The 108,723-nt window shown below is 57.8% G+C and carries 129 protein-coding genes, 1 tRNA gene and 1 other RNA gene; 45 read left to right on the plus strand and 86 right to left on the minus strand.

What is annotated here, in order from left to right; all coding sequences use genetic code 11:
* Positions 1 to 732 precede the first annotated feature (732 nt).
* From murB to DW088_RS00030, 6 genes are all read left to right on the plus strand, one after another.
* Entirely contained in the window at positions 733 to 1,647 is a 915-nt protein-coding gene (gene murB, locus DW088_RS00005) for a UDP-N-acetylmuramate dehydrogenase (protein WP_110437063.1), read from the plus strand.
* Positions 1,648 to 1,707: 60 nt separating this feature from the next.
* Positions 1,708 to 2,565, plus strand: coding sequence for an RNase adapter RapZ (gene rapZ, locus DW088_RS00010; protein ID WP_110437062.1), 858 nt, complete (start codon positions 1,708 to 1,710; stop codon positions 2,563 to 2,565).
* Between the two features lie 52 nt (positions 2,566 to 2,617).
* Positions 2,618 to 3,511: a DNA-binding protein WhiA gene (gene whiA / locus DW088_RS00015; protein WP_110437061.1), complete on the plus strand. Its 894-nt coding sequence runs from the start codon at positions 2,618 to 2,620 to the stop codon at positions 3,509 to 3,511.
* A gap of 1 nt (position 3,512) precedes the next feature.
* The gene (locus DW088_RS00020; RefSeq protein WP_118358475.1) at positions 3,513 to 7,031 is read left to right on the plus strand and encodes a DNA polymerase III subunit alpha; all 3,519 of its coding nucleotides are present in this window, start codon (positions 3,513 to 3,515) and stop codon (positions 7,029 to 7,031) included.
* A 130-nt stretch (positions 7,032 to 7,161) separates the two neighbouring features.
* Positions 7,162 to 8,136 carry a 6-phosphofructokinase gene (gene pfkA / locus DW088_RS00025; RefSeq protein ID WP_118358477.1) on the plus strand — a complete coding sequence of 325 codons (975 nt, stop codon included), beginning with the start codon at positions 7,162 to 7,164 and terminating at the stop codon, positions 8,134 to 8,136.
* A 1-nt stretch (position 8,137) separates the two neighbouring features.
* A complete protein-coding gene (locus DW088_RS00030) occupies positions 8,138 to 8,851 on the plus strand; it encodes an SDR family NAD(P)-dependent oxidoreductase (RefSeq protein WP_118358479.1) in 714 nt (237 codons plus the stop codon).
* A gap of 247 nt (positions 8,852 to 9,098) precedes the next feature.
* Here DW088_RS00030 and DW088_RS00035 read toward each other — a convergent pair whose 3' ends face one another.
* Positions 9,099 to 9,671 carry an N-acetylmuramoyl-L-alanine amidase family protein gene (locus DW088_RS00035; RefSeq protein WP_118358481.1) on the minus strand — a complete coding sequence of 191 codons (573 nt, stop codon included), beginning with the start codon at positions 9,669 to 9,671 and terminating at the stop codon, positions 9,099 to 9,101.
* Between the two features lie 106 nt (positions 9,672 to 9,777).
* Here DW088_RS00035 and DW088_RS00040 point away from each other — a divergent pair, with 106 nt between their 5' ends.
* The 6 genes from DW088_RS00040 to DW088_RS00060 all read left to right on the plus strand — a co-directional run bounded on the left by DW088_RS00040 (position 9,778) and on the right by DW088_RS00060 (position 14,438).
* Positions 9,778 to 10,266 (plus strand): LURP-one-related/scramblase family protein, encoded by a 489-nt coding sequence (locus tag DW088_RS00040; RefSeq protein WP_118358483.1) that lies wholly within the window; start codon positions 9,778 to 9,780, stop codon positions 10,264 to 10,266.
* A gap of 11 nt (positions 10,267 to 10,277) precedes the next feature.
* On the plus strand, positions 10,278 to 11,144 hold the full coding sequence (locus DW088_RS00045) for an NAD(P)H-hydrate dehydratase (protein ID WP_118358484.1): 867 nt from the start codon (positions 10,278 to 10,280) through the stop codon (positions 11,142 to 11,144).
* A 45-nt stretch (positions 11,145 to 11,189) separates the two neighbouring features.
* A complete protein-coding gene (locus DW088_RS15715) occupies positions 11,190 to 11,735 on the plus strand; it encodes a hypothetical protein (RefSeq protein ID WP_158574555.1) in 546 nt (181 codons plus the stop codon).
* Positions 11,736 to 11,778: 43 nt separating this feature from the next.
* The gene (alr, locus tag DW088_RS00050; RefSeq protein ID WP_158574556.1) at positions 11,779 to 12,897 is read left to right on the plus strand and encodes an alanine racemase; all 1,119 of its coding nucleotides are present in this window, start codon (positions 11,779 to 11,781) and stop codon (positions 12,895 to 12,897) included.
* A gap of 405 nt (positions 12,898 to 13,302) precedes the next feature.
* On the plus strand, positions 13,303 to 13,665 hold the full coding sequence (locus DW088_RS00055) for a type II toxin-antitoxin system PemK/MazF family toxin (protein WP_110437051.1): 363 nt from the start codon (positions 13,303 to 13,305) through the stop codon (positions 13,663 to 13,665).
* 245 nt (positions 13,666 to 13,910) lie between these two features.
* Positions 13,911 to 14,438 (plus strand): hypothetical protein, encoded by a 528-nt coding sequence (locus DW088_RS00060; RefSeq protein ID WP_118358488.1) that lies wholly within the window; start codon positions 13,911 to 13,913, stop codon positions 14,436 to 14,438.
* 234 nt (positions 14,439 to 14,672) lie between these two features.
* Here the strand turns inward: DW088_RS00060 and DW088_RS00065 are convergent, their stop codons facing one another.
* Positions 14,673 to 15,983 (minus strand): DUF1015 domain-containing protein, encoded by a 1,311-nt coding sequence (locus tag DW088_RS00065; protein ID WP_118358490.1) that lies wholly within the window; start codon positions 15,981 to 15,983, stop codon positions 14,673 to 14,675.
* Positions 15,984 to 16,192: 209 nt separating this feature from the next.
* Between DW088_RS00065 and ptsP the strand changes: the two genes are divergently transcribed.
* Together ptsP and DW088_RS00075 are read left to right on the plus strand one after the other, a co-directional pair.
* Complete coding sequence (ptsP, locus tag DW088_RS00070) at positions 16,193 to 17,908, plus strand: phosphoenolpyruvate--protein phosphotransferase (RefSeq protein ID WP_118358492.1); 1,716 nt, start codon at positions 16,193 to 16,195, stop codon at positions 17,906 to 17,908.
* A 70-nt stretch (positions 17,909 to 17,978) separates the two neighbouring features.
* Entirely contained in the window at positions 17,979 to 18,152 is a 174-nt protein-coding gene (locus DW088_RS00075; protein ID WP_243029707.1) for a DUF4357 domain-containing protein, read from the plus strand.
* 69 nt (positions 18,153 to 18,221) lie between these two features.
* Here DW088_RS00075 and DW088_RS00080 read toward each other — a convergent pair whose 3' ends face one another.
* Complete coding sequence (locus DW088_RS00080; protein ID WP_116705097.1) at positions 18,222 to 18,437, minus strand: alpha/beta-type small acid-soluble spore protein; 216 nt, start codon at positions 18,435 to 18,437, stop codon at positions 18,222 to 18,224.
* A gap of 591 nt (positions 18,438 to 19,028) precedes the next feature.
* Here DW088_RS00080 and DW088_RS00085 point away from each other — a divergent pair.
* Genes DW088_RS00085 through DW088_RS00100 form a run of 4 tightly spaced genes read left to right on the plus strand, consistent with a single transcriptional unit; the run spans position 19,029 to position 25,262 of the window.
* Positions 19,029 to 20,960: an HlyD family efflux transporter periplasmic adaptor subunit gene (locus DW088_RS00085; RefSeq protein ID WP_158574557.1), complete on the plus strand. Its 1,932-nt coding sequence runs from the start codon at positions 19,029 to 19,031 to the stop codon at positions 20,958 to 20,960.
* A 13-nt stretch (positions 20,961 to 20,973) separates the two neighbouring features.
* Positions 20,974 to 21,711, plus strand: a complete 738-nt coding sequence (locus DW088_RS00090; RefSeq protein WP_118358498.1) for an ABC transporter ATP-binding protein — start codon at positions 20,974 to 20,976, stop codon at positions 21,709 to 21,711.
* Positions 21,708 to 22,964 (plus strand): ABC transporter permease, encoded by a 1,257-nt coding sequence (locus DW088_RS00095; RefSeq protein ID WP_118358500.1) that lies wholly within the window; start codon positions 21,708 to 21,710, stop codon positions 22,962 to 22,964. Before DW088_RS00090 ends, DW088_RS00095 begins: the two co-directional genes overlap by 4 nt.
* 21 nt (positions 22,965 to 22,985) lie before the next feature.
* Positions 22,986 to 25,262 carry an S-layer homology domain-containing protein gene (locus tag DW088_RS00100; protein ID WP_118358502.1) on the plus strand — a complete coding sequence of 759 codons (2,277 nt, stop codon included), beginning with the start codon at positions 22,986 to 22,988 and terminating at the stop codon, positions 25,260 to 25,262.
* Positions 25,263 to 25,446: 184 nt separating this feature from the next.
* Here the strand turns inward: DW088_RS00100 and DW088_RS00105 are convergent.
* Positions 25,447 to 25,522, minus strand: a tRNA-Pro gene (locus DW088_RS00105).
* 241 nt (positions 25,523 to 25,763) lie between these two features.
* Positions 25,764 to 26,966 (minus strand): dicarboxylate/amino acid:cation symporter, encoded by a 1,203-nt coding sequence (locus DW088_RS00110; RefSeq protein WP_118358504.1) that lies wholly within the window; start codon positions 26,964 to 26,966, stop codon positions 25,764 to 25,766.
* A gap of 285 nt (positions 26,967 to 27,251) precedes the next feature.
* Here DW088_RS00110 and DW088_RS00115 point away from each other — a divergent pair, with 285 nt between their 5' ends.
* From DW088_RS00115 to DW088_RS00125, 3 genes are read left to right on the plus strand one after another with little or no spacing between them, the layout of a single operon-like run.
* Entirely contained in the window at positions 27,252 to 28,463 is a 1,212-nt protein-coding gene (locus tag DW088_RS00115; RefSeq protein ID WP_118358506.1) for a M20 metallopeptidase family protein, read from the plus strand.
* Positions 28,460 to 29,146, plus strand: coding sequence for an alpha/beta hydrolase (locus DW088_RS00120; protein ID WP_118358508.1), 687 nt, complete (start codon positions 28,460 to 28,462; stop codon positions 29,144 to 29,146). The genes DW088_RS00115 and DW088_RS00120 overlap by 4 nt, the downstream gene beginning before the upstream one ends.
* Before the next feature lie 10 nt (positions 29,147 to 29,156).
* Positions 29,157 to 29,567, plus strand: coding sequence for a peptide deformylase (locus tag DW088_RS00125; RefSeq protein WP_118358510.1), 411 nt, complete (start codon positions 29,157 to 29,159; stop codon positions 29,565 to 29,567).
* A 275-nt stretch (positions 29,568 to 29,842) separates the two neighbouring features.
* Here the strand turns inward: DW088_RS00125 and DW088_RS00130 are convergent, their stop codons facing one another.
* The 3 genes from DW088_RS00130 to DW088_RS00140 all read right to left on the minus strand — a co-directional run bounded on the left by DW088_RS00130 (position 29,843) and on the right by DW088_RS00140 (position 35,325).
* Complete coding sequence (locus DW088_RS00130) at positions 29,843 to 30,181, minus strand: histidine triad nucleotide-binding protein (RefSeq protein ID WP_118358512.1); 339 nt, start codon at positions 30,179 to 30,181, stop codon at positions 29,843 to 29,845.
* A 70-nt stretch (positions 30,182 to 30,251) separates the two neighbouring features.
* Positions 30,252 to 32,879, minus strand: coding sequence for an alanine--tRNA ligase (alaS, locus tag DW088_RS00135; protein WP_118358514.1), 2,628 nt, complete (start codon positions 32,877 to 32,879; stop codon positions 30,252 to 30,254).
* Between the two features lie 1,078 nt (positions 32,880 to 33,957).
* Positions 33,958 to 35,325, minus strand: coding sequence for an MATE family efflux transporter (locus tag DW088_RS00140; protein WP_118358516.1), 1,368 nt, complete (start codon positions 35,323 to 35,325; stop codon positions 33,958 to 33,960).
* Between the two features lie 178 nt (positions 35,326 to 35,503).
* On the opposite strand from DW088_RS00140, the gene DW088_RS00145 reads away from it, so the two are divergent.
* The 8 genes from DW088_RS00145 to DW088_RS00180 all read left to right on the plus strand — a co-directional run bounded on the left by DW088_RS00145 (position 35,504) and on the right by DW088_RS00180 (position 43,403).
* Positions 35,504 to 36,367 (plus strand): AraC family transcriptional regulator, encoded by an 864-nt coding sequence (locus tag DW088_RS00145; RefSeq protein WP_118358518.1) that lies wholly within the window; start codon positions 35,504 to 35,506, stop codon positions 36,365 to 36,367.
* Positions 36,368 to 36,436: 69 nt separating this feature from the next.
* Positions 36,437 to 38,659, plus strand: a complete 2,223-nt coding sequence (locus tag DW088_RS00150; RefSeq protein ID WP_118358520.1) for a ComEC/Rec2 family competence protein — start codon at positions 36,437 to 36,439, stop codon at positions 38,657 to 38,659.
* A gap of 3 nt (positions 38,660 to 38,662) precedes the next feature.
* Positions 38,663 to 39,715, plus strand: coding sequence for a DNA polymerase III subunit delta (gene holA / locus DW088_RS00155; protein ID WP_118358522.1), 1,053 nt, complete (start codon positions 38,663 to 38,665; stop codon positions 39,713 to 39,715).
* Complete coding sequence (locus DW088_RS00160) at positions 39,712 to 40,323, plus strand: toprim domain-containing protein (protein WP_118358524.1); 612 nt, start codon at positions 39,712 to 39,714, stop codon at positions 40,321 to 40,323. The genes holA and DW088_RS00160 overlap by 4 nt, the downstream gene beginning before the upstream one ends.
* Positions 40,324 to 40,433: 110 nt before the next feature.
* Positions 40,434 to 41,015 (plus strand): xanthine phosphoribosyltransferase, encoded by a 582-nt coding sequence (locus DW088_RS00165; protein ID WP_118358526.1) that lies wholly within the window; start codon positions 40,434 to 40,436, stop codon positions 41,013 to 41,015.
* A 991-nt stretch (positions 41,016 to 42,006) separates the two neighbouring features.
* The gene (gene smpB, locus DW088_RS00170) at positions 42,007 to 42,477 is read left to right on the plus strand and encodes an SsrA-binding protein SmpB (protein ID WP_117490323.1); all 471 of its coding nucleotides are present in this window, start codon (positions 42,007 to 42,009) and stop codon (positions 42,475 to 42,477) included.
* 66 nt (positions 42,478 to 42,543) lie between these two features.
* Positions 42,544 to 42,897, plus strand: a transfer-messenger RNA (tmRNA) gene (gene ssrA / locus DW088_RS00175).
* A gap of 251 nt (positions 42,898 to 43,148) precedes the next feature.
* Positions 43,149 to 43,403 (plus strand): helix-turn-helix domain-containing protein, encoded by a 255-nt coding sequence (locus tag DW088_RS00180; protein ID WP_118358528.1) that lies wholly within the window; start codon positions 43,149 to 43,151, stop codon positions 43,401 to 43,403.
* A 44-nt stretch (positions 43,404 to 43,447) separates the two neighbouring features.
* Here DW088_RS00180 and DW088_RS00185 read toward each other — a convergent pair whose 3' ends face one another.
* Entirely contained in the window at positions 43,448 to 43,663 is a 216-nt protein-coding gene (locus DW088_RS00185) for a helix-turn-helix domain-containing protein (protein WP_118358530.1), read from the minus strand.
* A 169-nt stretch (positions 43,664 to 43,832) separates the two neighbouring features.
* Here DW088_RS00185 and DW088_RS16500 point away from each other — a divergent pair, with 169 nt between their 5' ends.
* From DW088_RS16500 to DW088_RS00220, 10 genes are all read left to right on the plus strand, one after another.
* Positions 43,833 to 43,967 carry a hypothetical protein gene (locus tag DW088_RS16500; protein WP_256152932.1) on the plus strand — a complete coding sequence of 45 codons (135 nt, stop codon included), beginning with the start codon at positions 43,833 to 43,835 and terminating at the stop codon, positions 43,965 to 43,967.
* Between the two features lie 82 nt (positions 43,968 to 44,049).
* Positions 44,050 to 44,469, plus strand: a complete 420-nt coding sequence (locus DW088_RS00190) for a hypothetical protein (protein WP_118358532.1) — start codon at positions 44,050 to 44,052, stop codon at positions 44,467 to 44,469.
* A gap of 16 nt (positions 44,470 to 44,485) precedes the next feature.
* The gene (locus tag DW088_RS00195; protein WP_118358534.1) at positions 44,486 to 44,686 is read left to right on the plus strand and encodes a hypothetical protein; all 201 of its coding nucleotides are present in this window, start codon (positions 44,486 to 44,488) and stop codon (positions 44,684 to 44,686) included.
* A 2-nt stretch (positions 44,687 to 44,688) separates the two neighbouring features.
* Positions 44,689 to 44,919, plus strand: coding sequence for a hypothetical protein (locus DW088_RS00200; protein ID WP_118358536.1), 231 nt, complete (start codon positions 44,689 to 44,691; stop codon positions 44,917 to 44,919).
* Between the two features lie 11 nt (positions 44,920 to 44,930).
* Positions 44,931 to 45,089: a hypothetical protein gene (locus tag DW088_RS15720; RefSeq protein WP_158574558.1), complete on the plus strand. Its 159-nt coding sequence runs from the start codon at positions 44,931 to 44,933 to the stop codon at positions 45,087 to 45,089.
* Between the two features lie 45 nt (positions 45,090 to 45,134).
* Entirely contained in the window at positions 45,135 to 45,329 is a 195-nt protein-coding gene (locus DW088_RS00205; RefSeq protein ID WP_147356515.1) for a hypothetical protein, read from the plus strand.
* An 8-nt stretch (positions 45,330 to 45,337) separates the two neighbouring features.
* The gene (locus tag DW088_RS00210) at positions 45,338 to 45,781 is read left to right on the plus strand and encodes a hypothetical protein (protein ID WP_118358540.1); all 444 of its coding nucleotides are present in this window, start codon (positions 45,338 to 45,340) and stop codon (positions 45,779 to 45,781) included.
* Positions 45,765 to 45,929 (plus strand): hypothetical protein, encoded by a 165-nt coding sequence (locus DW088_RS15725; RefSeq protein WP_158574559.1) that lies wholly within the window; start codon positions 45,765 to 45,767, stop codon positions 45,927 to 45,929. Before DW088_RS00210 ends, DW088_RS15725 begins: the two co-directional genes overlap by 17 nt.
* A gap of 1 nt (position 45,930) precedes the next feature.
* Positions 45,931 to 46,143: a hypothetical protein gene (locus DW088_RS00215; protein WP_118358542.1), complete on the plus strand. Its 213-nt coding sequence runs from the start codon at positions 45,931 to 45,933 to the stop codon at positions 46,141 to 46,143.
* 2 nt (positions 46,144 to 46,145) lie between these two features.
* Positions 46,146 to 46,436, plus strand: a complete 291-nt coding sequence (locus DW088_RS00220; protein ID WP_118358544.1) for a hypothetical protein — start codon at positions 46,146 to 46,148, stop codon at positions 46,434 to 46,436.
* Positions 46,437 to 46,610: 174 nt separating this feature from the next.
* Here the strand turns inward: DW088_RS00220 and DW088_RS00225 are convergent, their stop codons facing one another.
* The 67 genes from DW088_RS00225 to DW088_RS00555 form a co-directional block, all read right to left on the minus strand.
* Positions 46,611 to 46,943 carry a hypothetical protein gene (locus tag DW088_RS00225; RefSeq protein WP_118358546.1) on the minus strand — a complete coding sequence of 111 codons (333 nt, stop codon included), beginning with the start codon at positions 46,941 to 46,943 and terminating at the stop codon, positions 46,611 to 46,613.
* Positions 46,943 to 47,764, minus strand: coding sequence for a CHAP domain-containing protein (locus tag DW088_RS00230; RefSeq protein WP_118358548.1), 822 nt, complete (start codon positions 47,762 to 47,764; stop codon positions 46,943 to 46,945). The genes DW088_RS00225 and DW088_RS00230 overlap by 1 nt, the downstream gene beginning before the upstream one ends.
* Positions 47,765 to 47,767: 3 nt before the next feature.
* Positions 47,768 to 48,169, minus strand: a complete 402-nt coding sequence (locus DW088_RS00235; RefSeq protein ID WP_147356516.1) for a hypothetical protein — start codon at positions 48,167 to 48,169, stop codon at positions 47,768 to 47,770.
* Positions 48,170 to 48,196: 27 nt separating this feature from the next.
* Complete coding sequence (locus tag DW088_RS00240) at positions 48,197 to 48,622, minus strand: hypothetical protein (protein ID WP_118358552.1); 426 nt, start codon at positions 48,620 to 48,622, stop codon at positions 48,197 to 48,199.
* 74 nt (positions 48,623 to 48,696) lie between these two features.
* Positions 48,697 to 48,813, minus strand: coding sequence for a CD1375 family protein (locus tag DW088_RS16505; protein ID WP_342982900.1), 117 nt, complete (start codon positions 48,811 to 48,813; stop codon positions 48,697 to 48,699).
* Between the two features lie 53 nt (positions 48,814 to 48,866).
* Positions 48,867 to 49,007 carry a CD1375 family protein gene (locus tag DW088_RS00245; RefSeq protein ID WP_118358554.1) on the minus strand — a complete coding sequence of 47 codons (141 nt, stop codon included), beginning with the start codon at positions 49,005 to 49,007 and terminating at the stop codon, positions 48,867 to 48,869.
* A gap of 3 nt (positions 49,008 to 49,010) precedes the next feature.
* Positions 49,011 to 49,433, minus strand: a complete 423-nt coding sequence (locus tag DW088_RS00250) for a hypothetical protein (protein WP_118358556.1) — start codon at positions 49,431 to 49,433, stop codon at positions 49,011 to 49,013.
* Positions 49,375 to 50,472 (minus strand): RNA-directed DNA polymerase, encoded by a 1,098-nt coding sequence (locus DW088_RS00255; RefSeq protein ID WP_118358558.1) that lies wholly within the window; start codon positions 50,470 to 50,472, stop codon positions 49,375 to 49,377. Before DW088_RS00255 ends, DW088_RS00250 begins: the two co-directional genes overlap by 59 nt.
* A gap of 65 nt (positions 50,473 to 50,537) precedes the next feature.
* On the minus strand, positions 50,538 to 50,756 hold the full coding sequence (locus DW088_RS00260; RefSeq protein WP_118358560.1) for a hypothetical protein: 219 nt from the start codon (positions 50,754 to 50,756) through the stop codon (positions 50,538 to 50,540).
* A 201-nt stretch (positions 50,757 to 50,957) separates the two neighbouring features.
* Positions 50,958 to 53,666 (minus strand): hypothetical protein, encoded by a 2,709-nt coding sequence (locus DW088_RS00265; RefSeq protein WP_118358562.1) that lies wholly within the window; start codon positions 53,664 to 53,666, stop codon positions 50,958 to 50,960.
* A 17-nt stretch (positions 53,667 to 53,683) separates the two neighbouring features.
* A complete protein-coding gene (locus DW088_RS00270) occupies positions 53,684 to 54,271 on the minus strand; it encodes a phage tail protein I (protein ID WP_158574560.1) in 588 nt (195 codons plus the stop codon).
* Positions 54,264 to 55,403 (minus strand): baseplate J/gp47 family protein, encoded by a 1,140-nt coding sequence (locus tag DW088_RS00275; protein ID WP_118358566.1) that lies wholly within the window; start codon positions 55,401 to 55,403, stop codon positions 54,264 to 54,266. Before DW088_RS00275 ends, DW088_RS00270 begins: the two co-directional genes overlap by 8 nt.
* On the minus strand, positions 55,396 to 55,716 hold the full coding sequence (locus DW088_RS00280) for a GPW/gp25 family protein (protein ID WP_118358568.1): 321 nt from the start codon (positions 55,714 to 55,716) through the stop codon (positions 55,396 to 55,398). Before DW088_RS00280 ends, DW088_RS00275 begins: the two co-directional genes overlap by 8 nt.
* A gap of 7 nt (positions 55,717 to 55,723) precedes the next feature.
* On the minus strand, positions 55,724 to 56,125 hold the full coding sequence (locus DW088_RS00285; RefSeq protein ID WP_118358570.1) for a phage tail protein: 402 nt from the start codon (positions 56,123 to 56,125) through the stop codon (positions 55,724 to 55,726).
* Positions 56,126 to 56,127: 2 nt separating this feature from the next.
* On the minus strand, positions 56,128 to 56,478 hold the full coding sequence (locus tag DW088_RS15980; protein WP_186963005.1) for a hypothetical protein: 351 nt from the start codon (positions 56,476 to 56,478) through the stop codon (positions 56,128 to 56,130).
* Entirely contained in the window at positions 56,478 to 57,827 is a 1,350-nt protein-coding gene (locus tag DW088_RS00295; protein WP_118358572.1) for an SH3 domain-containing protein, read from the minus strand. The genes DW088_RS15980 and DW088_RS00295 overlap by 1 nt, the downstream gene beginning before the upstream one ends.
* The gene (locus DW088_RS00300; RefSeq protein ID WP_118358574.1) at positions 57,824 to 58,036 is read right to left on the minus strand and encodes a tail protein X; all 213 of its coding nucleotides are present in this window, start codon (positions 58,034 to 58,036) and stop codon (positions 57,824 to 57,826) included. The genes DW088_RS00295 and DW088_RS00300 overlap by 4 nt, the downstream gene beginning before the upstream one ends.
* Positions 58,033 to 61,635, minus strand: a complete 3,603-nt coding sequence (locus DW088_RS00305; RefSeq protein WP_118358576.1) for a phage tail tape measure protein — start codon at positions 61,633 to 61,635, stop codon at positions 58,033 to 58,035. The genes DW088_RS00300 and DW088_RS00305 overlap by 4 nt, the downstream gene beginning before the upstream one ends.
* Before the next feature lie 187 nt (positions 61,636 to 61,822).
* Positions 61,823 to 62,248 (minus strand): hypothetical protein, encoded by a 426-nt coding sequence (locus tag DW088_RS00310; protein WP_118358578.1) that lies wholly within the window; start codon positions 62,246 to 62,248, stop codon positions 61,823 to 61,825.
* Positions 62,249 to 62,320: 72 nt separating this feature from the next.
* Positions 62,321 to 62,830 carry a phage major tail tube protein gene (locus tag DW088_RS00315; protein WP_118358580.1) on the minus strand — a complete coding sequence of 170 codons (510 nt, stop codon included), beginning with the start codon at positions 62,828 to 62,830 and terminating at the stop codon, positions 62,321 to 62,323.
* A gap of 15 nt (positions 62,831 to 62,845) precedes the next feature.
* Entirely contained in the window at positions 62,846 to 64,267 is a 1,422-nt protein-coding gene (locus DW088_RS00320) for a phage tail sheath family protein (RefSeq protein ID WP_118358582.1), read from the minus strand.
* A gap of 13 nt (positions 64,268 to 64,280) precedes the next feature.
* On the minus strand, positions 64,281 to 64,610 hold the full coding sequence (locus DW088_RS00325) for a hypothetical protein (RefSeq protein WP_118358584.1): 330 nt from the start codon (positions 64,608 to 64,610) through the stop codon (positions 64,281 to 64,283).
* Positions 64,607 to 65,092, minus strand: a complete 486-nt coding sequence (locus tag DW088_RS00330) for a hypothetical protein (protein ID WP_118358586.1) — start codon at positions 65,090 to 65,092, stop codon at positions 64,607 to 64,609. The genes DW088_RS00325 and DW088_RS00330 overlap by 4 nt, the downstream gene beginning before the upstream one ends.
* Before the next feature lie 3 nt (positions 65,093 to 65,095).
* A complete protein-coding gene (locus tag DW088_RS00335; RefSeq protein ID WP_118358588.1) occupies positions 65,096 to 65,668 on the minus strand; it encodes a hypothetical protein in 573 nt (190 codons plus the stop codon).
* Positions 65,665 to 66,033, minus strand: a complete 369-nt coding sequence (locus DW088_RS00340) for a hypothetical protein (protein ID WP_118358590.1) — start codon at positions 66,031 to 66,033, stop codon at positions 65,665 to 65,667. Before DW088_RS00340 ends, DW088_RS00335 begins: the two co-directional genes overlap by 4 nt.
* Positions 66,030 to 66,503, minus strand: coding sequence for a hypothetical protein (locus DW088_RS00345; RefSeq protein ID WP_147356517.1), 474 nt, complete (start codon positions 66,501 to 66,503; stop codon positions 66,030 to 66,032). Before DW088_RS00345 ends, DW088_RS00340 begins: the two co-directional genes overlap by 4 nt.
* A 23-nt stretch (positions 66,504 to 66,526) precedes the next feature.
* Complete coding sequence (locus tag DW088_RS00350) at positions 66,527 to 67,600, minus strand: major capsid protein (protein ID WP_118358594.1); 1,074 nt, start codon at positions 67,598 to 67,600, stop codon at positions 66,527 to 66,529.
* Positions 67,601 to 67,614: 14 nt separating this feature from the next.
* A complete protein-coding gene (locus DW088_RS00355; RefSeq protein WP_118358596.1) occupies positions 67,615 to 68,019 on the minus strand; it encodes a head decoration protein in 405 nt (134 codons plus the stop codon).
* 4 nt (positions 68,020 to 68,023) lie between these two features.
* Positions 68,024 to 69,283 carry a head maturation protease, ClpP-related gene (locus tag DW088_RS00360; protein WP_243029710.1) on the minus strand — a complete coding sequence of 420 codons (1,260 nt, stop codon included), beginning with the start codon at positions 69,281 to 69,283 and terminating at the stop codon, positions 68,024 to 68,026.
* 5 nt (positions 69,284 to 69,288) lie between these two features.
* Entirely contained in the window at positions 69,289 to 69,489 is a 201-nt protein-coding gene (locus DW088_RS00365) for a hypothetical protein (RefSeq protein ID WP_118358600.1), read from the minus strand.
* Complete coding sequence (locus tag DW088_RS00370; RefSeq protein WP_118358602.1) at positions 69,479 to 71,104, minus strand: phage portal protein; 1,626 nt, start codon at positions 71,102 to 71,104, stop codon at positions 69,479 to 69,481. The genes DW088_RS00365 and DW088_RS00370 overlap by 11 nt, the downstream gene beginning before the upstream one ends.
* A 135-nt stretch (positions 71,105 to 71,239) precedes the next feature.
* Complete coding sequence (locus DW088_RS00375; RefSeq protein ID WP_118358604.1) at positions 71,240 to 71,494, minus strand: hypothetical protein; 255 nt, start codon at positions 71,492 to 71,494, stop codon at positions 71,240 to 71,242.
* Positions 71,495 to 71,504: 10 nt separating this feature from the next.
* Positions 71,505 to 73,463, minus strand: a complete 1,959-nt coding sequence (locus DW088_RS00380; RefSeq protein ID WP_199720388.1) for a phage terminase large subunit family protein — start codon at positions 73,461 to 73,463, stop codon at positions 71,505 to 71,507.
* Entirely contained in the window at positions 73,453 to 74,022 is a 570-nt protein-coding gene (locus tag DW088_RS00385; protein ID WP_118358606.1) for a hypothetical protein, read from the minus strand. Before DW088_RS00385 ends, DW088_RS00380 begins: the two co-directional genes overlap by 11 nt.
* A 579-nt stretch (positions 74,023 to 74,601) precedes the next feature.
* Positions 74,602 to 75,126 (minus strand): IbrB-like domain-containing protein, encoded by a 525-nt coding sequence (locus DW088_RS00390; protein ID WP_055270154.1) that lies wholly within the window; start codon positions 75,124 to 75,126, stop codon positions 74,602 to 74,604.
* On the minus strand, positions 75,119 to 76,273 hold the full coding sequence (locus DW088_RS00395) for a phosphoadenosine phosphosulfate reductase domain-containing protein (RefSeq protein WP_055270156.1): 1,155 nt from the start codon (positions 76,271 to 76,273) through the stop codon (positions 75,119 to 75,121). Before DW088_RS00395 ends, DW088_RS00390 begins: the two co-directional genes overlap by 8 nt.
* A complete protein-coding gene (locus DW088_RS00400; protein ID WP_118358608.1) occupies positions 76,264 to 76,869 on the minus strand; it encodes a ParB/Srx family N-terminal domain-containing protein in 606 nt (201 codons plus the stop codon). The genes DW088_RS00395 and DW088_RS00400 overlap by 10 nt, the downstream gene beginning before the upstream one ends.
* The gene (locus DW088_RS00405; protein ID WP_118358610.1) at positions 76,866 to 77,648 is read right to left on the minus strand and encodes a phosphoadenosine phosphosulfate reductase domain-containing protein; all 783 of its coding nucleotides are present in this window, start codon (positions 77,646 to 77,648) and stop codon (positions 76,866 to 76,868) included. Before DW088_RS00405 ends, DW088_RS00400 begins: the two co-directional genes overlap by 4 nt.
* Positions 77,645 to 79,027 carry a sodium:solute symporter family protein gene (locus DW088_RS00410; protein WP_118358612.1) on the minus strand — a complete coding sequence of 461 codons (1,383 nt, stop codon included), beginning with the start codon at positions 79,025 to 79,027 and terminating at the stop codon, positions 77,645 to 77,647. The genes DW088_RS00405 and DW088_RS00410 overlap by 4 nt, the downstream gene beginning before the upstream one ends.
* 230 nt (positions 79,028 to 79,257) lie before the next feature.
* On the minus strand, positions 79,258 to 79,587 hold the full coding sequence (locus DW088_RS00415; RefSeq protein WP_147356518.1) for a hypothetical protein: 330 nt from the start codon (positions 79,585 to 79,587) through the stop codon (positions 79,258 to 79,260).
* A gap of 85 nt (positions 79,588 to 79,672) precedes the next feature.
* A complete protein-coding gene (locus DW088_RS00420) occupies positions 79,673 to 79,861 on the minus strand; it encodes a hypothetical protein (protein ID WP_147356519.1) in 189 nt (62 codons plus the stop codon).
* Positions 79,858 to 80,559, minus strand: coding sequence for a hypothetical protein (locus DW088_RS00425; RefSeq protein WP_118358616.1), 702 nt, complete (start codon positions 80,557 to 80,559; stop codon positions 79,858 to 79,860). Before DW088_RS00425 ends, DW088_RS00420 begins: the two co-directional genes overlap by 4 nt.
* A gap of 112 nt (positions 80,560 to 80,671) precedes the next feature.
* Positions 80,672 to 81,232 (minus strand): hypothetical protein, encoded by a 561-nt coding sequence (locus tag DW088_RS00430; RefSeq protein WP_118358618.1) that lies wholly within the window; start codon positions 81,230 to 81,232, stop codon positions 80,672 to 80,674.
* Complete coding sequence (locus DW088_RS00435; RefSeq protein WP_118358620.1) at positions 81,225 to 81,644, minus strand: hypothetical protein; 420 nt, start codon at positions 81,642 to 81,644, stop codon at positions 81,225 to 81,227. Before DW088_RS00435 ends, DW088_RS00430 begins: the two co-directional genes overlap by 8 nt.
* Before the next feature lie 6 nt (positions 81,645 to 81,650).
* On the minus strand, positions 81,651 to 81,902 hold the full coding sequence (locus DW088_RS00440; protein WP_118358622.1) for a hypothetical protein: 252 nt from the start codon (positions 81,900 to 81,902) through the stop codon (positions 81,651 to 81,653).
* Positions 81,899 to 83,272, minus strand: coding sequence for a ParB/RepB/Spo0J family partition protein (locus DW088_RS00445; protein WP_118358624.1), 1,374 nt, complete (start codon positions 83,270 to 83,272; stop codon positions 81,899 to 81,901). Before DW088_RS00445 ends, DW088_RS00440 begins: the two co-directional genes overlap by 4 nt.
* A gap of 50 nt (positions 83,273 to 83,322) precedes the next feature.
* A complete protein-coding gene (locus DW088_RS00450) occupies positions 83,323 to 84,507 on the minus strand; it encodes a hypothetical protein (protein ID WP_118358626.1) in 1,185 nt (394 codons plus the stop codon).
* 14 nt (positions 84,508 to 84,521) lie between these two features.
* Positions 84,522 to 85,379 (minus strand): N-6 DNA methylase, encoded by an 858-nt coding sequence (locus DW088_RS00455; RefSeq protein WP_118358628.1) that lies wholly within the window; start codon positions 85,377 to 85,379, stop codon positions 84,522 to 84,524.
* A gap of 3 nt (positions 85,380 to 85,382) precedes the next feature.
* Positions 85,383 to 85,613, minus strand: a complete 231-nt coding sequence (locus tag DW088_RS00460; protein WP_118358630.1) for a hypothetical protein — start codon at positions 85,611 to 85,613, stop codon at positions 85,383 to 85,385.
* Positions 85,613 to 86,296 (minus strand): DNA translocase FtsK, encoded by a 684-nt coding sequence (locus DW088_RS16510; protein ID WP_279217323.1) that lies wholly within the window; start codon positions 86,294 to 86,296, stop codon positions 85,613 to 85,615. Before DW088_RS16510 ends, DW088_RS00460 begins: the two co-directional genes overlap by 1 nt.
* Before the next feature lie 19 nt (positions 86,297 to 86,315).
* Positions 86,316 to 86,828, minus strand: coding sequence for a Holliday junction resolvase RecU (locus DW088_RS00470; RefSeq protein WP_118358634.1), 513 nt, complete (start codon positions 86,826 to 86,828; stop codon positions 86,316 to 86,318).
* Entirely contained in the window at positions 86,825 to 87,007 is a 183-nt protein-coding gene (locus DW088_RS00475; protein ID WP_118358636.1) for a hypothetical protein, read from the minus strand. Before DW088_RS00475 ends, DW088_RS00470 begins: the two co-directional genes overlap by 4 nt.
* Before the next feature lie 5 nt (positions 87,008 to 87,012).
* Positions 87,013 to 87,630 (minus strand): cell wall hydrolase, encoded by a 618-nt coding sequence (locus tag DW088_RS00480; RefSeq protein WP_118358638.1) that lies wholly within the window; start codon positions 87,628 to 87,630, stop codon positions 87,013 to 87,015.
* Positions 87,627 to 88,181 carry a replicative helicase loader/inhibitor gene (locus tag DW088_RS00485; protein ID WP_118358640.1) on the minus strand — a complete coding sequence of 185 codons (555 nt, stop codon included), beginning with the start codon at positions 88,179 to 88,181 and terminating at the stop codon, positions 87,627 to 87,629. The genes DW088_RS00480 and DW088_RS00485 overlap by 4 nt, the downstream gene beginning before the upstream one ends.
* The gene (locus DW088_RS00490; protein WP_118358642.1) at positions 88,178 to 88,909 is read right to left on the minus strand and encodes a hypothetical protein; all 732 of its coding nucleotides are present in this window, start codon (positions 88,907 to 88,909) and stop codon (positions 88,178 to 88,180) included. Before DW088_RS00490 ends, DW088_RS00485 begins: the two co-directional genes overlap by 4 nt.
* Positions 88,910 to 88,959: 50 nt before the next feature.
* Positions 88,960 to 89,463 carry a single-stranded DNA-binding protein gene (locus DW088_RS00495; RefSeq protein ID WP_118358644.1) on the minus strand — a complete coding sequence of 168 codons (504 nt, stop codon included), beginning with the start codon at positions 89,461 to 89,463 and terminating at the stop codon, positions 88,960 to 88,962.
* Complete coding sequence (locus DW088_RS00500; RefSeq protein WP_118358646.1) at positions 89,453 to 89,722, minus strand: hypothetical protein; 270 nt, start codon at positions 89,720 to 89,722, stop codon at positions 89,453 to 89,455. The genes DW088_RS00495 and DW088_RS00500 overlap by 11 nt, the downstream gene beginning before the upstream one ends.
* Positions 89,694 to 90,095 carry a DUF3268 family zinc-finger domain-containing protein gene (locus DW088_RS00505; RefSeq protein WP_118359636.1) on the minus strand — a complete coding sequence of 134 codons (402 nt, stop codon included), beginning with the start codon at positions 90,093 to 90,095 and terminating at the stop codon, positions 89,694 to 89,696. The genes DW088_RS00500 and DW088_RS00505 overlap by 29 nt, the downstream gene beginning before the upstream one ends.
* On the minus strand, positions 90,092 to 90,631 hold the full coding sequence (locus DW088_RS00510; RefSeq protein ID WP_118358648.1) for a hypothetical protein: 540 nt from the start codon (positions 90,629 to 90,631) through the stop codon (positions 90,092 to 90,094). Before DW088_RS00510 ends, DW088_RS00505 begins: the two co-directional genes overlap by 4 nt.
* The gene (locus DW088_RS00515; RefSeq protein ID WP_118358650.1) at positions 90,628 to 91,239 is read right to left on the minus strand and encodes a hypothetical protein; all 612 of its coding nucleotides are present in this window, start codon (positions 91,237 to 91,239) and stop codon (positions 90,628 to 90,630) included. Before DW088_RS00515 ends, DW088_RS00510 begins: the two co-directional genes overlap by 4 nt.
* Positions 91,240 to 92,205 carry an ATP-binding protein gene (locus DW088_RS00520; protein ID WP_118358652.1) on the minus strand — a complete coding sequence of 322 codons (966 nt, stop codon included), beginning with the start codon at positions 92,203 to 92,205 and terminating at the stop codon, positions 91,240 to 91,242.
* Positions 92,206 to 92,219: 14 nt separating this feature from the next.
* Positions 92,220 to 92,477, minus strand: coding sequence for a hypothetical protein (locus DW088_RS00525; protein WP_118358654.1), 258 nt, complete (start codon positions 92,475 to 92,477; stop codon positions 92,220 to 92,222).
* On the minus strand, positions 92,477 to 92,857 hold the full coding sequence (locus tag DW088_RS00530; RefSeq protein ID WP_158574561.1) for a DUF3846 domain-containing protein: 381 nt from the start codon (positions 92,855 to 92,857) through the stop codon (positions 92,477 to 92,479). Before DW088_RS00530 ends, DW088_RS00525 begins: the two co-directional genes overlap by 1 nt.
* Positions 92,857 to 93,075: a hypothetical protein gene (locus DW088_RS00535; protein WP_118358658.1), complete on the minus strand. Its 219-nt coding sequence runs from the start codon at positions 93,073 to 93,075 to the stop codon at positions 92,857 to 92,859. Before DW088_RS00535 ends, DW088_RS00530 begins: the two co-directional genes overlap by 1 nt.
* Positions 93,072 to 93,449: a hypothetical protein gene (locus tag DW088_RS00540; protein WP_118358660.1), complete on the minus strand. Its 378-nt coding sequence runs from the start codon at positions 93,447 to 93,449 to the stop codon at positions 93,072 to 93,074. The genes DW088_RS00535 and DW088_RS00540 overlap by 4 nt, the downstream gene beginning before the upstream one ends.
* 190 nt (positions 93,450 to 93,639) lie before the next feature.
* Positions 93,640 to 93,870 carry a hypothetical protein gene (locus tag DW088_RS00550; protein WP_118358664.1) on the minus strand — a complete coding sequence of 77 codons (231 nt, stop codon included), beginning with the start codon at positions 93,868 to 93,870 and terminating at the stop codon, positions 93,640 to 93,642.
* Between the two features lie 32 nt (positions 93,871 to 93,902).
* Complete coding sequence (locus tag DW088_RS00555; RefSeq protein ID WP_118358666.1) at positions 93,903 to 94,103, minus strand: helix-turn-helix transcriptional regulator; 201 nt, start codon at positions 94,101 to 94,103, stop codon at positions 93,903 to 93,905.
* 179 nt (positions 94,104 to 94,282) lie between these two features.
* Here DW088_RS00555 and DW088_RS00560 point away from each other — a divergent pair, with 179 nt between their 5' ends.
* The 3 genes from DW088_RS00560 (at position 94,283) to DW088_RS00570 (ending at position 97,156) form a co-directional block, all read left to right on the plus strand.
* The gene (locus tag DW088_RS00560; RefSeq protein WP_118358667.1) at positions 94,283 to 94,693 is read left to right on the plus strand and encodes a helix-turn-helix domain-containing protein; all 411 of its coding nucleotides are present in this window, start codon (positions 94,283 to 94,285) and stop codon (positions 94,691 to 94,693) included.
* A 224-nt stretch (positions 94,694 to 94,917) separates the two neighbouring features.
* The gene (locus DW088_RS00565) at positions 94,918 to 95,175 is read left to right on the plus strand and encodes a heavy metal-binding domain-containing protein (protein ID WP_118358669.1); all 258 of its coding nucleotides are present in this window, start codon (positions 94,918 to 94,920) and stop codon (positions 95,173 to 95,175) included.
* Positions 95,176 to 95,377: 202 nt separating this feature from the next.
* On the plus strand, positions 95,378 to 97,156 hold the full coding sequence (locus DW088_RS00570; protein WP_243029712.1) for a recombinase family protein: 1,779 nt from the start codon (positions 95,378 to 95,380) through the stop codon (positions 97,154 to 97,156).
* Between the two features lie 45 nt (positions 97,157 to 97,201).
* Here DW088_RS00570 and DW088_RS00575 read toward each other — a convergent pair whose 3' ends face one another.
* The 9 genes from DW088_RS00575 to DW088_RS00615 all read right to left on the minus strand — a co-directional run bounded on the left by DW088_RS00575 (position 97,202) and on the right by DW088_RS00615 (position 103,862).
* Entirely contained in the window at positions 97,202 to 97,528 is a 327-nt protein-coding gene (locus DW088_RS00575; protein ID WP_330428040.1) for a threonine/serine exporter family protein, read from the minus strand.
* Positions 97,529 to 97,641: 113 nt separating this feature from the next.
* Entirely contained in the window at positions 97,642 to 98,040 is a 399-nt protein-coding gene (gene atpC, locus DW088_RS00580; RefSeq protein WP_118358671.1) for an ATP synthase F1 subunit epsilon, read from the minus strand.
* The gene (gene atpD, locus DW088_RS00585; protein ID WP_118358673.1) at positions 98,040 to 99,437 is read right to left on the minus strand and encodes a F0F1 ATP synthase subunit beta; all 1,398 of its coding nucleotides are present in this window, start codon (positions 99,435 to 99,437) and stop codon (positions 98,040 to 98,042) included. The genes atpC and atpD overlap by 1 nt, the downstream gene beginning before the upstream one ends.
* Positions 99,438 to 99,454: 17 nt before the next feature.
* Positions 99,455 to 100,408 (minus strand): ATP synthase F1 subunit gamma, encoded by a 954-nt coding sequence (gene atpG, locus DW088_RS00590; RefSeq protein WP_118358675.1) that lies wholly within the window; start codon positions 100,406 to 100,408, stop codon positions 99,455 to 99,457.
* Positions 100,396 to 101,904 (minus strand): F0F1 ATP synthase subunit alpha, encoded by a 1,509-nt coding sequence (gene atpA, locus DW088_RS00595; RefSeq protein ID WP_118358677.1) that lies wholly within the window; start codon positions 101,902 to 101,904, stop codon positions 100,396 to 100,398. Before atpA ends, atpG begins: the two co-directional genes overlap by 13 nt.
* A 14-nt stretch (positions 101,905 to 101,918) precedes the next feature.
* Positions 101,919 to 102,425 (minus strand): ATP synthase delta subunit family protein, encoded by a 507-nt coding sequence (locus DW088_RS00600; RefSeq protein ID WP_118358679.1) that lies wholly within the window; start codon positions 102,423 to 102,425, stop codon positions 101,919 to 101,921.
* Positions 102,422 to 102,913: a F0F1 ATP synthase subunit B gene (gene atpF, locus DW088_RS00605; RefSeq protein WP_118358681.1), complete on the minus strand. Its 492-nt coding sequence runs from the start codon at positions 102,911 to 102,913 to the stop codon at positions 102,422 to 102,424. Before atpF ends, DW088_RS00600 begins: the two co-directional genes overlap by 4 nt.
* Positions 102,914 to 102,928: 15 nt before the next feature.
* Positions 102,929 to 103,144: an ATP synthase F0 subunit C gene (gene atpE, locus DW088_RS00610; protein ID WP_110436420.1), complete on the minus strand. Its 216-nt coding sequence runs from the start codon at positions 103,142 to 103,144 to the stop codon at positions 102,929 to 102,931.
* 31 nt (positions 103,145 to 103,175) lie between these two features.
* Positions 103,176 to 103,862 (minus strand): F0F1 ATP synthase subunit A, encoded by a 687-nt coding sequence (locus DW088_RS00615; RefSeq protein WP_118358683.1) that lies wholly within the window; start codon positions 103,860 to 103,862, stop codon positions 103,176 to 103,178.
* Positions 103,863 to 104,059: 197 nt separating this feature from the next.
* On the opposite strand from DW088_RS00615, the gene DW088_RS00620 reads away from it, so the two are divergent.
* The 3 genes from DW088_RS00620 (at position 104,060) to DW088_RS16655 (ending at position 106,812) form a co-directional block, all read left to right on the plus strand.
* The gene (locus DW088_RS00620) at positions 104,060 to 105,682 is read left to right on the plus strand and encodes a sensor histidine kinase (RefSeq protein WP_158574562.1); all 1,623 of its coding nucleotides are present in this window, start codon (positions 104,060 to 104,062) and stop codon (positions 105,680 to 105,682) included.
* 12 nt (positions 105,683 to 105,694) lie between these two features.
* Complete coding sequence (locus DW088_RS00625) at positions 105,695 to 106,369, plus strand: response regulator (RefSeq protein WP_118358687.1); 675 nt, start codon at positions 105,695 to 105,697, stop codon at positions 106,367 to 106,369.
* 302 nt (positions 106,370 to 106,671) lie between these two features.
* A complete protein-coding gene (locus DW088_RS16655) occupies positions 106,672 to 106,812 on the plus strand; it encodes a hypothetical protein (RefSeq protein WP_442861166.1) in 141 nt (46 codons plus the stop codon).
* A 318-nt stretch (positions 106,813 to 107,130) separates the two neighbouring features.
* Here DW088_RS16655 and glpK read toward each other — a convergent pair whose 3' ends face one another.
* Positions 107,131 to 108,618, minus strand: coding sequence for a glycerol kinase GlpK (gene glpK, locus DW088_RS00635; RefSeq protein ID WP_118358689.1), 1,488 nt, complete (start codon positions 108,616 to 108,618; stop codon positions 107,131 to 107,133).
* Positions 108,619 to 108,723 lie beyond the last annotated feature (105 nt).

A 108,723-nucleotide genomic window follows, 5' to 3' on the forward strand; every position in this document is an offset into this window, starting at 1 on the left:
CACAGGTCGGCTACTTCCAGCAGGCGCGACATAACAGTGTCGCGCAATTCGTTAGCGCGTTATGATAGACAGCATCTGCGAGGATAAATTATACCGGACATCTAAATTCGCAGATGCCGTGCGTTACAACGTGCCAAGGATTTGCGCGACACGGGTATGTCGCGCCTGTGTAGAGTAAACCGTATGTGTAGCAGTACGCTGTCTGTGAACTGCGAAAAGGCGGAGAAAGACACGCTGAGGTAACCCGACTGCCGTTCCCCCATTTCGAAGCGGTCACATGTCGGCAATCTGCGCCAGACTAAGAAATAAAGGGAAACGGGAGTTAAGAGGGTAGAAACCGTAGGTGTCTACCCTCTTGCCCCGCCGCGGGGCGCGGCACGTTCCCGCCGTCCGCAGACGGCGAATCCCCTCGCTGAATCTCAGCGAAAAACTTCCCGCCCGTTAGGGGCGAACACGCTAACGCAGTTCGAGTGCCCCGCTCAGCCGGTGCCGAATAGAGAAAAATCCGATTTTTAACCGAAAAAATCTGCGGAAACCCGCTTGGACTGATTGCTTATCCCATTTGCATTTGCTATAATAAACAGTAAAGCAAAAACCAAAACGGCACGGCAGGACAAACCGGAGCCTGCTCCCGGTGCCGGACCTTCGATGCGCCGCCGCATGACGCGGCAGGAATTCCGAGGGTATACCACTTAAACTTTTTATATAGATTTTTGGAGGATTAAACGCCTTATGGAGCATATTAAGGATTGCATCGCGGCATTACGAGAGGCCGCACCTGAAATAGATATTGCAGAAAACGAACTCATGCGCCGCCATACCACGTTCGCCATCGGCGGACCGGCCGACTTGTTCGTGCAGCCAAAGACCCGCAGGGAACTGACCGCGGCACTTGCCGTACTGCGTGAGCGCAATATTCCGTTCCTGCTGCTCGGCAACGGCTCCAACATGCTGGTGGCCGATGCGGGCATCCGCGGTGCGGTTGTCTGCACATCCGAGCTGGATGAAGTCCGCGTAAACGAGGATAACACCGTCTCTGCCGAGGCGGGCGCGCTGCTCAGCCGCATTGCCCGCCGCGCACAGCGTTCCGGTCTGACCGGAGCCGAGTTCGCCGGCGGCATTCCGGGCAGTCTGGGCGGCGCTGTTTACATGAATGCGGGTGCGTATGACGGCACAATGGCCGGCATTGTGCAGGAGACCGAGTTCGTGGACGGCGAAGGCAACATTTGTACACTCAAGGGCGATGAGCACGGCTTTGACTACCGTACGAGCGTGTTCCGCAAGCATCCGGACTGGACGGTGCTCCGTTCGACCATGCAGCTGCAGAACGGCGATTCGGCGGCGATTCTGGATAAGATGAACGATTTCGCGCAGCGCAGACGCGACAAACAGCCGCTCAACTTCCCGTCGGCAGGCTCGACCTTTAAGCGTCCTGTGGGACACTTTGCGGGCCAGCTTATCGAGCAGGCCGGTCTCAAGGGCACGAGCGTCGGCGCGGCACAGGTTTCGGAAAAGCACGCGGGATTTCTCATCAACCGCGGCGGTGCAACATGCGATGACATGCTGCGTCTGATCGAACTGGTGCAGAACAGGGTGCGCGAGCAGTTCGGCGTGGAGCTGGAGTGCGAGGTGCGCATCGTAAAATAATCAGCAGCGCCGCTCGGCGGCGTTATCACAGCAGAACCACAGGGCAGGGGGAAAGGTAACATGTATTTTTTGATTGTTTCCGGTATGTCGGGCGCAGGCAAGAGCCGCGCGGTCGCCACGCTTGAGGACTTAGGCTATTACTGCGTCGATAATCTGCCGATCTCCCTCATACCGCGCTTTGCGGAGATCTGTCTGGCGGCAACCGAACGCTATGAACGTGTGGCGCTCGTCACCGATGTGCGTGCAGGCGGCGATTTTCAGCAGTTGTTTGATTCGCTGGATTCGATCAAGAGCATGGGCTGCGATTACCGCATCCTGTTCCTCAACACGGACACGCCGACGCTCATCCGCCGCTACAAGGAAACGCGCCGCAAGCATCCGCTGATGGAAAAGGGCATGTCCATGACAGCCGCCATCGAAAAGGAACGCGAAATGCTGTCCGGTCTGCGCGACCGTGCCGACTTTGTGGTGGACACCACCGGACTGTCTGCCGCCGGTCTGCGCGAGCGTCTGCTGACGCTGTTTTCCGGCACCGAGAGCGGAGAGGTGTTTGAGGTCATCGTGCAGTCGTTCGGCTTCAAGTACGGCATTCCGCCCGAGAGCGACCTTGTGTTCGATGTGCGTTTCCTGCCCAATCCCTATTATGAAATGAGCCTGCGCGAGCGCAACGGCACCGATCCGGAGGTGCGCGATTATGTGTTCCGCGGCGGTACGGCGGATGTGCTGATGCGCTACCTGACGGGCATGATCGACTTTCTGCTGCCGCGCTATATCGCGGAAGGCAAGGCGAATCTGATCATCAGCATCGGCTGCACCGGCGGCAAGCACCGCTCGGTCGCTATCACCGAGGCGCTGAGCGAACACCTGCGCAGGAAGGAATACGGTGTAGTAACCATGCACCGTGATTACCAGAGATAAACCCGCTTTGTTCCGGACAGGCGAAGCGTGCTGTACAGAACGGAGAGAATATATGTCTTTTTCAACCGAGGTCAAAAACGAGCTGTGCCGGGTATCCATGCAGCGCGCCTGCTGCACGCGTGCCGAGGTTTACGGCGCACTGCTCCATGCCTCGGTTTTTTCGCACAAGGAGATACGGCTGTCGGCGGAAAACATGACCGTTGTCCGTCGCCTGCAGGCGCTGCTGCAGCGCGCGTTTTTTGTCGAGTGCGAGCCGCAGAAGGCAGGCCGCAAGCAGCAGCTTGTGCTCACCGAACCGGCGCAGATCGGACGCGTGTTTGATGCGCTCGGCTACGACTGCAAGAGCCATATCACCTATCATATCAACCGCAATCTGCTCGAGGAGGACTGCTGCATTGCGTCCTTTCTGCGCGGCGCCTTCCTTATGGGCGGCACGGTCGCGGGACCGGACAAGAAAAGCCATCTCGAGCTGAAAACCACCCACCAGAGTCTGTCGGGTGAGGAGACAAGCCTGATGCTTGATTTAGGTTTATCGCCCAAGCAGGCACGGCGCGGCAGCGCATATCTGCTGTACTTTAAGGACGGCGCAAGCGCGGAGGATTTCCTCACGCGCATCGGTGCGCCGCACGCGGCGATGGAGCTGATGCAGGCCAAGGTAGAGAAGAATCTGCGCAACACGATCAACCGGCAGGTCAACTGCGAGACCGCGAACATGATGAAGGCCGCCGATGCATCGGCACGGCAGATTGCGGCGATTCAGGCGCTGATCGACAGCCGGGGGGAGGACGCATTTCCGGGCAACCTGTGGGAGACCGTGCGCCTGCGTCTGGAATACCCGACGGACAGCCTGTCCGAGCTGGCGCAGCGGTTCGACCCGCCCATCTCCAAACCGGGACTGAGCCACCGCCTGAAAAAGATCATCGAGCTTGCAGAAAAGGAGGACTAAATTGGTACCATTTGCACATCTGCATGTCCACAGCGAATACAGCCTGCTGGACGGCGCCTGCCGTATCGAAAAGCTGGTGGACCGTGTGGCAGAGCTGGGGCAGACCTCTTGCGCGCTGACCGACCATGGCGTCATGTACGGCGTGATCGACTTTTACCGCGCCTGCAAGGCCAAGGGGATCCATCCGGTCATCGGCTGCGAGGTGTATCTGGCGCCACATTCGCGCTTTGACCGCAGCTATATCAACGGCGAGTGGCACACGCACCTCATCCTGCTGTGCGAGAACATGACCGGCTACCGCAACCTCATCCACATGGTGTCGTGCGGTTTCTCCGAGGGCTTCTATATGAAGCCGCGTATCGACATGGAGCTGCTGCGCGCACACAGCGAAGGTCTGATTTGTCTGTCCGCGTGTCTGGCAGGCGCGATTCCGCGTGCGCTGGCAGACGGCGATATGGACGGCGCGTATGACCTCTGCGAGCAGTTCCTCGATATTTTTGACCGGGAGCATTTCTACCTTGAAATTCAGGACCACGGCATTCCGCTGCAGCAGAAAGTCAATGAAGGTCTGTACCAGCTTTCCAGGGAGCTGAATATCGGTCTGGTGGCAACGAACGACGCGCATTATCTGACTAAGGCGGATGCGCGCATTCAGGACGTGCTGATGTCCATTCAGATGGGTAAGACCGTGGATGACCCGACCCGCATGAAGTTCGAGACGCAGGAGTTCTACATCAAGGACGCGGACGAAATGGCGGCGCTGTTTCCGGAGCACCCGGAGGCACTCGCCAACACGGTAAAGATTGCGGAACGCTGTCAGGTTGAGTTTGAGTTTGGTAAGTACCACCTGCCAGAATTCGATGTGCCGGACGGCTACACCTCGCTCGAATATCTGCAGAAGCTGTGCGATGAAGGCTTCGCAAGACGCTACCCGAACGATGACGGCACCGTGCGCAAGCGTCTGCAGTACGAGATCGACATGATCGCCAAGATGGGCTTTGTCGATTACTTCCTCATCGTGTCCGACTTTATCGGCTACGCGAAAAGTCAGGGCATTCCGGTCGGACCCGGACGCGGCTCGGCTGCAGGCTCGATCGTGTCGTACTGCCTCGCTATCACTGACCTTGACCCGATTCACTACTCGCTGTACTTCGAGCGATTTTTGAACCCGGAGCGTGTCTCCATGCCGGATATCGACGTGGACTTCTGCTATGTTCGCCGTCCGGAGGTCATCGAGTACGTTACCCGCAAATACGGCAAGGACCGCGTAGCGCAGATCGTCACATTCGGCACGATGGCTGCCCGCGGTGCCATCCGCGATGTCGGCCGTGCGCTCAACATCCCGTACAACGACGTTGACGCGGTTGCCAAGCAGGTGCCGAACGAGCTGCACATTACGATCGACAAGGCGCTGACCATCAACGCGGAGCTGAAAAAGATGTACGACGAGCAGCCGCAGGTGCGCGAGCTGATCGACACTGCGCGTGCGCTCGAGGGCATGCCGCGCAATGCATCGACGCATGCCGCAGGCGTGGTTATCACCAAAAACCCCGTGGACACCTACGTTCCGCTTTCGCGCAACGGCGACCAGATGGTAACGCAGTTTACGATGGTGACCATCGAGGAACTTGGTCTGCTCAAGATGGACTTCCTCGGTCTGCGCAACCTGACCGTTATCGCGGACGCGGAAAAGCTGATTCGCCGTCACACGCCGGATTTTTCCATCGAGAACGTGGATATGAGCGACCCCGCGACTTACGAGATGCTTGGCAAGGGCTCGACCATGGGCGTATTCCAGCTGGAAAGCGCGGGCATTACCAACGTCGTTACCGGTCTGCGCCCGCAGTCCATCGAGGACATTACCGCAGTCGTTGCGCTGTACCGACCCGGCCCGATGCAGTCCATTCCGCGCTACATCGAGTGCCGCCACCATCCGGAAAAGGTGACGTACAAGCATCCGCTGCTCGAGCCGATTTTAAGCGTCACCTACGGCTGTATGATCTATCAGGAACAGGTCATGCAGGTGTTCCAGAGCCTTGCGGGATATTCGCTCGGCAAGGCAGATATGGTGCGCCGCGCCATGAGTAAAAAGAAGATGAAGGAGCTGGAAAAGGAGCGCGTTAACTTCATCTACGGCAACGAGGAGCTGGGCATTGACGGCGCCATCAAGCGCGGCGTGCCCGAAGCAGTTGCGGCAAGTCTGTTTGACGAGATCATGGATTTTGCAAACTACGCATTCAACAAGGCGCACGCGGTTTGCTACGCGGTCGTGTCGTTCCGCACGGCGTACCTCAAGTGCCATTACCCGAGAGAATATCTGGCGGCGCTGCTGACGAGCGTTCTGGATGTTTCGGATAAGATCTCCGAGTATATTCAGGCGGCGCGTGATATGGGTATCGCGGTGCTCCCGCCGGACGTAAACGAGTCCTACGACGAGTTTTCGGTTGCGGGCGAGAATATCCGCTTCGGTCTGGCAGCCGTCAAGGGTGTGGGACGCTCGTTTATGAAGCAGCTGGTTGAGGAGCGGGAAGCGAACGGCCTGTTTACCTCGTTCCAGGATTTCTGCGAGCGCATGTATGACCGCGAACTCAACCGCAGAGCGCTCGAAAGTCTCATCAAGGCGGGTTCGTTCGATTCCATGCACTACTATCGCAGTCAGCTTTTGAAAATCGTCAATCCCGTAGTAGATGCTATTGCCCAGAACCGCAAGAAGAACATCGAGGGTCAGATGGACCTGTTCGGCATGGGCAACGACGAGGTGCGCGACACGCAAATTGCGATGCCGAACATTCCGGAAGTGCCCAAGCGGGAGCTGCTGGCGATGGAGAAGGAGACCACCGGTCTGTACCTCTCCGGTCACCCGATGGACGAGTACCGCAGCCTGACGCAGAAGGCGCAGGCGGCCTCCGTCAAGCAGATCATCGATGACCTGACAGGCGAGAGCAGCCAGCCGGTCTACAAGGACGGCATGACCGTCCGGCTTGCTTGTGTCATCACGGCGGTGCGTCTGAAATCGACCAGGAACGGCTCGATGATGGCGTATGTCACCGCGGAGGACGACACGGCGGCGATTGAGCTTGTCGTGTTCCCGCGTTCGCTGCAGCAGTGCGGCGCATATCTCACCGAGGACAGCGCAGTCCTGCTCACCGGCAGGATAGATGCCCGAGAGGATGAGGCGCCCAAGGTGCTGCTGAATGAGGCGCAGCCGCTTACCGAGAGTGCAGTGGAGAGTCTGCAGCAGCCGAAAAAGGGCACGCAGAAATCGGTCTACACCGATGCGCAGGCGGCAAAGCTGGCGCCGCAAAAGCTGTTTCTGCGTATTTCCAGTCTGCAGGGTGATGAATGGACGCAGATTAAAGAGGTTTTGCGCACGCAGCCCGGCGATACGCCGGTCTATCTCTACCCGATGGACACGAAGAAAAAGACGCTCGCTGCCCGCCGGTACTGGTGCAAACCGGATATTGCATTTTTAACAAGATTACGCTTTCTCTTGCGCGAGGAAGATGTTATAATACAATAGGAGACTGTGTTTATCCGTAGGGAGAGAGACGGTTTCCGCAGAGGGAAACAAAACTGCAATACAGAGGTCAGTGCGGCATCGACTGTGCCGCTAAGAAAGAAAACAGACCCGACAACAGGGAGGCTTTATCATGGATAAACAAATTCGCAGAATCGGCGTACTTACCAGCGGCGGCGACGCACCCGGCATGAACGCACTTATCCGCTCGGTAGTCCGCAGCGCAAGCGCACACGATATTTCCGTTCTCGGCATTCGCCGCGGTTACAGCGGTCTCATCAACGGCGACATCATCGAGATGGGTGCCCGCAGTGTAGACGGCATTATCCGCAAGGGCGGCACCATGCTGTACACCGCACGCTGCAAGGAAATGCTGACCGAGGAAGGTCTGCAGAAGGCGGCTGACACCTGCCGTTACCTCGGTATTGACGGCCTGATCTGCTGCGGCGGTGACGGTACATTCCGCGGTGCACAGGCGCTTTCCCGCAAGGGAGTTCCGTGCATCGGCGTTCCGGGTACCATTGATAATGATATCGGCTGCTCGGATTACACCATCGGTTTTGACACCGCCTGCAATACCGCGATCGAGTGCATCGATAAGCTGCGCGACACCATGCAGTCCCACGAGCGCTGCTCTGTTGTAGAGGTTATGGGCCGCCGTGCAGGTCATCTGGCACTGCAGGTTGGCTGTGCAGTCGGCGCGACCGCGATCTGCCTGCCCGAGCGTCAGCTGGATTTCGACACCGAGATCGTAGAGAAAATGCGTATCGGCCGTATCAAGGGCCGCAACCACCATATCATCATCGTAGCCGAGGGCTATGGCTCCGCACAGACCGTTGCAGACCAGATTCACGAGGCTACCGGCATTGACACCCGTGTAACGATCCTTGGCCACATTCAGCGCGGCGGCTCTCCGTCTGCTATGGATCGTGTTATGGCGACCCGCATGGGCTATGCTGCAGTTCGTGCTCTGATGGAGGGCAAGGCCAACCGTGTTGTTGTTTCGGATAACAACATTGTTACCGATATCGACATTGAGGAGGGTCTGGCACAGAGCAAGGATCTGAACCAGTGTCTGTTCGAGGCACAGCAGACGGTTGCCATCTAACATGGCGCAGACTGTTCTCATCACCGGAGGCTCGCGCGGCATCGGTGCCGCCTGTGTGCGCACGTTTGCCGAAAACGGATGGAATACCGCGTTTACTTACAGCAAAAGCAGGGAAGCGGCGGACAGGCTCGCTGGGGAGACCGGCGCACTTGCACTTTCAGCCGATCAGCAGGATACCGCGGCAGTGGAACTCGCGGTCGCGGAAGGGAAGGCGCGGTTCGGCACGATCGATGCCGTGGTCTGCAACGCAGGCATTGCCGAACAGAAGCTGTTCCAGAATATCACCGACGCGGACTGGATGCGCATGCTGGATGTCAATCTCATGGGTACGGTGCGCACGATTCGCGCCGTGCTGCCCGAAATGCTGCACAACCACAAGGGAAGCATCGTCACGGTGTCGTCCATGTGGGGGGAGTGCGGCGCGTCCTGCGAGAGCCATTATTCCGCGAGCAAGGCTGCGATTATCGGCCTGAGCAAGTCGCTCGCGCAGGAGCTTGGGCCGAGCAATATCCGGGTCAACTGCATTGCACCGGGCGTGATCGACACCGACATGAACGCCATGCACAGTGCGGATACCATGCAGGAGCTTGCCGATCAGACACCGCTCGGAAGAGTCGGCGCGGCAGCCGAGGTCGCGGACAGCATTCTGTATCTGTGCTCGAATAAGTCGTCTTTCATTACCGGACAGGTTTTAGGCGTCACCGGGGGATTTTAAGATGCTGTCGCCAAACCACGGTTTGGCCAACAAGAGGAACGGACCGTGGGCCGTTCCAAAGTCGTCCGAAAGTTCCCATACGGAAACTTTCTCCCTCCAGAAGTCAAAAAAGCGAGATACATGCTCCCGCTTTTTTGGAATTTGCACTGCAAATTCTATTAAATGCGCGCTAACGCGCGAAAAGTTGCGACGTTAGTAAAGTGCGTTAAGAAAGATAGAACGAGAGGTCAAAAGACCTCTCGTTTTTTTAATACGGTTCCAAGTCAAAATAACTGAGCAGACCGTTATAAATGCCCTGTGCAAACCCGAACGGATCGTTTTCCAGCTTCATCGCATCGGAAGCATTGGTCAGGTATGCCAGCTCGACCAGAATCGAAGGCATCTGTGTCCGCCGCAGGACATACAGGCTCGGACGGATGCGCACGCCGTTATCGCGTGTGCCGACACGCGCAACAATGCCGGCGAGCACATGCTGCGCCAGCCAGTACGCCTGCGTATTTTCACGATAAACATACACCTCAGTGCCGTTGACGGCGGGATTTACGTTCGCGTTGCAGTGGATGCTGATGAAGTAATCGGCGGGCCACTCGTTCGCCAGCCGCACGCGCTCGGCCAGACTGGTGGCGTTGCTTGTGCCGAGGATTTCCTCGGGTGAGGTGCGGCTCAGCCGCACCTCAAACCGCGGGTCTGCCCGCAGAAGATCAGCCAGATACACGCCGACAGCGTAGGTCACATCCTGTTCGAGCAGACCGCTACCTTCCGCGCCGGTGTTCGGACCGGACGGATTGTGTCCCTGATCGACAAAAATCTTGATCGCCAAAGTATCACCTCCTCGTGTCAGCCTATGCGGCAGCGCGGCAGAACGTCCGTGCTTGACGGTCAGCACACGCCGTGTTATTCTGTAAGAAAAGAGAGGTGGGATCAATATGAAATTATATATCAAACAAAAGGTATTCTCCTGGGTGGATCGGTTTACCGTTTTTGATGAAACCGGCGCCGACAAATACCATGTCGAGGGTGAGTTTTTCTCGTGGGGCAAGAAGCTGTATGTCACCGACTTGACCGGACACGAGACCGCGTTTATCCAGCAGAAGGTGTTCAGCATGATGCCGCGGTTCTTCGTGTACATCGACGGCGTGGAACGCGCGGAAATCGTCAAGCGGTTTACATTTTTCTACGAAAAATACGAAATCGAGGGTCTCGACTGGACAATCGAGGGTGATTTCTGGGCGCATGAGTACCGCATCACGCAGAACGGACGCGAGATCGTGTCCATCTCCAAGGAGTGGTTCACCTGGGGTGACTGCTATCAGCTGGACATTGCCGATTCCGCAGACGAAACACTTGCGCTGGCGGTCGTCCTCGCAATCGACGCAGTGCACGCGCAGGCGAACGCGGCAGCGGCTTCGACTTGAAAGGAAACGATATGATTGAGATAAACCAGGACTTCGCGGACGGCGTACTGCATTCGCGCAATCCGGAGACAAATAAAAACGACTACGGCCGCATTCTGTGCGTGTGCGGCTCGGCAGGATATACAGGTGCGGCATATTTTTCGGCACAGGGCGCGGTCCGCATGGGAAGCGGCGTTGTAACGCTTGCAGTTCCGCAGGGTGCGTGGCCGGTGCTGGCGGTCAAGCTGAATGAGCCGGTCGTGCGGCCCATGCCGCAGGATGAAAACGGGCTGTTTTCCGTGGACGCACTGCCGAAGCTGCTTGCGCTTGCCGAAAAGGCGGACGCGCTGCTCATCGGGTGCGGACTCGGCCGTTCGGATACGCTGACCGAAATCGTGTGTACTCTGCTCGAAAAAGCTGCCTGCCAGATTGTACTCGATGCGGACGGCATAAATTCGATTACCGGGCATAAGGATATATTGCGGCGAACGGCAAAGCCGGTCGTGCTCACGCCGCACGCGGGCGAGTTCGCACGGCTCAGCGGCAAGCCGGATGCGACCGCTGCGGACGCGGCACAGTTCGCGCAGGACTATCGGTGCATCGTGCTCTACAAGGGACACCGCACCCGCATTTTCACGCCGGACGGCGGCTGCTATCGCAATACCTCGGGCAATCCCGGCATGGCGAAAGGCGGCAGCGGGGATGTTCTGGCAGGCATGCTGGTTTCGCTGTGCGGACAGGGCATTGACGCGGTTCGGGCGGCCTGTACGGCGGCGTGGCTGCACGGCAGAGCCGGAGATCTGGCTGCGAATGCGCTGAGCGAATACGGCATGACGCCGAGCGATATGCTGACGCAGCTGCCGATTCTGCTGAAACGATATAACTCGAAAACATGGTGATAAACCGGTCAAAGGAGTGGTAATCTGAACAGGCTGCTGTGTGGTTTGGCGGCGCTTGTTCTGCTCTGCGGCTGCGGCCGCTCGGCGGAAATGAGTGCCGAGGATGTGCGTGCGCATTTCGCATCGCTGGACAGCTGTACGGCGCATTTGAAAATAATCTCGGATTTGGACGAATCTGTACTGGAATTTGAAAGCGACTATGTCTATAATAGAGAGGACAGCGATTCCTTCACGCTGACCGCACCGGAGTCGGTCGCCGGTATCGGCGGGCGCATCTCGGGTGAGGAGAACGGCGCGTTCACGCTGCAGTACAACGACTTGCAGCTGGATGATATTGCTCCTCGGCATACCGGACTGACACCGGCAGACGCGTGGTTCTGCTTGCTGAACGATCTGCGGTATGCTGTGCCTGCGCAGGTGTGGAGCGAGCGCACGAACGGCGAGAGCCTGTTTGTGCTGCGCTACGAGAACGCGGAGGACGATACAGCAAAGCAGGTATGGCTGCGGCAGAGCAACTTGCAGCCGGTCTGCGCCGAGCTGTATGAGGATGGCAGACTGGTGCTCACCATACAGGTGGAATCCTGTCAGTAAAATGGGAGCGGTGTATAGCCGCTCTGTTGGAGTGACGAAAATAATGGAAGCAAATCAACACCGCACCTGGGCGGAGATCGACCTCGGTGCGATCGAGCATAATTATCGCGTGATCTGCGAGCAGGCGCAGGCGCCTGTGCTGTGCGTTGTCAAGGCGGATGCCTACGGCCACGGTGCGGTTCCGGTCGCGAAGCGGCTGGAGCAGATGGATGCACCGTATTTTGCGGTAGCGACCATCCCGGAGGGCGTGGAGCTGCGCGAGGCGGGCATCGAAACGCCTATCCTCATCCTTGGTTATGTGGATGAGCATGACATGGACACGGCGGCACAGTACGGCATCACCGTGCCGGTGTACGACCGCGAGACAGCTGAACTCATCAGCGCGGCAGCAGAGCGCACCGGCAAGCCGGTCACCGTACACTACAAGCTGGATACCGGCATGACGCGGCTCGGCTTCCCGTCGTGGGAGTGTGAGCAGACCGTGCAGGATATCCTTGCGTGCTCCAAGCTGCCGGGCCTGATCAGCGAAGGCATTTTCACGCATTTTGCGGTTGCCGACGTGCCCTCGGGCGAGGAATACACCGAGCTGCAGTACAAGCGCTTCTCGGATGTGTGCGAGGGTCTGCAAGCGGCCGGTCTTGACCTGCCGCTGCGCCACTGTGCGAACAGCGGTGCTATCCAGACCTACGAGAAGATGCACTGCACGATGACGCGCGCGGGCATTATCCTGTACGGCTATCGCCCGGATGCCTCCGTGCCGCCGGTGCTCGATTTGAAACCCGCCATGACCGTCAAGGCGCGTGTGGTGCAGGTGCGCGATATTCCGGCGAATACAACCATCAGCTATGGCCGCACCTTCGAGACGGCAGAGCCGACCCGTATGGCGGTTATCTCGATGGGATACGCGGACGGCTATCTGCGTACCGGCTCGGGCAAGGCGCAGGTGCTGCTCGGCGGCGTGAAAGCGCCCGTGCTCGGCCGCATCTGCATGGATATGTGCATGGTGCGTATTCCGGAGGGCGTAGACGTACATCGCGGTGACGAAGTGTCCGTGTTCGGCCCGGAAGGCTGGACGGCAGAGGACGCAGCAGACGCGGCGGGCACCATCTCGTACGAGGTGCTGTGCGCCATCAGCCGGCGCGTGCCGCGTTTCTATCGGTAATTTACTGACATTGCGTGCATAAGATGAAGCGAGGGATTTTCCCTCGCTTCATTTGTCTCTCAAAGTCGGTATCCTGTTAGTTTGATAGTATCGCGCGGCAGCGCTATTAAAACAGCATTTGCGTTGCAAATGCAAGAAAACCGGGAGCATGTATCACGGTTTTCTTACTTCTGGAGGGAGAAAGTTTCTGAACAGGAACTTTCGGACGACTATGGAACGGCCTGCGGTCCGTTCCTGCTTGTCGGCGAAACTGTAGTTTCGCGACAGCTTTGAAGCGGAGGAGATTTTTCTCTCTCCGCTTTTCTGCATTATACAGTTATAATTTTGTGTGACACGGGGAAAATAGGTTTGCGGGAAAACCATCAGGCAGCACCGTAAATCTATTTCATCGGAGTGTGAACCAAAGTGGATAGCAACATCAAACGAGGCGATATTTACTATGCCGATCTCAGTCCGGTGGTTGGCAGTGAGCAGGGCGGCATCCGACCGGTGCTGATCGTGCAGAACAACGTCGGCAATCGGTACAGTCCGACCGTGATCGCCGCCGCTATTACATCGCAGATCAACAAGGCGAAAATGCCGACGCATATCACGGTCGGTGCGCCGAACTACGGACTGACCAAGGATTCCATCATCCTGACCGAGCAGATCCGCACGCTGGACAAACGCCGCCTGCGCGAGAAAATGGGCTCGCTCGACGAAAAAGCCATGCGGCACGTCGATGAAGCACTGGCAGTCAGCTTCGGACTCGGCTCGGTGCAGGGGTAAGCCGTATAACGGCGGGAGAAAGCGCATATCCTTTTATGGGGTATGCGCTTTTTGCGTATAGACTGGGATTTGCCGTCTGCGGACGGCAGGAACGTGCCGCGCCCCGCGGCAGGGGCAAGAGGGTAGCCACCAAGGTTTGCCCGTAGGTTGTCTACCCTCTTATGCGCCCCGCCGCGAAGGCGAGTTTCGCTCGCTTCGTAAGCGGCAATTTAACAAATTATAACTTGCAGAAAGGAGAACCGCCCATGCGCGCAGACGTATTCTGTAACGACAACCCAATCGGCACGATCGACTGGACCCCGGACGCCTGCGGCGTGCAGGTCAATCTCGACTGCGCTGTCTGCGGAGACGAACTGCTGCGCTGCTATACGGTTGTGAACGGAAACATCCTGCGGGTCGGTCTGCCTGCACCGGAGCATGGCCGTCTGCGTCTGCGCCGGCATCTCTCGCGGCAAATGCTGCATGAGACTGGCTGTGAGGGCGAACCCGAACGGTTCTATCTCGCGTCTGCGCCGGAGTCTTTGCCGCAGAGCAATGCGCCGCCCGAGCCGCCGCTTGTCACCGGAGATGCGGTTCTGGACGCGCTTCTATCCAACGAAAACGTGCAGATTCAGCCGACCGAGACAGGACTGCGTCTGCAATGCCCGTTTGACCCGAAAAAGCCGTTCGCGCTGGCACCGGCGTTTGTACTTTGCCGCACAGAAGGAAACACGGCAGTTCTGGAATGGAAAAAGGACGCAGCCGATGCGGCTGCGTCCTCTGAAAAGGCGTAACTTTAGGTAATACCGCATAATTGAACAAGAGTGATTTGCGAGTAAATTTTGCGTACTGACGAGGCACAGTTTTGCGGTAATACTTGATGTATTACCGTGAAACTTCGGCAGCGCGGACGGAACTCGCGCAAGGAACCGAAGCCAAAGTCAGGACACAAAATTTCCGCAAAGCACCGCGGCAGCGCGACCGGAGTCTGCGCGAGGAGCCGCTGCTTTAATTGTGCGGTGTTGCCTTTACTTTACGATGGTTTTTGCCTCCATGTAGTAGCGCTTCTCGTGCGCCTCACCCATGGAGAAGGTCTTGCGCGGCAGAACGCCGTCGAAAACAACGCCGCGGAACAGGTCGTTCTTGGCGATGTCCGGCAGGATGAAGCCGAGGTTGCCCGGCTTTTCCGCCAGCGAAACAACAACGTCCGTGCCGTGGATGTAGTCGATCTTCGCAGAGGTGTGGGTCTCAAGATAAGCGTCCAGACCGGTCTGGATGGTAGCGACCGGAATGGCCCACTTCGGGTTCTCGACAACGAACACGCCCGACTTGTTCGCCGAGCAGAACGGGAAGAAGTGCACGTTTTCACTCTTGGGAGCCTCATCGGCAACGTAAGCCTTGCAGCCCTCGCCGTTGTAGAAGTCGGTCAGTGCGCCGAGCAGCTCATCTGCGTCTACGCCGAACAGAGCACGGTGGATCGGCTCGATGATCAGGCTCTCGTCATGGATGTTGACAACCTCAACGAGTGCAAAACGTGCCGGATGGTTCTCCTGCTCCTCGGCAGTCAGGCCCTTCTTGACCTCTTCCCAGTACGCCTTTGCGGTGGCCATGGAGTGGTTGCCGTCACCTACTGCATACGGCAGCAGCGCCTGTGCATCCGTGCAGCCGTACTTCTTGTTGAAGGTCTCGCGGTCGCAGAGTGCTTCGAGCTTGGCCTCGATGGCCTCGGTCTCCGGACCGTTCGGCAGGAACCAGCCGGTGATATGGCCGCCGTTCTGCATCAGGTCGGTATCGTACAGCTTGTCATAAGAGGCGGTCTGCTCGAACAGCGGCTCGATGATCTGACGGTCGGGATCGTCGATTAGGATCATAATGTGCGGCAGCTCCAGGCACGCGCCCTGACGAACCTTGAGACGGGGCGGAATACGCTCGACAACCGTCTTTTCGGTCGGGCGGATGAGGGATGCGGAACCGGGCGTGTATTCATACGCTTCCAGATCGACCGACAGCACGATGCCGCGGCGCGGGCAGGAGCCGCCGGACCAACGCTCGGTCAGAACGACGCCGGCGGGCAGGGTGCGCAGCGTACCGTCCTGCACATACTGCTGCATGGTCTGATGGATTTTCTCCGTGCGGGCAGCAACGTCCGCGTCCTCCAGATAAACCTCCGGCAGGGTCAGACGCAGGGTAGAGGGGGCGTCACCGACGGTCTTATCAGTCTCGGCCCAGTAGTCCGGCTGAGAAGTGTACTGGTCGCAGGCGATGACTGCCCACTTGGACAGGTCCACGCCTTCACGCGGAAACATGATCTCGGGAATACGAGTGCAGCGATTAGCCATAATTATCCTTCCTCCAGTAGAAGTAGTGTGGAATGCCTCTATTATAGCAGACAAATCTCAAGTACGGCACTCGTTTTCCAAAAATAAATGTCGGTTTGCAGAAAAAACTTTATTTGCTTGACGAAAGTATAGGGATGTTGTACAATATAATATAGGTTTGGTTGCGAAATTTGTATAAAAATACAATCGTAAAAACGGAGGAAAACCCCATGGTTAAATTCAAGGCTATCGGCGTTTCGGAGGGTCTGGCGAAGGCAAAGGCTCTCGTGATCAAGGAAGAAGATCTTTCGGTCGTTAAGGAGACCGTTGCCGATGCGGAAGCCGAATGCAAGCGCGTTCTCGACGCAGTGGAAAAAGCCAAGCAGCAGATCGAAGTGCTGCGTGACGATGCGGAAAAGAATATCGGTGCGGCTGAGGCGGAAATTTTTGACGCGCATCTGATGATGCTCGACGACCCTGATTTTGTCGAGGGTATGACAAACATTGTAACGGATGAGAAGGTTTGCGCGGAGTACGCGTGCTTTGTCAACTGCGAGAACTTTCAGGCGATGTTCCGCGCGCTCGACGACGAGTATATGCAGGCGCGTGCAGCAGACATCGGTGATATCTCGCAGCGGGTCATTAAGAATCTGAAGGGCATTGCGGATAACGCGATCGACACGATCACTGAGCCGTGCATTATTGTGGCGAACGACCTTACACCGTCCGATACGGCGAAGATCGGCGGCAAGCCGGTTGCCGGTTTTATCACGAAGATCGGCGGCCGCACGAGCCATTCGGCGATCATGGCGCGTTCGATGGGTATTCCGGCGATTGTCGGTGCCGGCGAAAAGGCGGACGAGATCGCGGACGGCGACCTGCTGCTGATCGACGGCGCGGCAGGCGAAGTCGTGGCGCAGCCGGATGAGCAGACGCTTGCCGACTTTGCCGAGCGTCAGAAGGCAGATGCGGCGCATCGTGCCATGCTCGCGCAGTACAAGGATAAGGAGGGCGCGACCTCGGACGGCCGCCGTGTAATTATCGAGGGCAACATCGGTACGCCGGATGACGCGGTCCGCGTAGCGGAGCTTGGCGGCGAAGGCGTCGGCCTGTTCCGCTCGGAGTTCCTGTTCATGGATCGTACCGACCTGCCGAGCGAGGAAGAGCAGTTCGCCGCCTACAAGAAGGCGTGTGAGATCATGCAGGGCAAGCCGGTTATCATCCGCACGCTGGACATCGGCGGCGACAAGGAAGTGCCCGCACTGGCGCTGGAGCAGGAACAGAATCCGTTCCTTGGCTACCGCGCGATCCGCATTTGCTTGAATCAGCCGGAGCTGTTTCTGATGCAGCTTCGCGCGCTGCTGCGTGCCGCGCAGTACGGCGATCTGCGTATTATGTTCCCGATGATTTCGTCGGTGGATGAGGTGCGTGATGCAAAGCAGGTGCTCGAGCAGGCGAAGGACATGCTGACCGCGGAAGGCGTACCTTTCAACCCGAACGTCAAGGTCGGCATTATGGTCGAGATTCCGGTGGCGGCTGTCTGCGCGGATGTGCTGGCGAAGGAGGTTGACTTCTTCTCGATCGGCACGAATGACCTGATTCAGTATTCCTGCGCGGTGGACCGCATCAACGAGAAGATTTCCTATCTGTACCGTCCGCTGCATCCGGGCGTGCTGCGCCTGATCGCCATGACGGCCAAAGCAGCGAACGAGAACGGTATCGAAGTCGGCGTGTGCGGCGAGATGGCAGGCACGGCCGGCATGGCGCCGGTGCTGTGCGGCCTCGGCGTGACCAATCTGTCCATGTCGGCATCCGCAATGCTGGCAGCAAAGGCAGACCTTGCAAAGCACTCCTGCGGCGAATGCAGGGAACTGGCTGACAAGCTGCTCGCGTGCGCAAGCGCGTCTGACGCAGAGCGTATTTTCACGGACTGGAGAGAGTCCTGAGCAAGAGTAAAAAGCCGCCGTTTCCTTGTGAAGCGGCGGCTTTGCACTGTTCGGATGGATAGAAATTGACTTGTATCGGAAAACGGATATCGTTTATCAGGATAACAAGCATTATCCGAGCAAATCCATGTCGTTTTCCTCGCCCGGTGCGGCGGCCTGCTTCGTTTTGGGCGCAAGCGCGAACGGCTGGACGGAATGGAAGGACAAGAGCGGCAGAACACTCGATGAGCTGTTCCGCAGATAGGCAGAGAAAGCATAAGTAAAGGGACACGGAATGATTCTGTGTCCCTTTTTTCGCAGGAAAGAGAAGCGTTTAGCCCTGGTTTGCCATATTCTGCTCGTAGGATTCGATCATCTTCTTCACCATCTGACCGCCTACGGAGCCGGCCTGACGGCTGGTCAGATCGCCGTTATAGCCCTGCTTGAGGTTTACGCCGACCTCGGCAGCTGCCTCCATTTTGAAGCGATCCATTGCCGCGCGTGCTTCCGGTACCATGCCCTGATTAGAACCATTTTTCGTGTTAGTCATGTTTGTTCGCTCCTTTTCGATTCGGTTTGGTGTGTTGGGTTTTGCTGATAGTAGGTTGCGCACCAAAGGTCGAAATATGAGATGCAAATGCTGTGACGGAAGCCAGAAAATATGATAAGCAAACGCGTTTTGCCAGCGCAGGAAAACAAGCGTTGAAAATTTGCTTTTGGACAGCGCATAAAACCTGCTCTGCTCATATAATAAAGGAAAGCACAGACATATACAGCCTTATTAGTTACGGTATATACTGCAGATGGGTTAGCTTATTCTAACTTATCGTTTCCGTCCGTCACCCAACCGTCCGGATGTGTTTTTCACTAAATTGTAAGCAAACACGTCTTGCAAGGATTTGTGCAATATGCTAATATGATGGTGATACATGTCCGATGCACAAATGTACAATATGCGAGCACGGGAACGAATCACGAGAAAGCCTGACAGCGATCGAAAGCGGCAGTGGAGGTGCCGCTGAAAAAGTCATATTCACTCAGATTAGGATGCTTAACCTTTTACAAGCACAGATTTACGTGGAAATAAGGCGGCTATGCCGCTTTATCAATAATGGATAGAGAACAGAAAGGACATCATAGTATGAGTCAAAACGAGAAGAAGGTATTCGGAAGACACAAAAAACAGGAAGAATCGCCTTTAGAGCAGACGCAGGCGGTGCCTGCGGTACAGGATGAAATCACGGCAGAGCCTGCAGCCGAGGTGCAGCCCAAGCGCAACAAATACGCAGATAAAATGAATCGCAAAAAGCGCAGACTGAGCAAGGGTGCGCGTATCGGCATTACGGCGGCGGCAGTTGCGCTGCTGCTTGGCGGCGGCATCTGGGCTGTGGTGAAATCCCGCGATGCGGGTACGGAGGACGTGACGCAGACCACGGCTATGGTCAGCTGCGGCGATCTGGAGACCTACATAGAGGGAAGCGGCGTTACTGCTGCAAAAAAACGCGAGGAACTTGGCCGGGAGGTTAAGGGCAAGGTAACACAGGTGTTGGTCGCCGAGGGCGACGAGGTACACACCGGCGATCCGCTGCTGGTGATCGACCCGACCGAAACCCGCAAGGAGCTTGCGGATGCACAAAAGGAACTGACCGAGGCGGAACGCGGTGTCTCGGACGCGCAGCTGGAGGTCTCCAAGGCACAGTCCGACTTGAGCGCGGCGCAGAGAAAACTGAGCCGTCTGCACATCACGGCGCCGTTTACCGGCAAACTGATTCCGGCCAAGGATTCGGACGACAAGGATGTGTCCTTCCGTGTCGGTGAGCAGGTGAGCGAGGGTCAGGTCATCGGCTACATGGTAAATGACCGCCAGATGAAGCTGACGCTGGCGTTCAGCGCCGAATATGCCCGCAGCATTCGCACCGGACAGGCGGCCACGGTATCCATCGCTTCTGCGATGAGCGAGGTGAGCGGTACGGTATCGTCGGTCGAGACAACGCAGCAGATTTCGAGTGCGGGTGTGCGCGTTATCCGCGTTGGCATTACGGTGAATAACCCTGGTTCGCTGACAAAGGGCATGACAGCCACAGCGACAATCAATGCCGGACGCCTCGGTGCGATCTATCCGGCGAATGCGGGCACACTGGAATACAGCCGCGAGGAAGCCGTCACCGCACAGATAAGCGGCGAGATCATCAAGCTGAACGGCACAAGCTACAGCACCTACAACGGCGGTGCGCTTATCATGTCCCTGTCGAGTGACGCTTCTCAGGATGAGATTTCAGCCGCGCAGAATGGTATTGCGGCGGCAAACCGCACGGTTGCCAGCGCAAAGACGGCTGCAGACGAAAAGCGGGCACACATTGCCGAACTGCAGCAGAAGATTCAGAACTCGACCGTTACCTCTCCGATAGACGGCGTTGTTGTCAGCCTGAACGCCGTTGAAGGACAGGAGGCGACCGGCTCGGAGACGCTCGTTGTGGTTGCTGATTTGAATGATATTGCCGTCAACGCCGAGGTCTCTTCGATGGATATCGGCTCGGTGCAGCAGGGACAGCAGGCGACTATGACGATGTACGCGTCGGACGGCTCCGAGATTTCGCTGACCGGCGAGGTGCAGTCGGTTGCGCTGGAGCCGACACAGAACTCCAGTAACGGGCAGGGCAGCATGCCGACCTTCAAGGCGGTCATTTCGGTGGACCCGCTGGAGGGACAGAAAATTTACAGCGGTATGTCGATCGAATATAAAATCACGACGGCCTCGTCCTACGGCTGCCTGATGGTACCGTCGTCGGCTATCGTCAACACGGACAGCGGCACAGCTGTATTCGCCAAGCCGCTGACGGACGAGAACGGAAACGAGATTCCGTTTGAGGAAACCCTGCCGATCCCCGAGGGTACCGAAGGCATTCCGGAAGACTATCAGCTTGTACCGGTCGAGACCGGCATTGCCGATTCGACCAACACGGAAATCCTCGGCGGTCTGGAAGAGGGCACCGAGGTATTCCTCGCCGGACCGAGCGACCTGTATGCCGATATGTCGGATAACGGCATGTCAGTCAGTATGTCAGTCGGTTGAGGAGGGCGCGCTTATGTGGGAAAGAAACGCGCAGACTCCTGACACGGAGCGCCGCGCTGAATTGTTAATTGACGTTCAGCGCATGAGCAAGATTTACAACGAAGGAAGAGAAAACGAAGTGCGTGCACTGGATGATATCTCGCTGCAGGTATCCTGGGGAGAGTTCCTGTGCATTCTCGGACAGTCCGGCTCGGGCAAGTCCACGCTGATGAACATTCTCGGCTGTCTGGATATTCCGACCTACGGCTCCTATCATCTAAACGGGCAGCTGGTCAGCGATATGAAGCCGTCCGTGCTGTCCGGTATCCGCAACCGGGAGATCGGGTTTATCTTTCAGGGCTTTAATCTGATTCCGGCGCTGACGGCGCTCGAAAACGTCGAGCTGCCGCTCATCTACCGCGGTATGCCGCGGGAGGAACGCCGCCGTCTGGCGCAGGAGGCGTTAGTCTCGGTCGGTCTGGAAAAGCGCATGGATCACCGTCCGGGCGAGATGTCCGGCGGACAGCAGCAGCGTGTTGCGATCGCGCGGGCAGTGGCAGCAAAGCCGCCGATCATCATGGCGGACGAGCCGACCGGCAATCTGGATTCTGCCTCCGGTCTGGATATTATGCGCAAGCTGACTGCACTCAATGAGCAGGGAACCTCCATCATCCTCATCACGCATGACAACCATCTTGCACAGATGGCAAAACGCATCGTGACGATACAGGACGGCAGGATCATTTCGGACATGAAAGGAGGGGCCGTATGAATTGGATGCAGACGGTTCGTATGGCGTTCAAGTCCATCCTGAACAACAAGGTTCGCTCGATTCTGACCATGCTCGGCATCATCATCGGTGTGGCATCGGTTATCGCTATCGTGGCGTCGATTCAGGGCACGAGCAAGCTGCAGCGCCTGCAGTATGAGGCGATGGGTGTCAACCGCATCGACATCTACGGATACGGTGCCAAAAACCGCGACTGGCAGGAGTTTGAGGACTATATAACGAATGATCTGTCCGACAAAATCGCTGCATGGTCGCCGCAGAGCCAGTATTACGACTGGCAGAACAGCGGCATCCAGTACCGGGCCAAAAGGCTGGATAACAACGACAGCAACAGCGGCTACACCTATATGTACTTCGGCAACGAGCATTACGGCGAGGTGACAAGTCATGCGATTTCCGCCGGACGGGATATTTCCGCTGCGGACTGCCGCACGCGCGCCCGCGTCTGTGTGATCGGAGAAACATTGCGCAAGTATTTCTTCGGGGCAATGAGTCCGATCGGGCAGAAGCTGCAGATCGGCGGCAAGGGATTTGAGGTCATCGGCGTGTATGCCGGCAAGTATGACGGCAAGCTGAATACAGACGATCAGATGATTGTGATGCCGTACACGCTGCAGAGCACGATGATGAGTGTATACGGCATGGCAGACCGCCAGTATATCGTGAAGGCGGCGGACAAGGAAGCGATTACCGAGCTGACAGACGAGCTTCTGCCGGGCTTTATGCAGGGCCGCTGCGAGGCGGGAAACGGATACTTTTCTGCTTCGTCGGACAGCCAGTGGCAGGAGCAGAGCGAGTCCTCCAACAACATGCTTGCGCTGCTCGGCGGCGGTGTCGCCGGAATCTCGCTGCTCGTCGGCGGTATCGGCATTATGAATATCATGCTGGTGTCTGTCACCGAGCGCACCCGCGAGATCGGTATCCGCATGGCAATCGGTGCCCGCAAGCGGGATATTATCGGGCAGTTTCTGGTAGAAGCCTCGGTGGTCTCGTGCTGCGGCGGTGTAATCGGCATTGTGCTCGGCTGTTTCCTTTCGGCGGTGCTGGGCAATCTGCTGCTTGCGAAAACGCAGAACAGCTACATGCCGACCGTGGAGCAGTTCACCGTACTGCCCTCTGCGGGACTGGTCATCGGCGCATTTCTGTTTTCTGCGCTGCTGGGTATTATCTTCGGACTGTATCCCGCCAATAAAGCCTCGAATCTGCAGCCGGTAGATGCGCTGCGGACGCAGTAAAAGGAAAGGACAGGTAGGAAAATGAAAAAAAGATTTGTCAGCCTGTGTCTGGCAGGCTTGATTATGGTTGCACCGGCTTCGGCGGTGTTTACCGATATTTCAGACAGCAGGGTATCGCAGACGGCCGCCGTTCTGGATGCACTGGGTATCATGCAGGGCGTAGGCGGCGGCAGCTTCGCGCCGGGTAAGGCGCTGACGCGGGCGCAGTTCTGCAAGCTGGCGGTTACTGCCATGGGTGTGACGGATGTAAGTCCGTATGCCAGCTACACGATTTTTCCGGATGTTAAGCATTCGCACTGGGCAGCGCCGTATATCAACGCGGCAGTACGCCATCCGGAACTGAAGGAAAAGGCCATTATCCGCGGCTATGCGGACGGCAGCTTCGGCCCGGATAAGATTGTCAGCTACGGTGAGGTCTGCACCATGCTGCTGCGTATGCTGGGCTATAAAGAGGAGGACGTCGGTCCGTTCTGGCCTGCGGACTATATCGCGCAGGCACAGGCCATCGGTCTGACGGACGGTGTCACGATTGCGGATGCACATGCCGCAGTCAAGCGCGGAGACGCGGCGGTGCTTCTGCTGAACGCTCTGAATACGGATAAAAAGGGAGAAGAGGGCGGCACACTGCTTGACAAGGTTGCGTCCTCGACGGTCAAGGACTGCATTCTGCTTGAGACCGGAAAAACATACAGCGGCCTTGCTGCAGATGCGGCATTGTTCTATGAGGACGGTGTTGTGGATGCGGAATCTCCCCGTAAGACCGCCGGTACGCTGGACAGCAGCATGATCGGTGTGTATGGCACAATCGTTGTCGGCAAGGGCAGCAGCAAGGTTGCGGTCGGTGTGATTCCGAACGGCAACAAGACCGAAACTTATGAGGTTGTCAATGCGGAAGCGGATCGTATCGTTACCACGAACGGAACACTGCGTCCGGACCGTAAAACCAAGCTGTATATCAGCCGTGATTATGCCATGGGCGAGTATGAAAATGCATGGGCGAACCTGCAGTCCGGCGACACGCTGACCCTGTACTACAATGAGTACGGCGTGTTGCAGCTGATGGCAGTCTTGCCGAAAACGACAGCAGGCGCCGCGCACTCGTTTGTTTACGGTCTGGCGACCTCGCGCCGGATTCCGGCGGAGTATACGATCATCAAAAACGGTGCGAAGATCGACGCGAGCAAGCTGAAAAAGTACGATGTTGTGACGCTCGATGCCGCAAACCGTCAGGCGATCGTTTCGGATACCAAGCTGAGCGGAAAATATCAGACCGACTCGACAACGTACAGCCATCCCTCTCAGGTGGAGATTTTGGGAAAGAAATTCTCGGTTTCCTCCGAGGCGGCGGCAACGTTCAAGGATATGAAGCTGAACGATTACATCACGCTGCTGTTTGACGCGGACGGCAATGTTGCGGCTGCGTATCCGAAAAAGGATGTCAGCGCGGAGATGCAGGGCATTGTCACAAAAATTGGCGGGGAAAAGGCTACGGTCACGCTGACAAACGGTCTGACACTGCGGGATATTCCGATCGCCAAGGACGTAAAAACCGATGTGATGGGTCGTCTTGTTACGGTCAGCCAGTCCGGTGAGGGGGCAGATCTGATTCGCCGCACGCTTTCCGGAAAGACCGCCGGAAACTGGTCTGTTGCGGAGGGCAAGCTGGGCGGTAACGCCGTTTCCTCCAAGGTGCGCGTGTATGAGGAGGTGCTCTCCGGCGCACCGCTGAACGCGATCAACGTCAGCGATATTGACCTGACCTCGGTTCCGGCCTCGCAGATTAAGTATACCGTGCAGGATAATGCAGGTACGGTTACGAATATTGTTATGGGCGATGTGACCGGAGAAAGCTGGATTTATGGTATTGGCTATGGCAAGCGAGATAAGACGGATGAGGAAAATGGCAATTCTCCGGAATATGTTGTGCTCCGCCATTGGGACGGGGCAAAGCAGGAGGAAAGCACATTCCGTGTACTCACGCTGCCGCGCGGTCTGGGCGGTGTACCAATTGCAGTCCCCAGAGGGTACTCAACCGATGCAAGCATCGTCAATACCTCGCTGGATACGCTCAAGCTGACATTGATCGACACGGTAAAGTCGTCGGCATTTGACGGTTCCTCCGGTGTCCGCACCAAGGACGGCTATTACGAGCTGGCAGAGAACATCGGCGTTTACGTCTCGGAGCAGAACCGGTTTGTTTCGCTGCAGACGGCGAAATCCAACTACACGAGCTTCCGCGTATACGCCAATAAAACAGCGGAAAACGGCGGAAAAATCCGCGTGATCGTCGCTTCGTGATTTGCTGTGTGCTGCGGTCATAGTTTTCTGTTAAATAATTGAAATTGCAAAAACGGATGCTTCTCTGTACATGGAGAGGCATCCGTTTTGTTTCAGCTTAGATTTTAATGCAGTTTGCAGGATTTTGAAAATGTCAAATAAATTACAAAAAAGCCGCCCTTTCTCTCGAAAGAACGGCTTTTTATGGTCCGAGTGACAGGACTTGAACCTGCGGCCTCTTGACCCCCAGTCAAGCACGCTACCAGCTGCGCTACACCCGGATTTGCAACGGTCTATCAAACCTTGCCTAAATAGGATACCAAATCCGGAGGGAAAAGTCAAGCGTTTTGTGAAAATTCCTGCAGAAAATTTGCTTTGCAGCGCTTGCTTTCGGTGCAGTCGAAACAACCATCGCATACGCTGCACCGTATGCGATACACCGCACTTTTCCCATCATAGCACCTGCTTTCTCCCGATACAAAAAAGAAGCCCGCAAAAGCAGGCTCCTTTTCTCATATTTGATTACTGAACTTCTGCTGCTTCAACCTCACGCTTTTCCTCCGCGATATGATGCTTATTCGCGTAGCCGGTCAGAATAAGCGTCAGCGCGCCGTCGCCGGTGACGTTGCAGGCGGTGCCGAAGCTGTCCTGCAGGGCAAAGATGGTCAGCATAAGCGCGGTGCCGGTGCCGTCAAACAGCAGGATGCCGGTGATCAGACCGAGCGAAGCCATAACCGTACCGCCCGGCACACCGGGTGCGCCGATGGCGAAAATGCCGAGCAGCACGCAGAACAGGATCATGGTTCCGACAGACGGAATCTTGCCGTACAGAATCTGCGAGATTGTCATGACGAAGAAAACCTCGGTCAGCACCGAGCCGCACAGATGGATGTTGGCGAACAGCGGAATACCGAAATTAACCATGTCCTTGCGCAGCACCGTGGATTTCTTTGCGCAGCGCAGAGCAACTGCCAAAGTCGCTGCGGAGGACATCGTGCCGACTGCAGTGATGTACGCCGGACCGTAGTGCTTCACTACTTCGATCGGGTTCTTGCCCGAGTATGCGCCCGCAACTCCATAGAGCAGCGCCATCCAGATATAATGACCGATCATAACGATGATGATGACCTTGATGAACACTGGAAACTGCTTGGTGATCGTGCCCTCATACGCCAGACCGCAGAAGGTGGACGCGATAAAGAACGGCAGAATCGGGATGATGATCTTGGTGACGATGGCGAGGACAATGTTCTGCACCTCGTCAAGCAGGGACTCCATCATCTTGGATTTGGTCCAGGTGATAGCCAGACCGACCATCAGCGACAGCGCCAGTGCGCTCATCACGTTCATGACCGCCGGAATCTCCAGCTGGAACAGTACCTCGGGCAGCTCACGCAGGCCGTCAACCTGCGATACGATCGACAGGTGCGGAATGAGTGCGTAACCGGCTGCCGTGCTCATCAGCGCCGCGCCGACCGACGACACATACGCGATAATGAGCGCAATGCCCAGCATTCTGGATGCGTTGTGGCCCAGCTTGGTGATGGACGGCGCAATAAAGCCGATAACGATCAGCGGCACACAGAACGTGATGATCTGACCGAGCACCTGCTTGATCGTCACGACCACGTTCATCACGGCCTCGTTCGCCACCAGACCGAGCACGATGCCCACCGCAACGCCAAGCAGCAGCTTGAACGGCAGGCTGTTTAGAATTTTTTTCATACCTACATACTCCCTTTGTTTGCGTTGCATCTGGATGGCATCGGCGGATTTCTCCTCAGCCTGTCACGCTGCCGCCAAGTTGCCATGTGGACACAATGATATACCTATATGATACAATTTACAGCGCGTTTCGTCAAGGCAAATACGGGAAATGGCTGCGCCAAATAAAAACAGAGCGGTTTTTTCCTGCAATTTATGGTATACTTAAGGCATACCATAATCGCTTCTGTTCAATTATGCGGTATTGCTGTAATATAGGGCAACACCGACAAGGGAGGAAAAACCATGTCACAAACCTTAACCATAACGGCGGAGCAGGTGCTTGCATCGGCAGAGCGCATCCGCGAGGATATTGTCCGCGACCGGCGGACGCTGCACGCTGCACCCGAGGTCGGCACCGACCTGCCGAACACTGTAGCCTACGTCAAAAAACGCCTGCTTGAGATGGGCTATCAGCCGCGCGAGCTGGCGGGTGGTGTCGTCGCAGAGATAACCGGCACTGAGACCGGCCGCTGTCTGCTCCTGCGCGCCGACATGGACGCGCTGTGCGTGACCGAGCAGACCGGACTGGATTTTGCATCCGCGAACGGCTGCATGCACGCCTGCGGCCACGACATGCACGCGGCGATGCTGCTCGGTGCGGCAAAGCTGCTGCGCGAGTACCAAGGTGAGCTGAACGGCACGGTCAAGCTGGTGTTTCAGCCGGACGAGGAAGGCTTTACCGGCGCGAAGGCCATGCTCTCGGCGGGCGTGCTGAAAGACCCGGCACCGCAGGCAGGCTTTGCGCTGCACGTCAATTCGGGCACGCCGTCCGGACTGGTTCTGTGCGGACGCGGCACGTTTATGGCGGGCTGCACGCTGTTCCGCATCACGGTAAACGGCGTTGGATGCCACGGCGCAATGCCGGAAAAGGGCGTGGACCCGCTCAATATCGCAAGCCACATTTACCTGTCGCTGCAGGAGATCATCAGCCGCGAGATCGGCGCAAAAACGCCTGCTGTCGTTACCATCGGCCGCATGACCGGCGGTGAGGCGCCCAATATTATCCCGCAGACTGCGGTGCTCGAGGGCACCATCCGCAGCTTTGACCGCGACCTGTCCGCGCAGATCTTCACCCGTATCGGGGAAATCGCACAGTGCACCGCACAGGCGTTCCGCGGCACAGCCGTCACGGAAGAGATCGCGTCCGCGCCGCCGCTCAGGAATGACGCTGCGCTGACCAATCGTATGGCAGACCTTGCCGGGGCGCTGTTCGGTGAAAAGCTGGTCTATCGGCTGGACGAGGGCGGCATGGGCTCGGAGGATTTCGCGTCCTACACCTACGATTTACCGTGCGCATACCTGCTCATCGGTGCAGGCACCAAGCAGGAAAATCCTGCGTTCGGTGAGCCGATGCACAACGAAAGGGTCGTGTTCAACGAGGATATCCTGCCGCGCGGCGCAGCACTGCACACATGGTGCGCGCTGAACTGGCTGGCAGACGAGGATAACGCATGAAAACCGAACAACTCTTCATCGAAAACACACCGGCGGTGCTGTACGGCGAGCCGTCGGACACGCTGTGGCTGTTCGTTCACGGACAATTCGGCTGCAAGGAAGAAGCCCTGCCGTTTGCCGAAATCGTGTCTCCGGACGCACAGGTTTTGTCCATCGACCTGCCGAATCACGGCACACGCCAAAACCGGGATGAGGAATTTGCACCATGGACAGCCGTACCCGAACTCACCCGCGTGATGGCTTACGCAAGAGCACACTGGCGCACGACAAACGTGCGCGCGACCAGCATCGGGGCGTATTTTGCGCGGCTGGCGTTTGCCGCACCGGAAAAAGCGCTGTTTGTGTCGCCCATCGTGGATATGGAGCGCTTGATCTGCGACAGAATATGCGCGGCAGGCATTACCGAGCAAATCCTGCGCGAGCGCGGCATGTATCCCGCAAGGGAAGGGGATATGCTCTCGTGGGACTACCTTTGCTGGGTGCGGGAGCATCCGGCAAAGGACTGGTACTGCCCGCAGTACATTCTCTACGGCGAAAATGACAGCATGACTGACTTGGCGACTATCCGCACTTACACGGCAAAATCCGGTGCGGAGCTGATCATCGTGCCGCAAGGCGAGCACTGGTTCCACACACCGGAGCAGCTGGCCGTCATGGCCGACTGGGAACGCAAACATAAATAAGGAGCACAATATGATTCAGGAAATCTGCAAAGACGAGAAATTTTTAGCGCAGAAGGCCGAGCAGGCCACGCCGGACGATATCCAAACCGCACATGACCTGCTGGAAACGCTCGAAGCGCATAAGGACGGCTGTGTCGGCATGGCGGCGAACATGATCGGCGTGAACAAGCGCATTATCGCGTTCGATAACGAGGGAACGTATATGGTGATGTTCAACCCGCAAATCGTCAAGCAGTCCGGCGGCTATGAGGCCGAGGAAGGCTGTCTGTCGCTGACCGGCACGCGCAAAACGCGCCGCTGGCAATCCATCAAGGTGCAGTACCAGAACGAAAAGTTCCAGACGAGACTGAAAACCTTCACCGGCTGGACCGCACAGATCATTCAGCACGAAATCGACCATTGCAACGGCATCATTATTTAAGGAAAAAGCAAAATGTAAACCAGCGCATACAAAAAGGCACACCAAACGGTGTGCCTTTTTCCTGCCGTTCGCGCAAGCGCAGGCAGCGGCGTACTGCAGTACGCCGATCAAATTCCCTGAAAAAGTCCGGCTCTGCCGGACTTTTTCTCCACTGCCCGTGCCGCAGCGGCACGGCCTCGTCCGTTGTGCGGACGAGAGGGGGATATCCCCGGAAGTTTCTCCGGAACTTCCGGGGTATCTAAGGGGGACGGAGTCCCCCTTAGAAGCAGGGCGTATTAGCCCGGCGGCCAGGTCATATCCCGTCCGGAAAGGACGTGGAAATGCAGATGGAACACGCTCTGCCCCGCCTGTTCTCCGATGTTGGAGACCACGCGGAAGCTGTCCATGCCGCGCTCCTTGGCAATCTTCGCAATGACCTCAAAGCAGTGTGCAACGACAGCGCTGTTGGACGCATCAACGGCGGCCACAGACTTGATGTGCTGCTTCGGGATCACGAGAAAATGCGTGGGAGCCTGCGGGTCAATGTCGTTGAAGGCGTAGCAGAGGTCGTCCTCGTACACCTTGCTCGACGGGATATCGCCCGCGATGATTTTACAGAACAGACAATCTTCCATGGAATGATCGCTCCTTTCTGAATGGGTGTGCCGCGGGAGGATTTCCCGCGGTTTTGCCCTGATTTACGGTTTACAGCATTGCGTCAACGATGTTATTGACAGCCTCGAGCGCTTCCTCCAGCTTTGCCGGATTCTTGCCGCCTGCGGTTGCGCTGTCCGGACGGCCGCCGCCGCCGCCGCCAACGATCTTGGCAACTTCCTTGATAATCTTGCCGGCGTGTGCGCCCTTCTTGACAGCTTCGGCGCCGCAGACACAAAGCAGGCTTACCTTGTCACCGTTGACTGCGGAGAGAACAGCAACCATGTTCTCCTTCTTGCTCTTGATGTCATCGCCCATGGTGCGGAGCATGTCGGCAGATGCGTCATCCAGCTTGGTGGCAACCACGTCCACGCCCTTGATGTTGCGGGATACGTTGAACAGGTCAACCATCTGCATCGCAGCGACCTTTGCGCCCATCTTTTCGAGCTTTTTGTTGAGTGTACGAACATCATTGATCTGCTGCTCGATCTTGGCAGCCAGCTCGTTCGGATTGGTCTTGAGTGCTGCAGCAGCCTCGTTGAGAACAGCCTGACGGTCGTTCATCAGCTTGAGGACAGCCTTGCCGGTAACGGCCTCGATACGACGCACGCCTGCGGCAACAGAAGCCTCACCGATGATCTTGAGCGAACCAGCCTTCGCGGTGTTGTCCAGATGCGTACCGCCGCAAAGCTCGATGGAGTCGCCGGCCTGTACCACGCGGACGGTCTGGCCGTACTTCTCGCCGAACAGCGCCATAGCACCCTTCTTCTTGGCTTCGTCGATGCTCATTTCCTCGGTGATGACCGGGCTGCCGGCCAGAATAGCATCGTTAACCATATCCTCGACCTTAGCCAGCTCCTCGGCGGTCAGCGCTGCAAAGTGGGTGAAGTCGAAGCGGATATGATCGTTTGCAGTGTAGGAGCCTGCCTGCTCAACGTGGTCGCCCAGTACGGCGCGGAGCGCCTTCTGCAGCAGATGGGTGGAGGTGTGTGCACGGCAGATTGCCTGGCGGTAAGCCGCATCAACGGAAGCGGTTACCTCGTCCTCAACGGACAGCTCACCCTCGGTGACAACGCCGATGTGCATGTACTTGCCGTCCTTGGTCTTCTGCACGTCGGAAACGGTCATAGTGCCGTTCTTGCCGATGATAACGCCGTGGTCACCGATCTGACCGCCCATTTCAGCGTAGAACGGCGTGCGGTCGAGTACAACGGTGATCTTCTCGCCCTTGGCAGCGGCGCCGGAAACCTCGCCCTCGTTTACGATAGCCAGAATCTTTGCGGACTCCTCGAGGGTGGTGTAGCCATCAAATGCGGTCTTGATGGACTTGTCCAGACCCAGATCCTCGCTCTGCCAGCCGAGGTCGCCCATCTTCTTGCGGTCCTCACGGGCACGCTCGCGCTGCTCGTTCATCAGGCGATCGAACTCCTCGCGGCTGGTGGTCATGCCCTGCTCCTCGAGTACCTCAAGGGTCAGGTCGATCGGGAAGCCGTAGGTGTCATACAGCTGGAATGCGTCCGCAGCGGACAGTTCCTTGCCGTCGGAAGCGGCGATCTTGTCATTCAGGATAGCCAGACCGCTGTCGATGGTCTTGTTGAAGCTGGCTTCCTCGTTCTCGATAACCTTGTGGATATATTTCTGCTTCTCAACCAGCTCCGGATATGCGCCGCCGGACTCGTTGATAACGGTGGAAGCAACGTCGGACATAAACGGCTTGTCAATGCCGAGCAGCTTGCCGTGACGAACGGCGCGGCGCAGCAGGCGGCGCAGAACGTAGCCGCGGCCCTCGTTGGACGGGATAACGCCGTCGCAGATCATCATAACGGTGGAGCGGATGTGGTCGGTGATAACGCGCAGGGAAACATCAGTCTTGTCGCTGTCGCCGTAGTGCTTGCCGGCGATCTCGGAAACCTTGTTGGTGATGTTGCGCACAGTGTCAACGTCGAACAGGGAGCCAACGCCCTGTACCACGCATGCCAGACGCTCCAGACCCATGCCGGTGTCGATGTTCTTCTGCTTCAGCTCAGAGTAGTTGCCGTGGCCGTCGTTGTCGAACTGGGAGAATACGTTGTTCCATACCTCCATGTAGCGGTCACAGTCGCAGCCGACGGTGCAGCCGGGCTTGCCGCAGCCGTACTCGGGGCCGCGGTCGTAGTAGATCTCAGAGCACGGGCCGCACGGACCGGAGCCATGCTCCCAGAAGTTGTCCTCCTTGCCGAAGCGGAAGATGCGCTCCGGTGCAATGCCGACCTCCTTGTTCCAGATCTCGAATGCCTCGTCATCGTCAACGTAGATGGACGGATACAGGCGATCCGGGTCAATGCCGACCCACTCCGGACTGGTCAGGAATTCCCAGCTCCAGTGAATGGCCTCGCGCTTGAAGTAGTCGCCGAAGGAGAAGTTGCCCAGCATCTCGAAGAAGGTGCCGTGACGGGCGGTCTTGCCAACGTTCTCGATATCGCCGGTGCGGATGCACTTCTGGCAGGTGGTAACGCGGTGGCGCGGCGGCTCCTGCTCGCCGGTGAAGAACGGCTTCATCGGCGCCATGCCGGAGTTGATGAGCAGAAGCGACGGATCGTTCTGCGGGATGAGCGAAAAGCTCGGCAGGCGGAGATGACCCTTGGTTTCAAAGAAACTGAGGTACATCTCGCGCAGCTCGTTGAGTCCTCTGTACTGCATATAAATTGATTCCTCCAAAAAAGAATTTACGGAAATAAAACAGAAAATGAAAAAAGCCTCCGCCCGGACTTCAAGGGCGAAAGCATGCTTCCACGGTACCACCTTGATTTGAATATGGGTATGCCATATCCATCTCGGTAATCCGGTATCGGGGATCGGACGGTCTGTTTCAGTTGCAGACTGCTCGGAAGTGGCTGTTTTCCGCACCGGACAAGGACTTGCAGCGAATGTCCTCTCTCTGAAGAACGGCGGATGGAAAACTCGTTTCCTCATCGCATTTTCTGTATTGCGTATCTATTATGCCACTTTTGCGGGCAGTTGTCAACCGAAATCGCAGAAAGTTGCGCTCTGCGGGGTAACGCCGTACCCACGGCGGGGGGGCAAAGAGGAAGGGACACCTGCGGTTTCCCTTCCTCTTTGAACTCCTGCCTTTCCCTTATTAGATAGTCTGGCGCAGATTACCGACATGTGACCGCTTCGAAAAGGAGTACGGCAGAGGATTCTTTCTACCGTATCTTTCGCAACCTGTTCGCAGTGTCAGATACCGTTCTGCTACACATGTGATTTCATCTGCGCAGGCGCGACATAACCGTGTCGCGCAACTCGTTTGCACGTTGTTACGCCCGGCCCCTGCGAATGTAGGCGTTCGGCAGCATTTATTCTCGCAGGCCCTATCTATCATAACGCGCTCACGAGTTGCGCGGCACGGGTATGCCGCGCTCTGCTGGAAGTAAACCGTCTGTGTAGCAGTACGCTATCTGTGAACTGCGAATAGGTTGCGAAAGACACGCTGCGGTAACCCGACTGCCGTTTCCCTATTTCGCAGCGGTCGCCGCTCTCCGATTTTCGCCGCGCTAATAGGGAAAGGGGAGTTTCACAAGAGGGTGGAAACCGCAGGTGTCTACCCTCTTGTGCGCCCGCGCGGCGTCAGCGCAGTTCCGTTCGCTTCGCAAGCGAAAATCCCCCGCCCGGATAGGGCGAACCGCCTGTGCGGTTCGTATCCCCTGGAAACCCGGTGCAGAAAAAAGGAGCCCGCCTTACAGCGAGCTCCAAAGAGAGAGGTAGGATAAATTCGATTTTAACCTTCTGCGGTATCCGGCCGAGTCACCTTCTTGACCCACTTCCAGCTGTGCAGGCGGATAGCCACGGGAATGATCTTATACAGCTGATCCCACTTGAGCAGGAAGAACACGACAACCGGCGGGAACTTCCACCAGAAAGCCGCCATTGCCGAGAACGGCACAACGATAAGCCACATGCTGATGATATTCATCTTGGCGCTGAACTTGGTGTCGCCGCCGCCGCGGATGATGCCGTTATCGCACGCCATCTGGTACGAGGTGCCGACCGTCGTGATGGCGAGCACCATCATGAACTGCAGAGAATACTTGTACGCCGTTTCGGTGAGCGTACCGCCGAGCAGCGCAAGGATCGGTACGCGCAGAAGGAAGATCAAAAGACCCGAACACAGTCCGATGGAGACAAACAGGACCTGCAGCGTATGTACGAGCGGACGCAGCCGCTGCTGGTTGCCCTCGCCGATGGTGCGGCCGACCACAATGCCGGATGCGGACGCGGCGCCATAGCAGACAACCGACAGAACCTGATATACCTGCACTGCGATCGCGTTGGCAGCCGTGGCATCGCCGCCGAGATGGCCGAGGATACCGGTCTGTACCATCTGCGCTACGCCCCAGAGCGCCTGATTGATGAGCACCGGCAGGGAAACGTGCATGTAATCCTGCACATAGCTGGTGTCGATGTGAACCAGCTTGCGCAGGCTCAGATTGAGCTTGTGCTCCTTAAACTTCAGGTAGTAAATGACGATGAGCAGTTCCACACAGCGGGAAACCAGCGTTGCGATAGCTGCACCGCGCACGCCCAGCTCCGGACAGCCGAAGTGGCCGTAGATCAGGCAGTAGTTCAGGCACACGTTGATGATGAGCGTAGAACCCGAGATCATGTAGCCGATCTTTACTACACCGATCGAGCGGAGAGACGCGACCAGAATATTGGTTATTGTAAAGATAATATAGGTAAAGCAGATGATCTGGAAATACTTTTCACCTTCCGCGATGACCGTCGGTGAGTTGGACAGCAGCGACAGCAGCTGGTGCGGGAAGAACAGCACAATGCCGAACATCAGCACCGCCAGTGTACCGCCGAAGCGCAAAGCCACACCGATGATGTGCGGGATTGGCTCCAGCTTGTTTTTGCCCCAGTACTGCGAACCCATAACGACCGCGCCCTCGCCTGCACCGACGACCAGCATCTGCAGCAGAAACTGCACCTGATTGCACAGGCTTACGCCGCCCATGGCATCCTGACTGTATCGTCCGAGCATCATGGTGTCCATCAGGTTTACGCCGTAGGTGAGCAGGTTCTGCAGCGCCAGCGACAGTGCCAGCACCATAAAGGATTTATAAAATGTCTTTTCCTTTATCATTACAACAACCCCTTTTCTCCAAAGCTAACCGAACGGAACGGACCGCAATATCTATCGTTCCGGCGCAGCTTTTTATTTTCTTTAAACAGCATACCGAATTTCCTTTGATTTGGCAATAACAAAATACTGCAATCTATTCATATTTTGTGCTATCATAGAAAGCAGAGGAGGGAATGCCGTGAAGGTTTTCAGTGAGCCGGGTGTGCTGTCGCGCTCGGAACGATTTTTCTCAACGCCGTCTGCAACGGCTCGGCGGCTGTTTTACTATGTCACCCGCGTGGGACATTATTACTACGATGCGCGGTATAATTTTCTCGACAGCTGCGACATCGCCCATCTGGAAAGCCATAAGAATCTCTTTCTGACCTACGTTCGCTCGGGTACGATGTACTTCGAGACCGACCAGCTCTACTGCGCCGAGCGCGGACAGATCGGACTGGTGGACTGCCGCAGACCGCATCATTTTTATACCAAGGGCGACGCGGAAGCGCTCTGGATTCACTTTGACGGCGCAAATGCGGCGGCATTTTTCGAGCAGATACTCGCGTTCCGCGGCGGCAGGCAGGTGCTTACGCCGCCGGCGAACCTGCGGGTCGAGCAGGAGCTCGCGCAGATCATTTCCGGTCTGCGTACCGGTGACATGACCGAGATCGAGCGCTCACAGCGCATTTACGGGCTGCTGTGTGGGCTGCTTTTCCCGGCACAGGCCGGGCCTGACCGGCAAAACGATGCCATCGCACAGGCAGTGCAGTACATCGGTGCACATCTGTTCGAGCCGCTGTCGGTCGAGCAGGTCGCAAACGCGGTCAGCCTGAGTCCGTCGCATTTCTCGCGGCTGTTCCGCAGCACGACCGGATTTTCCCCGCACGAGTACATCATGCTGCACCGGATTGACGAGGCAAAGGCCCTGCTGCAGTCCACGTCGCTTTCGGTCAAGGAAATTGCGTTCCGCGTCGGCTACCGCAGTGAGGTCAACTTTATTACAGCCTTCACCGAGAAAACCGGCGCAACACCGACCCAGTTCCGCAGAAATACGCTGTAAGTCGGTCTGCGGTTGCGGCGCGTTCCGGTCTTTGCTATAATAGTAGAAAAGGCAAGGAAGTGACCCCGTATGCGAGAACGCCCTCTGGTTTATCTGGTGCCGCCGATGGCTGCCGCGCTGTACGCGGCAGTCTGTCTGGAGCTGCCGGTGCAGCTGCATATCATTGCACCGATCGCGCTTCTTCTGGTGCTTGCGGCTGTGTTTCTGCGCCGCCGCAAGTGTCTGCTGACTGTGTTTGCCGTGCTGGCGGCTGCCGCTCTTGCGCTGACCGGCTTTGCCGTGTTCCGGGATTTGCGGGTCGCGCCCATTCGTGCTTTAGCCGGCGAAACGCAGGAGATCACCGCAACCGCCTTGCGGGATGCCGAGGTGTACGATACTGACCAGCGCGTGCTGCTCTCGGCGGAGACTGCAGACGGCAGGCGGTTTCGCCTGCGGTGCTACTTACCGGAAACCGAACCGCCATTGCTGGCAGGAGACAGGGTGCGTGCCGCGGTCGCACTTTATGTGCCGGACACGCTCGGCGGCTTTGACCGTGCGGCATATCAGGCGTCCGAGGGCTGCTACATCGTAGGCGCGTATGCGACCGATGAGGCGCACAATCCGGTAAAATTTGAGGTCTTAGATTCCAAGCGGGACAGTCTGCGCTTTGCGCCGCAGAGGATCGCGCGGTTCTGCCGAAATGCGGTGCAGCGTACCCTTCCGGAACGCGAAGCCGGTCTGCTGACCGGACTGCTGGTCGGCGGAAGCAAAAACCTGAGCGACACCGACCAGACGGCATTCCGTATTGCCGGTTTAAGCCATCTGGTGGCCGTTTCCGGACTGCACATCGGCTTTCTCGTCGGGTTCTGCACGCTGTTGTTCGGCAAACGGTGGGGAACGGTTGTATCCATCCCGCTGGTGCTGCTGTTTGTGCCGGTCGCGGGAGCCACGCCGTCCGTACTGCGTGCGGCGCTGATGTACCTGACGGCTGCAGGCGGATTTCTTCTGCGGCGCCGCTCAGGCGGACTGAACGCGCTGCTGATGGCATTGGCTGTTCTGCTGCTTGTCAATCCGTACTCGATTGCAAGTGTGGGACTGCAGCTTTCATTCGCGTCCACGCTCGGTCTTATCCTGTTCGCAGGGAAGCTGCAGCATGCGCTCGAAAAGCCGTTTGCCGGTGCGCCGAAACTCGTGCGCAAGGTGCTTGCGGTCATCACGAGCGCACTTAGCTGCACGGTTTGTGCTACGATATTTACAGTACCGATTCTGCTGACCTCGTTCGGCGCGGTGTCCGTGCTGTCGCCCATCAGCAACCTGATGACGGTCGGCGTGACCTCGCTCTGCTTTGTGGGCGGGTTCGTGCTGTGTGTTGCAGCAGCCGCCTGTCCGGCGCTTGTGCCGATGCTTGCCGGACTGGTTCGTCCGCTTATAAGCTATCTGCTCTGGTCAGCGAATATCATCGCGGACCTCGGCTTCGGCACGCTGCACCCGAACAACACCTTCGGTCTGGCGGCGCTCGGCATCGTGTTCGCGGCGCTGCTCGTGTGGCTGACTGCCGGAAAGCACGTCAAATGGAAAGCCGTGCTGCCGTGTCTGGCGGTGGTGCTGATCGGCTTATGTATTGCCGAGGTGCATCACCAGAACGGCCGGTATACGGTGACGTATCTGCCGTGCGGCAGCGGTCAGGCCGTTCTGCTGAGCGACACCGAACACGCGATGCTCATAGATTGCGGCAGCTACCGGAACGCTGCGCGTCAGGTACGCGAGTGGCTGCGCTGGAATGGTCTGAAGCGGCTGGATACGGTCGTGCTGACCGCGGTCGACCAGGGACATGCGCGCAACCTGCCGGAGCTGATGGAAACGGTCGAGGTTGGGGAACTGCTCATGCCCGCAGGCTGTCAGGAGCGCAAGACCAACGCCGATTTGCTTTCCTTCGTGCACGAGCGTGAGGCGCGGGAGATAAGCGAGCCGGTGACGCTTGCGAACCCGATCGCACCGGTGGAGATTTTCCCGGTCACCGAGGGAAAACTGGCCGTAAGCATAGCGGACGAGGTGCTCATCCTGCACAGTCCGACCGAGAAACAGCTATCGGCCTATTTAGAGAAAAACACGCTGCCTGCCGCAGCGGAGCTGGTGCTCAGCGCGAACCATCTGAGCAGCGGCGAAAGCATGGCACAGTACGCTGAAGCGGCAGGCGCACAGCATATCATCATTGCGGCGAGTTCGGAGAAGGGACTGCGGTCGCACAAGGGACTGGACGTGCAGAGCACCTATAAGGAAGGTGAGATCGCACGGCAGTTCAAAAAGGAGTAACACATGGCGGCAAGAGAAACCAAACCAAACGGAAAATCACAGCTGATCCGCGACCTGAAAAACGGCGAATTTGCCACGCTGTACATCATTTCGGGCGAGGAAAGCTACATGAAGGAATACTATCTGCGGCAGCTGCGGCAGAAGGTGGTGGACGAGACCTTTGCGGATTTCAATCTTATTGAGTTCGAGGGCAAGGGTCTGACACCGGAAATGCTGACCGAAGCCATTGACAGCTATCCCGCGATGGCAGATAAAAAGCTCATCATCGTCAAGGACTTCGACCTGTTCAAGCCGCCTGCCGGCTTCGCGGACGTGCTGCCGAGCGTACTCGGTGACCTGCCGGAGTACGTCTGCCTCGTGTTCTACTACGACGTGCTGGACGGCAAGCCGGACAAGCGAACCAAGCTGTACAAGACACTCGAGAAGCGCGCCTGCTTTGCCGAGTTCGCACACGCGGAGGAGCAGGAGCTGGTGGCGTGGCTCGAGCGGCGTGCCAAGGCGCTCGGCTGCATGATCGAACCGGGAGATGCATCGTACATGATCTTCCTGTGCGGCAATTCCATGACCAACCTCGCCGGTGAGATGGAAAAGGCAGCCGCGCACACCACGACCGGCGTTATTAAGCGCTATAACATCGACGCGGTATGCTCTCCGGTGTTGGATGCCGTCGTGTTTGACCTGACCGACGCGGTAACCGCAGGCAGGTTTGATCGGGCGGTCGCGCTCGTCGGGGAGCTGCTCGCGCAGAAGAACAACGAGGTCATGATCTTCACCGCCATCACACGTCACATCCAGCGTCTGTATGCTGCCAAGTTGTGCGCGGAGAACCGCGGCGGCGAAAAACAGCTGATGGAGATGATCGGCTCGAAATCGCCGTACTACGCAAGGCAGATTCAGAATGCAGCACGGCGTGTGCCGCTCAGCTGGCTGCGAAAGGCGGCGTCGCTGTGCGCGGAGACCGATGCCGCACTCAAGGGCGGCGCAGCAGACCGGCAGAAGCAGATCGAGCTGACGCTGCTCACCATGGCAGCGGAGCTGAAGGGGGAAAAGAAATGACACGTATCAGGGAAGCGATTCTGGTAGAGGGACGGTATGACGTGAACACCGTCCGGCAGGTGGTGGACACCGTGGTGCTCGAAAGCGGCGGATTCCGTATTTTTAACAATAAAGACCAGCTCAAGCTGCTGCGCCGTATCGCGGAAACGCGCGGTCTTATCGTGCTGACCGACAGTGACGGTGCGGGCTTTGTCATCCGCAATTACCTCAAGGGCGCACTGCCGAAGGGCTGCGTCAAGCAGGCGTATGTGCCCGATATCGCGGGCAAGGAACGCCGCAAGCGGCATGGCTCCAAGGAGGGCAAGCTGGGCGTGGAGGGCATGCGTCCGCAGGTGATTCTGGACGCGCTCCGCCGAGCGGGTGCAACCTTTGCACAGCAGGACGAAATCGAAACACCTGTGCATCCTGTTATCACCAAGGCGGATTTTTACGAGTGGGGACTGTCCGGCAGATCGGACAGCACGGCACGCCGCGCTGCCGTTCTGCACGCGCTGGATTTGCCTGCGCACATGACGGCAAATGCCCTGCTGGAGTTTATCAACGCCGTTGGCACGCATGAGCAGGTTGCGGAAATCATTCAGCAGTATGTGGAGAAAATTGAGGAATAATTTCTGCACGAATGATTGAAAAACCTGTCGAAGTATAGTACAATGATAAAATACCAAGTGCAGCTATTGCAGAGCTGATGAAAATAAAGCAAAAAACAGGGAGTGGCAGCATGAACTTTTTAGAGGAACGAATTGTCAAGGATGGCGTTGTTAAGGAAGGCAACATTCTGAAGGTAGACAGCTTTCTGAACCATCAGATGGATATTAACCTGTTTGATCAGATGGGTGAGGAGTTCAAGCGCCGTTTCGCGGACAAGCCGATCAACAAGATCGTTACCATTGAGGCATCCGGCATCGGCATTGCCTGCATCGTGGCTCGTCATTTCGGCGTTCCGGTCGTGTTTGCGAAGAAGACCCAGAGTGTCAACATCGACGGCGAGGTTTATGTTGCCGAGGTTGAATCCTTTACACATAAGTGTAAGAATCAGGTTATCGTTTCTAAAAAGTTCCTCGGTCCGGACGACCATGTGCTTGTTATCGACGATTTCCTGGCAAACGGCTGTGCGCTGCAGGGCCTGATCTCCATCGTGGCACAGGCCGGCGGTACGGTCGAGGGCATCGGCATTGCCGTGGAGAAGGGTTTCCAGCAGGGCGGCCGTATTATCCGCAATCTGGGCTATCAGCTCGAGTCGCTCGCTATCGTGGACGGCATGGATGCTGCGACCGGCGAAGTGCATTTCCGGGAGCAGTAAGTGCATATGAGAAAAAAGGAGGCGTGCAGCCTCCTTTTTGTTTGAGTGACCGCAAATGTGGGAATGATGTAACACAGCGGTGCGCCGTGGCACGGCGGGTGACGCTGCCGTACCCGCGGCAGAGGGCAAAAAGGAAGGACAACCTGCGGTTTTCCTTCCTCTTTGAACTCCTACCTTTCCCTCAGAAGGCTTGGGCGCAGATGGTGGACTTCGTAAGCGTTGAAAAGGGGAACGGCAGTCGGGTTACCTGTCCGTAGGGGCGCGCATTGCGCGTCCATTCCTGCACCGATTCGCAGTTCACGGCTACCTTGCTGCTACGTCTGTCGTTCGCGTTCCGTAGGGGCGCACCAGCGTGTGCGCCCGTTTTAACGACTGGTGTAACGGTTTACAGGGCGGACACATTGGTCCGCCCCTACGGAGTATGTGTCAAGGAATTGAAATTGTGCAGAAGGTAAAAAGGACGCGCAATGCGCGCCCCTACAGGCACGTGCCGATAAATTAAAATTGTATAAAAAGGTTTGCAAGGCGGCATGGGGTCATGCCGCCCCACGGTAGTAGTATTCATCAATAAGAAGAAGTTTTACCCGCAGGTGATGGATAACCTGCACCGGAAAACGTGTTGCGCGGCACGGGTATGTCGCGCCTGCGTAGAGTAAACCATATGTGTAGCAGTAATGTAGCCGACAATGCGGAAAGGTGTTATACCACGAAGTAGAAAAAATCCTCTGTCGTTCCTCCTTTTCTACGCTTACGCAGTCTACCATCTGCACCCAAGCCCCCTAAGGGAAAAGGGGTGATTCACAAGAGGGTGGAAAACCGCAGGTTGTCTACCCTCTTGTGCGCCTGCCGCGCGCAGCGGCGCTCCCAGCCGCAGTCTGCGGCAAAAAGGCAAACCGTCTGCACGAGAGGACACTCTGTAACACAGACGTAACTTTACAAATACGTGCAATCGTGTTATTATAAGATGTACCACGGTAAGGGAGGTTTCGCCATGGCTGTTGACAAAAAGGGCACAAAGCAGATTGCGGCCAACAAAAAGGCATGGCATGACTACTTTGTCGAGGAAAAGTATGAAGCGGGCATCGAGCTTGCGGGCACCGAGGTAAAGTCCATCCGTTTGGGACAGATCAATCTCAAGGATTCCTACTGTTCGTTCAAGGACGGTGAGATTTTTGTGCGCGGTATGCATATTTCGCCGTACGAAAAGGGCAATATCTTCAATAAGGACCCGTTGCGCGTGCGTAAGCTGCTTATGCACAAACGTGAGATCGTCAACCTGTTCAGCAAGACCAAGCAGGACGGCTATTCGGTCATTCCGCTGGCGGTTTATTTCAAAAGCTCACGCGTGAAGGTTGAAATCGGTTTGTGCAAGGGCAAAAAGCTGCATGATAAGCGTGACAGTATCGCCGCACGCGACGCAAAACGCGAGATGGACCGCGCGATGAAAGAGCGTAATCGTTAATTAAAAATGGAAAAGCTGAGAGCAGAATATTCTCCATTCTCAATTTTCCATTCTCCATTTCAAAATGGGGCCGTAACGGGTTCGACGGGGGTGTTGAAGCCGGGATAGCGGGCCGCAGTGGGGATCTGCGATAAAAGCTCCAACTGTTTATAAATTAAACAACAACAATTATACTCTTCAGGCTGCCTAATTAGGCTTAGCCCGTCGGCTCAGAGAGGACCACGGCTCAGAGATCCGGCGTCGATTAGTGGTGAACGTGTACGAGGTAAGAGTTGCCCTCGTCATGTAAAATGACTCTACCAAAACGGTAAGCCTGTTTGCCGGCGTGCCGCGGCGGGAATTTTAATCGACAAACTGCGCCCGGAGAAGTCCTCGTGGATGCACTTTCGGACAGGGGTTCAACTCCCCTCGGCTCCACCAAAGCAGAGCCAGACGAACCGAGAGGTCGCCTGGCTCTGCTCCTATCTCTGCAATCTATATGGTCGGCGGAGTCTTCGTTTTGGTCTGTCCGCTCGACGCGGAAGAATAAAAAAGAGGCTACTGCACAGGATTGTTCCTGCGCGGTAGCCTCTTTGTGTTTTTTCATAGCCATAACGGATTTCGTTATAATCTACCAAAATCCAGCGAGATTCTAAAATCGTTGTTAGAATCTACCGTAAAGGAGCATGGCTATGATTAGGATTTTACTGTCCACCCGGCTTGGCGAGCGGAGGTGGTCACAAGCTGACCTTGCAAGGGCAACAGGCATTCGACCTTCGACGATCAATGACCTGTACCATGAGATCGCAGAAAGGGTAAACCTGGAGCACCTGGATCTTATTTGTGAGGCGCTGGGGTGTGAGTTGTCAGACCTGATGATCCGAGAGGAAAACAAGGAGACCAGAGTCAAGACGCGCACCGGCGCGGATATACATAGCAAGCGTTAAGCCTACTCCGAGGCCTCGGGCGTTCATTCGCCCGGGGCCTTTTCTTATATCTCCTCGCCGTCCTGTGTGACAAAACGGATTTCGACTGTGCAGCCGAGCGCAGCCGCCAACTCCGTGATGTCTTTTTCAGTAAAGTTCCCGCGCGTCATTTTGTTGGACAGGTTTTGCCGCGTCTGCCCTGACGCCTCAGCCAGATCGCCCATCGTTATTTTCTGCCTTTTCATGATCAGGCGAATCTTTTCGGCAACAGAGAGCCCCATACTCTCACCTCCTCACTCGTACTATACACTAAAATGTGTCGCTTGTCAAAAACTTTTTTACGATTTCCACGAAAAAATGTAAAATAACCGTTGACAAGTGACACGAATTAGTGTAATATAGTTCTTGTAAGGGAGAGGAACAAACCTCTCCGGAAAGGAGGACAGGCCGATGGACAAAGCAAAAAAAGAAGCCCTGCAAGAGCTTCTGAGGTTGCTGGCTGATAACCCCGATTTAGCCGACCGGATTACAATCACCATCAAACCTAACAGCAAGCCCCAGCAGGGCGAACGCCAAGAGACCTAACCCCGGCGCGAGGGGGAGCGGGAAAGCTCCCCTCCCCCTCAGTATAAAGCACCGAGTGTGAAAATACAAGGAGGAACGCAAAATGAAGATCAATATCACCGATGAAGTCCGGCAGGAGATTTTGGATACGCTCAACAGAGACACCGCAAAGGAATACTTTGAAAAACTCCGCGACACGGAGAAGAACCCCACTCGCGGACAGGTTTACGCATACCGGAGCTGGGCGCAGAGCACGGAAGACCGAGCCGATATGTTTGAGGTCAGAGCGCTTCCATGGGGCAGTCAGATTAAGGACGGCGTGATGAAAGAATTCGTTGCTGCATTAACCGCAGCTGATATTGACGAGATTATCGTCACAGATCAGTCAACCGCGCTCATGGAAAGTGTCCACGCCTTGGTAGCCGAGGGCGCATATCTGGAGGGCGTCGGAACTGTTACCCGCGATCCACTGCACGATCCATCAGGCCGCCGCGAGGTCAAAGGGCTGGTATTCAGATTTTGAGAAAGGAGCGCCGACAATGAAAAAGCTGATTTGTTCTACTTTCCGCGAAGGTTACGGCATCGACCAGATCCGCAGAACGATGACGGCCGGCGAGCTGATTAACTTCCTCGCCCAGTACGATGAAGATACGCCGGTCTATCTGAGTTTTGACAACGGCTACACCTACGGCGGCATTACCGAGGGCCGCTTTGAAGAAGACTATGGGGAGGAGGACTAACCATGAACAAGATCCGCCGCAAAAATTTGCAAAGCATCATCGACCAGCTGGAGGAGCTGAAAGGCAGTCTCGAAGACCTCCAGGCCGAGGAGGAAGAGTACCGCGACAATATCCCTGAGAATATGCAGGAGAGCGAACGCTATGAAAAGGCAGACGAAGCCTGCGACAACCTCTCCGAAGCCGTAGATAACCTGGAGGAAGTCATCAGCAGCATCGAAGCTGCCATTGAGTGAAAGGAGCGAGCATGGACGATAAAATCATCATCGACCGCATGGATGCGGAAGAATTTCTCTCGATGCTCATGGACGCTGCAATGCAGGGCGACAATGTGACCCAGTATTACAGCACCACGCAGATTATCGAGAACATCGCAAACGAGTTTAAGGATCTCTGCAAGCTGTGAAGCAGAAGCTGACCTATCGGCAAGACGGGGAGAAAGGAAATGACTATGACTTATCTTGAAATTCTCGGCTGGGCCCGCAAGGGCGTCATCGCTGAAAAGGAAAACTATCGCCAGATGCAGGAGAAGGCTTTGGAGGGTCAGGCGCACGACATAGCCGGTCATTGTCAGAAGATGATCGACGAGTTAGATGTCCGGCTCGCTACTCTCGACGAGATCGAGGAACTGCACAACAGGAAGTGAGGTACACCATGGAGAACAGGTTTTGGACGGTCGCTTATCGCAATCGTGACAACGGCCAGCGAATCACTGCCGCCGTATTCGCGGCAGATCAGCAGCAGGCGCAGAAAAAGGCCCGAGCCGATGGTCGGATCGACGGCCGCGATGTATGGGAAATCGAGAGCATCGAGCCACATGAGGAAACGCTGGCGCGAGTTCTCATTGCTGAGTTCAGCAAGAAGCAGCAGGGCGGGCATTTTGCCTGCCCCCGCTGTGGGAAGATGACGATGGATGCGGAGAGCGCCACGCACAACGCCCTAAGCCGCCGCGCCACCGTCTATATCTGCGACGCCTGTGGGATGCAGGAAGCGCTGGAGGACATGATGGACAGCCGCACCCCGCTGACCGCATGGGCTATCGTCGCCGCGCCGGGAAACTGGCGCATGGAGGAGGGAGGCAATGAGTGTGAAGCGTGACGACGAGCTGATGTTCTACACAGAATGCTGGCGTGAGCTGCGAAGCTTTCTATCAGAGGTCGTGCGGGACAACACGGGCGAATATCCCTTCGCGCAGGATGTCTTGAATTTGATACGCAGTATCGAACGGAAATATGAGAGGTGCTAATATGAGCAAAGATTGGACATCGGAAGATGTGCCGAAGCTGACTTGCCCGGTTTGCGGGAAAGAGTTTCATCGGGAGGACATGCACTTCACTCGGGATTGCCACGGCATCACTTTCCGGCTGGTGTGTTTCGACTGCTATGATAAAGTCATGGGTAAAGGCTATGACGGTGCGTATTATACCGAAGCAGACGAATGTATCGAGGAGGACTATTGAGCATGAGTAAATCTTGGACGCCCGAGGAGTTGGCCGCTGCCAGTGCCGCGATGAAAGCGGAGGGCCACATGAGCTACGAGGAGTTCTGCGCCTACCTGGAGCGATGCACCGAGAAGGTCGTGGTCGTCCACCTGGCCGACGGTGACGCCATCACCACCAGGATTCACGGCACCGAGCAGGATATCCGGGGCTACTATCGCATCGGCTCCTGCCTCAATATGGGCGCGGCCGGCGACCGGCTGGTGGAGATTGTTGCGGTGGACATAGTGGATGTCAGCGGGAACACCACCTGACAGGCCCGTAGGCGAGTTGCAACACCACCTTTGCGGCGTGGGAGGGTAGACACCCACCCAAATGCGAAAAACGCTCCTGCGCCCCCGTAAACGCGAAAGCGCCGGAAAATAGAAAAAGCCCCCTCGACAGGACGGTAAAATCCTGCGAGGGGGCTTTCATTGTATGGGCGGTATTCAGATGGCGGGGCTGTCGATGCTGCCGTCGTCCTCCGTGTCGGTCCGGAAGTTGTTTGCCTTGGCCGCCTCAAAGGTGATCCCGCCACGCTTGTGGTCGGACTTCGCAAGCGAGAGGTAGCCGTTTGCTCCGGCGATGATGATCGCCTCACCAACGCCGGTGGCGGCAGTGAGCCATGCAGCGGCGGCGGTATAGCCGCTCTTGATGCACAGATACATGAGGAACAGGCATTCCTGAACGATCAGCAGACCGGCCAGCATCGCCAGCAGGCACACCACCTTGCTCCATTCGACCTTGCGCTTCTTCGCGGCTCTGCGCTTGCGCCTTGCCATCAGCTCAGCCTAAACTTCTGGGCGAAGCGGTAGAGGACGGTTGCGAACTGCTCGCGGGTCAGGAAGTCCTGCCACATGAAATTCGCCTCGCCATTGGGGAGCTTGCTGCCGCCGACCAGCAGGCCGGTTTCCTCAACGAACTTTCGGCCGTCCGCGCTGAAATTGCCGCAGTCATTGTCCTGCAATTCCGCGCGGTAGGCGTTCATGGCGACCTTGAACATTTCGTTGAATTTGTCCTGAGTGATCTCTGCCATTTCTTCTTCCTCCTTTACGAGCGACCAGTCCGGCGTACCGTAGCCGCCGATTTGCGCGTAGTTGATCGAATAGCTTTTGTCGCGCACCATGCCGCCGTTCGGGACGACGCCGGGGGCGCTGGAAGTATTCCCTTCGATGGTATATACCCTGCCGCCGGACACCTTCTCGACGAGGCCGGTGTGGTACATGGATTTCCCTCCGTCGTTGGTGAAGAAAATCTGATCCCCCGGCTGGGGGTTGCTCTTGTGGAAACGGCCGACCGCACGATAATAGCCTGCCGACTGAGTGCAGCCGGCGCCGTACCCGCCCATCGGCTGATTCGTCATCTTCATGGCGACGCTGAGGCCGAAGGTCGTGATATAGCACCAATCAACGAACATATCGCACCAGGCGTAGCCGTTTTTCGGGAAGTTGTAGACGCCGAGGCCGTCGAGAAATGCGGCATACTTCGTCCAGTTCCCACTGCCAGCGTTGGCAGTCTTGTCTTCCAGCTGGGAGTTGGTGGCCTTTTCGATGTAGCCGATCTCGGCTCTGGCCGTGGCGATCACTCGCTCAATAGCGGTCATGGGTCATTCCTCCTTCGGGGCGTCGGGGGCTTCATCTTCATCAGTCTTTTCCTCCGGCAGCGCGGCCGGCGTCTGATCTGTGCCGGGCGTTGCGGTCAGCAGCATATCTTTCAGCTTGCCAATCACGTCAACGGCATAGGCTGTGAACGCCGCCAGCATGACCAGCGACACCGCTGTCATCAGATTCACGGTTTGGCCGCTCACCTCCACCACCATCAGATCAGGGTTGAGGTACCCGGCGAAGTAAACCGCAATCAGCGCCAGAGCGATCACGCCGCCCTTGATGCAGCCGTTGCGGAACTTTACCAGATCCCATTCACAGGCGATAATGGCGTTGATGGAGCCGAGGGCGATATTGGCGGCGATCAGAAGTACCAGCCCGACGGCCAGTCGGATACTTGCCATATCCAGAAAATTCACGGTGACTCCTCCTTACTGCAAAAAGTCGTTGCTGTCCAAGCACCGGCGATATATCGTCTTGATCCGGTCACTGGTCAGCTCTGTTACATTGTTTTCAAACTCCGGGTGATCCTCGCAGTATCGTTCGTAGGCGGCGATGTCCCGGAGCGTTTGGTCGAAATGATCTTTGGTGTGGCGCTCGCCGTGGAGACATTCATCGCCGAAGCGTAGAATGCGCGCCCGGCAGTTGACGGCCTTTTCCTCGGCTATGCCAGACCGAACGCACTGCAGCTCGCTTTCGAGCTTTCCGACCTTCTCCAAGACCTCGCTGTTGATAGCGCGCCCGAAAGCCTTTGCTATTGCAGACCACGGATTGATTTTGATGGGGGCGAGCTGGAGCAGCGTCAGCAGCACAAACAGCGCACTTCCCCCACCAAACAAAATCTCCTTGAGCGTCATCTCTCAATCCTCCTCTGCGCGTGATAAGAAGGGCAGCCCCCGCAAAGGAGCTGCCCTCCGTATCAATGCCGTGGTCAGACGGTGACTTCGAGATCTGCCAGGATCTCCTCGACCTGCTTCCGAATCAGGCTCGGAACCTGGTCGATGGTCTTCTTGCCCTTGACGATCAGGGTCGCGTAGACAACTGCCATAACTGCTACCTCCTTTCCCATCAGAATGTATAAAAGAAGGAGCCGAAGGCTTTTCATAAGCCCTCAGCTCCATTCTTGCTATTTTCGAGGATTTCCCGGACGGCTGCTTGCAGCGGGTCGGGAACTTCCTCAATCGTCTTTTTCCCTTTGCGGATCAGGTCTGCGTAGACCTTCACCATGTAATTGCTCGCCATCGGTTACTCGCCTCCTGTTGTAGATGTCACGGCGACGATCTGTTCGTAGACATCGCATAGCGCCATCTGCGTATCGGTGACCTGCCCCTCAAGGCTCGTCACCTTTTCCGTCAATGCCGCCTTGTCGGTCTCCAGGTCGGCTACCTGCTGCTGCAGGGAAGGGATCGTCTTGCCCTCCGCCTCGTGCAGCTTGGCTTGCGCCAGATAACCGGCATAGTTGCCGAGGATGTCTTCACTCAGGCCGTCGTATATATTCAGCTCCAGGTGATATTCATCATACACCCACCCGCTGATGGTCAGCTCGTCACGCTTTTCCTCAAACGGCTTGGCGTTCTCATAGAAGCGTACCAGGGCTACCCCCGGCTTATTAGGCTGCTCCTCCAGCGAGAATGCGTTGCTGGGCGCGTTGTCGCCTCTTACTCTCATTTCGCACGACCTCCTTCAGATGTTTTACTCCAATCGGGTCAATGTACTTCACCCGAATTGTATGACTATTGCAGTGTTTCAGTTGCCCGGCGCGGCTCAGTAGCCCGGAGGCCTGGGCGAACATGATAGGCTTTCCGGCGTCAAGCCGCTTTTTGACGCGGCGGCATTGCCGGGTGAAGCGCAGGAAATTCCGCTTGCGCAGAATGACATGAGTGCGGGAAAAGCGGTAGCCGACCGCGCTCACCATGCGCTTTGCCGTGGGATAGATCTGCCAGTTCGCTTTCATGGACAGGCCGAGCCGCTGCTGCATGAACGCGGCGATCAGCTTCCGCGCCTTGTGCAGCTGCTTCTTATTCGGCCCGAGCAGGGTGATGTTGTCCATGTAGCGGGTCATATACTTCACGCCCGGCAGCGTCATGATGTACTGGTCCAGAGACTCCAGGTAGAAGTTTGCCAGCCATTGGCAGATGTAATACCCGATAGCCAGCCCGCCGCCGCAGGATTCGATGATGGAATAGACCGTCCGCAGAAAGCGCTTGTCCTTGATCTTCCGCGCAAGAGCCCAGATCAGGCGCTTGCCGGAGATGCTGGGGTAATACTGCGCGACGTCAAGCTCCGCGGCGTACTTCGTTCCCTTCGGGTCGTTGCGAAGCGCGCCGCGGATTTTCTTGTAGATATGCTTCCCGCCGCGTCCCGGAATGGACGCACAGGACCACGGGTGCATACCGCGCATAAGCACCGGCTTCATAGCCGTCACAAGCATCCATTGGATCACGCCGTCCGGCCAGAATGGGACCATCTTGATCTTACGGTGTTTCTCGCTGCTCTCATCATAGATCTCGCGGATCTTCGGCTCGGACGGTACAAAGCTCTCGGTTGCGACCAGCTCATAGGTCTTTTCGACATACCCGTCCAGGTCCGCCAACACAGGGGCGATGTCTTTACGACTCCGGCGCCCCTTTGCCGCCTCCTGAATGACAGCGCGAATGAAGTCCCGGTCAACCATCTTGTCGTAGAGATAGCCGACTCGTTTCGGCATAGGATTTTCCCTCCGTCCTTGTTTGCCTGCGAGGTTATTCGAGCCGAAGCCTACTAAACCCCGTCCTATGCGGCAATATTTTCACCAAGCGGTGAGGGAAAGCCTGCGCCAGTCAAAAGAAAAACAAGTAGTCGCGCGCCGACGTTCGAGTTCGTGTTCGACGAGGTGTTGTTCGCGTTGAAGTAGAAAAGGCCGGCATTGCCGCCATTGTTCCAGTTGCCACCCACAAAGAGGACACGCCAGCCAGAGTTGTAGTTGGCGTAGAAATCAAGCCCTCGGCGCATGGCGCAGACAGTCCCGGAGATAATTATACCTCCAGCCTGCCACGCATACGGAAAAACGGGAGAAAATAACAGAATACGTTATTTTCAAAAATCGTGTCGACGGGGCTTCGCCCCGTACCCCATTCAGCTTTTGGGCTTGCGCTTATGCCGCCAGCTGGTGCAGGCGGGAAAGCTCCGGGGGCTGCGGCCCCCGGTCCCCCATTAGGGGTGGAAAAGGAGTCGCGCGCCGACGCTCGAGTTCGTGCCCGACGAGGTGCTGCTCGCGTTGAAGTAGAAAAGGCCGGCATCGCCGCCAAGGCTCCAGCCGCCACCCACAAAGAGGACACGCCAGCCAGAGCTGTAGTAGGCGTAGTCCGGAATATAGGTTGTTTCGCTTCCTCCGACCCCCGTGGGGAAGAACGCCCAGGGCATGGCAGCCGCTACGCCGATGGCCGTGATGTACCCATCGCTCTGTATCTTGGAGCCGATGTTCGTATAGTTGGTCGCGGTGTCATCTGCATAGCTCGCAGGGTTCAGGCAGACATATACCGTTCCGTCGGAGAAGTTGATCCCGTCGATAAACTCGAAGACATTGCCGTAGGGATTCTCGATGTGCCGGTACTGGACGGCGGTCTTTCCGTTCGTCCCAGCTGCGCGTCCGGTATGGTAAGTCATGCTGTCCGTGCCGCCGGAAGAAATGGCAGAGCTGTTGCCGTCGACATAGCCGCGCCCGATTTTGCTCTGGCTGTCCCAGTCGGAAAACTCCACCAAATAGAGCAGCCAGACCGCGCACCAAGACGCGAAGTCATACTCGCTCCACTTACTACCCTTTCCTCTGGCACCAGAACGAGCCGATGCGCGGGTCAGGTTGACCATCGGCGCAGCGCCGGTCTTGGAATAATGGCCGGAGATCGTGTTGTAGCGGCCGACATACTTGCCGGAGCCGGGGTGCTTGGTGAAGCCGCTCTTGGCCTTATCCGCGATGTAGAAGTACCGTTTCTTGTTGGCGGCATCGTCGATAATACGGAAGTAATACTCGGGGATGAAGACGACGGTATCGTAGCTGCTTCGAGAGAAGCCGCTCTGCCCCTTCTTGTAGCTTACGGCATTGTTGATGATGTTGTACTCGTCCATGCCGCTCCACGGGAGATAGTTGTCGAAGGGAGAGCTGCCGGCGCCGGTACCGACCGCAGGCGCGGGATTCGTGGTGATGTCGACATTGACCAGTCCGTTCGGATCGGTGGCCTTCTTCAGCCGCGTCAGCGCCGTCGACTGCGCATTGTAATTCCAGCAAACGCCGAAGACCTTGACATAGGACAGCTCCAGCGTATAGCCGGTGTAGGAGCTGCAAGCTACGCTGCCGGTGGCCGTCTCGCCGTTCTTGGTGGCGGTGACGCTCCACGTGCCGGTGTTCGGCAGGTAGAACTTTGCCGTTCCGTTGCTGGTGGCCGTGAGCGTGGTGGAACCGTTGACCGCCTTGACCGTAGAGCCGCTGTCGATGGTGACGGTGAGGGTGCAGAACTTCACCGTTGCGGTGTAACTGCCGCCGGAGGTCGACACCGCCGCAGACGCCGTGGACGAGGATACCCCGCTCTTGGTGGCCGTCACGGAATAGGTGCCGGCATAGTTGACGGTCAGCGCACACTTGCCGTTGCTGCCGCAGGTGCCGGTATACTGCTTCGTGCCAAGCGTGGCGGTCACGACTGCGCCGGATTCCGCCGTTACGGTCAGCGTAGCCGCGAAGTAACTCAGCGTCACCGCGTACTGCTTGACCTGATCCACGACCACAGTCTCGGTGGCGGTGGTCTGCCCGTTCAGCGTGGCATACAGCGACCATGTACCGTAGCCAGGGAGATCAAAAACGCATTTACCGCCGACGCTGGTGCCAGTCAGCGTAGTCTCGCCGTTCGTACAGGTGATAGCCGATCCGGTGGCAACAGAGACCTCCAGCTGTGGAGCCACGCCGCCGCCCTTGGGCTTTTCCCATGTGTATACGCCGGTCTGATCGTTGGCTGCCGTGCAGTAGAAGGTCTGCATGGTGTCTGTGTTCAGATACGACTGGCCGACCGAGCCCTTCGTGCTGGAGGTCGGATCGGTCTTGCCGGTGAGTGGCTTACTTCCATCCAGCCCCTTGGAGAGCGTGTCGAGGTCGCCGGAAACGCCATCAAGGAAGGTGTCGAGCGATTCACCGTTATAGGTCAGATCGGCCGCGTCGCTGGCGCCGGACAGCTTCCACTGATACTTGCCGCTGCTGTCCTTGCCGCTGCAGACGTATTCCTTGCCCGTAGCGCTGTCATAGTAGTGCTGCCCTGCGGTACCCTCGGTCGTGGCTGTCGGCGCTCCTGAGCCTGTTGCAAGTGGATAACCGTAGTCCTTTCCGGCGACTGCCGCAGAGATATTCCCGTTCCCGTCGCCCAGCAGCAGACCCTTGACCATGATCTTGTCCTGCTTGGTCTTTACCGCCTCAGTGATGGCAGCGGACATATCGCTCTGTGTGACGCAGGCGCTGGTGTCGACCGTCACCGTCCATGTGCCGGTATTCGAGCAGGAGATCAGCGCGTAAAAGGTGTAGACGAAATCCGGCGATTCTGTCTTGCTGGGAATGGGAACGCCCTGCTCCAGCTGGAACAAGGCGATCATGGCGGACGCTCCTCCGTCCACGCTGGCAGATACGCGGAACTGATTCAGCGTATAGGCCGTATTCGGCGCAGCGATGCGGAGCTTCAGGCGAATGCCGGAAGATACCCTCTCGCCGCCCAGCAGGCTCGCGGTCTGCTTTTCATTGACGAGGGCGGTCTGTGCCATCATTGCCGCCGCCGCGACGGTGCCCTGCCCCGCAGCCGCGCTGTCGAAGTTCAGGGTCTTTTCATTCACCCACTCATTGAGCAGGCTGTTGCCGGCGTTGGTGATGACGCCGTTCCATGTTGCCATAGTAAAACACCTCCGTGTCAGTATCGAATGGCGGCCGCGCTGTCGACCAGCTCGCAGCCGATGCAGGCCGCGCCGAAATACTCTGTTGCCAGTCCTCCGGCGTCGTAGTATTCTACCTCGTCCAGCACCGAGCGCAGATTCTTGTAAAAGGCAACGCGGTCGATCACGCGCTGATGTCTGACGGGGTCGACATCCTCATAGGTGGCGTCGATCAGCAGCTTGAAGTGGTACGGCTTGCCGCCGTATTCCCACCATTCGCTGACCTGCGTATCGGGGTAGATGGCGGAGATCGCCAGCACGACCGCCGCCTTGGTGCCGAGCCTGCGGTGAACATTCCATGAGTCTTTCAGCGTCCGGCGCTTTTCCTCCAGGGTGTAGTTGGCGTCCCACCAGTCAACCTTGAAGTCGTTCGCCAGAATGTCCAGCAGCTCGTTCGGGAGCCGGTCGATCTGTGAGTAGATCGACACGCGCTCGATCTCGCCTACGCGGGCAGCCAGCACCTCGGCAACGGCAGAGGCAAGTGCTGCCATATTGTCGTCATTGGCAAGGACTGCCGGCAAGGAGGCCAGCAGGTTTTCCTTCGTGATGCCGTGCGCCTTATTCATCCTCATAGCCCCCATTCGTGGCCGTGATGGTCCCGACCGACGCAACCTGCGGCGTCGTGTCGTCGGAGCCATCCCGCAGCGTGGTAAAGACCGGGCTGGTCAGCGCCACGCGCTTGATGCCGGTCTGCATGAGCTTTCCGATCAGCACGGAGGGGTTGATGTCGCGCCCAAGCTTCCCGCACTGCCACGCGACGAACTCAGCCACGGCCTTGTCGACCGCAGCCTTGATCTCCGTGGAGCTGAGGGAGCTGTCCTTCGGCACATAGTAGGTGAAGGTGATATTGTAGCTCACTTTCTGCGGGTCCTTGACAGAGACCTTGTCTGTCAGCGGCCGCACCGTGTCATCGTTGCAGGCAGCGAGGACAGCATTCTTGATCTCCGTGGTAGCGATGGTGCCGTCGTCCATGAGGACATAGAGGTCCACCGCTCCGTCGCTGGGGCTGTTCGCCACCACGTCGGCGATCTTGGTGCTGACCTGCTTGGCAAAGTAGATATACCCGCCCTTGGCCCCGGCGCAGCTGTAAGCGTCCTGACTGGCGCGCATCAGCTCGTAGAACTCGTCGTCAGTGGCCTGGTCTGCGCCGTCATCGCTGGCGGTGAGGTTTTCGCAGCGCTCACAGTAGTCGAACAGGTCAACGAAGGTGTTGATCTGTCCTGCTGCGTAGCCGTTGCCGACCGCACCAACAGTCTGGCAGCGGATCTGCACATCGGCATAGGTCTCGCCGATGGACACATAGGCATCCGCGACCGTCTCCCATGTCAGCGTACCGCTGGCATCGGTGACGCGCGTACCGGCAGGAATGAGGATCGCCGTGGTCTGTGCCTCGGAGATATGGAAGCGCTCGGTGCAGACCGCAGCCTGCGCCGCCGGGCGCTGCGTGACATAGAACAGCTCAGCCAGCGCGTCCAGGTTTTCCCCTTCCGCGCGGCTTGGGATATTCTGATTGCCTGTGTAATTGTTCAGCCCGCGCTCCTGGATCACCACGGCGGCCACGAACTGGATAAACAGCTTTTCGGGGCTGGCGGGCTTCACGCTGACGCCGGTGATTTTTTCGTAAATGGAGATCAGCAGCGATTCCACCGCTTCGGTGTCGGTAGAAACAAACTGATATCCCGTATTTCTCTCACTCATTGATGATGTTCACCTCCACGGTAGGGATCAGCCTGCCCGGGGCGTTTCTGTCGGCCGCAAAGGTCACATTCACCACCTCGGCGCGGGGCTCATATTCTTCCACTGCCTCTTTGACCTCGGAATACATCATAGGCATAGCTACCGGCAGAGGCTTATCCACGAACTTCTGAGGAAGACCGAAGCCGCGATACAACGGACAGGTCCCCTGCCGCGTGGAAAGGATAATGGCGATATTCTGCAAGACAGAGCGGACGGTGTCAGTCTCGTTGAGCTGCACCGCGCCGATGTCAGATGCGGTCACCTTGTAGCTCATGGCAGCTTTACCCCCTCAGATACTCTTGCAGGCTGACGGACACGGTGGCGCTGGTGACGTTGCCGCGTCCGTCATAGGTTTTCATCTTCATCTTGTGATCAAGCACGGACCAGCGATATTTCCCGTAGCCCTTGTTGCCGATCACCAGCGGGACGGCGATGCCGCCGCGCTCATAGTTCCACAGCTTCACGACCTCGGCGATAGGATCAACGCCGAGGTAAGCGGAGAGAACGATGTCGAAGGTCATCTTGTCGGGGTCAAGGCCGGTGAACTCCGTAAGGGCGTGTGTGCCGTGCCGCTGATGGGTCGCGTACCGGGCAGACCCAGACCAGGTGACATTATTGATCGTTTCGATCGTGCGGTCAGACACCGTAAAAACGATGTCGCCCAGACAGCCGACCATTCCCATGCTCAAAAACCTCCTAACACAAAACCGTCCCCGTTGAATACCGGAAGGTATAGGCAGAGGACGCGGTCATTCACCTTCGGCATCCAGTAGGTCAGATGCGAGCCGGGCAGGTGGTCGTGGTCGGGGAATTCGCTGGCTGTGCCGCCGCCGGTGAAGGTGTCCGTGATCTCGTGCGTGTGCTTTGCGTCCGGCTTTATGTAGAAATTCGCTCCGTAGTGCTGGAGCACATAGAGCCAGTCCGAAATGATGCCTGTGTCCTTAAACTTGACACGAGCCCTGCGCTTTGCGCTGTCGACGGCCGTTACCGTGCCGGTCTGAACGAGCCTCGAAAGGATATTCTGCAGTTCGTCCATCAATATCCCTCCAATGTCTTGCGCAGCTTGACCTGCGTGGTATAGCCGGACGAGCCGACCGAGTGCGCAGCCTGCTCCACAATGTATTTCCCGTCCCACGCACCCCAGCCGGTGAGCTTGGCTGTGACGCCGGCCACGATATCTGGATTGCCGGGCAGCGTAAAGGTCGCGGTCTTTGCGTACTTGTTGTGCAGCCGGAGATATTTTTCAGCCTTGGTCTTGGCCTCGGCCACGCTTGCCACCTTCGCGGTGATCTCCAGCTGCTGGTTGTTCTTGGCCTTGTCGTTGTAGTCCTCTACCTTGACGGTGGCCTCGATGCACTTTCCTGTGCCGGGGTCTGTGTAGCTGACGCGGCAGGAAGCGTACTGCGTTCCGGCCGTTCCCGCGTTCAGCTTGTGCTTGGTGTAGCTGCCGCTGCCGCGGACGATGGTCAGCACGGGGGATTTCTTCTCGTAATCCTCCTGGTCGAAAAGTACGATCAGGTTATTGGTGGCTTTCAAAGAGATGCCCGCCTCGTGGCACAGCTTGGAGAGAAAGGCGATGTCGCTCTGCTTGTACTGCTCCACGCGGCCATAGGACGGGTCGCTGTTGGCGAGGAACATACAGGTCATTCCGTTGGCAGCGGCCATCTCGTTTGCGATGCCGGAAAGCGTGTAGGCCTCCCATGCCTTGGATTTCTCCGTCTGGCGGATCTGTGCGCTGTACGGAAGAGCCGTCGCCTTGATGGTGATGGTGTTCGGCGGGCCGGAGGCGTCAACGCTGTCCAGCTCAAACTGTCCGCAGTCCAGCACCTTATCCCTGCCGCCGCCCGTCCAGTTCTCCCGAACGAACACGGCGCTGATCTTGAAGCCGGCGCCGGAAGCAGAGGCAGGAGCGGCGGCAGAAGCATCGCCGCCCCCGCCGCCGGATTCCTTGATGTACGATGCGCTGACATAGGCGGTTTTGCCGTTATAGCTGACCTTCGCCCAGCCGTTTTCGATGCCCTCGACCTGCAGCTCCGCGCCGCAGACCAGAGCACCGTATTTACCGTAGCTGGTGCTGGGGCCAGAGCGGACATTCAAGCCGCTTTTGGCGGTGACCTTGTAGGACTTTGCCGCACCATCGGTCTTGGCCTTGGAGGACGCGGACAAGCTCCCTGCGGAGGCTGCTGCGTCGATGGCATCGGCCAGCCACTTTTTGAGCCATATATCATCGCGGTCCTGAAGCTTCAGCTGCAGATCGTCGGTGCCGTCCGCCTCCTTGTCGGTGTAGGTGGCCGACAGGAAATAGGGGCGCATACTGCCGGTGATGTCCGCGCCCTGGAAAAATATCTGCGCCGTGACGCGGCGCGCCTGATTCGGGTTGCTCATCCGACCACCTGCTTCCACGGGGGCAGGGCGTCGCCGACATCCTCAGCAGGGTCGGGCAGCTTCAGCACGATCCCGGCCGGAAAGGTGTAGTACCCGAGATACTGCGGATTGAGATTCATCAGCCGGTCGGTGTACGCTGCGCTCCCCAGCTGGGAGAAGGCGATGCTGTCCCACATATCGCCCTGAATGGTGGTGTAGGTCTTACTCATTTGTAGGCCCTCCTTGCGGTGTCGATGCCGGCCTCCTCCATGACTTCAAGGACGCGCTCGGTGAACTCGTCTCCGTACTCACGCAGAGCTTCCACCGTCTCGGGCGATGCGCCGCCGTTGATCTGAAACACGATCTGCAGCTCTACCGATCCGGCGCCGGAGCCTGCGCCCGGCTCTGCCGAAAGCGCGCCGTCGCCATGGATGGCGTGCAGTGCCTCCAGCAGCTGCGGGGCGAAGGTGATGGCCTGGATCTCCATGCTCTCGCGCATAGCGGCGGTCTCCTCGGCGGTCATGACCTGCTCGCCGCCGTTGAAGTAGACCAGCTCCGGGCCGTTTTCGCCGACGAGGGCAAAGCCGGGTGCGGCGGACTGTGTACCAACTGCGTAGCCGGGAATGCTGCCGGCCGTTCCGGTACCGGACGCGGACAGTGCGGCTCTGGCTGCGGCGGCGACGCGGTTGTAGGCAGCGGTCACCTGTGGCAGCATACCGACAGCTCCGTCGATAAAGCCCTGAATGGTGGCCTGCGCGCTTGCCTTGGCCTCGTCGCCAAGGTACATCGCTTCAATGTCCTCAGCAAGCGCCGTCTGCAGCTCGTCCATGGTGGCCGTGAAGTCGGTCTTGAGGTCGGCTACGCTCCCCGCTGCGTTCTGCTGCTCCTGCTGCAGAGTCTTCCAGTTGGCTACCATCGTGGCCAGCTGCTCGTCGGTGGCGCCTGCCATGCCGGCGATCGCGTTCACGCTGTCGGAGCTGCCGTCAGCAAAGGAGGCGATCATGTCGCTCAGCCCCTCAATGTCGGCGCTGCGGTCAGTCAGGGATTGCAGGTTGGCGTTGTAGTCCTGCCAGTAGGTGATCTGGCTCTCCAGTGCGGAATTGATGCTGCCTGCGCTGGTTGCAACGACCTTTGCGGCCTCGTCCCAAAGCTGATACTGTCCGGATATGCTTTCGTATGCCGCACTGTACGCCTCGTTGTAGGACTCCACAAGGGCGTTGATCTTTTCCTGCACGCCGGAGATGGCGGCCTGGAACTCGCTGGCCTGTGCAGCAGCCTCCTCGGACGCGCCAGTGCCTTCGTTCATGGAGGCGGTCAGATTCTTGACCGCCTCTTCCGCGAGGGCGATCTCCGCCTCAGCCTCGGAAACGGCGTCTGCGTCCTCCTCCATCGCCTTGTTGTAATTCTTGATGGACTTCTCAGCCGCCCATATCTCGTTGTTGGTATCGTAGATGGAGTTTTGCAGGTCGTAGTATTCCTGCGAGAGAAAAGCGGTCGCATCGGTGTAATAGCCGTACTGGTCGTAATAGGCATCCGCCTGCTTCTGCGCGTCTGCCCATAGCGCATCCATCTGCGCGTAGGTATCAGACAGCTTCTGCTGGGCGGCCTCCAGACTGTACTGCGCCTTGGTGAGTCCGATGCTGTTTTCTTCTGCCTCGATCAGCACGGCGGAATACTGGGAGTACAGCTCGGTGAGCTGATCCTGATAGGCCTGCTGCATGGCATTCTGCTTCCACGCCTCGGTGTTGGCGCGGAGCGCTTCGGTGCCACCATTGATGGTGTCGGTTTCGAGGTCGATATAATCGGCCAGCTCCGGTACCACCTGGCAGAGCAGAGCCAGGGTGTTGTGGTACTGCCTGTGCTGCTCGTCGGTATTGAGCCCCGCCGCCTCCAGCTCCTCCAGCTTGCCGATGTAGGTGTCTGCGACGCCTGCAGCGGCCATGGTGGAGGTAACAGTATCGTCATAGGTGGCCTTGGCCTCGTCCATCGCCTCCCGCATTCCTCGGGCGGCTTCGGTCAGCTCCTTCACACTGGGTACGGCGTCATTCGCCGCAGCGGTAGCAAGGGCTGCAACGACCGCAACCACGCCGGCCACGGCTGCAGTGACAGCAAGGATTGGGGCCAGGGCAACTCCAGTTGTGGCGGCAAACGCCGCAGATGCGATACTGGCCAGCTTCATTGCCGCTGTGTAGGCAGCCAGCGCGGCGACGACCGCGCCGATCACGCCTGCAAAGGCGGTGATGGCATTGACCAACGCCGGGTTCTTCTGAATGAACGCCGTAATGCTGTTGAGGACCTTCGTGCCGACACCGTAAGCCTCGCTGAGCGCGGGAGTATAGGCGTCGCCGATGGCTACCTTGAGGTTGTTGTAGGCGTTCTGCATCATGGTCAACCGGCTCTGCGCGGTGGCGTAGCGCTTGTTGGCCTCGTTGGTGAGGGCGGTATTCTGCTGCCAGGCGGTATTTGCAGTGTTCACCGCGCCGGTCATCTGGTCTGCGGCAAGACCCAGGGCTTTGAGCATATTGCTCTGCCGGATGCCGGTCAGACCCAGGTCTTCCAGTACGAGGACGGTGCTCTCGCCCTGCTCGTCCAGCTTGCCGAGCCCGCCGATGAAGGAAGTCAGGGCGCTCATGGCGTCGTTCTTCCACGCAGAAGAAAATTCTTCGGAGGACATACCCGCGATACGGGCGAACTCCGCGAGGTCGTCCCCACCCTTTGCAACGGCCTTTTCAATGGCGTTGAGCGTCTGGGTCATGGCGGTACCGCCCGCCTCGGCTTCGATGCCGACAGAGGACATCGCCGCCGCCAGAGCCATGATCTCCGGCTCGGTCAGTCCGGCCAGCTTACCCGCCGACGCCAGGCGCGTACCCATCGCCACGATCTCGGATTCCGTCGTGGCGAAGTTGTTGCCAAGGTCAACGATGACAGAGCCGAGCCGTCCGTAATTGTCCGTTGCCATGCCGGTAATGTTGGCGAAGCGCGCAAGGGCGGTTGCTGCCTCGTCAGCTGTCATGTTGGTGGCAGTGCCGAGCATGGTCATGATCTCGGTGAAGTCCAGCAGGGCGTCCTTTTGGATGCCGAGCTGTCCCGCGGCTTCGGCTACCGCTGCGATCTCCTCTGTGGTGGCGGGGATCTCCGTGGACAGCGCCTTGATGGAATCCGACATTGCCGCCAGTTCCTCGTCTGTGAGGTCTGTGGTCTTGGCGACGCCGGTAATGGCGCTCTCAAAGTCCATCGACGCCTGCGCGCAGCTGGCGAAGTATTCGTAGATCTCTTTCAGGGCGACGGCGATGCCTGCGGCCACGATGGCCTCGTGTACCTGATTAAAGGCCTGCCCCGCCTTGTCGCCGAAGGTCATAGCTTTATCGGCGGCCTCGCCCTGCTTCTTTTTCAGCGTGTCGATCTTGCCGGCAAGCTGCTCGGAGCTGTGGGAGAGGTCGTCGGTATTGACGCCCGCCTCTTCCAAAGCACCGCTCAGCTCGTTCAGCTTTGCCGTCTGCTTCTCCAGCGAGGCGGAGGTCTTGTCGATCTGAAGCTGCTTTGCCAGCAGCTTGTTCTTCATGTCGGCGGACTCGTTGCCGGTCTCCTCCATCTCCCGCTGGATATTGTCATATTGCTGCCGCAGCATTTCCAGCCGCTTCCGTGTCGCTTCCACGGCTGCCTGCTGCTTTTGGAATGCGGAAATATCCGCCTGTGTCTTGGAGAGGGCCTGGATTTCCTTCTGCATGGACACAATTTCCTGCTGAGCGGCCTTGAAAGTCTTGCTGTAACTGCCTCCAAGCTGCGCGTTCAGCTGGAATAGCATCTCATACTCTTTGCGGCCTGCCATAGACGGCCCTCCTTTCAGATTTATTTATTCTTGCGTCGCTCCCGCGCCTCCTTCACAAGCTGGTTGCTGACTCTGATCCACTTGCACAGGGACGGCAGGGGCAGCGATAGCCAGTAGGAAACGGGGGTCTGATTGGTTTTCGCCATCGTAAGACATTGCCTGCGGAGCCAGACGCCGCCGTCGCCGGTTACAGCTCCGATGCCAGCAAAAAAGAGCGGGCCTTGCCTCTGACGCGGTTGAACTCGAAGATGGGCAGGGCGCGCAGGGCGTCGTCGCCGATACGGCGGGGATGGCCGCTGGCGTCAATGATGGTGTTGGTGCAGGCTCGCGCCGCCATGCGCACCAGGAACTGGCCGGAGAAGGTAGGCGAGATGGTGGGCTTGCCGATGGCCTGAAGCTCGTCCTCGATGGCAAGAGCGTCATCGCCGGTCAGCCCCTCAAAGTCGAAGTTCAGCTCGTCAAAGGTCTGCCCCTCGTAGGTGAAGGGTCTTTTCAGCTTGAGGGTGTAGTTGCCTACGCTCTCCTTGGCCTGCGCCTCGGCGGCGGCGTACTCGTCGTGATCGACGGTGGAGAAAGCGTCAGCGGGAACAACGGTCTTGTTGATATCAGCCATGGTGATAACTCCTTTCAAATCTCAAAAAGATGCCCGGAGCGGATGTCCCGCCCCGGGCTTTTGTCAGGTCTCTTACATGCCGAGCGCCTTGCGGACGTCGGCCAGGTAGTCGGTGCCGTTGACATAGCAGATGAAGTTGAGCTGGTCGACCTCACGCACCTTCTTGCCGTCAATGTAGGTCGCCCAGTAGCGGACGGCGTACTCGCCGGAGCCGTTGGAGGGCGCGGCGGGGGCAACGGAGCCGCCCTTGTCACTCTTGGGAATGACCACAAGAATGTGCTTGACGGCGCGGACGACCACCTTGCCTGCCACGACATCTTCGTCCTGCTGCGCAACGCGCAGGTCGATGGTGTGACGGCGAGGCTCGGAGAGCTTCACGCTCTGATCGGTGACGGTGCGGAAGTTAAGGCCCAGCGTCATAGCGTCGAAGTGGCCGAGAATGACCGCCTCCACATTGCCTGCGATGCCGGCGCCAGAGATGGACTGCGTCAGCGCGGTCAGGTCAGGCAGGGTCGCCTGTGCCATACCGACATATTCAACAGAGTCCTCGTAGACCTTGAAGTTGATAATGCTCTGATCCATGATTCAAACCTCCTTTTAGCCCTGCAGGGCGCTGGTGACATAGCTGGCGTCATACTCCAGCACGAAGTCGATCTCCTGAGCAGGAGAGGGCGGCGTCATGTAGACATGGAGCTTGATGATGCCGGCCATGAGGTTGGTCAGCGGGTTTTCGTTCTCAAGCATCTCCACGCGAGCGCCCAGAAGGTAGCCCATACCCACCAGACCGTTGAGCCAGATGTTGGCGGAATCGAGAACGGTGTCGATCAGGCGGCGGGTCATAGGCTTGTCCAGCTTGCTCCAGAAGGTCTTGACGAGGGAGTTGCCGACCCAGCCGAACATACGGCTGACCGGGATAAAGTAGTCCTTGACATCGGTGTTGGAGGGATAGCAGGCGGTGTAGTTGCCCCACGCCACCCAGCCGCTCATGAAGTTCAGCGCGGTATCCACGCCGACGCCGTTGAGGTAGTTGGCCTGCGCAAGCGTCAGGTTGACCTCGGTGCCGTCCTCCAGGCAGAGGCCGTCGCACTGCAGCCCCTTATTGGAGGGAGACTCGTAGGGGCAGCCGCCGTTGCCGGTGTCGATCTGCGCCATCAGCCCCGCCATCTGGGTAGACAGGTGGAACTTATAATCGCCCAGCTTCACCATCGGCCAGAAGGCAATCTCGTCCTCGTCGGCGATGTTGGCGGCGTTCTTCTTGGTAAGAACATCGGAATAGGCACGCGCGCCGGAAGCACCGCAGTCGATGTCGATCAGCGCCTTGGCGCGGAACAGGCCGTTGATGTTGCCTGCCTTGGCGGTCATTGCAGCGGCCACGGTAGACTGCTGAGAATAGCCGGGGGCGCACAGCAGATCGGGGACGATGCCCAGCAGGGTCAGGCACAGCTCCACATTCTCCATCGCGGAGGCGATGTCAGATGCGGTGACGGTGGATGCCTTGACCTTGTTGTAGGCGATGTTTACCTGCTCGGCATCATAGGCGCTGCCGGTAGACAGCAGCTCCACCACCAGATGCTCGCCGCTGTAATAGGCGTTATAGTCGGTGCCGGACACATAGGCAGAGCCGGTACCGCCGGCAGGCTTGATGACCAGAGCGGAATCGTTGATGGCCGCGATGGGAAGCTTTACCTTGTGCTCCGTCACCGCAACATCAGCCGCGGCAGACGCCTCCTTTGCGGTGGCGATATCCAGAACATTGCAGAAAATGACAGGCTGGCAGGCGAACAGCTTGAAGTGCGAATACATGAATTCGCAGAGCGTGTAGGTTGCCCAGTCGTCGGAGTAGCCCAGCTTCTCCACCGCCTCAGACCAGCTGGTGCAGAGAACAGGGGTGCCGGGGGCAGCAGGCTTATCCGCCGCCTGAACAGGAGCCAGACCGACCACGAAGGGGACGCCGGACTCCGCCACGACAGGGGTGCTGACGCTGGTAGCCTGCTGAGAGACATATACGCCGTGGTTCATTGAAATTTCCTCCTTACTTCATGCCCTTGGCCAGCTTGTGATAATTCACATACAGCAGGTTCCCAGGCGTTTTGACTTTGATGCGGTCGGCGGGGAGCGTTTCATCGCTCACCACCAGCGACGCGATCAGCGGGTGCTGCTCGATCACCGGGGCAAGGGAGTCAAGGACTTCCTTCCGGCCGCCGTGATAGATGGTACCGCGCTGGATCACGCCCATCATGGTCGGACCGAGATAGACGCAGAAGCCGCCGGTGTCGGCGACCTTCTTCGGCGCGGCAGGCTTTTTCTTTGCCGTCTTTGGTGCGGCGGTCTGAGCCGCCGTGTCGATGATTTTTTCGCTCATAGGTTAACCTCTCTTTCCACAGGGGGAAGCTTCCATGTGGAGATCATTTCCCCCACGAAATAGGGGGCGGTGTCATCGGGATAGACCAGCGTTTCAAGCCCCGCCTCCAGGTCAAGGGTAAACTGCCCCCCGATCACGACCTGCCTGAGCATCGCAATGCGCAGCCGTTCCATGAGATTCAGCAGCATCAGCCCGCCCTCCTGCTCGTCATCGTTATAGACACAGCAGATAGACCGGACCTTGGCGCTGGAGGTCACACGCTGTCCTTGCGGCTGTTGATCCATGCCGGTAATGACCTGGTGCAGCACATAGGGAGCCTTCTTGGTGGCAGAAGTGCCGTCCGGCAGGCGCATCAGGTAGACCTTTGCAGGGCGGAAGATCTGCTCCGTGTCGCCCTTCTGCAAACGGGTCGGCATGATCAGGTCGGCGGTGACCTCCTCGGTAAAGGCCCGCAGGCGTTTCAGCAGAATGGTTCTTGTCATAAATCAGCCTCCCCATCCGTTCAGCACGCGCAGGATTTCATGCTCAACGCGCTTTTCGTAGGTGTCGCGGATCGTTTCGTCCATCTTCTCGATGACTTCTTCGTTCCGCATCATGTGTCCGGTAGACGGACCAAACTTCTGCTCCACAGGAAAGCGCGGAGAGCCGACGCGCTCGAAAACGGCAGTCGGGCCGAAAATGCGGGCCACGAATGCGTGTTGAAGCGTCGCGGCTCCGCCGTTGCGCTTTACCTGTGTCTGCACGGTGCCGTCCCGGCTGTATGTGGTGTTGAAGGTCAGCAGCGGGAGCACGGTGCCGGAGAAACTGATGCTCATACCCATCACGCCTCCCGCACCGCCTGTGATGTGGGTCTTGGAGTGAACTCTCCGCATGAATTCACCCTTGTTGATGGTGTACTCGGCGGCGGCGAACTGTCCGGCGCGGGTCTTGGCTGTATCTCCGGCGCGCCTCAACGCGGAGAACGCCGCTTTGTAAACGCCGCCGGGGATATTGTGCAGCAGCTTGTTCACGCGCTCCAGGCTGTCGCCGCCGACCTCGTTGACGCGGATAAAGCTCATTCGTCCACCGCCTCCAATTCCACGCGCAGCATACCCATCTCACAGACCGAGGACGCGACATAGAACTCCCGGAAGAAGCCTCCGCCGCCCTCCTGGTCGTTGATCCTGATACGCTGCCCCCGCTCCGGCTGCACCCCGCCGAGATCGGACAGGGCGCAGTGGAGAACGGAGGAAACGATGTAAAGCCCCTGGGCATGGTCGCTCATCAGCTGGCGGCGGTCCTTCTCCTTCAGACCGGAGAGGACGATGGGAATATCCTCGTAGGTCGCCCCGTCATACTTGACGGTGCGCTTTTCCGCGAACTCGTCGCAGTTGAGGAACACGCCGAAGTTGTCGCGGGCGACCATATCCTTGAAGCCGCTCATACCACAGGCACCTCCGGTGTCAGCACAGGGGGCGCTTCGCCGTCGTCCACGCCGTCGTCGTCCTCGGCGATCGCGTCCTCCAGCGGAACATCCGTAATGGCGGCGATCAGCTGCGCCTTGGTCTTGAGCTTAGCGGTGTCGATGCCCATCTCCTTGGCCAGCTCCGTGAGCTTGGCGTTGGTCAGCGTTTTGAGCTGCTCGGGGTCAAGATGGGCGCTTTCCGCGCCCTCTGCGCCCTCGCCGCTGTTAGATGGGTCAGCGCCAGCCCCGCCGCCGTCCTCGCCCGCAGGGGGCGTTGCAACGGCGGGAGCGGGCGTTTTCTCGGCGGGGCGGGCGACACACAGGGCAAAAAGGCGCTGTGCCTCCTCTTCGGAGACCTCACAGATACCGCCGCGGTCGATGGGAATGGGGTGCTTCGAGCCCTCCGGCCTGTAGCCGTATGTGCCGCAGATGATCTCAATTTTCATCATAGCAGTCTCCTTTCCGCGCCGGGTCAGGACACCACTTCCGCCGCGTAGATGTACGGGCAGTAGTTGTGGGGAGCAGCCAGCGGACGCGCGCCCAGACGCAGCTTGCGGATGTCCGCCTCCTGGTTCAGAGAGAACTTCGGAACGCGGGCCGCGGCATGACTGGCAAAGGCGGTGGAGCCGTAGTCGATCTGGGTGATCTGGCCGTACATCAGATGGCCGCAGCCGGGGGCGGTGACCATCGCAGAGGTGGCGGGGAAATACTTCTTCTCGGTACCGTTGTTGTCGACATAGCTCTCATCCACAGAGAACAGGTTCAGCACGAAGCCTCCGAAGTTGAGAGGGCCCATATAGACAACGCCATCATAACTCGTGAGTTTGGGGTCGATGGTGCCAGTAATAATGCCACTATTGCGATCCAGGCGGGTCTTTACATCTTCGATGCTGTAAATCGCGTCGGCCGTGTCGGAGCCGAGAACGAGGTCAGCTGCGCGCAGGCCGCGCTTGGAGAGCTTGCGGCACATGGCCTTCACATCGCCGAAGAAGTCGCCGCCCGTGGCGTTCCACTTGGTGGCCACGGTATAGGTGTGGTCGCTGGCGTCATCGAAGAACTTGACATACAGCTTCTCACCCTCGGTCTTGTCGTCGATGTAGGTCTGCATGGTGCAGGCGTTGTTGATCATGGTCTGAGCGCACATCCACTCCTCGCGGCGCACGATTCGGCGGTCCATGTCGGTCAGATCGTCCAGCTGCAGACGCGCCGCGCGCTGGGCAGGGGTGCTGTTGGCGTAGATCGCCTCGCCGAAGCCGCGCTTGGTCAGGTCATCCAGCGTCAGCAGACGGGACGGCGCGATGAAAGCAGGCTGGTACTCATGGATGGCATAGCCGATGCGGTCCATGGGGATGTCACCGGCGCGGGCGGAGACGAACGCCGCCATCTTACGGTCGCCCTTGCGGTACTCGGTCAGCACCTTGTCGCAGGCGAAGATGTCGCGCTCCCCGGTGGGGAAGTAGCGGTCGCGGAAAAAGGTCTGCTGAGGAACGATCTCCTCGGTGATCGCCATCAGCACATAGGTATCGAAGAAATTCAGTTCAGCCATTGTTGATTCCCTCCTTAGTTGGCAGCGGCGGCAGCCTTAAAGACGATGCCGCGCATACGCAGGTTGTCCTTATCACCCTCGGTGATGGTGTAGCTGGCCGAGACCGTCACCTTGCCGATGTCGAAGCAGCCGGCGGTGTAGACAGCTACCTTCTCGTCGGCGGCGGTGCCGACCTCGATGTCGTCGCACAGAATGCAATCGGGGGTCAGCGTTTCGTTGCTGACAGCCGCAGTACCCAGCACCACCAGCTTGCCGTCGCCGGCCGTGCCGGAGGACTTGGCGAGAATGGTGCCGCGCTTGAGCGTGGCCGCAGCGGACAGCTTGCGGATAACGCCGCCGCGCACTTCGGGCGCGGGCTTGATGTCGGTGATCAGACCGTCAAAGGTCATCTCGCCGAGCTTTTCACTCAGATTGATCATGTTCTTAGCCCTCCTTCTTCTTGCCCAGCAGGTCAGCGACCATGCTCCGGGCGTTGGTCATGCGCGCCTCGGGGGTGTCGTTCTTCTCGCCGTCTTCGCCCTCGGGCGTTTCGACTGCGGGGGCAGGAGCGGCAGGAACGCCCTCGGCGCCGGATTCCTCGCTGTCGTCCTTCAGATCGGTCAGAAACTTCTTGCCCTGCTTGGCGGCGTTCTTGGCCGCTGCCATCAGCAGGTCGGCAGCAGAGCAGGGCTTGTCGCCGTACTTGGCCTGCTGCACGTCCGTCGCGTCGAGCAGACCGGAGATCTCGTCGATCTCCTGCATACGCGCACGCTCGGCCTGGATCGCGGTGTTGACCGCCTCGGTGTGATCGACGGAAGCACGGGCGTCGGCCTCCACCTGGGCGATCTCGTCCGGGTACTTCGCCCGGAGCTCTTCCTTAGTCATGGAAATTCCTCCTTCATCGCCGGTGACTTCCGGCTTGTTTTTATCTGTCTCAACCGGGGCGGAGGCCTCGGGTGTGACTGTGGGAATGTTGTCCGGCGCGAACATGCCGGGGGCAAGGTGCATCTGCCGCCCGTTCACGAACAGGCTGCGCCCGTCCGCGCTGGCGGCGATGCTGGTCGGCTCCGCGTCCTCGATCAGTTCGTCCGCAAAGCCCTTGTCGATGGCCTCGCGGCCTGTCATATAGGTCGTGTCCGCCATCATGTGGGAGATCACCGTGGCCGACAGCCCGGTCTTGCGCGTGTAGACCTCCATCTGCATCTTGTCCCACGCCTCCTGCTGGGTAGCCTGTTCCCGCAGCTCGTCGGCGTTGTAGCCGCCCCACAGGAAGGTCCAGCATTTGTGGATCATGACGAGGCTGGAGGGATTGACCTTGACCGTATCGCAGGCGCACATGATAAGACTGCCGCCGCTCATGGCAACGCCGTCCACGATGCAGGTAAGCTTCGTGCCGTTCCGCGCCAGCTCCCGCAGGCGGTTGTGGATCATGTTGGACGCGCCGGCGTCGCCGCCGTAGCTGTTCATGCGGATAGTGATGGACGTGCAGCCGGAGATCTGCTTGAGATCCTCCAAAAACTCGGAGAGCAGGATGTACTGCCCCTCGACGGGCTCGCCCCACCAGTTCGTGGGCTGCTCCTCGTAGATGTCTCCATACATGGTGATCTCAGCATCACTGCCGTCCACCGTGGCCATCGTATAGACCTTTTTCGAGATGCTGACGGCGGGAGACTTTCGCCCAGCTCTCTTTGCCGGAATACTCATGCGCATTACCTCTTTTCTTTCCAGATATCGCTTGACGGAATGTAGGGACTGTTCAGCCACTCGCGGATTCCCTCGCGGCAGTTCTCGTTGCAGCGGCGCTCCATGTTCTTCGGGCAATAGGCGCAGTAGTCGCTTGCGTAGTTCCAGATGGCGAGCGCCATGCTCCGCACATTCAGGCTCTGCAGATGCTCGAAGTTAGTCTTCATCGCCGTCACCTTCTTTCGGCGATGCCGATACAACGGTGACCTTGTTGCCTCCTGCCTGTGTCAGCAGCTCGTTTTCACGCTGCAGCTGCTCCACGTTCTCCTCCCAGTCGCCGCCGCTCATTTCGCGGCTGACCTGCTCGTGGGTCTTGATGGCGTTGTCGATCAGCATGAGGGCGGCTTCTGCCTCCTTCTTGGGGTCAAGGCTGCCCTGCACGGGGCCGATCCAGCGCGCGCCGCACCATGCCTCCCGCACAAGGGGGTCTGTGAAGAAGCCGGGGGCGTTGATGCGCCCCAGAGCGACCGCTTCGGCCAGGAACATCTCATAGACCGGCTGGCAGAAGTCGTCCACAAACCACTTCCGGCGCATTTTGAATGCTTCCCACGCCTCCAGCAGCGCGCCTCGGCTTGCGGAATAGGAGCTGTTGAACTCCTTGATCAGCACATCGTAAGGCAGCTCCAAGGCAGCGCCGACCAGCTTGCACAGCGTCTTGACAAAGGTCTCGAAGCCAGCGGTGGGGATGTTCGGATTGCCGAAGTTGACCTTTTCCCCGGGGGCGAGGTGCGTCACCGTACCCGGTCCCATCTCGTACTCGTTGTCATCATCGGAGATGTTGTTCGCCATCGGTCCGCCGTCCGCGTTGACCTCGGCGGGGACGCCGGCAATATCTCCTGCGCCGACCTCGTTGAAGGGTGTATCGGAGGGGTCGGTCTCCGTTTCGATCCATGCAGTGAAGAAGCTCTGCACCAGCGCCGCCATCAGCTCGGACTCCGTATAGCGCCGAAGCTGGAGCAGCGGCTCGATGACCTGCGCCAGATAAGGAACGCCGCGGTACTGGTCCGGGCGCTCACTGTCCATGATGTGGAGAATGTTCGGCAGGCCGGTCTTGGCGCCGTAGGCCTCAACACGCTGCCACTTCTGCGGCTCGCTGGTGATCTGGTGCGGGTAGGTGTTGCTGATGTGATAGGCGACCACGCGGCCGTTGCCATCCACCTCCACGCCGTCGTAGACCTTGTGGCCTGCGCCGGGCTTTCCCTCGGGGATCTTGCCCTCCACGAAGCCGCCGATGGTGACACCGCCGCCATATTCGCTTGGCGTGCAGGTGCGGTCCGCCTCCACGATGTGTAGCCGCAGGGTATAGGGGTTTAGTGGTGTTGCCGGGTATCGCTTGACCAGCGCGAACACGTCGCCGCTGAGCAGCCACGACTTCAGGGCGAGCTGCTGCAAACTCTCAAAATTGTTCAGGCCCAGCGCGTCGCAGTTCTGCTTTTTCCCTGCCCACAGCCGGAATTCCATCTCCGCCGCGTGCTGCCACTTCTTCGCCGCCTCCGGGGAGATGCCCAGCACCTCGCGGTCCACGGACGCTTTGAGCGTCAGCCCCGTCCCGATGACCTTGGTGCGGTTGGTATTGATCGCCGCCGTAGCCACCGGCGCGGCCATGTAGAGCATTCGCGCCCTCTGCCGCAGGGTGGCGTTGTTGCGGTTGATGTCCTCATTGGGAGCGCCGCTGTCCGGAACAAATCCCTTGAGCGCCCGCCGCGTCAAGCTGGCCCCGGCTTCGCTGTACCCCTTCGCCTGCGGCGCGGCTGCGCGGCGGCGGTCTTTCTTGTTGCTCAATGCTTATCGCCTCCCGTTTTCGGAATAAAAAACAGGCCGCCCGGCGGCGAAAGGAGCAAACTCCGCCAGGCTGCCTGTGCAAAAAGCCCTTTCGGGCGCTTTGCCGGTATCATTTTCGTGACCTCACGAAAAAGGTCACCAGTCGCGTGGAACGATGCCGAAAGCCTTTCTCGGCTTGCGGCCGTTCAGCTCCGCGAGCAGTTCGTCGACCTTCTTCTCCGCGTCCTCGATCTCGTCCTTCAGATCAGGCAGGTCGAAGCGCGTCAGCTCGCGGTCGTCGATGACATAGCTTTTTACGCCGCCGTCCACAAGAGCCAGATATGCGGCGCGCAGCTTTGAGAGGGCGCTCTGCCAGAAGTCCAGCCGCGCCCGCAGTTCAACTTTATCCATATCGGACACCTCACCAATCGTCGTAGTATTTCTTTCCGCTTCTGCGCTTCGGCCTCTGCTTGGCGGCGGGAGGCGGCATGACAGGCGTTGCAACAGGGGCAGGAGCGCGTTCGCCGCCCGCCTCCTTTAGCCGCCTGTCTATCTCGTCCAGGTTCTTAGGAAGCGCCTTGAACGCCGCCAGCGCATAGTTGCGGCAGTCCAGCGCCTCGTTGCGCTCGTGGCCGGGGATCTTCTTCCACTGCCACGGCTGCTTTTTGTTGGGGTCGTAGACCTTGACCTCGGAGAGCAGCCCCGTGAAGTAGCCGGAGCCGTAGTCATCCCGCTTGGGGAAGTGACAATATTTCGCGCCCGGCGTCTGTACGCGCAGGTTGTCCATGATGACCTCCTTGCCGGAGTCAACACCGATCTGGTATTGCCAGCAGGTACCGACCGCCGTCTGCTTGATGATGATCTTCTGCTTTTTCGGCGGCGCGGTGTAGGGCTTATCGCTGCCGGGCATACCCTTGATGCAGAACACCTTTTTGCCCAGCCGCGCCCGGCACTGCATACGGACCTCCTGCGTGAAGTGTCCGCCCTCGTCCACAAAGGACATTGACATTTTCAGCCCCACGCCGTTCTCAAAGCGCAGAACGCGGTCAAATACCAGCTCGTCCAGCTGCACCCATACGGCATCGTCGTCGGGCCGTCCCATGATGATGCCTTTCTCAATGCCCCAGGTCTCACCAAAGTGGCCGTGGCCGACGATCTCATATTCCATGCGGTCGTCCTGGGTATCGACACCGGCCGTCAGAACAAGCACGCCCTCCGGCAGCTCAGCCGGGTATTCCTCCCGGCGCGCCATCAGACTGTCCTCGTCCTCCAGGTCTCCGCGATCCTCCCACAGCTCGCCGAAGCAGGTGTTGTAGACGACCTGCATCTTGCGGGTACTGCCGATGGCGTTCAGGTATTTCAGAATGATGGATTCCCAGCTCGCCCACTGGCTGACAAAGGCGTTCAGCCAGAACGAGCGCGTGCCCTGCTCATAGGCGGCGGGGTTGTCCGCCTCCCATCTTGCCGGGGCGCGCTTCATTTCCGCCTCGGTGGAGATGCAGCCGCAGCCGGGGCAGGCATAGCAGACGCTGCGGACCTTGTAGGTCTTTTTCCCCGCGACGATGATCTCGTCGTGCTCAAAGCGGATGTCCGCCCATTGGATCTCGTGATACTCGCCGCAATGAGGGCAGCGGGATTTCCACCGCTCCATCGTGCCGGTCGCGTAGGCGGCTTCGATGGCGCTGGCGTTTTTGACGGTGGGCGTGGACACCTCACCGCTTTTTGCGTTGTAGAATGTCGTCTGCCGCGCCATCGCCAGATCCCACGGGTCGCCCTCGTTACCGGCGGACAGCGCCCAGCGGTCGCGCTCGTCGCCCAGCACATAGCGGATAGGCTTTGACGCCAGAGCGTGGGCCTCGGTGGAGCCGCACATCGTGAGGATGCCTCCGGGGTAGGTCTTTTGCAGAATGGTATTGCCGCTGTCACGGCTCTTGGGGTCGCTGACCTTCTTTCGCAGCGTGGGGCAGTCGCGGATCATCGGCGCGATGCGGAGCTTGGAATACTCCTTTGCGTCAATGGTGGTAGGGTGGACAAACAGGATCGAGCCGGGGTCCTGATCGATCACATAGCCGATGCAGTTATTGAGAAATTCAGACTTGCCGACCTGGGACGCAGCCACCATGACGATGTGCCGTATCTTTGGGTCGGTCCATGCATTCATCGGCTCGCGGAGATAGGGGGTGCGCTCGGTGCGCCACGGTCCGGGCTCTGCGGAGCTCTCGGCCGACAGGCGGCGATTCTTCTCCGCCCATTCGGTCACGGTCAGGTCGTCCGGCGGCTTCATGCCGGCCAAGACTTTCCCGATGACGGCATTCAGCCTCTTTACCCGCTCGCGGGCCTCTTTCTCCTCTATGAGCCGGCGCGTTTCCTTATCCGTCATCGACATCACGCCCGCTGTCAGCTTCCCAGGCCCTCCGCTCCCGGACGCGCTCCTCGTATTTCTTTGGGTCATAGCGGTAATTGGAGAGCTCCCGCACGGCCTTGTTGACCTCGCGTCGGATAATCTCGGCGGCCTCCGCTGGGGAGTTCGCCGAGGCCACGTCCACGGCCAGGCGGCCGGGCAGGGCCATCATCGCCCCGCGAATGGCATAGATCAAGTCGGTAGTCATCGCGGCCACGTCCTCGCTCCGGTGCATTTTGCCTTTCAGCTCCTCAGCCTCCAGCTTGGCAATGGTGGCCTTGGACGCCTTCATCGTCGTCTCCGCCACGCGGCGGGTCTTTTCCAGCTTCTTATCCTCTTCGTCCATCGGGCCGTCAGACAGGAACTTAACATACCGCTGGACGGAATCGGCAAGGAGGAAGCGCCCCTTGCTGACCTTTTGCAGCTGACCGTCCTCCGCCATCTGGCGAATGCGCCGTCCTGTGATGCCCAGGACGCAGGCCAGCTCTGTCGTGCTTACCTCTGTTTCCCCGGTAATGACATCAATAGCTTCAGACATGGCGCTCCTCCTTCCTTGCGCAGTCCAGCCGGCTTGACTGTCTGCGTAAATTGTGATATGGTATTGATATCGTAGATTCCATATCGCCTGAGGGCGCAAGACCTGACTGTTGCAGCAGTCGGGTCTTTTTTTTATGTCCGAATGCGGGACTCACCAGAATTGCACTGGAGCACACAGGCTGGTACCAGCAGCTCTGTGCGAGGCCCTTATCCCGCGTGTGGTCTTATATTTCATAGGAGGCCTTTATCTGGACTTCCTCCACATTTCCGCAGAGAAAGACGGATAAAGCGATGGGGGATTGCGGCAGGTACCGCCACAGGTGCCGCGTTTGGCACCAAAAGCAATGCCAAAGCGGAACGGAAATGCCAAAATTTTGCCTTGGTAACTACGCTTTTTTCGGGGTCGGCGAGCCCGCGGCGTGTGGGGCGGGGGTCGTCACAGTACCTTTTGCCGTCGTCGCCTGTTGCAACGCATTTCCCCGCCCTCAGCGCGACGATGCCGAGAGGGGGGAGGGAGCAACACAGCCAGACGCAGATACGCCGCTCTCGTGCGATGTATGCGCCTGGCTGTGGTATTGTGTTATAACTTCGTCAGCAATTCCGCATGGCTATACCCCTTAACGCCCTTGGTCATCATGCCGAGGAAGTCATCACGCGAGAAATCAGAGAGCCGGAATACTTCTTCGGGTTTCATTCCGAGCTGTTTGCCGATCTCCTGAACGGACTTGCCCTCGTCCAGCAGCCGCTTTACGATGGCTTTCATCGGCTCAAGCAGATGTGTACCACGAGCGCGGTTGTGTGTGACGGTTCCGTAAATATCCTCGGTCGCGTCATCATGCCGCACGATCACCACCGGCACCTTGCCTTTGAGCATGGTGTGCAGCGGCTCCTCTCCGGCCACGGTCCAGCGGTGAAAGCCGTCGATGATGGTGTAGTCGGGACGCACAACGATGGGAAGCGTCCAGCCATTGGTCATGATCGATTGCACCAGCAGTTTCAGATTCTCACGGTTGACCTTGTTGGGGTTGTAGTCATTGGGCTTGAGCTGCTCCCGGTCTACCCATTGCAGGGAGGATAACGGGGCGAACAGATCCGCGTCAGCCATTTGCCTCACCTCCCTTCCGGAAGCGCTTGGCGTAATCAGCGTAGGCGCAGGATATGTCCTGATAGATGGCGCGCAGGGTGCGGAGCTTGGGATCTCCAGCAGTCAGACCGCCGTACATTTTCTTGTAGTCACGCGGCCGCGCCATTCCGTCCATCTGAATGAACATCTTGCGGTACTGCTTGGCGATCTTGCGCTTATGCTCCGTATTGAAGAAGTCTCCCGGGCGAACGAACAGCATCTCCTTCAGGAGCGCACGGTAGTCCTTGGTGTCCTCGCCCTCCAGCTCCCGGCGCTTCCTTGTGGTGCGGTGGAACATTTCGCTGTCCCAGTACAGCATGGCAAGGTAGGCGTTCGGCTCGCGCCGAAGGACGCGCTCCATGAGAGATGGGTCGTATTCGCCCAGGTGTACCAGCACTGGTACGGTATCAACAGAGAAGAACTGCGACACGCGCAGCTGATTCCGATTGACGCCGACCTGATACATCTGCAGGTAGACCTCGGGGACTTCGATGCGCTGATCTCGCAGGTACAGCCAGACGTCCGCCGTCTTCCAGTCGTAGATGGGATAGATGGTGTTCGTGCCAGTGATGCCCTTCGCGCCCATATTCAGTGCCGCCATGTATTGGAGCCGCTGAATGGACTCTGCCGCGCGGACGCCGGTGATCATGATGCCGTCCATCGTCACGCGGGGCAGGAAGGATTGATAGTTGTCGATCCTTGGCCGGAGCTGCGGGTGATTGCGGATGGCAAAGGGCGGCGGCTGCCGCACCCAGACATCGCGCTTGCGTCGATCCCAGCAGACGAAGGTTTCATCGCTGGACAGCTCATTGAGACAGCTGAAATGCTTGACCTCGATGCACCACCATTGAAACTTGGCGCCGGCAAGCAGGAACTTCTTTCGCCACGCCTTGGTCGTCGCTTCAATGGAATCGAAGATTGCCTCCTCGTCCACGAAAAGGACGGTCAATTGCGAGGGATTGATCTCTCCGGCCTGGATCAGCTTATAGGTCAGGTCGGCAAGAACGATACTGTCCTTGCCGCCGGAAAATGAGAGGTATACGGGGACGCCATTGGAAAATACATTCTTGATCCGCTGGCGCGCCGCAGTCACAACGTCGATGTCTGAGCTGATGCGCTTTACAGCCATATCCGCTCACCACATTTCGGGCAGAGGATAAACCTCTTGGCGGGCTCGGTGGAAGACGCCGCGCCGCTCTGCACGGGTGCGACTTCCTCAGCCTGCGCCGCAGCAGCTTCTTCCCGGGCGGCGTATTTCTCGCGCGTCTCGGTGATGGCCGCAGCCTGCTCCGGCTCAATGGTGCCGTACTCAAGCAGGGCGTCGCTGGCTTCGTCAGCCTCCATCACCATCGCACGGAGAAGATCCTCTTCGTAGCCGGGAATGTCCAGGTCGTCTTTCAGGTCGAGGATAAAAGCGTCCAGCGCAGCCAAATCGTCAACGCCCAGGTCAAAGACGCGGTTATCGGCCAGCATGAGCTTTTTCTTCTCTGCCTCAGTCAGCCCGGACACAACATAGCAGTCCGCTTCTGTGCGGCCGAGGGAGAGCAGCGTTTCGTATAAGCCGTTGCCGGCGAGAATAACGCCGTCCTCATCGACCACGATGGGGCGGATCTGACCGAACATTTCGACAGAGCGGCGGAACTCCTTCAGCTGCTTGTCGGTGTGCATTCGGACATTCCGATCCGGTCGCCGCAGCTCGGTCAGAGGCTTCTTTATGACCTTCATGCCTGCACCTCCTTCAAGAAGGCGCGAGCGCTGTCGATCTTTTCAGCTGCCGCAAGGACGATGCCGGGGTCGATATCGTAGACCTCGCGCCAGCCGTTCTCGATGCTGCCCGTCCATTGGCGGGCGGGCCACGGGTGAGTGCCGCACAGATATCCGTTCTTCCAGCCGTAGATCGGCGGAAGCGGGAGCTGATGGTAGTGAATATAGGCAAGGATGTGCTCATGCTTCCACGCAGCGAGCGGGCTGAATCGCGTAACACCTTTGCCATCGGTATAGATATTGCTGTTGCGACCGACATAATTGCCGTCCGCACGGCGGCGGCCGAGAATGATGACGTCCAGCTCGTGCGCCTTGAAGTATTCACGCTGCGCTCGGTGCTGCACGATAGAAAACCATCGTCCGGCCGCGGCGGAGTCCTTGGGGAAAAGCATCTCTTGATGCTTCACCAGCCAGTCGATATCCTGATGCGTGTTGATGACTTCGCAGCCTGCCGGCTTATGCTCCTCGATCCATGCGGCAAAGGCGGGGTATTCCAGGTCGCACACGCCGATCATGCTATCGGTGACGCCGGCCGCTTCACAGAGTTTGCCAAGGACAATGCTGTCCTTACCAGCGCTCCATGCGTAGGCAGCACACTTCCCAGCCGTCACGGCCTTGATGTCCGCCACGGTCGCGGCAGTAAGTTCGTCCAGCTCTGCGCGGGAAACGGCTTCTTCGATAGTTGCAACGGCTTCCAGCCATGCACTGTTGTCGATACTCTGCTTCCTCCCGAGGCTCATGCCTTCACCGCCTTTCTCGAGGCGATAACGGCGACAAGGCCGCTGGACAGGACGGTCGTCAGACTGCCTGCCGCTTTCACAGCCGGAATGCCGGCGAGATTGCCGTAGGCGAAGATCGGAAGCCCGACACACAGCGCGGTCAGCACACCGGCAAAAACGCCTTTGCCCGTTAGCTTCTTACCGAGCAGCGTCATGACCGTCGGCAGCAGCGTCGAAGCGCGGAGCGTTCCGTAGAACAGGAACAGGTATGTCACCGTCAGGCCGGGAATGTTGGCGATGGCGATAGCCACGATCAGCAGGCAAAGCATTGTGCGGCGCGAAGTCTGCACCGTGTCCTTCCCAATGCCGAGCCAGTCTGTCGTGAGCGACGCCGCCGCGCAAAGGTTGCTATCCACTGTGGAGAGCAGGCCGGAGATAATCATAAACAGGAACGGGACCAGCACCCATGTCGGAAGCAGCGAGGAAACGAATTCAAAGTTGACCATGCCGGTGTCGCTGGCCACAAAGCCGGAGCCTGCGGCGAGGAAGCCAACCGTTCCCATGCAGATCGGAACGAGCGCAAACAAAAGCGCACCGGCAAAAAACGATCTGCCGATGCGGTCGCGCCTGATTGCGAAAGCTCGCTGCCAGAAGCACTGATCCCCGAATGGGCCGGAGATCAGACCGACAGCCATCGGCAGACCGTAGCCCAGCAGGACCTCAATGCCCGTGGAGGAGGTGAGCGAAGTATATTCTCCGGAGACAGCACCGAGCCCTGCCCGTACCGTGTCAAAGCCGCCGGTCATGCGAAGGCTCAGAACGACCAGCAGAGCGCCACCCATGAGAATAATGCCCAGCTGGACGACATCGGTGATGATGGAGGCTTTCAGTCCGGAGAAGCGGGAGTAGGAATATGCGATAGCTGCCAGGGCGAGCGTCATGCTCCAGAATGGCAGCCCCGTAATGAGAGCCAGCGTCTTTCCCCCGGCGAGCAGCTGCACCGCCGTTGAAAGAACGGCCAGCGCGCCGAGCTGGAAGGAGTAGACGCCCTTGACCTTGCCGGAGTGATAGCGCTCCGCCATGTAGCCGGTCAAGGTGATGCCCTCCGGGTACTGCGCCCGGATCCTTTTTGCAAAGGGGATAAACAGGATCAGGCACAGCACATTCGGTACCGTAAACCAGAACATCCCCGGGATGCCGCGCGTATAGGCCATCTCCGAGGAAGTGAACAGTGAGGGAGCCCAAATCCAAGTGGCGGCGATGCTCATGGCGGCAATTACCGAGCCGATGCGCCGGTCCGCCACATGGAAGCCCTCTGCGTCGGTCGTCTTTCGGGTGAACATCAGCGTGACGCCGATCATCAGCACCGCATAGACGGCCAGAATGACAATTCCGAACATTTTGGAAATCTCCTTTTATGATGTCACCGCTGCCCTCTGCTGGCGAACATCGGACCCGGCGCATGACCGGCGCGCAAGGAGTAACGCGCAGGCCTCAACCTCCTTCCCAAACGAATGACGGCCACCCCGCGAGGGATGGCCGCCTGGCTTATGTAGGATTTTACGAGTCTAATCCTAATACATGGTGCGGGGAATATCAAGAAACGAGTTGCAACAGCGAAGAACAGCTTTTAACTACCGAGGTAGCGGTAACACACCATCTTTACCGAATCTTCCGAATTGCGGCCTCCTATGACCGCTGCAACCTCTTTCCATGCGAGCCCTCTCAGGAAGCGCAGCCGGAAGATCAGGCGCGTCTGGTCATCGTCGATGCCTTGAATGAACGGCATGATCTGCCCCTCGCTGGCCTTGACCTCTTCCTCCAGAAAGCCGACACGCGCATCCATATCCACGATCTCAGCTGCGAGGTCTCCGACCTTATCCTTTATGCCGGGAGTATGCGGCATACCTGTGAGGGCAGCCGCGCCGGGGCAAGCCGCGTCACGCAAGGACTGTAGCATCTCCCTTGCCCTTGCCAGTTTCTCTATCAGCTCAAAATGCTGATTCAATTCCGAAAGCGTCGTAATAGCTCACCCCAATCTGTTCTTACTTCCTCTTGCCACCCTGCTGGCTGACAGTCTCTCCAATCTGCATTTGCCGGTATGTTGGCTGCACTACCTCTACCGACACCACACGGGTATCTCCGTATCGCTCCAAATCCTGAGCAATCTGCTCCTTTATGCCAATGGCCTGTCCTGCCGGAACATTGACGTGAACGGTGATAATGAGCATCACCGCACCGTCTGATAGGCGCGAGCTTTCTTGTTATAGGCCAGGTCGACCGGCGCACCACAGGAAAGGCAGTTGTAGGTGATACTGTCCTCTTCGATGTTCGTTCGATACTTGAAGCTCTTCCCGCACTTACAGCGGATGTGCGCCGACGTGAGATCGTGCAGCGGCGTTTCTCCACCGCAGGCCGCACACCGATAAGACGAGATAGGCTGTTTGACACAAAAGCCTCGCAAATCTCCGCACTGTGCGCACCGAATAAGCAGAAATCCCTTGTATGTCTTCAGCGTGGTCTCCTCGGCTTCTGCTCTATCAGGGATATCCCAGGTCTCTTTCGGCCCGAACATAGTCTCCGCGCGGCTGGGCTTTGCACGAAGCAAAGTCGGCTCTGCCTTGTGTATCTCCGGCAGAGATGCCTTCGTTGCAGCCCCGCGCCACACAGGGCGGCAGTCTATGCCATTCCCGAGGCGGCAATGCCATCTGTTCGCGCCGCTGAATTCCTCTTTCTCTCCATGCTCGCAGTATTCGCAGTTGCCGTTCAGCCAAAGCAGAGCGGCAATATCGGTCGCGGCGGCGTTGATAGCCTCCTCCGCTCCCGCAAACTCCTGCACCAAGTCAAAAAGACGGCTGTAATCGTCGTACTGAATACGCCCGGTTTCGTTCAGCTCATTGACAAAATCGAGCAGGTTTTCAAATCGTTCCATAGAAACTCCTTTTCATTTCGGCACCACGCAACCGCAGGCCGTGCATTGTCCGTGAAAGTGTCCGTTGCTGCACGCCCAGGCGCTGGCCTTTTTTAGCGCCATGGGGCAAATTTCAAGCATGATAATCCTCCAGCACATAGCACCAGCTCTGGGGCGGGCGCTTAATGTCACCGCTCAATTTTTTGCAGCCTGTGCATTCCCATGTGTATTCTGCATGGCAAGAATCGCACGGGTCAGTTGCGCGCTGGAACTCGCCCAGATCGCGTGGCATATCATAAATGCGCAGGCCGGAGATGTGCCAGCCGTAAAGCGGTGTTCCGTGTCCATAATCCCATAGTGCCCCATTTTCAAGACAAGTCTGGAATACATAATCATCGTCAATGTCATAGATGCCATACGGATCGTTTGCTGGGGCAAGTCCATCTATGCGGTCGCAGGTAAATTCCCCGATGACTTTGCCATTACACCGACAAACGGTATTTGTGCGATAGTTGAGCTTGTCCAGTTCCCCGCAGGACACAGAAATGTAAGGGTGATCCATAGTGCAATAGATATAGCACTTGAACGGTGTTTGCAGCTTCGGTCGCGTTTTTCGTACCTCGATGGTTTTCTCACCATTGACGATCTTCTCGCACCACTTCGGGCGGATGCTAATAAGCACACTTTTATCCATTTGCGCCCTCCAGCATGAGCTGCCCTGTCGCATACGCCTGATAGAGCGTCCTGCCGTTTCCGTCGGTGAGATACGGGAAGAACACTTCATCGACGGCTACATCACAGGATTCCACAAGGGCAAGCTGCGCCAGCACCCAGTCGCGGATATTCCTCCATGCTGTCCTTTCAGCCTGTGCGCGGTCAGCTTTGATCTTCTGCGCCGCGAACACTCGCAATGTCCCATCCACGGCCGCAGGGAGCCGAAAGCCCCTCGTACCGGCTACGGTCTCGATGGCGAACGTGACCGCTGTCGGCTTGCCGGATTCATAGTCCACCATGATTTTTGTCGCGCCAGCGCGGGCAAGCGCGCCCTGAATCTCGCCGAGGCTCGTGTAGATGTCCACGCCGCTGGTATAATTCTTAATTGCCATTTTGCTTTACCTCTTGAAATTGCCCGCCGCCCGGCAGCTCCCCCAGTGGGGAGCGAAGCCGGTGCCGGTGGCCTTGTGAGGATCTTCCGTATACTCACAGGAAATGACCTCGCCGTTAGGCGTGACGATCTTTTTACTGCCGGAGCGGGGCTTTTCGATGTAATAGCGCGGGGTGGCGTCACACGGCATGGACTTCCCTCCGGGTGTTCTGATCCAGACGATAGCCGCGCCGCAGCCTTTGCAGGTAGATGCTCTCATTCGTCGGTCGCCTCCCCGAAAAGCTCATGTGTTCCGTCCTGGAGCGCCTTTTCATCGTCGGACATCTCGTAGCCCAGCTTGACGAGCAACGCATAGATGCGGTCTAACTTCTCGTTTTCCTCATGCTTCATGGTGTAGCTGTTCCAGTAGCTGCGGAAATAGCCCTCGGACTTTCCGTCACCCAGGCGCGCATAGATCATTCGCAGGAGCGTCTTTTCAGGTGTCTTGCCGATCGCGTCGGTCACGGCCTGGAGCGTAAATGCAGCATCGCCCTCGCCGTCCTCGTCATCTTCGGCAAGGGTCTCGGCGCCGGTAGCCTGCGCGATTTCCTCTTCAGTGAGCCAACCGGTATCGTCCCAGTATTCGGCGTAGGCCCACAGCGCCACGATGTCCGCAAGGCGCTTTTTGATGGCGGCTGCAGAAACGGTAGCCACGAAGTCGGCACGAAGCTCATAGGCGCGGGCGGTTGCTTCGGACAGCGCCTTTGCTGCGGCGTCCTTTCGCTCCTGCTTCAACTGCTCCTCGCGCTCTTTCGCTTCTTCCTCCGGGGTAAGGGTGGTAGGCTCATCCTTGACCATCAGCACAATATAGCCCCATGTTTCGACGAAGAAGAAATACTCAATGGTATCAGCATCCTCCGGGCGATCCACTTTGACTTCTCCATTGGTGTAGAAGCTATTGACTCTCTTATAGCCGGTCTTGTCGGTGATCTGCGTCGCAAAGGTACTCAGCTGCTCTACCCATAGGGCTTTGCGCGCCTCTGCAGCTTCATCATTGATGGCTTGTTTCAGCTTGTACTTGAAGTTCTCGGTGCCGATGTAATCAAGCATTTCATTCTTGCGCTCCGGGCTTTTCAGCTTGTCCAGCTCCATGTATTCGAACAGGCTGACGCCGCGTTCCTCGGACTTCTTGAATTTGTCCTTGTCCAGCTCCAGGAGCTTTACACGGCGCCGGACGGTGGTGGCGGAAAAGCCGGACTTTTCCGCGATGTCCTCGACGGTATCGCCCATGTCAAGCATCATCTGGAAGCCCTGCGCCTGCTCGTAGACCGTCAGATCGGACCGCTGCATATTCTCCGTGAGCATCGTACTCAGCTGCTCCCGCTCCGACATCTCGACCACGACGCAGGGAAGCTCCTCCAGACCAGCCAGCTTTGCGGCCGCAAGACGGCGGTGGCCGATGATGACGCGGTAGCTTTCTCCGTCCCACTTCTTTGTGATTTCCCCGATCAGCGGAACAACGGTGAGGTTTTGGAGTACGCCGTTGACCTTGATGCTCTCGGCCAGCTCGGTCACATCGCCCAAATCTTTGCGGGGGTTATCAGGGTGCTGCCACAGCTTTTTAACCGGAATGTACTTGATTTCTGCCATAAAATGCTCCTTTCTTATGCCGAGCTTTGCCCCTCGGCTGGGACAGTTTATTATTTTCGGCTCATGCCGTTCACGCGGCACCAGTGCCGCTGGGCCTGCTTCTTCCTCGCGGTGCGGCAGGCCGCGCAGAAACGGTTTTCCTTGCGCTCGTAGAAGGTGCCTCCGCACCGTGCGCAATACTGAGGCTGAATACGCCGGAATGCTGTGCAGCTGTCGCAATCCGTACACCCTGCGGAGCATCCGCCAATGTCGTCCCAATTCATGCACATAAACCGCTGCCAGTAAGGATCATAGCCGAGATCGTTCATGCGCTTACGAAGGACCGTTGCCAGCGCGGATAGGTCGCGCCTGACCTGATGGCGGGTGCGGGAGATATAGAAGCCATGACGGACGTCCATTTCCGGCGCACCGTGTCCCCACGAGCCATCACCGAGCATTTCCCGCACCTTGTCGGCGTTCTCGGTCAGATAATCGTTGTAGACCTTGGATCGGACGCACTTTTCGGAACGGCCGACCGCCTTGCCTATGGCAGCGCAGCTGTCGCCGTGGCGGATGCCGTCTGCCAGTATTTCAAAATCCTCGCTGGTCCATGTGCCACGCTTGCCGGTCAGCTCCATCGAAACGGGGCGATCCTTGATGCCGAGGTCACGGCAACGGCGCGCGATCGCACCGTGAGAACGATGCATCATCTCGGAAATTTCCGCCCATGAGTACCTGTGCTTACTGAGCAGCATCTTCAGCCGAGAGTCCTCGTCCTCTCCCCACGGGTCTTTCCTCTGAATGGCGTATGCCTCAAAGTCTTTCTTGCGCTGCTCGGCTACCCAGCCCGGCTCCTCACCGAGCGCCAACGGCTCCATCTTGGAAAAGTCGATGAAGCTGCGGTATCGCTCGGCCCACTCCCAGAACTCCTCAATGTAGACCACACGAAAGCTGCAGCGGTTGACCTTTTTTGTGTGGACGGGCAAGCCGCGATTTTCGACCCAGCTTTTCATCTTGTAGCCGTAGGAGCTGCTTCCTCCGTTCACCGCCAGCAGGAGTTGATTTAGAGTGACATACTCGCCGACCATCAATACCGCGCCTAAACCCAGACGCTGAGCTTTGACCTTGACGGCGTTTGTAGTACGATTGAGTTTCTTTGCGATGGCCGGAACAGAAATCTGCCCCCACTTTTCCATCAAATAATCTTCTTCCTCGGGCTTCCATGTCCGGCTCCCGAGAGGCGGCGGCTGCCGCATTCCGTTCCCTCCCATCAAAATAGAGTGAGCTGGCCGGTTTTCGTTTCCGCCAGCGGTTGAGATTGTTCCGGCGGCGCGGCAGGCGCCGGCGGCTCTGCCGGTACCTGCTCTGCCGCGTTCCGAAACAGGATATCCATTTGCGCCCCGATACGGCGGTAGTGCCAGACATCGCGGAAGTACATCGGCGTGTACCAGACCTGCGGGCCGTCCTTTGGCAGCAGTCCGCGGGCGTCGTAGCTGGTGGACGGCCGCAGGAGCGAGTCGTCAATGACAACATAGCCGGGGCAGCCGAGCAAGCTCAGTTGGATGTAACACATACAACCGGCGAGGAAATCTATGTCCTGCGCCACGAACAACACTGAGGTCTGATAGTTGATATGCTGTCTCCGGCACTCATTGGCAAATGCAACCAGCAGCGCACCGGCTCCGCAGGCGGGGTCGTTCACAGATATCCAGCCCTGCTTTTCTATCCGCGCCGTCATATCAGGCGCATAGGTCATCGCGGACATCGCCCTGCAGACACTGTACGGAGTGAAGAACTGTCCTTTCCATTCGTTTCCGAGGCCGAGCGCCATAAAAAGCTCACCGAGGAAGTCCTGCTCGGGATCGCGCTCCAATTCGGCTACGACCTCAAGCAACATATCTGCAAAGACTTCCAGCTCCTTAGCGGAATACTTCTCTGCGCGGCTGCGGTACATTTCTTCCCTGGCCTTGGCCTGCGGGCCTCCCATCGTGTTGGCGATTGCGATGGCCGACATGATGATGAAGTCCTGCCAGATGTCCCAGCGGGAATACTTCCCACTCAGCCCTTCTATGAAGCGGACGATATTCTTCTGACTTTCCCCTCTGACGTGCCGCAGGGCGTTTCCCATGACTTAGCCCTCCTTGTTCGCTGCTTTCAGTTCTGCGGCTTCGCGCAGCTGCGGAGCGACTGACTTAACGGCGGCTTGATACCCGGCGTCATACCCGCGTTTCCACACGCGGCTGAGGTAGGCCGCAAGCGTCGCCTTGTCCATGTGCTTGATTGTCTTGTAATCCTCGCGGCGCATCTGACCGGCAAGCTGCAGATCGTGCGCGGTATGCTTATTGGCATTTACGGTCGGCATCAATCTTCACCGCCTTCCGTGTCGTCAGGCTCGTCGGTAGGGAGGACCTCGCGGCCATCGGAGCCGTTATACGGACCGACGACACCCAGCTCCTCCAGTGCGTCAATCAGGCGCGCAGCCTTTGCGTGGCCAACGCTCATACGGCGTTGCAACAGCCCCACAGTCGCTTTATTCTCTGCCCGAACAATGGAAATGGCCTGCTGAATGTCGGGGTCGTCCAGGTCAACCTCGGGGCCATCCTCGCCCTGCATATCCCCCTCGTCCTCCGGCTCCTCGTCGGTATCGCCAGCCTCGTCCTCGTCAATGACCGGCATGAGGCCGCTGCGCAATGCGTTCTTTTCCAGCACATCGCGGAAAAAATACTGCTGCCAGTAGGTAATCATCTTCACCAGAATGGACTCGATCTTGGTGCGGAGCGTCTTGCTGATGGTAAAGGTGCCGCCCGTTACCTTCGTGTCCAGACCGCCGTCCTCGAAGATCCAGGACATGGAGGCGTCGGGGCTGCGGTAGCCGACCTCCTCGACGTTCTCCAGCATGGAAATCTGTGCGTCCATGCCCTGTACGGGCTTGATGGTAAAGATGATGGGGTATCTGTCTTTTTCAAAGCGATAGACGAGATCGTGCTCATCGCACAGGCCCTGCATCTTCTTCTTTTGGGCTTCATACATGGAAATTTCGCTCATGGTGGTAACTCCTTTCAATTCAGTTGAGCAGGAGCAGCGTGCCATTCCACGCCGTCTGCACTTGATATTTCTCCAAGTCGGCCTCCGTCACATACTTGCGGCCGAAGTGGTCTTTCATGGTCTTCCAGATGTCCCAGGGGACGCAATAGACCATGCCGGAACTAAAACCGGCGATGACAAAGCAGCGAGCGCCGAGCGCCTGATGCCTGTCCATATAGTCCTGCTGGCTCTGGAGGACGCGGCTCTGCTCCATTCGGTCGGCGGCGGTGAATTTTGCCTCGAACATGACCGTCCTGCCGCCCTTGATAGTGCCTTTATAGTCCGGCTGTGCCTGCTTTTCGTAGTAGGCGATGAACTTGCCATTGCCGAGATTTTTCGTGGGGTGCATCGGCTCCGGCGTCTTTTCGATGATCGCAAAGCCTTTCTGCGCGTAGTAGGCAAAGGAATCGTCGATGCGGCTTTCAAACTGCTTGCCGCGGGCTTTTGCGATCTTGCCGAGCAGCTGGCGCTTCGGGTCTTTCTTCTCAGTCATGAGAGATACCCTCCCAGCCATAGCCCACCGGCGAACATTCCCAGCCCGATGCAACCTTGCCGGAGTATCTGGCTCATGGGGATAAGGTCGCAATCGCTGGCGCCGGCAGTTCCGAGGACCAGGAGGAAGCCGAGCGCGGCGATGATGCCGCAGGCTTGCCGAAATCTCTTTCGCGTCATGCTCGTTACCTCCAGATGTATTCGCGGCAGAAGATGTGATCTCCGATCTGCCCCCATACGCGGTCGTTCTCTCCATTGCGGGAGAAGAAAACCACGTCGGCGTCAAGGATCGTATCTCCATACAGAGCGCCGTTGATGGCGTCATACTGCGCTTGCGTCGGCGTCGCGGTGCTGACCGCGTAGATGGTGGAGAACTGCGGAACATTGCCCCCCTCTCCTTGGTGCAGCACATCGTGTACTGTGCCCGGGAAAGCGGAGTGCAGCACGCGGTTGAAAACGACTTCGACAACGGCCTGCTGCCCCTCGGCGCTCTGATTGCCGGCTTCGAGGAATACGACCGCAGCCAGTTCTGCCAGCTCCTCGTCAGTCATTTCGATGTTGACATACCGAGCTGCACGGGCGGGACGATCTTCGGCCCTGGTAACTTGCTCATCCTCGGTCATTTCTACTTCTAAAAGTCGGACAGGTGCTGTCGTTGCTGGGTTTTCTAACTTGCCGGTCATTTGTGCTGACGCTGCGGTTTCCTCGCTGACACTGATGCGGAGAGCCACGATGCAGGCTAAAACTGCGAGCAGGCAGATAAGCGGCGCCGGCGAAGCCCTCCTTTTTCTTCTTCGTTTCATGTTTTCCCTCCTATCTGCTTCATGCCCGGCCCGACCGCTTTGCGCGGTCCGCTGTTGAGCGCGCTTGTCTGCCGGATGATCGTTTCATATGCGGACTTGAAACCGTCGTAGTTGTAATACTCGTATGTCTTTACGGTGCCGTCGCCAAAGGTGCGCTCTCCTGTTGCAATCAACCGAGAGGGGCCACCCATAGCCTCAATGACGCGCCTGATATCCGTTCCCTCCGACAATCTTGCCACAGCCTCCTCCGGCGTTTTCCCAAGGGCCATATCGAGCTTGAGGTAATTCCACGCCTGGTCAATCCGCGCCCTCACTTCGGCCTGCACCTTTTCGGCTTTTTCCTTGAATTCTGCGATAGTCGGCGGGAATTTACACTCGCGCACCAACTTTACAACAGCCTGCTGCCCCGTCCAGAAGTCGATCTCCGGCAAGCAGGTCACCCACAGATTGATGGTAGGGCCGAGCTTTGCGATGCCGCCCTTGAAAACCTCTGCATTCGGATAGGCAAGGAGCATCACGGCGAATATCTCGCTCATTTCCTTGTGCGTCATAGGCTTTCCTCGCTGGCGTACATCTGGTGGAGCTGCTGCAGGTCGTCCATAGCGCTCCCGCTGGTGCTCGGTCGGTTGCCGTTGCCGGCACGGATGCCCCAGCGTTCACGGCTGCACTTCCGAATGACAAGATTCCAGTCGCGCCACTTGTTCTTGTTGCCGTGCATTTGAGCGGACTCGTCTATGTAGTCGATGCAGCGCGTCAACTCTTCTTCGCCGAGGTCGTCGATCAGCCGGGCGTATTCCTCTTCGGTGAGCCGCACCCATCCATGCGCGCCGTGCTTATGGCGGGGGACCTCGGGGCGGTCATCTTCTGCAGCGTTATACTGCGCCGTTACGGTAGAGCGTTCGTTGTAGCGCGCTGCCAGGTACTCGCGGAAACGATCGTTCTTGACCTTGCGAATCTCGCTCAGTAGCGGCTTATTGAGCTTTTCGGACGCCGACCAGTTGTATCGACACCAGTTGAGGATCAGCAGCTCCTTGGTCTGCGCGCTATACCGAATGACATTGTGCGCGCTATCCAGGCGTTTCAGCAGGCGCTCCACGGAATCGTTGTTGTACCCTGTCTCGTTGGCAATTTGCTTGATGCTGACCTCGTAACAGCCGCAGAGATTGGTGTGCGGATTGGTCATGCAGTAGAGATAGATGTACCGATCCTCGGGCGTAAAGTCATCGACGACCTTGCTGTCCGTCCAAAAGTCCATGCTGATATTCCGATAGCTCGCCATAGTGTTCACCTCCTTCGGTGGGCTGTCGCCCGGTTCCCCGGGCGACCGTTTCAGAATGGCAGCTCTCCATCATCCTCGCCGACTTCGCTAAAGTCGCCGTAGTCAGAGGCGGGATATCCACCGGGAGCAGCGCCGCCATAAGAGCCGCCCGGCGCACCGTAGCCCTGACTCTGCTGAGGATATCCGCCCTGCGGCGCGTAACCGCCCTGCTGATAGCCGCCTCCGTCACCGTCGCGTTTGGAATCCCCAAAGTAAACATTGTCGGCTACAATCTCGGCGGATCGGCGCTTGTTGCCGTTGTTGTCCTGCCAGTCGCGGATCTGCAGTCGCCCCTCGACGATCGCCATGCGTCCCTTGCTGAAATATTTGCAGACGAATTCAGCAGTCTGGCGCCAGGCAACGATGTCGATGAAATCCGTTTCCTTTTCCCCGGACTGGCTTTTGAAATCGCGGTCGCAGGCGACGGAGAAGCTGGTCACAGAAAGGCCGGACTGCGTACGCCGCAATTCTGGGTCGCGGGTCAATCGACCCATGACGATGATCTTATTCAGCATCGGCCGTATCCTCTGACTCGTCAGCGTTTCGCAGCACCAACATCTTCATGCGGTACAGCGCACTGCGCGCCTGCTGAATGGCATCGAGAACTCTTTCGACATTGTAGCTGTTCTCACCCTTGATGGTCGCTTCCAGCACATCGCGCTCAGTTTCAGCGCGGATCAGCTCCTCGTAGCGATCCTGCGGAACGAGGACAAAGCCGGGGTCAAGCATCAGATCAGCGACCAGCTCAGCGGGGGTCTTTTTGGTATCTTCCATAACGGTCTCCTTTCGTTTCTTTCTCAATGATTTCGATAGCCTTGCGGCACTGGCCGACATCAAACATTCCGATGTGGGTCTTCTCCACAGGCAAGCCCATCTTCTGGGCAAGCCACGCATAGGCCGCGTTGCGATGACCGCGAAAGCGGCCATACTTCCACAGAGGGTCAAATGCGGCGTGTGCAGCCTTTTTCCAATTCCGCAGTTCCGCATTGGCGAGGCGGCCGAGGGGCTTGTCCGTCCCCTTATGCACACCGACGTATGCCATGCAGTTCCGGCAGAGATAGATTTTGCCGTAGCTCTTGCCGTAGATGACCTTGCTGTCGACATACTCAGTCTCTCGACCGCAGTAGTCGCAATAAACTTTCCTCACGGATGCCATGCCTCCTTGTATCTGGCGATCTGCTCTGGGGTGTCGGTTTCGATGCCGACCTCCTGGCACTCGGAAATGATGCCGTCCAAAAAAACACTCATTTCCTTGGTGGAATACTCGCTGGTGCCTTTGATCGCCCGGTAATGAATGAACTTCTTCCCCTCGACATAACCGACGCCGGTTTCTGCGTAGTGCCGCGCCACCAGTGCAGGCGGTACGCCCTCCCGTAGGGAAAACAGTACCTTGCACTCGTTCCCGGCCTCGTCGGTGTATGTCTCGCCGGTGCCGTAGCGCCGGAGCATTTCCTCGTAAACAGAGTCCTTGTCCGACTTCACCGCGACGGCCAGTTTCTCAATCAGCGACCATGCGTAGTTGTTCGCGTTGAGGCTTCGGGGGATGACGCGCCTTTTGATGGAAAATGTGATCTCCTGATCGCCGAGCGCATCCCACAGCTTCTTGCAGCTCTCGCGGGTTGTGATAGTCAGGACGCTTTCGCCGGTGCGAGAGAACGACCAGTCTTTCAGCCTGCCGTTCATAATGCAGCCCACTTCTCCTGATAGACCTGCATCAGATCCACCGCCCGGAGCCAGTCGAAGAAGTCGGAAATGACAGGGAAGATGCTGGGAGCGTCCTCACGGAAGTATGTTTCCGGCCATACATCGCGCCCGTTGCTGGCGATGTAGGTAAACTGCCGCGCTTCAGGGATCAACTCAAAGTAGGTGGGGTGCTGGGTACTGCCGAAATATTTTCCAGCGTCATAGCTCTTGGTGAACTTGACGTCGATGATTTCCCCGGCTTTCAAGCAGTCCAGACGGCCGTACAGCAGCAGGCTCACGCCGCCGACTTCGACAACTTTCTTGGCCTTGTACTGGAGGATGCCCCCGGCGCACCGTCGAGCGACCTTTTCGGCAGCGGCATACCACTGATTGTTTGGATCGCCGCGGCCGTTGATAATGCTCGTCACCAAATCTTCAAAGTCGATGCCGTTCTGCATGGCCTCGGTGGTAGGCGTCGGCTCCCGGCGCAGCGTCAGCATAAACTCCGCCATCGGGTCGCGCTCCGTTGTCATATCCTCATAGGGGTTGCCTTTCATGGTGTAGAGCCAGGACGACAGCAGCGAATGGGTCATCAGGTAGCGTCCCATTTACTCAGCTCCCTTCTCCTCTCCGGGCGCTGCCGGCGCGGGCGTGTACTTTTTCAGCACCTTATCGTAGAACAGGCCGCACTCCTTAACCTTCTTGTTCCAGAGGACGCCCAGCTCCTTGTTGGAGGTCAGCGCGTGCTTAATGGCCTGATATTTCGGCATGGCGGCGTTGGCGGTGTCGGCATCGACAATGCCGGCGATGATGGCCGTGCCCTCAACCATCGCGGCCTCGTATGCCGCCTGATCAACAGCGTTCTGCTCGACCTCGGCAGTGGCCTTGGCGTTGTACTCGGCGAACAGCTTCGTCAGGAAGTCGTTAGGGCTGGTCGGGCCGAGTGCGGGGATCTTGCGAATGCCGGAGATGCCGCGCGTCCCCTTGGCGAAATACCTCTCGCAGTTGGAGAAGCCGATGGTGCGGTCATTGCCGTAAATCTCCACGAAGCCGCCCAAGTCCATAGGCTCCCAGACATTGTTTTTTGTCTGCCCCTCGACCTTGATGCGGAGGCGGGTGTTGTCGCCGTCCTTTTCCTCGGTGGCGTGGAACACAATGACGATGTTCTTCTGCAGCTCATAGAAGCAGTAGTCCATCAGCCGGACGAACTCCTTACCGACGAAGCCATAGCCCTTGAGAGAGAGGCTGCCGTCGCGCTGGCCATACTTCGGGTCTTTCTTGATAGCCCACAGGGACATGAGGGAAATGAGCTTGCCGCCGGTATCAAAGACGAGGGTATCGAAGTCCTGAAGATTGATGGGGGTGAGGTCGCCAAGGATCTCGTCGTAGCTCTGCGGCTGGATGTACGGCTTGCGGTAGCGCGGCTCGATGCGGTCGATGCCGAAATCGACGTCAATGTGCAGGGGATTGGGGGCGGACAGTGCCAGAGTGGATTTTCCGATGCCGGGATAACCGGCGATCAGCATGCGGATTTTCTTTGCGCCCTCCTGGATGTCGTTCGGGTTTCTAATCATGGTGATAGCTCCTTTCAGTTGGTAGCGGCTTCGCGCCGCAGAGTGATGATTTCGTGGCACCGGAAACCGAAATTGCTTTCCCGGTACATTCCGGTCAGCTTGAACTTCTCCTCGTCATAGATGCTGGAGCAATTCACTAAGCCCTCGGTCTTATCGGGGTGATAGGCGCGGAACGCGGCACAGGCCGCGTGAGCGTCCGGTGCTTCGACCTCAGTCCAGCCACCGAAAAACGGCTGGCCGTCCGTGCCGTAGGTAAAATAGAACTTTGCCATTATCGCGCCTCGCTTTCCCACTTGATGCCGCCGCCGCTCAGACTGACGGCCATTGCGCCGAGGAATTTGACGTCGTCCTCGTCCAGCCCGATAAAGTCTCTCTCGCCAGGCGTGGTGAAGCCTTCTTTGAGAATCACGATGTTTCCGACAATGGGATTTCCGTGGCGCACGGTATCGTAGAGAATGCAGCCGAACAAATTGAGCGGCAGACCGTGCAGCAGTCCTTCCTCGTTGACGACCATGCAGAACGGATCGGGCAGGCCCTTCGGGTGTACGACCTCGATCCATCCGCCGACAGCCTTTCCGATGGTCTCATAGGCAGGCTCGCCGAACTCCCTGACCTGCATCTTGTTTTCGGTAGTGATAACCAGTCCTTTCATCAATACTCCTTTCCGGGGAAGCACTCCGGCTCCTCCCATGCGTCGGACTGCTTGATGCAGATATCGCAGCCGACGATATTCAAATCTTTGTCTCTGAAAATTTCCTCGCACTCTTCACCACAGACGGGGCAAATCGGGAAGGTCGGCTCCTTGCCGTCCGGGTAGCCGGTGCGCTCCATGTTTTGGATAACGGGGTGGTCTGGCAGATCGTAGTTCATTCGGGTTCACCTGCCTCTGCGATGTAGCGGCGGACGGTGGCGGTCAGCCAGTCCTGTGTGGTGGCGTAGCCCTCAGCTTCTATCAGCCGTTGCAACGCCTCGTAGTCGGCGGTTTCGAGCCTTGCCGAGATACGACAGGTCAGCCGGTGCGCGTCCTTTTTGACCGCTTTGCGGCCCTCTGCCAGCTCCGGCGCGAAGTGCGCGTAGAGCGCCGCCATCGCGTCCGGCCGCAGGCTCACGCCGTAGGCGTCTCCGTTCTCGCACTTGCTTTGAACGGTCTTGTCGTACTTTGGGTAGATGGCTTGTACCACCGCGACCATATCCTTGGCCGGTATCTGCTTGGAAAGCCGGAGCTCTCTCAGCTCTTCAGCCACGGTCGCACCTCCTTTGTTCTTGACGCGGCTCGACCCGGCTGGTAAACTGTGTACGGGTATCCATTTGCCTGAGTCCGTTCCCGTTGCGCCGGGGCGGACTCTTTTTTCGTTTCTGCGCGGCAATCACAGGCTTCACCCGGGTCATTATTGCTCCCGCAAAGCGGGCAAGTCCGGTAATATGCCATCTTCATCACTCCTTTCGAATTGCTGCAGCCTCGGCCGCTTTCATTGTGGCAACCTGTTCGTCCAGCCATTCCGCATTGCCGGGAACAGCTAAAAATGCTTTGAAACACTCCAGTGTCTTTGCTGCAAGGTGCATACGGACGTGCTCGGGGATCAGCGATGTGTCGATTTTGATTTCATCGGTCAGCTCGCCTTCGAGGGATATTCGGCGGTCATCCTGGCTGGCGCTTCCGGGCAAAGTGCTCACCTCCTTACATACTGTTTAGCCGATTAAACACCCTTGGTAAAAAAAATACGGTCTACGGTGGTATCGAGCGCCTGCGCAAGTTTGACCAGCGTCTTCGAGGTTGTCGTTCGGTCGATGCCATTTTCAAGGGCAGAAATAGTCCCACGGCTTACTCCGCTCTTCTCTGCCAGCTCTTCCTGCGTCATTTTCATGGCTTCGCGCAGTTCCTTAATCTTGTAGCCCATGCCGTTTCCTCCTTTCTTGGTTGACGGAAGTGTTCAACCGATTACACAGACATACTACACTATGCACAAGAGCGTGTCAAGTGGGTTGCACAAAAAATGTTCAATAAATTTCACAGCCGCATTGACACCGGCCGCACCTCAATGTATAATGTATTAAACAAATTTAGGGGGACATTCTCATGACGCTCAGTGATTTCGTGAAGGAATATCGCAAAGAACACGACTTGTCGCAGCGCCAGTTTGCGGCTATCTGCGGTCTGTCAAACGGCTATATTTCCATGCTGGAGAGAAACTTGAACCCTAAGACCGGACTTCCGCTAACGCCATCTCTGCCGGCTCTCAAAAAGATTTCCACAGCTATGGGGATGTCTCTGGGAGATCTTCTCACGGCCGTGGACGATATGCCCATCGATCTGCTGTCGGATATTTCCGAGGACTGCGCAAATGAATTGTCCGCCCTCACGAAAGAGGGCGGACCTATGGACGATATGGATATTGCGCTTACGACGCTTATTCTCCAACTTTCTCCCGAGAAGAAAGCGGAGGCTCTTCACTATCTTCAGTACCTCGCCAACCGGCAAGAAGGCTGATTGCCTCTCTCTTTCTGTCCTGGGCCAGTTTTTCCACAATCCGAAGTATTGCGGCTGCTTCTTTGCTCGAAGGCATCTAATCAACTCCAATCGTATATTCTTGCCGGTGGTGTATGTAAGGATTGTAACAGAAATGCACACGCTTTTGCTCGAAAAGAAATAAAATCACTTTTGACAAACAACGACATTTTGTTGCTGTATGATGGGAAATTGGAGGTAATTTTATGATCATCACGACCACACTATCTGTCGAAGGACGCACGGTCTCCGAATATCTCGGCATCGTATCGGCGGCGCAAGTCATGGTCATGCCCGGCGGGAACAAGGGTGTGCAGCGCGGCTGGCAGGCTGGTGTCGATGGAGCGACGGAAATCCTGTTGCAACAAGCGGCATCTCTTGGCGCGGATGCCGTTGTCGGGGTAAGCTACACACCTTTCGGTATGAATATCTGCGCGACTGGGACAGCTGTCCGCTTAATTTAAGTCCATATTCCGATACCCTATGGATAGGGTATCTATACCGTATCCATACCGTACCGATACCTCGCGTGCGCGCGTGCGTGTGCGCGCGATCGTGCGCGCACTGTCTCTGTACCTGTATCTGTATCTGAGACTGTATCTGTAATCTGTTTCTGATTCTGAATATCTACTACTGCAAATCTATCGTTAGAAGGGGGTGGCGCTGTTGCCGAGAAAACCTGCAAAGCACCCGGCGAAGCCGAAGCGGGGCAAGAAGCTGGAAGTCGAAGAGCCGGGCGTTCTCTACGGTCGGTACAGCAGTCACAACCAGAAGGATATTTCCGTAGAGCAGCAGTTTGAAAAGGGCTACGAGCTGGCGGCGGAGTATGGCATCAGGATCATTGACACCTATGCCGACCGCGCCGTTTCCGGCCGCACCGACAAGCGCCGTGACTTCCAGCGCATGATGACTGACGCCGCAAAAGGGAAGTTCCGCTATGTAATCGCGTGGAAGTCTAACCGCATGGGGCGCAATATGCTGGAGGCTCTGATCAACGAAGCTCGGCTTCAGGATCTGGGAGTTCGCGTTCTCTATGTGGAGGAGGATTTCGACGATACTGCGGCTGGACGCTTCGCCGCCCGCTCGATGATGAATGTCAACCAGTTCTATTCCGAGAACATGGCCGAGGACATCAAGCGCGGCCTGTATGACAACGCCGCGAATTGCATGGTGGCGAACGGCCATCTGCCCTACGGCTATAAAGCGGACGAAACGCTGCACTATGCCATCGACGAGCCGAAGGCTGCGGTTATCCGGGAGATATTCACTCGCGTTTCCTGCGGTGAGGCTTTCGTTGATATCATGGCCAGCCTGAATGCCCGTGGAATCAAGACCTCGTACGGTCGCCCGTGGGGGCGGTCGAGCTTTCAGAAGATCCTTTCCAACGAACGGTATCGCGGCATCTATATCTACGGCGATGTCCGCAAAGAGGGCGGCATCCCGAGGATTATCAGCGACGAGCTTTACTTCAAGGTCCAGGAGGTGATCACCACGAAGAAGAATCCGCAAGGGCGTCACCGCGTCAATGGTGACTATCTGCTTACCGGCAAGCTGTTCTGCGGGCATTGTAAAAGTCCAATGACCGGCATCTCCGGCACCGGACGCTCTGGCAACCTGCATTACTACTACGTCTGCCAGAAGCGTCGCACGGAAAAAACCTGCGAGAAGAAAAACCTGCGACGGGACGACATCGAGCTTCAGGTAGCAAAGGCGATCAAACGCCGCACACTGGATGATGATACGATCAACTGGATTGCCGACAGCGTGGTCGAGTATAGCCAGCATCAGGAAAGCGCAAGCGGGATCGGGCTTTTGGAGGACCAGCTGAAGGACACGCAGCGCAGTATCAAAAATCTCATGGCGGCGATAGAGCAGGGCATCATCACGCCTACCACAAAAGCCCGTCTCATGGAGTTGGAAAAGGAACAGTCGGACATTGATCGGAAAATCACAATGGCAAAAGCTGACGTCATTCCTGTCAACAGAGATCAGCTTGTAGGGTGGCTGAAAAAGTTGCAGGCCGGAGATGTCCACGATAAGAAATACCAAGCGGAGTTATTCGACACTTTCTTGATTGCAGTCTATGTCTACGACAACCCGGACGGTCAGGACTACATGAAGGTCGTATTCAACTACGCAGGAAGTAAAAACACGGTTGAGATCCCGCTGGATCCATCGGTTATCGACAATGTAGAAAATATCGAAACGGGCGCTGTTCGTTTAAGCTCTGCCCAGGTCCACCATAAGTCCACCGTAATTTTGATAGAATTACGGTGGATTTTTTCTATGCCCGAAAACTGCATAAAACCAAGATTTTTCCGTTTCAGCTACATAAAAAGCAACCGCTACGGAGCATTTTCACAGCGGTTTTTCTGCATTTTGCGGGCGTTACGGTGTTCTGCGGCTGTGAAAACACAGAAAACAGGAAAATCCCGCTGGTTTTAGGTCAGCGGGATTTTTCTGCGATATCAGGTGCAGTGGCGGAACATCTTATCCGTCATAATGCGGGCGAAAATGAGTCCGAGCGGCAGCGCAGGAATGATGCCGCTCGAGATCCGACTTGACCATGGCGATGCCGCAGGTCATTTCGGCAATCTTGAGACAGCCTGCGTACACCGGACAGGCCGCTGCGACCGAAACGGTTGTGCAGAGCACAAGAGTCCGGTAGTGCTTGGACCGCTTACAGCGCACGGCGTTGCCGATACCTGTACCGAAGAACGCGAGTATCATCTCGACCCAGGCGCCGCCGAGTAGAAATGTAAGGGCACAGCAGGCGAGTGCGGCAGCCAGACCGAGCATCAGCAACGAATTGCTCAAGTCGGTTGAGTTTTTAGGTGCTGACACCTGTACGGATCAGCGTAAGCATCTGCGAAAACGCCTGCTCCGATGTTCCATCTGATCACACTGGGGCAGGCGATTAAAAAGGGGAGTCAGCGGGTAGCCTTCAGGCGTGCCATAGCACGGGCCAGAGCCGCTTTGGAGAGATGATATTCACGAATACTCTGCTTCTGGCGCAGCCGTTCTTCCGCGCGCTCTTTGGCGCGTTCGGCACGCGCACGGTCGATTTCGTCAGGCCGTTCGGCGCTGGATACCAGAAGAATGCAGTAGTCCGGCATAATTTCTGCGAAGCCGTCACTGACAACGACCTTGTGCGGTGTGCCGTCTGTCTGGAACCGCACCGTACCCGGACGGAGTGCGGTAACGACCGGCTCATGTCCCGGCTGCACGCCGTATTCACCGTCGAGTGCAGGCATAGTCAAATTGGTTGCCGGTCCGGTGTAAAACTGCCGGTCCGGCGTGATGATCTCCAGATAGAAGGTGTTCTCCATCAGAGTGCCCCCATATCCTTGGCCTTTTTGTGGACCTCGTCTACCGTGCCGACCATGGAGAAGGCAGCCTCCGGATACTGGTCAAGTTCACCGCCGAGCAGCGCTTCAAAGCCGCTGATGGTGTCCTCAAGCGTTACATAGCGCCCTTCCAGACCGGTAAACTGCTCGGCAACAGAGAACGGCTGCGAGAAATACTGCTGCATGCGGCGGGCACGATCGACAATGCGGCGGTCATCCGCGCCAAGCTCCTCCATACCGAGGATGGCGATGATATCCTGCAGTTCGCGGTAACGCTGCAGCAGCTCCTGTGCGCCGCGTGCGACCTTGTAATGCCGCTCGCCGACAATATCCGGCTCGAGGATACGCGAGGTGGAATCCAGCGGGTCAACGGCAGGATAGATGCCCTGCTCGACAATCTTACGGGAGAGGACGGTCTTTGCGTCCAGGTGGGTGAATGTGGTCGCCGGAGCCGGGTCGGTCAGGTCGTCCGCCGGAACATAGACCGCCTGCACGGACGTGATCGCGCCGTCCTTGGTGGAAGCGATACGCTCCTGCAGTGCACCGACCTCATCAGCCAGCGTCGGCTGGTAGCCGACCGCCGAGGGCATACGGCCCATCAGCGCGGAAATCTCCGAGCCTGCCTGCACATAACGGAAAATATTGTCGATAAACAGCAGCACGTTCTGCTTTTTTACATCGCGGAAGTATTCCGCCATGGTCAGACCGGTCAGCGCAACGCGCATACGCGCTCCGGGCGGTTCGTTCATCTGGCCGAACACGAGCGCGGTCTTGCTCAGTACGCCGGATTCCGCCATCTCGCGCCACAGGTCGTTGCCTTCTCGCGTGCGTTCGCCGACACCGGTGAAGATGGAGTAGCCGCCGTGCTCGGTGGCGATGTTGTGGATCAGCTCCTGAATGAGCACGGTCTTGCCGACACCGGCGCCGCCGAACAGACCGATCTTGCCGCCTTTGGCATACGGCGCAAGCAGATCGATGACCTTGATACCGGTCTCGAGAATCTCAGTTGTCGGGTTCTGCTGGGCAAAAGACGGCGGAGCACGGTGGATGGACCACTTTTCCGGTGCGTTCACATCGCCTTTTTCGTCGATCGGCTGACCGAGCACGTTGAACATGCGTCCAAGGGTCGCTTCACCGACCGGCGCCTCAATGGTGTGGCCAGTGGACAGCACCTCGTCGCCACGGCCGATGCCCTCACTCGGGGAGAGCATGATGCAGCGCACGGTGTCGCCGCCGACGTGCTGCGCGACTTCCATCATGCGCGGCTGTCCGTCCGGTGCAACGGAGAGTGCTTCATTTATCTCAGGCAGGCTGCCGCCGTCAAAAGCAACGTCCACAACCGGACCTGTTACCTGTACCACGGTACCTTTGCGTTTCATAGTAATTTCCTCACTTTCTATGCGCGTCTGCCGTCTGCGAGAAAGCGGACGGTCCGCGTCGGAATCGGACGGCGGGGCTGCGGTGTTTCCGCGGCGCTGCCCTGTGTGCCGCCGACGATCTCGGTGATCTCCTGCGTGATGGCGGACTGCCGTGCGCGGTTGTAGTGCAGTGACAGCGATTTGAGCATATCGCGTGCGTTGTCGGTGGCGGAGTCCATTGCCGTCATGCGGGCATTCTGCTCGGCACAGAAGGACTCGACCAGCGCGCCGAACAGCTCGCCCTTGACGTAGCCGGGCACGAGATGCTCGAGTACGCGGTCTGCCGATGGCACATACTGCACCATCTGATGATAGGGGCCGTGCTCACTCGGGCGCGGCTCCCATGGGAATGCATCAAGGTCGAGCGGCAGCAGCTTCTGCACACGCGGCTCAAGCCGCATAGGCGTTATCATTTCGGTGTAAACAACGTACACGTCGTCCAGCTGACCTTCGCGGAACAGACGGATGAAAATATCTGCAATATCTCGTGCACGGGCGATCGTCGGATCCTGCACGGTGAACATGAACTCGCCGTCTACGCGAATGTCGCGTTCGGCGAAGTACGCGCGGCCCATCTGACCGATGAGAAATAGCGTTGGATCGTCCTCCTGCGCAAGATGCTTCTCGGCCAGACGCAGCACGTTATGATTGTACGCACCGGCCAGTCCCTTGTCGCCCGTGATGACGATGTAGCCGGACTTGCGGCGCTTGACATCGGGACGCTTGTCGAAATAAATATGCTCGATTTCGGCAGAGTGGTGCAGAATATCGGCAATCGTGGAGCTGATCTTGAGAAAATACGGCTGCACATTGTTCAGCTGCTGCCGTGCCTTACGCAGCTTGGAGGACGAGATCAGATACATCGCGTTTGTGATCTTGAGCGTTTGCTGCACACTGTCAATGCGGGTGCGGATCTCCTTTATGCCTGCCATGCTGCGCTCACCTGATCTTTATAGGTTTTCAGGGCTACCCGGATCTGCTCGGCAGCCGTGCCGGTCAGGGTACCGGTGGACTGAATCTCTGTCAGCAGAGAATCGGGCAGACTGTCGGCAAATTTCTGCACAAAATTGCGTACCCGGTCGAGCGGAACATCGCTCAGCAGACCGTTGGTCGCAGCATACAGGATAACCGCCTGCCGCCAAACCGGCATCGGGTGGCACAGCGGCTGCTTGAGGATTTCCATCAGGCGTTTGCCGTGCTCGAGCGCCTGCTGAGTGTCCTTGTCCAGATCGGAACTGAACTGGGTGAATACCTCCAGCTCGCGGAAGCGGGCAAGGTCGATACGCAGGGTACCGGCGGTTTTCTTGATAGCCTTGGTCTGTGCCGCACCGCCGACACGCGATACCGACAGGCCAACGTTGATCGCCGGTCGCTGACCGGCAAAGAACAGGTCGTTTTCCAGATAAATTTGACCGTCCGTGATGGAAATGACGTTGGTCGGAATGTAGGCGGACACATCGCCTGCCAGCGTTTCGATAATGGGAAGAGCGGTCATCGAGCCGCCGCCGTACTCCGGCGTCAGGCGGCAGGCACGCTCGAGCAGACGGGAATGCAGGTAGAATACATCGCCCGGATACGCCTCACGGCCGGGCGAGCGGCGCAGCAGCAGCGACAGCGTGCGGTAAGCGACTGCGTGCTTGGACAGATCATCATACACGATGAGCACATCGCGGCCCTGACTCATGAAATACTCGCCGATAGCGGCGCCGGCATACGGCGCGATATACTGCTGCGGCGCACCGTCTGCTGCGGTGGCGGAAACAATGATGCTGTAATCGAGTGCGCCGTATTTCTCGAGCGTGCCGCGCAGACGCGCCACTGTGGATGCCTTCTGGCCAATGGCAACGTAAATGCAGATCATGTCCTGACCCTTCTGGTTCAGGATGGTGTCGATGGCGATGGAGGTCTTGCCGGTCTGGCGGTCGCCGATGATCAGCTCGCGCTGACCGCGTCCGATCGGCACCATCGCGTCAATGGCAAGAATGCCGGTCTGCATCGGCTGGTTTACCGGCTCACGCGATACCACACCCGAAGCCTCTCGCTCGATCGGACGGCGCTCGGTCGTTTCAATCGGTCCAAGGCCGTCAATCGGTTCGCCGAGAGCGTTGACCGTGCGGCCGATCATCGCATCGCCGACCGGAACGTCAGCCGCGCGTCCAGTGCGGCTGACCGCCGAGCCTTCATGCAGGCCGTCCTCGCTGCCGAGCAGTACCACGCCGACGCTGTCGCGTTTAAGGTCGAGCACGATGCCGTGCACACCGGTGTCAAACTGCACCAGTTCGCCGTATACAGCGCGGTTCAGTCCGTAAACGGTGGCGATACCGTCGCCGACCTCGATGACCGTGCCGGTCTCATCACAGCGCGTGCGGCTGTCATATTGTTCAATCTCCTCGCGGAGAATAGATAAAATCTCATCTGAATGGTTCAATGGTTTTCACCCCTTTACAGGTCATGCGCCAGTGCGCGAAGCTGTCCGCGCACGCTTTTATCGTAGGTTACGCCGTCGATTTCGGCAGTAAAGCCGCCGAGCAGCGTGTCGTCCTGCACGATTTCAAACGTAACCGCGCGGCAGCCATGCCGTGCGCACAGCAGTTTGGCAAGCGAACTCAGCGATTCATCATCCGGTTCGCGGGCACAGCGGAATACGCACAGGCCCTCACCGCGGTCGCGCAGCTCAAGCAGTCGGAACTGCCGGACGATCTCCGGCAGGAGCGCAAAGCGGTTTTTGTCCGCCAGCAGCAGATAAAAGTGCTTCAGCTCGCCCATCGTGTCAAAATCGGGCAGGCGGGACAGCACAGCTTTTTTCTCCCGCGCACAAACGGCAGGCGAGCACAGCGCGTCCCACAGCGGCGCACAGCCGGTCAGATAATCGGTGGTTCGCTGCAGATTGTTCAGCGTGCAGCCGGTATGACGCAGGGCACCGGCATACTGTACGGCGGTCGAGTTCATCGCGCGGCCTCCGTTTCTTCCCGCAGAAAATCATCGATCATGGCGCGGTCGGTGTCGCTGTTCAGCGTCCGCTGGGATACCTTGGCGGTGGTCAGCAGAACGAGAGCGGCAATCTCCTTTTTCGCCTCACGGAGCATCTGCGTCCGCTCGGACTCCCGACGGCGGGCAGCCTGCTCGTCCAGCCGCTGCACAGCGGTCTGCGCTTCTGCAACCAGCCGGTCGTACTCCTGCTGACCGCGCGTGCGGGCCTCCTCGATGATTTGCGCGGCCTCCTGCTTTGCGGAAGCAAGCTGTGCGGCGTGCGCGTTCTGCTGCTGCTCAGCCTCGGCGAGACGTTTGTCCGCCTGATCGAGCGTGTCCGACACCTGCTGCGCACGGTCATCGAGCATTTGGGTAATGGGGCCGAACAGGAATTTCTTCATCAGCACGAACAGGATGAGCAGATCAACAAACACCCAGATAATCTGCGAATTTAGATTGAGGATCATTCGATCTCACCCCGATCAATTCATGAAGATAAGCAGGATACCGATCAGAAAACCGTAGATGGCGGTTGCCTCGGCCAGTGCACAGCCGAGGATCAGGTTTTTGCTGATCTGGCCGGAGGCCTCCGGCTGACGTGCAATGGCTTCCGAGGATTTCGCGGTTGCATAGCCGATACCGAGACCGGCGCCGATGCCGGTCATAACTGCGATAGCTGCACCAATAGCAATACTCATTTTTGTGGTCCTTTCTCAGATAAAACAGTGGTTACTCAAGCGATTCCGACAGAAAAAGTGTTGTCAGGAATACAAATACGATTGCCTGTATCATACCGTCGAATACATCGAAATACAGGCTCAGCGGGATGGGCACAACGACCGGAACGGCCATTTTGACCAGCTCCATGATGACGAATCCGGCGAAAATGTTGCCGAACAGTCGCATGCAGAGCGACAAAGGCCGAATGCCGATCTCCATAATGTTGAGCGGCGTGACGACTGCAACCGGTTCGCTGAACTTTTTCAGTCCGCCGCGCAGACCGTGGAAACGGAACTGCGTGCCGTAGATCAGCAGTGCGCTCATGATCGCCAGACCGGCGGTGACGTTCAGGTCTTTGGTCGGCGGCGTTACGCCGAACAGACCGGCCATGTTCGCCAGCGCAAGATACAGACCTACCGTGCCGAGGTACGGGGCGAAGGTGCGCCAGTATCGGTCGCCCAGTGTGTCGCGGCAGAAGCTGTTGATGAAGCCCACCAGCATTTCTGCGGCGATCTGCCGCCGCCCGGGGCGCTTGCGCAGTCCGTGCGTCAGCCAGATGGCAAGCAGGGTCAGCACTGCTATGATTGCCCAGCTTACCACAGCGGATTCCGGAACCGGTATTCCGCCGAACAGCGGAATCTCGAACGCAATATGGGTTTGCAGTTCGGCATTCAATTCCGCTTTGATTTCACCCAAAGGGCATCACCTCGTGTTTCGTTTTTGTTTTGCGGTGCCTATTGTAAAAAACTGTCGAGGTTTGCGCAAGCTTACGAAACTAAAAAAAATAAACCCGCGCAAATTGACGGGTTTGCAGAAAAATTGCCGATGGGATTTGATGAATGTTGACCAGTGTGCTATGATATAAAGTATCTTCTTAAAAGGAGTGGATGAATTTGACAAATGCGCGTTCCTCCGGCTCGCTGCACCGGCAGGTGCGTCGGATGCTGGTGCAGTGCATCACGATTGTGCTGCTGCTTGCAATGTCGGTCTGTCTGGGGATTGAGCTGCATCAGGAGGTCCGGACACGTGACCAGCTGCTGTCCAATGCGGCGCAGATGGCGGCAGACGCGCCGCTGCTGACCGATGACATTCAGGCGGACGGCGTACAGCAATATCTAGCGCGTACGGTGCAGCACGTATCCGAGGTGGATATGCTCGGTGTGTATGATATGGAGGGCAAGCCGACCGCATTTTACGACCTTGCCTCCGGTGCGGGAGACGTATCCGTGCTGACGGCCTTGCGGGCAGATACCGTCAGCCGACTGTGCAGCGAGGAAAAAACGGTGTTCACGAGCGACGAGATGCCGAACGGTGCCGACCGCTGTGCGTATGCCGTCGTGCGCGATGAAAACGGGCAGGCAGCCGGCATCGTCATGGCAGGGCTGTATCTGCGCTCCTACCATCGGACAGTGCTGCGCGTGCTGCTGTCTTATCTGCTCATCACGCTGTTTGCGCTCGGCATCGGCAGTCTGCTCAGCGTGCGGTTTTCTGAGCGGGTCAAGCGGGAGCTTCTCGGCTATGAGCCGGACGCGTTCCGTCAGCTGTTCCTGCAGCGCATGGATATTCTGGATGCATTGGATGAGGGCCTGATGGCGATCGACGAACACAGCATGATCACCTATATGAACCGTGCTGCAGCGGATATTCTCAAGATCAAGGTGAAAGATGCACTCGGTCAGCCGTTACAGACGGTCTATCCACGCTCGACGATGGCGCGCGTGCTGCAGACCGGAAAAAGCGAGTACAACATCAGTCTGGAGTCCATCAAGCACGTTTCGGTCATTTCCGACCGTATGCCGCTCTGGCGCGATGGAAAAATCGAAGGTGTGATTGCTATTTTCCGCAACCGGACCGAGGTTACACGACTGGCGCAGGATTTGACCGGCGTGCAGCACATTGTCGGTGCGCTGCGGGCGTATACGCATGAGTTTACCAACAAGCTGCATGTGATCCTCGGTCTGCTGCAGCTGGGCGAGGACAAGCAGGCGGAGGAGTATGTGCTGCATTTGACGCAGACGCGTGCGCACTCGATCAGCTATATTTCCGAGCGTATTCGGGAGCCGTCGGTTGCGGCACTGCTGATCGGCAAGGCATATCGTGCGGCGGAGCTGGGTATCCGGTTTGTGCTCGACCGGGCGAGTGAACTGCATGGAGACGGACGGTATCTTCCGGCGAGCAGTCTGATCACCATTCTTGGAAACCTGATTGAGAATGCGTTCGACGCACTGCGGAACGCACCGGAGACCGCACAGAAGGAAGTGACGGTCAGCATTCGCGAGGGAGAGCACGGCATGCTCATCAGCGTGGACGACAGCGGTGCAGGCATTGCTGCCGATAAGCTGGACCGCATTTTCGAGCGCGGCTTTTCCACCAAGGGCGAGGGCAGAGGCACCGGTCTGTCACTCGTCAAGGAAACCGTGAACGCGTTCCACGGAACGATTCGCGTCGAATCCGAGCCGGGAATCGGCAGCTCGTTCATCATTACGGTTGCGGAATCCGCAAACGGACAGCAGTAAGGAGGAAATCCGATGTACACAACGGTTATTATTGAGGACGATCCGATGATTACACGGCTCAACCGCCGGTGTATCGAGCAGGACAGCCGGTTTGCCGTCGTGCAGACGTTTTCAGCGGCGCATCCGGCGCTGTTTTGGCTGCAGCGCAACCCGATCGACCTGATTATTTTAGATGTTTACATGCCGCAGATGAGCGGCACCGAACTGCTGCTGCAGCTTCGCGCGGATGGTGTGGACGCGGATGTCATCATGGTCACTTCGGCGAATGACGCAAAAACGGTCAACGATGCCGCGCGACTGGGTGCAGTGGATTATCTGGTCAAACCATTCGCATATGAGCGGTTCCGGCAGGCGCTGGACGTGTTCTGCCGCCGGAGAGAGAGCGTGCAGCGTGACAGCTTCAGTCAGGAGGCGCTCGATCATACGCTGTTTCAGGCTGCGGTGCCGACACAGCCTGTCACGCCGCCAAAAGGTTTGCAGAGTCAGACGCTTTCGCGCATTGAGGCATATCTGCGGGCTGCGCCGGATACACGGCATACCAGTGATGAGATCGCATCGCATGTTGGCTTGTCAGTTGTCACTGTGCGCCGGTATATGAATTACCTGACTGAACAGCAGGTTATTGGCAGTGAGATGGATTACCGCACCGGCGGACGACCGTGTCTGGTGTATTTTCTGCGGAAATAAATCATATATAATAAGATGAGTGTTGTAAAAATCCTCCGTTTTACGGAGGATTTTTACTTTACATTTCCCGACCTCGCTTTACAGAATTATAATAAAAACTTGATGCGCAAGCGATAGAAGCGGCACCGATTGTTCGGTTACAATGGAAACCGTTGAAAACAAGAAGGAAGTACAACAGCTTATGTTAGGAGCATATTCGCAAAGCATTCGACGGCACAGAGGTGCTGAAAGATATTTCGCTGCGTATTGAGGACGGTGAAATTGTCTCCATCCTCGGTCCGTCCGGCTGAGGCAAAACCACGCTGCTCAACCTGATCCTTGGCATTATCGACGCGGACAGTGGCTCCATCCGCTATAACGGACAGGATATCACATATACGCCGATGGAGAAACGCGGATTTAAGGCAATACCGCATAATTGGACAAGAGCGATTTGCGAGTAAATTTTGCGTACTGACGAGGCGCGGTTTTGCGGTAATACTTGACGTATTACCGTGAAATCTCGGCAGCGCGGACGGAACTCGCGCAAGGAACCGAAGCCAAAGTCAGGGCGCGAAATTTCCGCAAAGCGCCGCAGCTTTAATTGTGCGGTGTTGCCTTAACATTGTATTTCAGGATTATGCACTGTTTCCCAATCTGGATGTGCTGCTGAATATCGAGCAGCTGCCCGCATGGATTCAAGCGAACGACTAAACCAGATTAAATACAAAACCCGAAGTGCAGGTTTTGCGCCTGTACTTCGGGTTTGTTTGTGCTGTTTTTTAATGCTCCGCCCAATCGAGCGACCGTCCAACCGCCTTATCCCAGCCGGAGAGCAGCTTGCGGCGCTTATTCTCGTCCATCGAGGGCGCGTACAGCGTATCGCACCGCCAGAGCTGCTTCAGCTCCTCGCGGCTGTGCCACACACCGGTCGCGAGTCCGGCGAGATAGCATGCGCCGAGCGCGGTCGTTTCGCGGATGACCGGACGGCGAATCGTGCAGTCCGAAATATCGCTCTGGAACTGCATCAGGAAGCTGTCGCGGCTGGCACCGCCGTCCACCGAGAGGGAGGAAAGGGAAACGCCCGTATCGCGCTTCATGGCGGTCAGCAGGTCGTTCACCTGATAGGCGATGGACTCCTGTGCGGCGCGAATAATGTGCTCGCGGGTTGTGCCGCGTGTCAGACCGATGAGACAGCCGCGTGCGTACATATCCCAGTGCGGCGCACCCAGACCGGTGAATGCGGGCACGAGGTACACGCCGCCGGTGTCCTTCACCTTGGCCGCGTAGTATTCCGCATCACGACTCTCGGAGAAAAAGCGCATCTCATCCCGCAGCCACTGGATGACGGCACCGCCGACGAACACGCTGCCCTCGAGCGCGTACTGCGTCTCTCCGCTGATTTGAATGCCGATGGTGGTCAGCAGGCCGTTTTCGCTCTCGCAGGCGGTCGTGCCGGTGTTCATCAGCAGAAAACAGCCCGTGCCGTAGGTGTTTTTCGCATCGCCTGCCGCAAAGCAGGTCTGACCGAACAGCGCCGCCTGCTGGTCGCCTGCAATGCCTGCAATCGGAATATCGCCGCCCGGCAGGGAAACAGAACCGTACACCTCGCTTGAGGAGCACACGCGCGGCAGCATCGCCCGGGGAATATCGAGCGCGTGGAGCAGGGTATCGTCCCAGTCCAGACGGTGAATGTCAAAGATCATTGTGCGTGCGGCATTGGTCGCGTCCGTGATGTGTACCTTGCCGCCGGTCAGCTTCCACACCAGCCAGGAATCCACCGTGCCGAACAGGATTTCTCCGCGCTCGGCCTTCTCTCGTGCGCCCTCCACATGGTCGAGCAGCCACTTGATCTTGGTGCCCGAAAAATACGCATCCGGAACCAGACCGGTCGTGCGGCGGATGTGCCCGGACAGACCGTCCTGCACCAGCCTGTCCACAATATCCGCTGTGCGGCGGCACTGCCAGACGATAGCGTTGTGAATCGGCCGTCCGGTATTTTTATCCCACAGGATGGTCGTCTCACGCTGGTTGGTGATGCCGATGCCCGCCACATCGGCCGGAGAAACATCGGCGGCCGACAGCACCTCGAGCATAGCCGCATACTGCGTGGACCAGATTTCCATCGGGTCCTGCTCGACCCAGCCCTCGTGCGGATAGTGCTGGGTCAGCTCATGCTGCCGGATGGCGAGAATATTCTGTTCGCTGTCAAATAAGATCGCTCGTGAGCTTGTCGTGCCCTGGTCGAGCGCCAGTATATATTTTCCCATAGCGGAAACTCCTTTTACTCTTTGCATCTATCATACCGTTGCGGACGCGGATTGTCAATCGCTGCAAATTTGACGGTGCGGTGCATTTTGTGGTAAAATCAGTGC

It is taken from the genome of Butyricicoccus sp. AM05-1 (genome assembly GCF_003474415.1).
GTDB lineage: Bacteria > Bacillota > Clostridia > Oscillospirales > Butyricicoccaceae > Agathobaculum > Agathobaculum butyriciproducens.

What these genes read in the sequence shown, in the direction of transcription:
- DW088_RS00260 (WP_118358560.1), bottom strand. Translation starts at nt 50,756, where the DNA reads ATGCGCCGAGGGCTTGATTTCTACGCCAACTACAACTCTGGCTGGCGT.
- DW088_RS00380 (WP_199720388.1), bottom strand. Translation starts at nt 73,463, where the DNA reads ATGACGGATAAGGAAACGCGCCGGCTCATAGAGGAGAAAGAGGCCCGC.
- DW088_RS00445 (WP_118358624.1), bottom strand. Translation starts at nt 83,272, where the DNA reads ATGGCAGAAATCAAGTACATTCCGGTTAAAAAGCTGTGGCAGCACCCT.
- DW088_RS00600 (WP_118358679.1), bottom strand. Translation starts at nt 102,425, where the DNA reads ATGAACTCGACCGCCGTACAGTATGCCGGTGCCCTGCGTCATACCGGC.
- DW088_RS00440 (WP_118358622.1), bottom strand. Translation starts at nt 81,902, where the DNA reads ATGAGAGCATCTACCTGCAAAGGCTGCGGCGCGGCTATCGTCTGGATC.
- DW088_RS00180 (WP_118358528.1), top strand. Translation starts at nt 43,149, where the DNA reads ATGATTAGGATTTTACTGTCCACCCGGCTTGGCGAGCGGAGGTGGTCA.
- alr (WP_158574556.1), top strand. Translation starts at nt 11,779, where the DNA reads ATGGAAGCAAATCAACACCGCACCTGGGCGGAGATCGACCTCGGTGCG.
- DW088_RS00525 (WP_118358654.1), bottom strand. Translation starts at nt 92,477, where the DNA reads ATGGCAAAGTTCTATTTTACCTACGGCACGGACGGCCAGCCGTTTTTC.
- DW088_RS00305 (WP_118358576.1), bottom strand. Translation starts at nt 61,635, where the DNA reads ATGGCAGGCCGCAAAGAGTATGAGATGCTATTCCAGCTGAACGCGCAG.
- DW088_RS00400 (WP_118358608.1), bottom strand. Translation starts at nt 76,869, where the DNA reads ATGAAGGTCATAAAGAAGCCTCTGACCGAGCTGCGGCGACCGGATCGG.
- DW088_RS16505 (WP_342982900.1), bottom strand. Translation starts at nt 48,813, where the DNA reads ATGGCAGTTGTCTACGCGACCCTGATCGTCAAGGGCAAGAAGACCATC.
- DW088_RS00265 (WP_118358562.1), bottom strand. Translation starts at nt 53,666, where the DNA reads ATGGCAACATGGAACGGCGTCATCACCAACGCCGGCAACAGCCTGCTC.
- smpB (WP_117490323.1), top strand. Translation starts at nt 42,007, where the DNA reads ATGGCTGTTGACAAAAAGGGCACAAAGCAGATTGCGGCCAACAAAAAG.
- DW088_RS00385 (WP_118358606.1), bottom strand. Translation starts at nt 74,022, where the DNA reads ATGTCTGAAGCTATTGATGTCATTACCGGGGAAACAGAGGTAAGCACG.
- DW088_RS00240 (WP_118358552.1), bottom strand. Translation starts at nt 48,622, where the DNA reads ATGACGCTCAAGGAGATTTTGTTTGGTGGGGGAAGTGCGCTGTTTGTG.
- DW088_RS00355 (WP_118358596.1), bottom strand. Translation starts at nt 68,019, where the DNA reads ATGATCAATCTGAGTGAAAAGCTCGGCGAGATGACCTTTGACGGTCTG.
- DW088_RS00275 (WP_118358566.1), bottom strand. Translation starts at nt 55,403, where the DNA reads ATGAGTGAGAGAAATACGGGATATCAGTTTGTTTCTACCGACACCGAA.
- DW088_RS00285 (WP_118358570.1), bottom strand. Translation starts at nt 56,125, where the DNA reads ATGGGAATGGTCGGCTGTCTGGGCGACATCGTTTTTACGGTGTCTGAC.
- DW088_RS00185 (WP_118358530.1), bottom strand. Translation starts at nt 43,663, where the DNA reads ATGGGGCTCTCTGTTGCCGAAAAGATTCGCCTGATCATGAAAAGGCAG.
- DW088_RS00065 (WP_118358490.1), bottom strand. Translation starts at nt 15,983, where the DNA reads ATGGCTAATCGCTGCACTCGTATTCCCGAGATCATGTTTCCGCGTGAA.
- DW088_RS00110 (WP_118358504.1), bottom strand. Translation starts at nt 26,966, where the DNA reads ATGAAAAAAATTCTAAACAGCCTGCCGTTCAAGCTGCTGCTTGGCGTT.
- DW088_RS00485 (WP_118358640.1), bottom strand. Translation starts at nt 88,181, where the DNA reads ATGACGCACAAGGAAATGAGCGAGATATTCGCCGTGATGCTCCTTGCC.
- DW088_RS00475 (WP_118358636.1), bottom strand. Translation starts at nt 87,007, where the DNA reads ATGACGCGAAAGAGATTTCGGCAAGCCTGCGGCATCATCGCCGCGCTC.
- DW088_RS00535 (WP_118358658.1), bottom strand. Translation starts at nt 93,075, where the DNA reads ATGAACTACGATCTGCCAGACCACCCCGTTATCCAAAACATGGAGCGC.
- DW088_RS00560 (WP_118358667.1), top strand. Translation starts at nt 94,283, where the DNA reads ATGACGCTCAGTGATTTCGTGAAGGAATATCGCAAAGAACACGACTTG.
- DW088_RS00410 (WP_118358612.1), bottom strand. Translation starts at nt 79,027, where the DNA reads ATGTTCGGAATTGTCATTCTGGCCGTCTATGCGGTGCTGATGATCGGC.
- murB (WP_110437063.1), top strand. Translation starts at nt 733, where the DNA reads ATGGAGCATATTAAGGATTGCATCGCGGCATTACGAGAGGCCGCACCT.
- rapZ (WP_110437062.1), top strand. Translation starts at nt 1,708, where the DNA reads ATGTATTTTTTGATTGTTTCCGGTATGTCGGGCGCAGGCAAGAGCCGC.
- DW088_RS00460 (WP_118358630.1), bottom strand. Translation starts at nt 85,613, where the DNA reads ATGCCGACCGTAAATGCCAATAAGCATACCGCGCACGATCTGCAGCTT.
- DW088_RS15980 (WP_186963005.1), bottom strand. Translation starts at nt 56,478, where the DNA reads ATGGACGAACTGCAGAATATCCTTTCGAGGCTCGTTCAGACCGGCACG.
- DW088_RS00100 (WP_118358502.1), top strand. Translation starts at nt 22,986, where the DNA reads ATGAAAAAAAGATTTGTCAGCCTGTGTCTGGCAGGCTTGATTATGGTT.
- DW088_RS00515 (WP_118358650.1), bottom strand. Translation starts at nt 91,239, where the DNA reads ATGGGACGCTACCTGATGACCCATTCGCTGCTGTCGTCCTGGCTCTAC.
- pfkA (WP_118358477.1), top strand. Translation starts at nt 7,162, where the DNA reads ATGGATAAACAAATTCGCAGAATCGGCGTACTTACCAGCGGCGGCGAC.
- DW088_RS00430 (WP_118358618.1), bottom strand. Translation starts at nt 81,232, where the DNA reads ATGGATAAAAGTGTGCTTATTAGCATCCGCCCGAAGTGGTGCGAGAAG.
- DW088_RS00480 (WP_118358638.1), bottom strand. Translation starts at nt 87,630, where the DNA reads ATGAAACGAAGAAGAAAAAGGAGGGCTTCGCCGGCGCCGCTTATCTGC.
- DW088_RS00325 (WP_118358584.1), bottom strand. Translation starts at nt 64,610, where the DNA reads ATGAGCGAAAAAATCATCGACACGGCGGCTCAGACCGCCGCACCAAAG.
- whiA (WP_110437061.1), top strand. Translation starts at nt 2,618, where the DNA reads ATGTCTTTTTCAACCGAGGTCAAAAACGAGCTGTGCCGGGTATCCATG.
- DW088_RS00210 (WP_118358540.1), top strand. Translation starts at nt 45,338, where the DNA reads ATGGAGAACAGGTTTTGGACGGTCGCTTATCGCAATCGTGACAACGGC.
- DW088_RS00415 (WP_147356518.1), bottom strand. Translation starts at nt 79,587, where the DNA reads ATGCTACAGTCCTTGCGTGACGCGGCTTGCCCCGGCGCGGCTGCCCTC.
- ptsP (WP_118358492.1), top strand. Translation starts at nt 16,193, where the DNA reads ATGGTTAAATTCAAGGCTATCGGCGTTTCGGAGGGTCTGGCGAAGGCA.
- DW088_RS00565 (WP_118358669.1), top strand. Translation starts at nt 94,918, where the DNA reads ATGATCATCACGACCACACTATCTGTCGAAGGACGCACGGTCTCCGAA.
- DW088_RS00530 (WP_158574561.1), bottom strand. Translation starts at nt 92,857, where the DNA reads ATGAAAGGACTGGTTATCACTACCGAAAACAAGATGCAGGTCAGGGAG.
- DW088_RS00455 (WP_118358628.1), bottom strand. Translation starts at nt 85,379, where the DNA reads ATGGGAAACGCCCTGCGGCACGTCAGAGGGGAAAGTCAGAAGAATATC.
- DW088_RS00395 (WP_055270156.1), bottom strand. Translation starts at nt 76,273, where the DNA reads ATGGCTGTAAAGCGCATCAGCTCAGACATCGACGTTGTGACTGCGGCG.
- DW088_RS00365 (WP_118358600.1), bottom strand. Translation starts at nt 69,489, where the DNA reads ATGAAGACTAACTTCGAGCATCTGCAGAGCCTGAATGTGCGGAGCATG.
- DW088_RS00205 (WP_147356515.1), top strand. Translation starts at nt 45,135, where the DNA reads ATGACTTATCTTGAAATTCTCGGCTGGGCCCGCAAGGGCGTCATCGCT.
- glpK (WP_118358689.1), bottom strand. Translation starts at nt 108,618, where the DNA reads ATGGGAAAATATATACTGGCGCTCGACCAGGGCACGACAAGCTCACGA.
- DW088_RS00470 (WP_118358634.1), bottom strand. Translation starts at nt 86,828, where the DNA reads ATGACTGAGAAGAAAGACCCGAAGCGCCAGCTGCTCGGCAAGATCGCA.
- DW088_RS00315 (WP_118358580.1), bottom strand. Translation starts at nt 62,830, where the DNA reads ATGGATCAGAGCATTATCAACTTCAAGGTCTACGAGGACTCTGTTGAA.
- DW088_RS00300 (WP_118358574.1), bottom strand. Translation starts at nt 58,036, where the DNA reads ATGAGTAAGACCTACACCACCATTCAGGGCGATATGTGGGACAGCATC.
- DW088_RS00390 (WP_055270154.1), bottom strand. Translation starts at nt 75,126, where the DNA reads ATGGCTGACGCGGATCTGTTCGCCCCGTTATCCTCCCTGCAATGGGTA.
- DW088_RS00435 (WP_118358620.1), bottom strand. Translation starts at nt 81,644, where the DNA reads ATGGCAATTAAGAATTATACCAGCGGCGTGGACATCTACACGAGCCTC.
- DW088_RS00340 (WP_118358590.1), bottom strand. Translation starts at nt 66,033, where the DNA reads ATGAGCGGCTTCAAGGATATGGTCGCCCGCGACAACTTCGGCGTGTTC.
- DW088_RS00490 (WP_118358642.1), bottom strand. Translation starts at nt 88,909, where the DNA reads ATGGCGAGCTATCGGAATATCAGCATGGACTTTTGGACGGACAGCAAG.
- alaS (WP_118358514.1), bottom strand. Translation starts at nt 32,879, where the DNA reads ATGCAGTACAGAGGACTCAACGAGCTGCGCGAGATGTACCTCAGTTTC.
- DW088_RS00140 (WP_118358516.1), bottom strand. Translation starts at nt 35,325, where the DNA reads ATGATAAAGGAAAAGACATTTTATAAATCCTTTATGGTGCTGGCACTG.
- DW088_RS00270 (WP_158574560.1), bottom strand. Translation starts at nt 54,271, where the DNA reads ATGAATAAGGCGCACGGCATCACGAAGGAAAACCTGCTGGCCTCCTTG.
- DW088_RS00375 (WP_118358604.1), bottom strand. Translation starts at nt 71,494, where the DNA reads ATGGATAAAGTTGAACTGCGGGCGCGGCTGGACTTCTGGCAGAGCGCC.
- DW088_RS00045 (WP_118358484.1), top strand. Translation starts at nt 10,278, where the DNA reads ATGATTGAGATAAACCAGGACTTCGCGGACGGCGTACTGCATTCGCGC.
- DW088_RS15725 (WP_158574559.1), top strand. Translation starts at nt 45,765, where the DNA reads ATGAGTGTGAAGCGTGACGACGAGCTGATGTTCTACACAGAATGCTGG.
- atpC (WP_118358671.1), bottom strand. Translation starts at nt 98,040, where the DNA reads ATGGAGAACACCTTCTATCTGGAGATCATCACGCCGGACCGGCAGTTT.
- DW088_RS00320 (WP_118358582.1), bottom strand. Translation starts at nt 64,267, where the DNA reads ATGAACCACGGCGTATATGTCTCTCAGCAGGCTACCAGCGTCAGCACC.
- DW088_RS00245 (WP_118358554.1), bottom strand. Translation starts at nt 49,007, where the DNA reads ATGGCGAGCAATTACATGGTGAAGGTCTACGCAGACCTGATCCGCAAA.
- DW088_RS00235 (WP_147356516.1), bottom strand. Translation starts at nt 48,169, where the DNA reads ATGGCAAGTATCCGACTGGCCGTCGGGCTGGTACTTCTGATCGCCGCC.
- DW088_RS00500 (WP_118358646.1), bottom strand. Translation starts at nt 89,722, where the DNA reads ATGGAAGATACCAAAAAGACCCCCGCTGAGCTGGTCGCTGATCTGATG.
- DW088_RS00510 (WP_118358648.1), bottom strand. Translation starts at nt 90,631, where the DNA reads ATGAACGGCAGGCTGAAAGACTGGTCGTTCTCTCGCACCGGCGAAAGC.
- DW088_RS00060 (WP_118358488.1), top strand. Translation starts at nt 13,911, where the DNA reads ATGCGCGCAGACGTATTCTGTAACGACAACCCAATCGGCACGATCGAC.
- DW088_RS00150 (WP_118358520.1), top strand. Translation starts at nt 36,437, where the DNA reads ATGCGAGAACGCCCTCTGGTTTATCTGGTGCCGCCGATGGCTGCCGCG.
- DW088_RS00555 (WP_118358666.1), bottom strand. Translation starts at nt 94,103, where the DNA reads ATGGGCTACAAGATTAAGGAACTGCGCGAAGCCATGAAAATGACGCAG.
- DW088_RS00310 (WP_118358578.1), bottom strand. Translation starts at nt 62,248, where the DNA reads ATGGCTGATATCAACAAGACCGTTGTTCCCGCTGACGCTTTCTCCACC.
- DW088_RS00125 (WP_118358510.1), top strand. Translation starts at nt 29,157, where the DNA reads ATGATTCAGGAAATCTGCAAAGACGAGAAATTTTTAGCGCAGAAGGCC.
- DW088_RS00520 (WP_118358652.1), bottom strand. Translation starts at nt 92,205, where the DNA reads ATGATTAGAAACCCGAACGACATCCAGGAGGGCGCAAAGAAAATCCGC.
- DW088_RS00345 (WP_147356517.1), bottom strand. Translation starts at nt 66,503, where the DNA reads ATGATGAAAATTGAGATCATCTGCGGCACATACGGCTACAGGCCGGAG.
- DW088_RS15720 (WP_158574558.1), top strand. Translation starts at nt 44,931, where the DNA reads ATGGACGATAAAATCATCATCGACCGCATGGATGCGGAAGAATTTCTC.
- DW088_RS00450 (WP_118358626.1), bottom strand. Translation starts at nt 84,507, where the DNA reads ATGCGGCAGCCGCCGCCTCTCGGGAGCCGGACATGGAAGCCCGAGGAA.
- DW088_RS00080 (WP_116705097.1), bottom strand. Translation starts at nt 18,437, where the DNA reads ATGACTAACACGAAAAATGGTTCTAATCAGGGCATGGTACCGGAAGCA.
- DW088_RS00090 (WP_118358498.1), top strand. Translation starts at nt 20,974, where the DNA reads ATGTGGGAAAGAAACGCGCAGACTCCTGACACGGAGCGCCGCGCTGAA.
- DW088_RS00195 (WP_118358534.1), top strand. Translation starts at nt 44,486, where the DNA reads ATGAAAAAGCTGATTTGTTCTACTTTCCGCGAAGGTTACGGCATCGAC.
- DW088_RS00295 (WP_118358572.1), bottom strand. Translation starts at nt 57,827, where the DNA reads ATGAGCAACCCGAATCAGGCGCGCCGCGTCACGGCGCAGATATTTTTC.
- DW088_RS16500 (WP_256152932.1), top strand. Translation starts at nt 43,833, where the DNA reads ATGGACAAAGCAAAAAAAGAAGCCCTGCAAGAGCTTCTGAGGTTGCTG.
- DW088_RS00255 (WP_118358558.1), bottom strand. Translation starts at nt 50,472, where the DNA reads ATGCCGAAACGAGTCGGCTATCTCTACGACAAGATGGTTGACCGGGAC.
- DW088_RS00030 (WP_118358479.1), top strand. Translation starts at nt 8,138, where the DNA reads ATGGCGCAGACTGTTCTCATCACCGGAGGCTCGCGCGGCATCGGTGCC.
- DW088_RS00225 (WP_118358546.1), bottom strand. Translation starts at nt 46,943, where the DNA reads ATGGCAAGGCGCAAGCGCAGAGCCGCGAAGAAGCGCAAGGTCGAATGG.
- DW088_RS00405 (WP_118358610.1), bottom strand. Translation starts at nt 77,648, where the DNA reads ATGAGCCTCGGGAGGAAGCAGAGTATCGACAACAGTGCATGGCTGGAA.
- DW088_RS00230 (WP_118358548.1), bottom strand. Translation starts at nt 47,764, where the DNA reads ATGACCGCTATTGAGCGAGTGATCGCCACGGCCAGAGCCGAGATCGGC.
- atpE (WP_110436420.1), bottom strand. Translation starts at nt 103,144, where the DNA reads ATGAGTATTGCTATTGGTGCAGCTATCGCAGTTATGACCGGCATCGGC.
- DW088_RS00190 (WP_118358532.1), top strand. Translation starts at nt 44,050, where the DNA reads ATGAAGATCAATATCACCGATGAAGTCCGGCAGGAGATTTTGGATACG.
- atpG (WP_118358675.1), bottom strand. Translation starts at nt 100,408, where the DNA reads ATGGCAGGCATAAAGGAGATCCGCACCCGCATTGACAGTGTGCAGCAA.
- DW088_RS00215 (WP_118358542.1), top strand. Translation starts at nt 45,931, where the DNA reads ATGAGCAAAGATTGGACATCGGAAGATGTGCCGAAGCTGACTTGCCCG.
- DW088_RS16510 (WP_279217323.1), bottom strand. Translation starts at nt 86,296, where the DNA reads ATGAGCGAAATTTCCATGTATGAAGCCCAAAAGAAGAAGATGCAGGGC.
- DW088_RS00250 (WP_118358556.1), bottom strand. Translation starts at nt 49,433, where the DNA reads ATGAGAGTAAGAGGCGACAACGCGCCCAGCAACGCATTCTCGCTGGAG.
- DW088_RS00130 (WP_118358512.1), bottom strand. Translation starts at nt 30,181, where the DNA reads ATGGAAGATTGTCTGTTCTGTAAAATCATCGCGGGCGATATCCCGTCG.
- atpD (WP_118358673.1), bottom strand. Translation starts at nt 99,437, where the DNA reads ATGAAACGCAAAGGTACCGTGGTACAGGTAACAGGTCCGGTTGTGGAC.
- DW088_RS00425 (WP_118358616.1), bottom strand. Translation starts at nt 80,559, where the DNA reads ATGGAACGATTTGAAAACCTGCTCGATTTTGTCAATGAGCTGAACGAA.
- DW088_RS00200 (WP_118358536.1), top strand. Translation starts at nt 44,689, where the DNA reads ATGAACAAGATCCGCCGCAAAAATTTGCAAAGCATCATCGACCAGCTG.
- DW088_RS00115 (WP_118358506.1), top strand. Translation starts at nt 27,252, where the DNA reads ATGTCACAAACCTTAACCATAACGGCGGAGCAGGTGCTTGCATCGGCA.
- DW088_RS00220 (WP_118358544.1), top strand. Translation starts at nt 46,146, where the DNA reads ATGAGTAAATCTTGGACGCCCGAGGAGTTGGCCGCTGCCAGTGCCGCG.
- DW088_RS00085 (WP_158574557.1), top strand. Translation starts at nt 19,029, where the DNA reads ATGAGTCAAAACGAGAAGAAGGTATTCGGAAGACACAAAAAACAGGAA.
- DW088_RS00495 (WP_118358644.1), bottom strand. Translation starts at nt 89,463, where the DNA reads ATGCTGAATAAGATCATCGTCATGGGTCGATTGACCCGCGACCCAGAA.
- DW088_RS00330 (WP_118358586.1), bottom strand. Translation starts at nt 65,092, where the DNA reads ATGACAAGAACCATTCTGCTGAAACGCCTGCGGGCCTTTACCGAGGAG.
- DW088_RS00280 (WP_118358568.1), bottom strand. Translation starts at nt 55,716, where the DNA reads ATGAGCTACAAGGTGACCGCATCTGACATCGGCGCGGTGCAGCTCAAC.
- DW088_RS00335 (WP_118358588.1), bottom strand. Translation starts at nt 65,668, where the DNA reads ATGAGCTTTATCCGCGTCAACGAGGTCGGCGGCGACAGCCTGGAGCGC.
- DW088_RS00350 (WP_118358594.1), bottom strand. Translation starts at nt 67,600, where the DNA reads ATGGCTGAACTGAATTTCTTCGATACCTATGTGCTGATGGCGATCACC.
- atpF (WP_118358681.1), bottom strand. Translation starts at nt 102,913, where the DNA reads ATGATCCTCAATCTAAATTCGCAGATTATCTGGGTGTTTGTTGATCTG.
- DW088_RS00160 (WP_118358524.1), top strand. Translation starts at nt 39,712, where the DNA reads ATGACACGTATCAGGGAAGCGATTCTGGTAGAGGGACGGTATGACGTG.
- DW088_RS00095 (WP_118358500.1), top strand. Translation starts at nt 21,708, where the DNA reads ATGAATTGGATGCAGACGGTTCGTATGGCGTTCAAGTCCATCCTGAAC.
- DW088_RS00120 (WP_118358508.1), top strand. Translation starts at nt 28,460, where the DNA reads ATGAAAACCGAACAACTCTTCATCGAAAACACACCGGCGGTGCTGTAC.
- DW088_RS00360 (WP_243029710.1), bottom strand. Translation starts at nt 69,283, where the DNA reads ATGAGTATTCCGGCAAAGAGAGCTGGGCGAAAGTCTCCCGCCGTCAGC.
- DW088_RS00625 (WP_118358687.1), top strand. Translation starts at nt 105,695, where the DNA reads ATGTACACAACGGTTATTATTGAGGACGATCCGATGATTACACGGCTC.
- holA (WP_118358522.1), top strand. Translation starts at nt 38,663, where the DNA reads ATGGCGGCAAGAGAAACCAAACCAAACGGAAAATCACAGCTGATCCGC.
- DW088_RS00165 (WP_118358526.1), top strand. Translation starts at nt 40,434, where the DNA reads ATGAACTTTTTAGAGGAACGAATTGTCAAGGATGGCGTTGTTAAGGAA.
- DW088_RS00040 (WP_118358483.1), top strand. Translation starts at nt 9,778, where the DNA reads ATGAAATTATATATCAAACAAAAGGTATTCTCCTGGGTGGATCGGTTT.